The organism is Arthrobacter cupressi (assembly GCF_900099975.1).
Taxonomy (GTDB): Bacteria; Actinomycetota; Actinomycetes; order Actinomycetales; family Micrococcaceae; genus Arthrobacter; species Arthrobacter cupressi.
In genome coordinates this window covers 212974-328316 of the sequence record NZ_FNEI01000003.1, presented here as the reverse complement: position 1 = coordinate 328316, position 115343 = coordinate 212974, and the positions used below count along the sequence as shown (strand labels likewise).

Annotated in this window: 98 protein-coding genes (2 of these 98 only partly in view); 45 read left to right on the top strand and 53 right to left on the bottom strand. The window is 68.3% G+C overall.

Annotated elements, in window-relative coordinates; genetic code table 11:
* The 3 genes from BLP88_RS05670 to BLP88_RS05660 form a co-directional block, all read left to right on the top strand.
* Positions 1-655, top strand: the 3' portion of a protein-coding gene (locus tag BLP88_RS05670; protein WP_074587601.1) for a threonine aldolase family protein. 434 nt of this gene lie to the left of the window's left edge; the window shows 655 of its 1089 coding nt (coding positions 435-1089); its start codon lies off the left edge, out of view; its stop codon occupies positions 653-655.
* 94 nt (positions 656-749) lie between these two features.
* Positions 750-1406 (top strand): DUF3000 domain-containing protein, encoded by a 657-nt coding sequence (locus BLP88_RS05665; protein ID WP_074587599.1) that lies wholly within the window; start codon positions 750-752, stop codon positions 1404-1406.
* A gap of 91 nt (positions 1407-1497) precedes the next feature.
* Positions 1498-2823: an HRDC domain-containing protein gene (locus BLP88_RS05660; protein ID WP_074587598.1), complete on the top strand. Its 1326-nt coding sequence runs from the start codon at positions 1498-1500 to the stop codon at positions 2821-2823.
* Here the strand turns inward: BLP88_RS05660 and BLP88_RS05655 are convergent.
* Genes BLP88_RS05655 through BLP88_RS05645 form a run of 3 tightly spaced genes read right to left on the bottom strand, consistent with a single transcriptional unit; the run spans position 2820 to position 5917 of the window.
* Positions 2820-3503, bottom strand: a complete 684-nt coding sequence (locus BLP88_RS05655; RefSeq protein WP_074587596.1) for a response regulator transcription factor — start codon at positions 3501-3503, stop codon at positions 2820-2822. The genes BLP88_RS05660 and BLP88_RS05655 overlap by 4 nt on opposite strands.
* Positions 3500-4768, bottom strand: coding sequence for a sensor histidine kinase (locus BLP88_RS05650; RefSeq protein ID WP_175453497.1), 1269 nt, complete (start codon positions 4766-4768; stop codon positions 3500-3502). The genes BLP88_RS05655 and BLP88_RS05650 overlap by 4 nt, the downstream gene beginning before the upstream one ends.
* 18 nt (positions 4769-4786) lie before the next feature.
* Complete coding sequence (locus tag BLP88_RS05645) at positions 4787-5917, bottom strand: hypothetical protein (RefSeq protein ID WP_084110838.1); 1131 nt, start codon at positions 5915-5917, stop codon at positions 4787-4789.
* 167 nt (positions 5918-6084) lie between these two features.
* On the opposite strand from BLP88_RS05645, the gene BLP88_RS05640 reads away from it, so the two are divergent.
* Together BLP88_RS05640 and BLP88_RS05635 are read left to right on the top strand one after the other, a co-directional pair.
* A complete protein-coding gene (locus BLP88_RS05640; protein WP_074587594.1) occupies positions 6085-7362 on the top strand; it encodes a thiolase family protein in 1278 nt (425 codons plus the stop codon).
* The gene (locus tag BLP88_RS05635; protein WP_074587592.1) at positions 7359-9518 is read left to right on the top strand and encodes a 3-hydroxyacyl-CoA dehydrogenase NAD-binding domain-containing protein; all 2160 of its coding nucleotides are present in this window, start codon (positions 7359-7361) and stop codon (positions 9516-9518) included. Before BLP88_RS05640 ends, BLP88_RS05635 begins: the two co-directional genes overlap by 4 nt.
* A 12-nt stretch (positions 9519-9530) precedes the next feature.
* On the opposite strand, the gene BLP88_RS05630 is transcribed toward BLP88_RS05635, so the two are convergent.
* The 12 genes from BLP88_RS05630 to BLP88_RS05575 form a co-directional block, all read right to left on the bottom strand.
* The gene (locus BLP88_RS05630) at positions 9531-11066 is read right to left on the bottom strand and encodes an ABC transporter ATP-binding protein (protein WP_074587591.1); all 1536 of its coding nucleotides are present in this window, start codon (positions 11064-11066) and stop codon (positions 9531-9533) included.
* A complete protein-coding gene (locus BLP88_RS05625) occupies positions 11063-11836 on the bottom strand; it encodes an energy-coupling factor transporter transmembrane component T (protein WP_074587590.1) in 774 nt (257 codons plus the stop codon). The genes BLP88_RS05630 and BLP88_RS05625 overlap by 4 nt, the downstream gene beginning before the upstream one ends.
* Positions 11833-12669, bottom strand: coding sequence for a glycosyl transferase family 9 (locus BLP88_RS05620; RefSeq protein ID WP_074587588.1), 837 nt, complete (start codon positions 12667-12669; stop codon positions 11833-11835). Before BLP88_RS05620 ends, BLP88_RS05625 begins: the two co-directional genes overlap by 4 nt.
* A 74-nt stretch (positions 12670-12743) precedes the next feature.
* Complete coding sequence (locus BLP88_RS05615; protein WP_074587587.1) at positions 12744-13802, bottom strand: nucleoside hydrolase; 1059 nt, start codon at positions 13800-13802, stop codon at positions 12744-12746.
* Positions 13802-14779 (bottom strand): aldo/keto reductase, encoded by a 978-nt coding sequence (locus BLP88_RS05610; protein ID WP_074587586.1) that lies wholly within the window; start codon positions 14777-14779, stop codon positions 13802-13804. Before BLP88_RS05610 ends, BLP88_RS05615 begins: the two co-directional genes overlap by 1 nt.
* A 38-nt stretch (positions 14780-14817) precedes the next feature.
* Entirely contained in the window at positions 14818-15033 is a 216-nt protein-coding gene (locus tag BLP88_RS05605; protein ID WP_074587584.1) for a helix-hairpin-helix domain-containing protein, read from the bottom strand.
* A 33-nt stretch (positions 15034-15066) separates the two neighbouring features.
* Positions 15067-15627: a hypothetical protein gene (locus BLP88_RS05600; protein ID WP_074587583.1), complete on the bottom strand. Its 561-nt coding sequence runs from the start codon at positions 15625-15627 to the stop codon at positions 15067-15069.
* Positions 15624-16223, bottom strand: a complete 600-nt coding sequence (locus tag BLP88_RS05595) for a ribonuclease FAU-1 family protein (protein WP_245679777.1) — start codon at positions 16221-16223, stop codon at positions 15624-15626. The genes BLP88_RS05600 and BLP88_RS05595 overlap by 4 nt, the downstream gene beginning before the upstream one ends.
* Positions 16220-18193 (bottom strand): 1-deoxy-D-xylulose-5-phosphate synthase, encoded by a 1974-nt coding sequence (dxs, locus tag BLP88_RS05590; protein WP_074587582.1) that lies wholly within the window; start codon positions 18191-18193, stop codon positions 16220-16222. The genes BLP88_RS05595 and dxs overlap by 4 nt, the downstream gene beginning before the upstream one ends.
* A 172-nt stretch (positions 18194-18365) precedes the next feature.
* A complete protein-coding gene (acnA, locus tag BLP88_RS05585; RefSeq protein ID WP_074587581.1) occupies positions 18366-21176 on the bottom strand; it encodes an aconitate hydratase AcnA in 2811 nt (936 codons plus the stop codon).
* 147 nt (positions 21177-21323) lie between these two features.
* Entirely contained in the window at positions 21324-22703 is a 1380-nt protein-coding gene (locus tag BLP88_RS05580; protein ID WP_074587579.1) for a class I SAM-dependent RNA methyltransferase, read from the bottom strand.
* Positions 22700-24676, bottom strand: coding sequence for an APC family permease (locus BLP88_RS05575; protein ID WP_074587577.1), 1977 nt, complete (start codon positions 24674-24676; stop codon positions 22700-22702). Before BLP88_RS05575 ends, BLP88_RS05580 begins: the two co-directional genes overlap by 4 nt.
* Before the next feature lie 99 nt (positions 24677-24775).
* Between BLP88_RS05575 and BLP88_RS05570 the strand changes: the two genes are divergently transcribed.
* Positions 24776-25450 carry a potassium channel family protein gene (locus BLP88_RS05570; protein ID WP_074587576.1) on the top strand — a complete coding sequence of 225 codons (675 nt, stop codon included), beginning with the start codon at positions 24776-24778 and terminating at the stop codon, positions 25448-25450.
* On the top strand, positions 25447-26172 hold the full coding sequence (locus BLP88_RS05565) for a potassium channel family protein (RefSeq protein WP_074587574.1): 726 nt from the start codon (positions 25447-25449) through the stop codon (positions 26170-26172). Before BLP88_RS05570 ends, BLP88_RS05565 begins: the two co-directional genes overlap by 4 nt.
* A 28-nt stretch (positions 26173-26200) precedes the next feature.
* Here BLP88_RS05565 and BLP88_RS05560 read toward each other — a convergent pair whose 3' ends face one another.
* The 4 genes from BLP88_RS05560 to dut all read right to left on the bottom strand — a co-directional run bounded on the left by BLP88_RS05560 (position 26201) and on the right by dut (position 28694).
* A complete protein-coding gene (locus BLP88_RS05560) occupies positions 26201-26968 on the bottom strand; it encodes a DUF3159 domain-containing protein (protein ID WP_373366912.1) in 768 nt (255 codons plus the stop codon).
* The gene (locus BLP88_RS05555; protein WP_218871969.1) at positions 26965-27306 is read right to left on the bottom strand and encodes a hypothetical protein; all 342 of its coding nucleotides are present in this window, start codon (positions 27304-27306) and stop codon (positions 26965-26967) included. The genes BLP88_RS05560 and BLP88_RS05555 overlap by 4 nt, the downstream gene beginning before the upstream one ends.
* Complete coding sequence (locus BLP88_RS05550) at positions 27299-28036, bottom strand: DUF3710 domain-containing protein (protein ID WP_074587572.1); 738 nt, start codon at positions 28034-28036, stop codon at positions 27299-27301. Before BLP88_RS05550 ends, BLP88_RS05555 begins: the two co-directional genes overlap by 8 nt.
* Before the next feature lie 145 nt (positions 28037-28181).
* Positions 28182-28694, bottom strand: coding sequence for a dUTP diphosphatase (gene dut, locus BLP88_RS05545; protein WP_074587570.1), 513 nt, complete (start codon positions 28692-28694; stop codon positions 28182-28184).
* 79 nt (positions 28695-28773) lie between these two features.
* Between dut and BLP88_RS05540 the strand changes: the two genes are divergently transcribed.
* The gene (locus BLP88_RS05540) at positions 28774-29259 is read left to right on the top strand and encodes a DUF3093 domain-containing protein (RefSeq protein WP_074587568.1); all 486 of its coding nucleotides are present in this window, start codon (positions 28774-28776) and stop codon (positions 29257-29259) included.
* A 21-nt stretch (positions 29260-29280) separates the two neighbouring features.
* On the opposite strand, the gene BLP88_RS05535 is transcribed toward BLP88_RS05540, so the two are convergent.
* Positions 29281-29580 carry a DUF4193 domain-containing protein gene (locus tag BLP88_RS05535; RefSeq protein ID WP_074587566.1) on the bottom strand — a complete coding sequence of 100 codons (300 nt, stop codon included), beginning with the start codon at positions 29578-29580 and terminating at the stop codon, positions 29281-29283.
* Between the two features lie 157 nt (positions 29581-29737).
* Here BLP88_RS05535 and sepH point away from each other — a divergent pair, with 157 nt between their 5' ends.
* Positions 29738-31198, top strand: a complete 1461-nt coding sequence (gene sepH, locus BLP88_RS05530; RefSeq protein WP_373366899.1) for a septation protein SepH — start codon at positions 29738-29740, stop codon at positions 31196-31198.
* Between the two features lie 19 nt (positions 31199-31217).
* Here sepH and BLP88_RS05525 read toward each other — a convergent pair whose 3' ends face one another.
* The 4 genes from BLP88_RS05525 to BLP88_RS05510 are packed head-to-tail and all read right to left on the bottom strand — an operon-like array spanning position 31218 to position 36623.
* On the bottom strand, positions 31218-31925 hold the full coding sequence (locus BLP88_RS05525; RefSeq protein ID WP_074587565.1) for a thymidine kinase: 708 nt from the start codon (positions 31923-31925) through the stop codon (positions 31218-31220).
* Complete coding sequence (locus BLP88_RS05520; RefSeq protein ID WP_074587563.1) at positions 31918-33159, bottom strand: alkaline phosphatase family protein; 1242 nt, start codon at positions 33157-33159, stop codon at positions 31918-31920. Before BLP88_RS05520 ends, BLP88_RS05525 begins: the two co-directional genes overlap by 8 nt.
* Positions 33160-33161: 2 nt before the next feature.
* Entirely contained in the window at positions 33162-33887 is a 726-nt protein-coding gene (locus BLP88_RS05515; RefSeq protein ID WP_074587562.1) for a DUF5998 family protein, read from the bottom strand.
* Between the two features lie 45 nt (positions 33888-33932).
* Positions 33933-36623: a bifunctional acetate--CoA ligase family protein/GNAT family N-acetyltransferase gene (locus BLP88_RS05510; protein WP_074587560.1), complete on the bottom strand. Its 2691-nt coding sequence runs from the start codon at positions 36621-36623 to the stop codon at positions 33933-33935.
* A 68-nt stretch (positions 36624-36691) separates the two neighbouring features.
* On the opposite strand from BLP88_RS05510, the gene BLP88_RS05505 reads away from it, so the two are divergent.
* Positions 36692-39229: a DNA gyrase/topoisomerase IV subunit A gene (locus BLP88_RS05505; RefSeq protein ID WP_074587558.1), complete on the top strand. Its 2538-nt coding sequence runs from the start codon at positions 36692-36694 to the stop codon at positions 39227-39229.
* On the opposite strand, the gene BLP88_RS05500 is transcribed toward BLP88_RS05505, so the two are convergent.
* A complete protein-coding gene (locus BLP88_RS05500) occupies positions 39226-39621 on the bottom strand; it encodes a VOC family protein (protein WP_074587557.1) in 396 nt (131 codons plus the stop codon). The two genes, BLP88_RS05505 and BLP88_RS05500, sit on opposite strands and share 4 nt — an antisense overlap.
* 102 nt (positions 39622-39723) lie before the next feature.
* On the opposite strand from BLP88_RS05500, the gene BLP88_RS05495 reads away from it, so the two are divergent.
* Both BLP88_RS05495 and BLP88_RS05490 read left to right on the top strand, forming a co-directional pair.
* Positions 39724-40242 (top strand): DinB family protein, encoded by a 519-nt coding sequence (locus tag BLP88_RS05495; RefSeq protein WP_074587555.1) that lies wholly within the window; start codon positions 39724-39726, stop codon positions 40240-40242.
* Positions 40243-40247: 5 nt separating this feature from the next.
* Positions 40248-41357: an NAD(P)H-dependent flavin oxidoreductase gene (locus tag BLP88_RS05490; RefSeq protein ID WP_074587553.1), complete on the top strand. Its 1110-nt coding sequence runs from the start codon at positions 40248-40250 to the stop codon at positions 41355-41357.
* An 8-nt stretch (positions 41358-41365) separates the two neighbouring features.
* Here the strand turns inward: BLP88_RS05490 and BLP88_RS05485 are convergent, their stop codons facing one another.
* The 4 genes from BLP88_RS05485 to BLP88_RS05470 are packed head-to-tail and all read right to left on the bottom strand — an operon-like array spanning position 41366 to position 48581.
* Positions 41366-42409, bottom strand: a complete 1044-nt coding sequence (locus BLP88_RS05485; RefSeq protein ID WP_074587551.1) for a GNAT family N-acetyltransferase — start codon at positions 42407-42409, stop codon at positions 41366-41368.
* A gap of 9 nt (positions 42410-42418) precedes the next feature.
* Positions 42419-45847 (bottom strand): thiol reductant ABC exporter subunit CydD, encoded by a 3429-nt coding sequence (gene cydD, locus BLP88_RS05480; protein WP_074587550.1) that lies wholly within the window; start codon positions 45845-45847, stop codon positions 42419-42421.
* Positions 45848-45850: 3 nt separating this feature from the next.
* Complete coding sequence (gene cydB / locus BLP88_RS05475; RefSeq protein WP_074587548.1) at positions 45851-46936, bottom strand: cytochrome d ubiquinol oxidase subunit II; 1086 nt, start codon at positions 46934-46936, stop codon at positions 45851-45853.
* Between the two features lie 22 nt (positions 46937-46958).
* Positions 46959-48581, bottom strand: coding sequence for a cytochrome ubiquinol oxidase subunit I (locus tag BLP88_RS05470; protein ID WP_074587547.1), 1623 nt, complete (start codon positions 48579-48581; stop codon positions 46959-46961).
* A 284-nt stretch (positions 48582-48865) separates the two neighbouring features.
* On the opposite strand from BLP88_RS05470, the gene BLP88_RS05465 reads away from it, so the two are divergent.
* Together BLP88_RS05465 and BLP88_RS05460 are read left to right on the top strand one after the other, a co-directional pair.
* Complete coding sequence (locus BLP88_RS05465; protein WP_074587545.1) at positions 48866-49252, top strand: BlaI/MecI/CopY family transcriptional regulator; 387 nt, start codon at positions 48866-48868, stop codon at positions 49250-49252.
* A 5-nt stretch (positions 49253-49257) separates the two neighbouring features.
* On the top strand, positions 49258-50256 hold the full coding sequence (locus tag BLP88_RS05460; RefSeq protein ID WP_074587543.1) for a M56 family metallopeptidase: 999 nt from the start codon (positions 49258-49260) through the stop codon (positions 50254-50256).
* A gap of 30 nt (positions 50257-50286) precedes the next feature.
* On the opposite strand, the gene BLP88_RS05455 is transcribed toward BLP88_RS05460, so the two are convergent.
* Positions 50287-52395 (bottom strand): DNA gyrase/topoisomerase IV subunit B, encoded by a 2109-nt coding sequence (locus BLP88_RS05455; protein ID WP_074587541.1) that lies wholly within the window; start codon positions 52393-52395, stop codon positions 50287-50289.
* 227 nt (positions 52396-52622) lie between these two features.
* Here BLP88_RS05455 and BLP88_RS05450 point away from each other — a divergent pair, with 227 nt between their 5' ends.
* The gene (locus BLP88_RS05450) at positions 52623-52844 is read left to right on the top strand and encodes a DUF7455 domain-containing protein (protein ID WP_074587539.1); all 222 of its coding nucleotides are present in this window, start codon (positions 52623-52625) and stop codon (positions 52842-52844) included.
* 118 nt (positions 52845-52962) lie between these two features.
* On the opposite strand, the gene BLP88_RS05445 is transcribed toward BLP88_RS05450, so the two are convergent.
* From BLP88_RS05445 to BLP88_RS05430, 4 genes are all read right to left on the bottom strand, one after another.
* The gene (locus tag BLP88_RS05445) at positions 52963-54237 is read right to left on the bottom strand and encodes an RNA polymerase sigma factor (protein WP_074587538.1); all 1275 of its coding nucleotides are present in this window, start codon (positions 54235-54237) and stop codon (positions 52963-52965) included.
* A 251-nt stretch (positions 54238-54488) separates the two neighbouring features.
* Positions 54489-55793: a DUF4192 domain-containing protein gene (locus tag BLP88_RS05440; protein ID WP_074587536.1), complete on the bottom strand. Its 1305-nt coding sequence runs from the start codon at positions 55791-55793 to the stop codon at positions 54489-54491.
* A gap of 100 nt (positions 55794-55893) precedes the next feature.
* Complete coding sequence (locus tag BLP88_RS05435; RefSeq protein ID WP_074587534.1) at positions 55894-57252, bottom strand: MFS transporter; 1359 nt, start codon at positions 57250-57252, stop codon at positions 55894-55896.
* 62 nt (positions 57253-57314) lie between these two features.
* Entirely contained in the window at positions 57315-58253 is a 939-nt protein-coding gene (locus tag BLP88_RS05430; RefSeq protein ID WP_074587533.1) for a proteasome assembly chaperone family protein, read from the bottom strand.
* 254 nt (positions 58254-58507) lie between these two features.
* On the opposite strand from BLP88_RS05430, the gene BLP88_RS05425 reads away from it, so the two are divergent.
* The 4 genes from BLP88_RS05425 (at position 58508) to BLP88_RS05410 (ending at position 63946) form a co-directional block, all read left to right on the top strand.
* A complete protein-coding gene (locus BLP88_RS05425; protein WP_074587531.1) occupies positions 58508-60034 on the top strand; it encodes a leucyl aminopeptidase in 1527 nt (508 codons plus the stop codon).
* A 230-nt stretch (positions 60035-60264) separates the two neighbouring features.
* Complete coding sequence (gene lpdA / locus BLP88_RS05420) at positions 60265-61647, top strand: dihydrolipoyl dehydrogenase (protein WP_074587530.1); 1383 nt, start codon at positions 60265-60267, stop codon at positions 61645-61647.
* 106 nt (positions 61648-61753) lie between these two features.
* Complete coding sequence (gene sucB, locus BLP88_RS05415; RefSeq protein ID WP_074587529.1) at positions 61754-63454, top strand: 2-oxoglutarate dehydrogenase, E2 component, dihydrolipoamide succinyltransferase; 1701 nt, start codon at positions 61754-61756, stop codon at positions 63452-63454.
* A 138-nt stretch (positions 63455-63592) separates the two neighbouring features.
* Entirely contained in the window at positions 63593-63946 is a 354-nt protein-coding gene (locus BLP88_RS05410; RefSeq protein WP_074587527.1) for a hypothetical protein, read from the top strand.
* 79 nt (positions 63947-64025) lie between these two features.
* Here BLP88_RS05410 and BLP88_RS05405 read toward each other — a convergent pair whose 3' ends face one another.
* Positions 64026-64397 carry a VOC family protein gene (locus BLP88_RS05405; protein ID WP_139163312.1) on the bottom strand — a complete coding sequence of 124 codons (372 nt, stop codon included), beginning with the start codon at positions 64395-64397 and terminating at the stop codon, positions 64026-64028.
* A gap of 140 nt (positions 64398-64537) precedes the next feature.
* On the opposite strand from BLP88_RS05405, the gene BLP88_RS05400 reads away from it, so the two are divergent.
* Positions 64538-64966: an OsmC family protein gene (locus BLP88_RS05400; RefSeq protein ID WP_074587526.1), complete on the top strand. Its 429-nt coding sequence runs from the start codon at positions 64538-64540 to the stop codon at positions 64964-64966.
* A gap of 99 nt (positions 64967-65065) precedes the next feature.
* Here the strand turns inward: BLP88_RS05400 and BLP88_RS05395 are convergent, their stop codons facing one another.
* Positions 65066-68617 carry a S41 family peptidase gene (locus BLP88_RS05395; RefSeq protein ID WP_074587525.1) on the bottom strand — a complete coding sequence of 1184 codons (3552 nt, stop codon included), beginning with the start codon at positions 68615-68617 and terminating at the stop codon, positions 65066-65068.
* Between the two features lie 84 nt (positions 68618-68701).
* Here BLP88_RS05395 and BLP88_RS05390 point away from each other — a divergent pair, with 84 nt between their 5' ends.
* Positions 68702-69595, top strand: coding sequence for a TIGR01777 family oxidoreductase (locus BLP88_RS05390; RefSeq protein WP_074587524.1), 894 nt, complete (start codon positions 68702-68704; stop codon positions 69593-69595).
* 48 nt (positions 69596-69643) lie between these two features.
* On the opposite strand, the gene BLP88_RS05385 is transcribed toward BLP88_RS05390, so the two are convergent.
* Complete coding sequence (locus tag BLP88_RS05385) at positions 69644-71257, bottom strand: serine/threonine protein kinase (protein ID WP_074587522.1); 1614 nt, start codon at positions 71255-71257, stop codon at positions 69644-69646.
* A gap of 98 nt (positions 71258-71355) precedes the next feature.
* Between BLP88_RS05385 and lipB the strand changes: the two genes are divergently transcribed.
* Together lipB and lipA are read left to right on the top strand one after the other, a co-directional pair.
* A complete protein-coding gene (lipB, locus tag BLP88_RS05380; protein WP_257028398.1) occupies positions 71356-72054 on the top strand; it encodes a lipoyl(octanoyl) transferase LipB in 699 nt (232 codons plus the stop codon).
* A complete protein-coding gene (gene lipA, locus BLP88_RS05375; protein WP_074587520.1) occupies positions 72051-73088 on the top strand; it encodes a lipoyl synthase in 1038 nt (345 codons plus the stop codon). Before lipB ends, lipA begins: the two co-directional genes overlap by 4 nt.
* A gap of 177 nt (positions 73089-73265) precedes the next feature.
* Here the strand turns inward: lipA and BLP88_RS05370 are convergent, their stop codons facing one another.
* Complete coding sequence (locus BLP88_RS05370; RefSeq protein ID WP_074587518.1) at positions 73266-73934, bottom strand: anti-sigma factor family protein; 669 nt, start codon at positions 73932-73934, stop codon at positions 73266-73268.
* A complete protein-coding gene (locus BLP88_RS05365; protein WP_074587517.1) occupies positions 73931-74443 on the bottom strand; it encodes a sigma-70 family RNA polymerase sigma factor in 513 nt (170 codons plus the stop codon). The genes BLP88_RS05370 and BLP88_RS05365 overlap by 4 nt, the downstream gene beginning before the upstream one ends.
* Before the next feature lie 155 nt (positions 74444-74598).
* Here BLP88_RS05365 and BLP88_RS05360 point away from each other — a divergent pair, with 155 nt between their 5' ends.
* The 3 genes from BLP88_RS05360 (at position 74599) to BLP88_RS05350 (ending at position 76931) form a co-directional block, all read left to right on the top strand.
* Positions 74599-75123: a COG4315 family predicted lipoprotein gene (locus BLP88_RS05360; protein WP_074587515.1), complete on the top strand. Its 525-nt coding sequence runs from the start codon at positions 74599-74601 to the stop codon at positions 75121-75123.
* A 24-nt stretch (positions 75124-75147) separates the two neighbouring features.
* A complete protein-coding gene (locus BLP88_RS05355) occupies positions 75148-75732 on the top strand; it encodes a DUF5655 domain-containing protein (RefSeq protein ID WP_245679776.1) in 585 nt (194 codons plus the stop codon).
* 239 nt (positions 75733-75971) lie between these two features.
* Positions 75972-76931 carry a type IV toxin-antitoxin system AbiEi family antitoxin domain-containing protein gene (locus BLP88_RS05350; protein ID WP_074587514.1) on the top strand — a complete coding sequence of 320 codons (960 nt, stop codon included), beginning with the start codon at positions 75972-75974 and terminating at the stop codon, positions 76929-76931.
* 137 nt (positions 76932-77068) lie between these two features.
* On the opposite strand, the gene BLP88_RS05345 is transcribed toward BLP88_RS05350, so the two are convergent.
* Positions 77069-77923, bottom strand: coding sequence for a DMP19 family protein (locus BLP88_RS05345; protein ID WP_074587512.1), 855 nt, complete (start codon positions 77921-77923; stop codon positions 77069-77071).
* A 184-nt stretch (positions 77924-78107) separates the two neighbouring features.
* Positions 78108-79241: an ArsB/NhaD family transporter gene (locus tag BLP88_RS05340; RefSeq protein WP_074587511.1), complete on the bottom strand. Its 1134-nt coding sequence runs from the start codon at positions 79239-79241 to the stop codon at positions 78108-78110.
* Positions 79242-79469: 228 nt separating this feature from the next.
* Here BLP88_RS05340 and BLP88_RS05335 point away from each other — a divergent pair, with 228 nt between their 5' ends.
* Together BLP88_RS05335 and BLP88_RS05330 are read left to right on the top strand one after the other, a co-directional pair.
* Positions 79470-82901 (top strand): DEAD/DEAH box helicase, encoded by a 3432-nt coding sequence (locus tag BLP88_RS05335; protein ID WP_074587510.1) that lies wholly within the window; start codon positions 79470-79472, stop codon positions 82899-82901.
* 51 nt (positions 82902-82952) lie between these two features.
* On the top strand, positions 82953-83390 hold the full coding sequence (locus BLP88_RS05330) for an acyl-CoA thioesterase (RefSeq protein ID WP_074587509.1): 438 nt from the start codon (positions 82953-82955) through the stop codon (positions 83388-83390).
* 61 nt (positions 83391-83451) lie between these two features.
* Here the strand turns inward: BLP88_RS05330 and BLP88_RS05325 are convergent, their stop codons facing one another.
* From BLP88_RS05325 to BLP88_RS05300, 6 genes are all read right to left on the bottom strand, one after another.
* Positions 83452-84648, bottom strand: a complete 1197-nt coding sequence (locus BLP88_RS05325; RefSeq protein WP_074587507.1) for an amidohydrolase family protein — start codon at positions 84646-84648, stop codon at positions 83452-83454.
* A gap of 42 nt (positions 84649-84690) precedes the next feature.
* Positions 84691-85482, bottom strand: a complete 792-nt coding sequence (locus BLP88_RS05320; RefSeq protein WP_074587506.1) for an amino acid ABC transporter ATP-binding protein — start codon at positions 85480-85482, stop codon at positions 84691-84693.
* On the bottom strand, positions 85479-86432 hold the full coding sequence (locus tag BLP88_RS05315) for an amino acid ABC transporter permease (protein WP_084110834.1): 954 nt from the start codon (positions 86430-86432) through the stop codon (positions 85479-85481). Before BLP88_RS05315 ends, BLP88_RS05320 begins: the two co-directional genes overlap by 4 nt.
* Before the next feature lie 2 nt (positions 86433-86434).
* Positions 86435-87370, bottom strand: coding sequence for an ABC transporter substrate-binding protein (locus BLP88_RS05310; protein WP_074587505.1), 936 nt, complete (start codon positions 87368-87370; stop codon positions 86435-86437).
* An 89-nt stretch (positions 87371-87459) separates the two neighbouring features.
* On the bottom strand, positions 87460-88647 hold the full coding sequence (locus BLP88_RS05305; protein ID WP_245679780.1) for an amidohydrolase: 1188 nt from the start codon (positions 88645-88647) through the stop codon (positions 87460-87462).
* 248 nt (positions 88648-88895) lie between these two features.
* Entirely contained in the window at positions 88896-89834 is a 939-nt protein-coding gene (locus BLP88_RS05300) for an AraC family transcriptional regulator (RefSeq protein ID WP_245679775.1), read from the bottom strand.
* A 351-nt stretch (positions 89835-90185) separates the two neighbouring features.
* Between BLP88_RS05300 and BLP88_RS05295 the strand changes: the two genes are divergently transcribed.
* The 6 genes from BLP88_RS05295 to BLP88_RS05270 all read left to right on the top strand — a co-directional run bounded on the left by BLP88_RS05295 (position 90186) and on the right by BLP88_RS05270 (position 98239).
* Positions 90186-90980: an SDR family oxidoreductase gene (locus BLP88_RS05295; RefSeq protein WP_074587689.1), complete on the top strand. Its 795-nt coding sequence runs from the start codon at positions 90186-90188 to the stop codon at positions 90978-90980.
* A 161-nt stretch (positions 90981-91141) separates the two neighbouring features.
* Positions 91142-92383, top strand: coding sequence for a styrene monooxygenase/indole monooxygenase family protein (locus BLP88_RS05290; RefSeq protein WP_074587501.1), 1242 nt, complete (start codon positions 91142-91144; stop codon positions 92381-92383).
* Positions 92384-92427: 44 nt separating this feature from the next.
* Positions 92428-94167: a flavin reductase gene (locus BLP88_RS05285; protein ID WP_074587500.1), complete on the top strand. Its 1740-nt coding sequence runs from the start codon at positions 92428-92430 to the stop codon at positions 94165-94167.
* Positions 94168-94183: 16 nt separating this feature from the next.
* A complete protein-coding gene (locus tag BLP88_RS05280) occupies positions 94184-95761 on the top strand; it encodes a phytoene desaturase family protein (RefSeq protein ID WP_074587498.1) in 1578 nt (525 codons plus the stop codon).
* Positions 95762-95789: 28 nt separating this feature from the next.
* Complete coding sequence (locus tag BLP88_RS05275) at positions 95790-96566, top strand: cyclase family protein (protein ID WP_074587497.1); 777 nt, start codon at positions 95790-95792, stop codon at positions 96564-96566.
* Positions 96563-98239: a thiamine pyrophosphate-binding protein gene (locus BLP88_RS05270; RefSeq protein WP_074587496.1), complete on the top strand. Its 1677-nt coding sequence runs from the start codon at positions 96563-96565 to the stop codon at positions 98237-98239. The genes BLP88_RS05275 and BLP88_RS05270 overlap by 4 nt, the downstream gene beginning before the upstream one ends.
* An 88-nt stretch (positions 98240-98327) precedes the next feature.
* Here the strand turns inward: BLP88_RS05270 and BLP88_RS05265 are convergent, their stop codons facing one another.
* From BLP88_RS05265 to BLP88_RS05260, 3 genes are all read right to left on the bottom strand, one after another.
* Positions 98328-99191 carry a PaaX family transcriptional regulator gene (locus BLP88_RS05265; RefSeq protein ID WP_074587495.1) on the bottom strand — a complete coding sequence of 288 codons (864 nt, stop codon included), beginning with the start codon at positions 99189-99191 and terminating at the stop codon, positions 98328-98330.
* A 102-nt stretch (positions 99192-99293) separates the two neighbouring features.
* On the bottom strand, positions 99294-99434 hold the full coding sequence (locus tag BLP88_RS18925; RefSeq protein ID WP_175453496.1) for a hypothetical protein: 141 nt from the start codon (positions 99432-99434) through the stop codon (positions 99294-99296).
* 10 nt (positions 99435-99444) lie between these two features.
* Positions 99445-99843, bottom strand: a complete 399-nt coding sequence (locus BLP88_RS05260; RefSeq protein WP_074587494.1) for a RidA family protein — start codon at positions 99841-99843, stop codon at positions 99445-99447.
* 235 nt (positions 99844-100078) lie between these two features.
* Here BLP88_RS05260 and BLP88_RS05255 point away from each other — a divergent pair, with 235 nt between their 5' ends.
* The 11 genes from BLP88_RS05255 (at position 100079) to BLP88_RS05205 (ending at position 112538) form a co-directional block, all read left to right on the top strand.
* Entirely contained in the window at positions 100079-100567 is a 489-nt protein-coding gene (locus BLP88_RS05255) for a cupin domain-containing protein (protein ID WP_373366887.1), read from the top strand.
* Between the two features lie 39 nt (positions 100568-100606).
* Positions 100607-102259, top strand: coding sequence for an AMP-binding protein (locus tag BLP88_RS05250; RefSeq protein WP_175453495.1), 1653 nt, complete (start codon positions 100607-100609; stop codon positions 102257-102259).
* 13 nt (positions 102260-102272) lie between these two features.
* Positions 102273-104663: a bifunctional salicylyl-CoA 5-hydroxylase/oxidoreductase gene (locus BLP88_RS05245; RefSeq protein WP_074587491.1), complete on the top strand. Its 2391-nt coding sequence runs from the start codon at positions 102273-102275 to the stop codon at positions 104661-104663.
* A complete protein-coding gene (locus BLP88_RS05240) occupies positions 104660-105529 on the top strand; it encodes a fumarylacetoacetate hydrolase family protein (protein ID WP_074587489.1) in 870 nt (289 codons plus the stop codon). Before BLP88_RS05245 ends, BLP88_RS05240 begins: the two co-directional genes overlap by 4 nt.
* 4 nt (positions 105530-105533) lie before the next feature.
* A complete protein-coding gene (locus BLP88_RS05235; RefSeq protein ID WP_074587487.1) occupies positions 105534-106016 on the top strand; it encodes a cupin domain-containing protein in 483 nt (160 codons plus the stop codon).
* Between the two features lie 4 nt (positions 106017-106020).
* Positions 106021-106923 (top strand): acyl-CoA thioesterase, encoded by a 903-nt coding sequence (locus tag BLP88_RS05230; RefSeq protein ID WP_074587485.1) that lies wholly within the window; start codon positions 106021-106023, stop codon positions 106921-106923.
* Positions 106924-106955: 32 nt separating this feature from the next.
* Positions 106956-108605 carry an AMP-binding protein gene (locus tag BLP88_RS05225; protein ID WP_074587483.1) on the top strand — a complete coding sequence of 550 codons (1650 nt, stop codon included), beginning with the start codon at positions 106956-106958 and terminating at the stop codon, positions 108603-108605.
* A 134-nt stretch (positions 108606-108739) separates the two neighbouring features.
* Positions 108740-110494, top strand: coding sequence for a dihydroxyacetone kinase family protein (locus BLP88_RS05220; RefSeq protein ID WP_074587481.1), 1755 nt, complete (start codon positions 108740-108742; stop codon positions 110492-110494).
* A gap of 28 nt (positions 110495-110522) precedes the next feature.
* Complete coding sequence (locus BLP88_RS05215) at positions 110523-110981, top strand: ribose-5-phosphate isomerase (protein ID WP_074587479.1); 459 nt, start codon at positions 110523-110525, stop codon at positions 110979-110981.
* Positions 110982-110983: 2 nt separating this feature from the next.
* The gene (locus BLP88_RS05210) at positions 110984-111826 is read left to right on the top strand and encodes a triose-phosphate isomerase family protein (RefSeq protein WP_245679774.1); all 843 of its coding nucleotides are present in this window, start codon (positions 110984-110986) and stop codon (positions 111824-111826) included.
* On the top strand, positions 111819-112538 hold the full coding sequence (locus BLP88_RS05205) for a GntR family transcriptional regulator (RefSeq protein WP_074587477.1): 720 nt from the start codon (positions 111819-111821) through the stop codon (positions 112536-112538). The genes BLP88_RS05210 and BLP88_RS05205 overlap by 8 nt, the downstream gene beginning before the upstream one ends.
* Positions 112539-112636: 98 nt before the next feature.
* Here the strand turns inward: BLP88_RS05205 and BLP88_RS05200 are convergent, their stop codons facing one another.
* From BLP88_RS05200 to BLP88_RS05190, 3 genes are all read right to left on the bottom strand, one after another.
* Positions 112637-114001 carry an MFS transporter gene (locus BLP88_RS05200; protein WP_074587476.1) on the bottom strand — a complete coding sequence of 455 codons (1365 nt, stop codon included), beginning with the start codon at positions 113999-114001 and terminating at the stop codon, positions 112637-112639.
* A gap of 173 nt (positions 114002-114174) precedes the next feature.
* Entirely contained in the window at positions 114175-114963 is a 789-nt protein-coding gene (locus tag BLP88_RS05195; RefSeq protein WP_074587474.1) for an SDR family NAD(P)-dependent oxidoreductase, read from the bottom strand.
* A 26-nt stretch (positions 114964-114989) separates the two neighbouring features.
* On the bottom strand, positions 114990-115343 hold the 3' end of the coding sequence (locus BLP88_RS05190; protein WP_074587472.1) for a 3-hydroxyacyl-CoA dehydrogenase family protein. 621 nt of this gene lie beyond the right edge of the window; the window shows 354 of its 975 coding nt (coding positions 622-975); the start codon falls outside the window, past its right edge — the gene reads right to left on this strand; it ends in the stop codon at positions 114990-114992.

Sequence of the window (115343 nt, the reverse complement as noted above, 5' to 3'; positions counted from 1 at the left end):
CGACGAGCACCGCGCGCAGCCCCTGGCGGTGTCCATCGCGCAGACCACCGAGCTGGGCACCTGCTACACGCCTGAAGAAGTCAAGGCCATTGCGGACCACGTGCACGCGCGTGGCATGAAGTTGCACATGGACGGTGCCCGGCTGGCCAACGCGGCCGCCCACCTCGGCCTGCCCCTGCGCTCCTTCACCCGTGATGCCGGGGTGGACATCCTTTCCTTCGGCGGAACCAAGAACGGCCTGCTCTTCGGCGAGCTCGTGATCGCCCTCAACCCCGAGGCTGCCCAGGGGCTGAAGTACCTGCGCAAGATGGACATGCAGCTGGCCTCGAAGATGCGCTTCATCTCGGCCCAGTTCATCGCCCTGCTGGAGGACGGACTCTGGCTGCGCTCGGCCGGGCACGCTAACGACATGGCTACCCGCCTGCGCGCGGCGGTGGACCGGATCGACGGCGTCGAGCCCACCCAGGCCACGGAGTCCAACGGCGTGTTCGCGATCCTGCCTCCGGGAGTGGCGGACAGGCTGCGGAACTCCTTCAAGTTTTACAACTGGGACGAAGCCACGGGTGAAGTGCGCTGGATGTGCTCCTTCGACACGAGCGAGGCGGATATCGATGCCTTCGCCGCCGCGATCCGGCGGGAACTTGCCGCGCAGTAAGCGCCACCTCCCGGGCGCACCCTTCGGGGGTGCAGCCTGGTCCGGGGCGGCGTGGCTACGGGATTTCGCCGCCCCGGACACATAATCTGCCAAGGTGAACGCTCTCTCACAGCTTCCTGAGGACTTTCTTCACGCCTTGGGAACACTCCGAAAGGCCCAGTGCCGGCCCGAGCTGAAGCTCGGCGAAATCCCGGCGCCCACCCGGCTCGCCCCGTACGCCGTCGCCATGGGGGCCGAGGTCTTCAGCCACGCACCCAGGACCCGCCAGAGGCCCGTCCACGGCCCCGCCGCGCTGGCCTTCGCGGCGGAGAGCCCGGCGTCGCCGGACGACGACGAGGACAGCGAACTCGCCACGGGCCGCTTCATCCTGCTGCACGATCCGGAAGGTTCCGCAGTCTGGGAAGGTGAATTCCGGATCGTGACCTACATCCGCGCCCAGCTGGAGCCGGACATGGGCAACGACGCGATGCTGGGGCCCGTCGCCTGGACCTGGCTGGTCGAAGCGTTGGAGAACCACGGCGCCCGCTACCGGGCGGCGGGCGGCACGGCGACCAGGATCCTCTCGGAGAGCTTCGGGACCCTCGCCGGCCGGCCGGAGACGATCGACATTGAGCTGCGGGCCTCCTGGACCCCCGTCACCCCCGACGCCGGGGCCCACCTCGAAGCCTGGTCCGACATGGTCTGCACCTTCGCCGGCCTTCCGCCCCTGCCGCCGGGAGTGACGCCGCTCCCGTCCCGGCGCCTGAACTGAATGCCCCGCCCCCGCATGCGCGCTCCCCTGCGGTCCGGCGCCGGCTGTTGCCATCCCCGGTCCGGGCAGAATCGCTAGACTGTAAGGCACCATGAGTCCTGAAAACCTGGAACCCAACACAGCCGGCGGCCCGGCTGCTGAACCCGCCCCCCACATCACGGTGGAAGGCTTCGACAACCCCATCCCCGAGGTGATCGACCTCGACGCCCCGCGCGAGGGCGTTCCGCTCGTCATCGACACGCTCGCCGGCCTGGAACGCTGCGCGGCGGCCATCGCCGCCGGAACCGGCCCCGCCGGGGTGGACGCCGAGCGCGCCTCCGGTTTCCGCTACGGACAGCGCGCCTTCCTGGTGCAAATCAGGCGCGAAGGAGCCGGAACCTGGCTGATCGACCCCGAGCCGTTCGATGACTTGAAGATCATCAACGAGGCCCTTTCCGGCGTCGAATGGATCCTGCACGCCTCCACGCAAGACCTGCCCTGCCTCGCCGAACTCGGCATGTGGCCGGACAAGCTCTTCGACACCGAACTCGCCGCCCGCCTGGCCGGCTTGCCGCGGGTGGGGCTGGCCGCCGTCATCGAACAGCTCCTGGGCTTCGGCCTGGCGAAGGAACATTCCGCGGCGGACTGGTCCACCCGGCCCCTTCCGGAGCCTTGGCTGCGCTACGCCGCGCTCGACGTCGAAGTCCTCGCCGAACTGCGCGAGGAACTGATCGAACTGCTTGAGGCGGACGGCAAACTGGAGTTCGCGGAGCAGGAGTTCGCCGGGATCCTCGCGAACGGCATCCCGGCCCCGCGGGTGGACCCCTGGCGCAAGACCTCGGGACTGCACCAGATCCGGGACCGGCGCCAGCTGGCAGCTGTCCGCGAGCTCTGGGTGGAACGGGACCAGCTGGCCCGCAAGCGTGACGTCGCCCCCGGCCGGCTCATCCCGGACTCCGCCCTGGTGGCGGCCGCCAAGTCCCTGCCCTCCACCGTTCCCCAACTGCTGGCCACCAAAGGCTTCCACGGCAGGGCGGCCCAGCGGGAAGCACCGCGCTGGCTGCGCTGCATCTCCGTCGCCCGCGGCCTGGACGAGCTCCCGCCACTGCACCTGCCCACCAACGCCCCGCCCCCGCCGCGTGTGTGGGCGGACCGGGATCCCGACGCCGCCGCCCGGCTGGCGACCGCCCGTCCCCGCCTGCAGGCGGCCGCGGAGGAACTGAAGCTGCCGGTGGAGAACCTCCTCACGCCCGACTACCTGCGCCGCGTGCTGTGGCGGCCGCCGTCGGACATCACCCCGGAGACCGTCGGCGCGGAACTGCGTGAACTCGGTGCCCGGGAATGGCAGATCGCCATCACGGCGCCGATCCTGGCCGAGGCGAGCCTGCACCCGGATCGGCTGCCGTCGAAGGACGCCAGGGAAAAGTCCGCCGGCTAGCCGCCGCTGGGCCGCGTGCCGGGTCTGATGAAACCCGTCTCGTACGCCAGGATCACCGCCTGGGTGCGGTCCCGCACGCGCAGCTTGCCGAGCAGGGAGGCCACGTGGCTCTTGACCGTTTCGGGGCTGAGGTAGAGCGCGGACGCGATCTCGGCATTGTTCCGGCCGGCGGCCAGTTCGGTGAGGACGTCCTTTTCGCGCGCGCTCAGCGTGCCAAGCAGCCTTCCGGCCGCTCCGTCGTGGCCCGGCAAGGTGAGTTGCCGTACGGCCTCGGGGAACACCACACTGTCCCCTGACGCGACGGTCCGCACGGCCTGGATGATCTCCTCCGGGCGGGAACGCTTGAGCAGGAAACCGGACGCACCGCAGCGCAGGGCCGCGTACACGTAGTCGTCGCTGCCGAAGGTGGTCAGGACGAGCACCTTCGGCCCGGCCGTCGCCCCGCCTGCGTCAACCGGCCGACGGCCTTCCAGGAGCAACCGTGTGGCCTGGATTCCGTCAATACCGGGCATGCGGACATCCATCAGGACGACGTCGGGGCGAAGCCGGGCGGCAAGGGCCGGCACCTCCGCGCCGTCCCCGGCTTCGCCGACCACCTCCAGGCCGGGCTCACCCTCGAGGATGGCCCGGAGTCCGGAGCGCACCAGCGGTTCGTCGTCCACGATCAGGAGCTTGGTCATTTTTCCCTGCTTCCACGAGTCCTGCGGCCACCCCAGGGCAGCTCGGCCGTCACTTGCCACATGCCGTCGGCCTCCCCGGCCCCGAACGTACCGCCGAGCAGCATGGCACGCTCCGCCAGCCCGGCCAGGCCGCGGCCGCCGGGAAGGCGCCGGGGGTCCGCAGCAGCGGGCACCGCCGTCGGGAGCTTGTTGGCCAGCCGGAGCACAACCGATCCGGCAGCGGCACTTCCATGCACCTCCAACGCCACGGTGCACGCCGATTCCGGGGCATGCTTGGCCGCATTGCTCAGCCCCTCCTGGACCATGCGGTAGAGCTCCCCGGCAACCGCGTCCGGGATCGCGGAAAGCTCCCCGGCCAGGCGGAGTTCGGCAGGCGGGCCCGGGGAACGGTGCCGGGCAATGAGTTCGCGCAGGCGCTCCGGAAGGCTGCCGGAGCCGTCCGTGGGGGCACGCAGGATTCCCAGGACGTAATCCAGTTCCTCCAGGGCTGCCCGGCCCGCCTGCTCCACCGCCGCCATGGACGCCGCGGCCTTGTCCGGCTCCGCCGCGAGCAGCCTGCGCGCCGCGGCCGCCTGGAGGGTGGTGACGGTGAGGGCGTGCCCGATCGAATCGTGCAGTTCCCTCGCCAGTTCATTGCGCCGGGCGAGCTCGCGGGCTTCCCGCTCGGCGATCGCGAGCCTGGCCTGCTCGGAGGGACCCAGCAGCAGCACGGCCCAGAGCCGCAGTTGGCTCGCCACGCCGAAAAGCAGGGCGAGGGCCGCCGCGCCCGCGGCCGTCAGGAGCCAGGCGGCGGCAGCGGTTTCGACGCCCGGGAGCAGTTGTCCGGTGAACGGAGCGAGGCCGGTGGTGCCGCCGCCGAAGAGCGCGAGGGCGATCGCGGCCAGGGTGGGCAGCACGAATCCCAGCACGGCAACGGCGAGCGCCCCGGACAGCAGGTGCACCAGGAACCAGAGCGCGCCGCGGGCGACGTCGGCCAGCCGGGTTGTCCCGGCAGGTTCCTCCATGGCCGTGCCGAGGAGCTCGTTGGCGGCGGTGCGTTCGAGCGTCCGCATGACTCCGAGGGTTGACGGTACGGCGAGCAGCCCGGTTCCGATCAGGAGGCCGCTCGGCACCGCCAGCGGGTTGGCGCCGGCAAACTGCCACAGTTGCACAATCCACAGGGCGACGGCGGCATAGGGCACGGCGAGCAGCCCGCCGATCATGAGGAACACGGCCGTCCGCGTCGCCGCGGACAGCCGTGCCTTGTTAGACCTCAAGTTCCCCACGGCCAACATTGTTCCCCATCAGCCGACGCGGTGGCACGTGGCGCAGGCGCCGCGCCGCCGCAGCCAGTACGCCAGGGTGGCCGCGCCCAGTGCCACGCCCCAGAGCGGCCAGAGGAAGGTTGGTCCCAGCGGCGCCCAGTTGGTAAGGCTGAATCCCGGGATGGTGCCTTCGGAGGGCAGACCGGCCATCATGAGCATGGTGACCGACGCCGGGATGATGGCCATCGCGACGAAGGCGGCCGGAACCACGGCCAGCCCGATCGGCACGCGCTTGCCGCCGGCACGGGGAATCCAGCGGGGGAAGACTTCGCCCCAGCGCTGGACCAACCCCAGAGTCAGCACGGAACCGAGGACCGCCATGCCACCGAGGCCCAGGGCGCTGGTGTCCATTCCCTGCCCCTGCATCCCGTCCAAGAGGGTCGGTTCCACGCCAAGCGGGATGCCGAAGGCCCAGCAGATCCGGGTTACGGCGTAGACCAGCGGGACGAACACCGCGACTGCCACGGCGCTGCGTCCCCAGCGGGCGGCAGCTTGCGCACTGAAGGGACCGTCCACCGTCCGCTCGCTGCGGCCGCATTTTGCACAGGCGTTCCGGGCCCGGCGGTTCACGGCGACTGCGAGCGCCGCCCACTGGGCAGCCCCTACGGCGAGGACCACCAGGTTCAACTGTGCGGGATCGAGCAGCCGGGGTATGGCCTGCTGGATCTGGGGATCGTAGGCGACTTTCGCGATGATCACCGGGATGTAGCCCAGGACGGAGAGCAGTCGGGCGTCCCCCACCAGGACCAGCGCCGTCAGGCCCATCACTGCCGCGATCGCCGTCACCGCCACCCGCAGGCCGGGAACTGACCGGTCCCGGTTGGCGGTGACGGCCGCGAGCGTGGCCAGCAGCGCGGCGATGCCGGCGAGCGCCGTCAGCCCCCAGCCAAGCAACGCGTTGGGTGCCTTGTAGAGCAGGGCCATGGAGTAGGGATCGCCGTCACCCACGGGAAACGGGCCGCCGGACAATCCCGCGATGACGCCGGCGAGCGCGTAGAGTGCGGCAAGGACCGCCGTCAGGGCCGCCGGCCTGCGCAGGGCTCTGCCTGCACGGGACGCTTCGGCCAGGGTGGTTGCTTCGTTCTTTGTGTTGCCTTGGTTAGTAGTCATGCTTCAACCCTCCCGCGGGCCGGTCCGCGCCTGATCCCCGCGACGGGTGGATGCGTTCCCCCGTCCGGGGGATTTCCGCCCGTTCCGCCGGCCTTGCCCCCAAAGTTACTCGCGAGTAACATTGTCCCGGAATCAGTCCTGAATCCCTGTCTCGAAGAGGAGTACACATGAGTCCCAGCGGGAACACACAGCAGCGCACGGTCCGCGACGTCGTCTTCGTCGACGGAGTGCGCACGCCGTTCGGCAAGGCCGGGGAGAAGGGCATCTACGCCGGGACCCGGGCCGACGACCTCGTGGTCAAGTGCATCCGCGAACTGATGCGGCGCAACCCTTCCCTGCCCGCGGAACGCGTGGACGAGGTGGCCATCGCCGCCACCACCCAGACCGGCGACCAGGGCCTGACCATCGGCCGCACCGCCGCCTTGCTGGCCGGCCTCCCCCGCACGGTTCCCGGCTTCGCGATCGACCGCATGTGCGCGGGCGCCATGACGGCGGTGACGACGACGGCGAGCGGCATCGGCTTCGGCGCCTACGACGTCGTGATCGCCGGCGGGGTGGAGCACATGGGCAACCACCCCATGGGAGCCGGGGCCGACCCGAACCCGCGTTTCATGTCCGAGCGCCTCGTGGATCCCGCGGCCCTGAACATGGGCAACACGGCCGAAAACCTGCACGACCGCTTCCCGGCCATCACCAAGGAACGCACCGACGCCTACGCCGCGGCCTCGCAGGCGAAGCTGGCAAAGGCCTACGCGCACAAGCAGATCCAGCCGGACCTGGTGCCCGTGGCAGCGAAGAAGCCCGGCGCCGGATGGGCCCTGCACAGCGTGGACGAACCGCCCCGGCCCGGAACCACCGTGGCCGACCTCGCCGAACTGCGCACACCGTTCCGCCCGCACGGCCGCGTCACCGCGGGCAATGCCGCGGGCTTGAACGACGGCGCGACGGCGGCGCTCCTCGCCTCCTCGGAGGCGGCGGAGGACCTGGGCCTGAACGTCAAGATGCGCCTGGTGGCGTACGCGTTCGCCGGCGTCGAGCCCGAGGTCATGGGCATCGGGCCGGTGCCGGCCACCGAAAAAGCCCTGAAGAATGCGGGCCTCTCGATCCAGGACATCGGCCTGTTCGAAATCAACGAGGCCTTCGCCGTGCAGGTCCTCAGCTTCCTGGACCACTACGGAATCGCCGACGACGACCCGCGGGTCAACCGCTACGGCGGGGCGATCGCCGTCGGGCATCCGCTCGCGTCCTCGGGCGTCAGGCTCATGAACCAGCTGGCCCGGCAGTTCGAGGAAGATCCCTCGGTGCGGTACGGCATCACCACCATGTGCATCGGCCTGGGCATGGGTGCCGCCGTGATCTGGGAGAACCCCCACCACCCGGACTACACTGCCGCCACCGGCACCACAGAGACCAGCAGCACCAACAGCAAGGGAGCCGCCGCATGAGCGCCGCAGATTTCCGCAAACTGGCCGACCTCTTCCCCGACGAAACGGTCACCCACTCCTACGTCCAGGACATCGTGCTCCCCGCGGTCGACGGGAAGGAGAGTGCCGGCACCTTCGCGCTGATCACCCTGGACAACGACCTCGACCACAGCAAGCCCACCACCCTGGGCCCGAAGACCTTGGTGGAGCTCGGCACCGTCCTGGAAGGCCTGAAGGAACGGGCCGCCCGCGGCGAGATCGTGGGCGTCGGGGTGACCGGCAAGCCGTACTTCCTGGTGGCCGGCGCCGACCTGTCCGCCGTCAAGACCCTGCGCGAGCGCGAACACGGGCTCTGGATGGCGCAGCTGGGCCACGACGTCTACGGCACCCTGGCCTCGCTGGGGGTACCGAGCTTCGCCTTCATCAACGGCCTGGCACTGGGCGGCGGCCTCGAGATCGCCCTGCAGTCCAGCTACCGCACGGTGTCCACCGGCGCCGGCGCCCTCGCCCTGCCGGAAGCCGTGCTCGGCCTTGTCCCCGGCTGGGGCGGGGTGTACCTGCTGCCGCGGCTCATCGGCCCCGAGAACGCCGTCAAGGTGATGATCGAAAACCCGCTGAGCAACAACCGCACCCTGAGCGGACCGCAGGCCTTCGAACTGGGCATTGCCGATGCCCTCTTCGAGCCCGCCGATTTCCTGGAACAGTCCATCGCCTGGGCCGCGCGGGTCATCGCCGGTGAAACGGTCCCGGAGCGCCGCAACGCCGTTGACCCATCCGATCCCGCCGTGGCGGAGCGCTGGGCCGCCGCCATCGAGGGCGGGCGGGCGTTCGTGGAGGCCAAGACCTCCAACGCCTCCCCCGCCCCGGCCAAGGTGCTGGACATTATGGAAGCCAACCGCACCCTGGGCCAGGCGGAGTCCGCGGCCCTCGAATGCGAAACCCTCGCCGGCCTGATGCAGACGGACGAGTTCCGTTCCACCGTCTACGCCTTCCTGGACCTGGTGCAGAAGCGCTCCAAGCGACCCGCCGGCGCACCGGACCGGAAGCTCGCCCGACCGGTGACCAAGGCCGGCGTCGTCGGCGCAGGCCTGATGGCGGGCCAGTTGGCGCTGCTGTTCGCCCGCCAGCTCAAGGTTCCCGTGGTCATGACGGACATCGACCAGGAGCGCGTGGACAAGGGCGTGGCCTATGTCCATGCGGAGGTGGACAAGCTGCTGGGCAAGAAGCGCATCAGCCCGGACGCGGCCAACCGCACCAAGGCGCTGGTGACGGGTTCGGTGTCCAAGGAGGCCTTCGCCGACGCCGACTTCGTGATCGAGGCGGTGTTCGAGGAGCTCAACGTCAAGAAACAGGTATTCGCCGAGCTGGAAGCCATTGTCTCCACCGAGTGCATCCTGGCCACAAACACCTCCTCGCTCTCCGTGACCGCGATGGCCGAGGGCCTCCGGCATCCCGAGCGCCTGGTGGGCTTCCACTTCTTCAACCCCGTGGCCGTGATGCCGCTCCTGGAGATCGTGCGCGCGCCCCAGACCGACGAGGCCGTCCTCGCCACCGCGTTCGAACTGGCCAAGGGCCTGAAGAAGACGGCGGTGCTGGTCAAGGACGCCGCCGCGTTCGTGGTGAACCGCATCCTCCTGCGCCTCATGGGCGAGGTAATCGCCGCGTTCGACGAAGGCACCCCCGCCGAGGTTGCCGATGATGCGCTGCGGCCGATGGGGCTGCCGATGTCACCCTTCACGCTGGCTGCGATGGTGGGCCTGCCGGTGGCCCAGCACGTGCAGGAATCCCTGCACGCCGCCTTCGGGGAACGGTTCCCGGTCTCACACAACCTGCAGAAGCTGATCGACAACGGCGTGAAAACCCTCTGGGTCGAAAGACCCGACGGCTCCCGGGTCATCCCCGAGGAGACGCTGTCCCTGATGTCATTCGGCAACTCCCCCTCCACCGCGGAGGAAGTGCTCCGCCGGACGCAGGAGGCGCTGGCCGAGGAGATCGGACTCATGCTCCAGGAGGGCGTGGTGGCAGGTCCCGAGGACATCGACCTCTGCGTCATCCTCGGCGCGGGCTGGCCGATGTTCCTGGGCGGGATCACCCCGTACCTGGACCGGACGGGCGCCTCCGAACGGGTCAACGGCAGACGCTTCCTGGCCCCGGGGATCGCGTCCGCGCCGGCCTAAACGCAGCGGCGGCTATTCCACCGGTGCCAGCACCCCGTTGTCGAGCCGGAGGAGCCGGTGCGCCCGGGCGCGGGCGTAGGCGAGGTCGTGGGTGACCATCACTACGGCCGCGCCGCGGGCGGTGGCCTCCGCCATGGCGGTGTCCAGGACCTCCAGGCCGTGCCGGTCCAGGCCGACGGTAGGCTCGTCCAGGGCCAGCACCGCCGGCTCCCGGGCGATCACCGTGGCCAGGGCCAGCAGCCGCCGGGACGACGCCGGCAGTTCCAGCGGGTGGCTGCCGGACTGCGCCTCGAGGCCGACGGCGGCCAGGGCGGCGAGCGCGCGTTCCCGCACCCGGGCATCTTCCGGGTTTGGCCGTAAAAGGCGCCGCTTCGTGCCCAGCCCGAAGGCTACTTCCCGCAGCGCCGTCCGTTCGAACAGCTGGAAGCGCGGGTCCTGGAACAGCAGCCCGACGTCGACGGCCAGGACTCCGGTAGGGATTCCGTGGGTGGGCAGCCCCTGGATCAGCACTGAGCCGGCCCGGGGCCGGAGGAGTCCGTTCAGCTGGCGCAGCAGGGTCGATTTCCCGCTGCCGTTGGGCCCGGTGACGGCCAGGACCTCCCCCGGCCGGACCGCAAGTTCCACGCCGCGGAGGGTTTCCCGTTCGGACGCCCCGGGTCCGTGATAGCCGAAGCGGACGCCCTTCAGTTCCAGGACGGGCGCAGCATCCGTGTGGCCAGAGTTGCGCACGGGACCCTGCGGCGCGGTGCCGGGCACTACGACGCCGGAACGCGCCAATGCGTCCCCGGCCAGCAGCGCGTCCGGTGGCCCGGCGGCAAGCTGACGGCCGCCTTCGGGCCCGCCGGTCCCCAGCACGGTCCATGAGGTGGCGGTACGGCTCAGCCCATCCACCGCCGAACTGAACACCACCACGGCCGTCCCATCGGCGGTCAGCCGCCACAGCAGGCGCTCAACCGTGCCGGCGCCGGCCGCGTCCAGGGAGGCGAAGGGCTCGTCGAGCAGGAGCACGGAGGGCTGCCCGATCACGGCGCAGCCGATGGCCAGGCGGCGGAGTTCACCGCCGGAGAGCGTGGCCGGACCCCGCCCCAACAGTCCGCCCAGCCCGATCAGTTCCGCGGTTTCGGCGATCCGGCGGCGCATCTCCGCCACCGGGACCCCGAGGTTTTCCAGGCCGAACGCCAGTTCGCCGGCCACAGTGTCCCGGACGGTGGAGAGCATGGCGGCGGCGTCCTGGGGCACGTAGGCGACGTGCGCAGCCCACGCTGCGGGGTCGATCCGGGGGTCGTCGCTGCCGCCGTCGAAGTCGACGCGGGCCCCGGCACCGTGAGCACCCAGTTCCAGCCGGCCCCGGAGCTCCCCTCCGTGGCTCCCGGGCAGCCAGGCCGCGAGGATCCTGGCCAGGGTGCTCTTGCCGCTGCCGGAGCCGCCAAGCACAGCCGTCAGGCTCCCGGCTTCCACGCTGAGGCGTACATCCCGAAGCGCCGGGGTCTGTGCTCCGTGGAAGCTGAACGACTCCACATGCGCCGCGAGAAGCGGCCCGTGGTTCATGCCCGCCCGCCAAACAGTGCCAGCGCCACCCGGACGGCCACGGCGGCAAGGCACAGCACGAGCAGCACGCGGCGAGCCGCCCACTGCGGTGCGGAATCCGGCACGGCGCCGAGGCTGCTGTGCCGCTGCCTGCCCGAAAAGCCCCTGGCATCGAGGGCCTGCGCCCGTTCCCCGGATTCGTGGACCAGGGACAGCACCAGCGGGACGGCCTGCAGGCGCGCGGCGAGAAGCCTCGAGGCCAGGCTCCGGCCAATCACGAGTCCACGGGCTTCCTGCGCGGCCCGGATCCGGGCGATCCGCTGCGCTGCCGCCGGCAGCAGGGTCAGCGCCGACACGATGACGAAGACAAGGCGTGGCGGGAACCCGCGGGCGGAAAGAGCCGTGAGCAGTTCCGGGACGCGGACGGTGAAGGAGAACAGCAGGAACGCCAGGACGAACACGCCGGTCCGCAGCCCGGCGTCGAGGGCGAAGAGCAGCCCCTCCCGGGTGACGGCCGCCGGGCCGAGAGCCATCAGCACCGTCCTGCCTTCGGGGAAGAACAATCCGTGCAGAAGCAGCAGCGCGGCCCAGAACGGCAGCAGGATGGCTGCGGCGGCGCGCAGGGCCGCGGCAGCCCGTACCTGCTGCAGCGTAAGGAAAAGCAGCCCGCATAGGACCGTAAGGGAGAAGGCCCACTGGGCTGCCGCCGTCGTGATGACCGCGACGGCGGCGGCGCCGGTGAGGGTGGTCAGGGGGTTCAGGCGCTCCAGCGACAGGCTGCCGCGGCTCATGCCTTGACGGCGGTCTCCCCGCCTGCGGGCACCCGGCCGGCCAGCACCCGGTGGCGGCGGACGAAGGGGAACTGGAAGGCGGTGCGGCGCGGCAGGGCATAAACCAGGAGCGCCGCCACGGTGAAGACGATCGCCTTGTCCGCGGGGTCGGAGATCAGTGCCTGTTTGGTGATGGCGGCGAGCAGCGAGTCGCCCATCGCGCGGAAAGCGGACACGATGGCGCCGGTGGCCAATCCGGATGTCCCGCCGAACACGAACGCGGCGATCGGCGCGGACACCACGCCGCCCAGCACCCCGGCGAAGAAGCCCGCGAACGGCACCAGGTAGAAGCGGCGGAACACGCCGGCGCGCGCGGCAAGTCCGGCCAGCCAGCCGATCAGGGCGGCCCCGGCGGCGAACGGCAGCACCGTCGGGTTGAACAGGGACCAGACGATGGTGCTCAGGGCTCCGGTCGCGGCACCGGCGGCGGGCCCGGCGAGGACCGCCACCAGCACCGTGCCAATTGCGTCCAGGTAGAACGGCACCAGCGTGCTTCCCACGAACTGGCCGAGCACGATGTTCAGGACCATGGCGATCGGGATGAGCACTACGGTGGAGGTGGGCAACGTCGGGAGAACGGCGACCACCAGCAGGACGGCGCCGAGCAGGAAGCCGCCCAGGGCGGCGAGTGCGGCCAGGCTGCCGGGGCCGGCGGCGATATCGGCCGGTTGCGTGAGTACCAGCACCACATAGGTGGCGATGATCGAGGCGGCACCCAGGATTTCGAGGAGGCGCCGGCGTTTGGGAGCTTCGGGCAGGAAGAGGGAGGGCTGCTGCGGTGACGGGGAGGCCATGGTGGGTCCTTGCTGGTTTCTGGCTGTGGGCTGTGCACGCGTTCCGCCTATGTCACCTCGGCGCAGGACCCATCCTATCCCCGCCCGGCGCGCTCCGGCCCGGCCACTGTCCGGGCCAGCGTACCCAGTGAACGGATCAGCTCGTCGAAGGCCTCCGCCGGGTGGTTCCCGGACACGATCCGGGCGTTCGGCGCCTCGCCCCAGAGGCCGCGGTAGTCGGCCACGGTGGTGCCGAACAGCCTCGACGCCGCGGTCTCCACGTGCACGGTGGCCGTGCGGGTCCCGTAGCGGACAGTTCCCGCCGCCACGGCGGCGGCGAAGTAGTCGTGGATGTGGGCGATGTAGCCCTGGTCATAGTCGCGGTGGAACTCGAAGTAGAAGCGGAGCATGTCGCTGAGGTGCCGGACCAGCGGGTTCGATGCCGTGCTCCGCTGCCCCTTCGGCTGGCCGGGCAGCACGGGTTCGGGAGCGGTGCAGCCGGCCTCCCGGGCGAGCGCTTCCACATGCTCCGGACGCATTTCGATCCGCTCCGTGGTCTCCAGCGCGCACACCACGGGGAGCTTCTCCCCGGGCAGCCCGGAGAACGCGGCGAACACCTCCGCCGCGGCGTGCGGGTCCACGTGGGTGTTCCATTCGGCGGTGGGCGTGGTGTTGCCCTGGTAGTAGTAGCTGCCGCCCATGATCACGACGCCGCGCAGCAGCTCCGGGAGCCGGGGCTCCGCCCGCAGGGCAAGGGCAAAGTTGGTCAGCGGTGCGGTCAGGAGCGCGGTGAGCTCCCCCGGCCGTGCCCGGGCCGCTTCGATCCAGAGTTCGACGGCGTCGCCCGGGTGCACGTTGCCCTGCGGTTCCGGCAACTCGGCATAGCCGATGCCCTGCGGTCCGTGGGTTTCCGGCGTGGTGACCAGGGGTATCTCCAACGGCGCCCGGGCCCCGATGGCGACGGGGACCTCCGGCCGGCCGGACAGTTCGAGCAGGGCGAGGTTGTTGCGGGCCACCTGGTCCGCATCGACGTTGCCCGGGGTACAGCTCACGGCCACCAGCTCCACGTGCGGCTGGCTGCACAGGTAGGCCAGGGCGAGGGCGTCGTCGATGCCCGTGTCGCAGTCCAGCAGCAGGCTGACCGGCTCCGGCATCAGAAGAGCGCGACCTTCGGTGTCGGCGGGAAGATGTCGTCCAGTTCGGCGCGTTCCTCGGCGGTGGGGACCCAGCGCACCGCGGCGGCGTTCTCGACGATCTGCTCCGGCCGGGTGGCGCCGGCGATCACGCTGCTGACGGCCGGCTGCGCGGCGAGCCAGGAGAAGGCCAGCTGCACTTCATTCAGGCCGCGTTCCGTGGCGAAGCGGCTGAACCGGCCCAGCTGTTCCCAGTCGGCGTCGTGCACAAGGTAGGTGCGGGTGTGGCTGAGGCGTGTGCCCTTGGGGGCCTGGCCGGGGGCGTACTTGCCGGTGAGCAGGCCGTTGGCGAGCGGGAAGTATGGCAGTACGCCCAGGCCGAATGCCCCGGCCGCCGGGAGGACTTCCAGTTCGGCGCGGCGGTCCAGCAGGTTGTAGTGGTTCTGGGTGGAGATGAAGCGGGCGCCGCCGCCCATGCGGGCCACGTATTCGGCCTCGGCGATCTGCCAGCCGCTGCGGTTGGAGTGGCCGAGGTAGCGGACCTTGCCGCTGGTCACGAGGTCGTCCAGGGCCGAGAGGGTTTCCTCGATCGGGGTGAGCGGGTCCGGCGTGTGGTACTGGTACAAGTCGATCCAGTCGGTGTTCAGGCGGCGCAGCGACGCCTCGACCGCCTGGACGATGTACCGGCGCGAACCGCGGGCGCCGAAGTCCTTGCCGTTGGCGCCCTTCATGTCCATGCCGAACTTGGTGGCCACGATGGCGTCGTCCCGGCGACCCTTGAGTGCCTTGCCGAGCATCGTTTCGCTGAGGCCCGGTTCCTTGCCGTAGGTGTCCGCGACGTCGAACAGTGTCACCCCGGCGTCAAGCGCGGCGTGAACGACGGCGTCAGTGCCCTTCTGCGATTCGGTGGCGGTATTCGCCCGGCCCAGGTTGTTGCAGCCAAGCCCGACCACGGAGACGGTCAGTCCGGAGTGTCCAAGACGGCGGTGTTCAGTCATGCTCTCCAGCCTAGCCTGCGGTGTGGGCGCCGCCGGGTTCAGGACGCGAAGCTGATACCGGCTTCTTCCATGGCGTCCTGGAGCTGCGCCATCGTCTTCGGGCCCATGCCGTGCAGCCCGGCGATCCGTTCCTCCCCCACTTCCGCGAGCTGTTCCAGGGTTTCCAGGCCCTCGTGGGCCAGCGCACGGCGGGCGGGAGCCGAGATTCCCTTGGGCAAAGGCGTGTGACCCGGCCAGTTGCTCTTGGATGTCACAAGGGATTCCCTTCCAGGCGTGGAATGTGGTCCTTAGAGGGTAAAGCCCGTGACGTTTTTGGGCGAGTGCTTGAGCTTGAACGCCTCCGGGTCCGCATGCGGCGCGGCGGCGATGCTGAGCTTGGTGAAGTCCAGGTCTTCGCCGCGGATGCACACCTTGATGGCATTGACGGCCTTGTTCACGTCCGGGCAGAGGCAGAAGATGTTGAGCCTGGAGTTCCCGATTTCGGAGCGTTCCACGGTGCCCAGGCCGCGCCAGGCCAAGGCACTGCGCAGGGCCGCGCTTGCCTTGCGCTCCAGGTAGCGGTCGCGTTCGGTGCCGTCCTTGGTCTTCAGCGCGAACTGGGCGACCAGCCAGAACTGCTCGGATTCGGGCAGCTCCGCGTAGCCGTCCTCCGCGCACTGAGCCTCGAACGCGGCCAGGAGCCCTTCCGCGGCGTCCTCGTCGTCGACGTCGGTGGCGTCCGTGCTGCTCTGGTGCCCCACGGTGCCGTGGTTGATGACGAACTGGCCGAAGTCCTCGTCGTACCAAGCCTCGCGGAACAGCAGTACGCCGTCGTCGTCGTGCTTGTAGCTGCGGATGATCCCGCTCATGCCCGTCCTTTTCCGAACCATGCGGCGCAGGTGCTCGTGGGCCCGGTGCCGTCGAAGGGTTCCTGGTGTGTGAGTACTTCCTGGTACAGCCGGCCGGCCTCGGCGCGGATGGCGGCCACAGTGTCTTCGGGGTAGCCCATGGAGAGCCGGTGTTCTTCGAACTCGTCCTCGTCGTCGATGAATACGCCGTGCTTGGTGGAGCGGATGACGTCCAGGTCCATGTCGATCAGGTGGAACTCCGCCACTCCCCCGCGGATGGTCTTCCAGCCGTGGCCCAGTGCCAGGTCAAGGTAGATCCGAAAGTCGCCCGGGTAGCTGTCGTCGTAGAAGGTGGCAACGTAGTCGCCGCTGCGCGGGACCAGCAGCACGGCGTCGGAGGCCGTGTAGAAGGCCGCTCCCGGCCGGGAACAGAATTCGTTCTTGCCCTGGAACACCCACCAGCCGTGGATGTCCTCGCCAAGGTAGCGCCCGGGGACCACCCAGTGGGCGGTGCCGTCCCACTTTCGGTTGCGGGCCACCACGAGGTCGCCCGGCTGCAGGCCGTCCGGGTGCCGCGGCCCTGCCGCGCCGTTCACAGCGGGTTCGACGCTCTTCACAGGGTGGGCAGGCTGCCGGTGGTGGGGTGCGCCTGGCCCGGCAGCGGCCGGGCGAAGGGTACCTTCGTCCCGAGGACCTGGGCCACGATGTCGTGCGTGATCTGCTGGGCGGTGAGCCCGACGCGTTCCAGGACCTGGCTGCGGGTGCCGTGGGCAAGGAACTCCACGGGCAGGCCCACCTCGTTCAGGGCGGTGTCCACGCCGGCCGCCCGCATCTCCTGCCGGATCCGCGAGCCGACGCCGCCGGCACGCACGCCGTCTTCGATGCAGACCACCAGGCGGTGCCGGGCCGCGAGGGCGATGATGGATTTGCGCACGGGCAGCACCCAGCGGGGGTCCACCACGGTGGAGCTGATGCCCTGCGAGCCGAGCCGGGCCGCGACGTCGAGCGCGAGTTCGGACATCGCACCGACACTGACGATCAGGACATCGTTCTCGGTGGAGCCTTCGGGCCGCCGGGCGAGCACGTCCACGCCGTCGGAAAGCCGCTCGATGGCCTCGACTTCCTTGCCGACGCTGCCCCGGGAGAAGCGCACCACGCTGGGGGCGTCGCCGATCGCCACGGCCTCGCGGAGCTCTTCCCGCAGGCGGGTGGCGTCTCGCGGTGCCGCGAGGTGCAGCCCGGGCACGATCTGCACCATGGCCATGTCCCACATGCCGTGGTGGCTGGCGCCGTCGGGCCCGGTGACGCCGGCCCGGTCCAGGACGATCGTCACGCCGGCCCTGTGCAGGGCGACGTCCATCAGGAGCTGGTCGAAGGCCCGGTTAAGGAAGGTCGCGTAAACGGCGACCACGGGGTGCAGGCCGCCGAAAGCCATCCCCGCGGCGGAGGTGAGGGCGTGCTGTTCGGCGATGCCGACGTCGAACACGCGCTCCGGGTGCCGGGCCGCGAACTTGTGCAGGCCCACCGGGATCAGCATCGCGCCGGTGATTCCGACGATGTCCTTGCGTTCGTCGGCGATGTCCGCGATTTCCTCGGCGAACACGGAGGTCCAGGACTGGGCGCCGGGAGACGCCGTGGGCTCGCCGGTTTCGGGGTCAATGACGCCGACGGCGTGGAACTGGTCGTCCTCGTGGGCGCGGGCCGGGGCGTAGCCGTGGCCCTTCTCCGTCATGGCGTGCACGATCACCGGTCCGCCGTAGTGGCGGGCCGTGGTGAGGGCGTTTTCGAGTGCCTGGAGGTTGTGCCCGTCCACCGGGCCGATGTACTTCATGCCCAGGTCTTCGAACATGCCCTGCGGCGCCCACCAGTCCTTGATGCCCTTCTTCATGGCGTGCAGGCTCCGGTAGGTGAACTGGCCGAGCGGGCCGCCGTTCTGCAGCCGCTTCTTCCACCTGTCCAGGGCCACCTCGTAGGCCGGGGTGGCGCGGAAAGAGTCGATGGTGGGGCGCAGCGAGGCGAGGTAGTCGGCCAGGCCGCCGACGGTGGGCGCGTAGGAGCGGCCGTTGTCGTTGACCACGATCACCACGCGGCGGCGCTTGTCCGCGGCGATGTTGTTGATGGCTTCCCAGGCCATGCCGCCGGTGAGGGCGCCGTCGCCGACGACGGCCACCACGTAGCGGTCCTCTTCGCCGGTGAGCTGCCGGGCGCGGGAGATGCCGTCGGCCCAGGACAGGGAGGAGGAGGCGTGGGAGCTTTCGACGATGTCGTGTTCGGACTCGCCGCGGTCCGGGTATCCGGAGAGGCCGCCTTCCTGGCGGAGGGTGCTGAAGTCCTGGCGCCCGGTGAGGAGCTTGTGCACGTAGGACTGGTGCCCGGTGTCGAAGACGATGCTGTCGCGGGGAGACTCGAAGATCCGGTGGATCGCCATGGTCAGCTCGACGACGCCGAGGTTCGGGCCGAGGTGGCCGCCGGTCTGGGCGACGTTGGTGATCAGGAAGGACCTGATTTCGCCTGCGAGCTGTTCCAGTTCAAGGGTGCCCAGCGTGGCCAGGTCCTTCGGAGTCCGGATTGTCTCCAAGAGTCCCAACGGCCCCTCCTTAGGTGATTGACGTGCCCGTTAACTCTACCGCCTCGCCTGTACGCCCCGTTCCCGCCGCTGGCCGGACGCTCCGCGGACACTCGCCCGGACAAACGCGGAACGACGGCGGCCCGGCCGGTCAGAAGACCAACCGGGGCCACCGTCGTCGTGCTCTTGCGTGCTAGTTCGCCGAGATCTGCCGCAGCACGTACTGCAGGATGCCGCCGTTGCGGTAGTAGTCCGCTTCACCGGGGGTGTCGATGCGCAGCACGGCGTCGAAGGACTTGGAGCTGCCGTCCTCGGCCGTGGCGGTCACCTTGAGCGTCTTGGGCGTGGTGCCGTTGTTCAGCTCAGTGACGCCCGCCACGGAGAAGGTTTCGTTGCCGCTCAGGCCCAGGGTTCCGGCGGATTCGCCGGCCGGGAACTGCAGCGGCAGGACGCCCATGCCGATCAGGTTGGAGCGGTGGATGCGCTCGTAGCTTTCGGCGATGACGGCCTTGACGCCCAGGAGCGCGGTACCCTTGGCAGCCCAGTCACGGGAGGAGCCGGAGCCGTATTCCTTGCCTGCCAGGACCACCAGCGGGGTGCCGGCTGCCTGGTAGTTCTGGGCGGCGTCGTAGACGTAGGCCTGCGGGGCGCCTTCCTGGGTGAAGTCCTTCGTGAACCCGCCCTCGACGCCGTCGAGCAGCTGGTTCTTGATGCGGATGTTCGCGAAGGTGCCGCGAATCATGACTTCGTGGTTGCCACGGCGGGAACCGTAGGAGTTGAAGTCCTTGCGCTCCACGCCGTTGGCCAGCAGGTACTGGCCGGCGGGGGTGTCCGACTTGAAGGAGCCGGCCGGGGAGATGTGGTCGGTGGTGACGGAATCGCCCAGCTTCAGCAGCACGCGTGCGCCCTGGATGTCCTGGACGGGGTCCGGCTGGGCCTTCATGCCTTCGAAGTACGGGGGCTTGCGGACGTAGGTGGAGTCCTCGGCCCAGGCGAAGGTGTCACCGGCGGGGGTGTCGAGTGCCTTCCAGCGCTCGTCGCCGTCGAAGACGCCTTCATAGCCCTTGGCGAACATGCCCTCGTCGATCGAGGAGTCGATGACCTCCTGGACCTCGGTGGGGTTCGGCCAGATGTCCTTCAGGAAGACCTCGTTGCCTTCGGAGTCGGTGCCCAGGGCGTCGGTCTCGAAGTCGAAGTCCATGGTACCGGCCAGGGCGTAGGCGATGACCAGCGGCGGGGAGGCCAGGTAGTTCATCTTGACGTCCGGGTTGATGCGGCCTTCGAAGTTGCGGTTGCCCGAGAGGACGGCCGTGACGGAGAGGTCGTTGGCCTGGATGGCCTCGGAGATTTCCGGCTCCAGCGGGCCGGAGTTGCCGATGCAGGTGGCGCAGCCGTAGCCCACGATGTAGAAGCCGAGCTTCTCCAGGTACGGGGTGAGGCCGGACTTCTCGTAGTAGTCGGTGACGACCTTCGAGCCCGGGGCGACGGAGGTCTTGACCCACGGCTTGGCGGCCAGGCCCTTGTTCACGGCGTTGCGGGCCAGCAGGGCTGCGGCAAGCATGACCGAAGGGTTGGAGGTGTTGGTGCAGGAAGTGATCGAGGCGATCGACACGGCACCGTGGTCCAGTTCGAACTCGCGGCCGTCGGCGGTCTTGACGTGCACCGGCGAGGACGGGCGGCCGTGGGAACCGTTGGCGGCGGACTCCACACGGGCGGTTTCCGTGGTGTGGGCGTCAGCGTGCGTGAAGGACGGGGCGTCCGAGGCCGGGAAGGACTCGGCCAGGGACTCGTCCACGCTGCCGTCGGCAATGTTGACGTAGTTGTGGATGTCCTTGCGGAACTGCTCCTTGGCGTCCGAGAGCTCGATGCGGTCCTGGGGACGCTTCGGGCCGGAGATGGACGGGACCACGGTGGACAGGTCCAGCTCGAGGTATTCGGAGAAGCGCAGTTCGCGGGAAGGATCGTGCCAGAGGCCCTGTTCCTTGGTGTACGCCTCCACCAGGGCGACGTTTTCCTCGGAGCGGCCGGTGAGGCGCAGGTAGTCCAGGGTGACGTCGTCGATCGGGAACATGGCGGCCGTGGAACCGAATTCCGGGCTCATGTTGCCGATGGTGGCGCGGTTGGCCAGCGGCACGGCGGCAACGCCTTCGCCGTAGAACTCGACGAACTTGCCCACCACGCCGTGCTTGCGCAGCATTTCGGTGATGGTCAGGACGACGTCGGTGGCGGTGGCGCCGGCCGGGATGCTGCCATTGAGCTTGAAGCCCACGACGCGCGGGATGAGCATGGAGACCGGCTGGCCGAGCATGGCGGCTTCGGCTTCGATGCCGCCGACGCCCCAGCCCAGCACGCCCAGGCCGTTGACCATGGTGGTGTGCGAGTCGGTACCGACGCAGGTGTCGGGGTAGGCGCGCAGGACGCCGTCCACTTCGCGGGTCATGATGGTGCGGGCCAGGTACTCGATGTTGACCTGGTGCACGATGCCGGTTCCCGGGGGGACGACCTTGAAGTCGTCGAATGCGGTCTGGCCCCAACGCAGGAACTGGTAGCGCTCACCGTTGCGCTGGTATTCGATTTCCATGTTGCGCTCGAGGGCGCCGGCGTTGCCGAACACGTCGATCTGGACGGAGTGGTCGATGACCATTTCGGCCGGGGCCAGCGGGTTGACGCGCTTGGGGTCGCCGCCGAGGTCCTTGACGGCTTCACGCATGGTGGCCAGGTCCACGACACAGGGGACGCCGGTGAAGTCCTGCATGATGACGCGGGCGGGGGTGAACTGGATCTCGGTGTCGGGCTCCGCATTCGGATCCCAGCCGGCCAGGGCGCGGACGTGGTCGGCCGTAATATTGGCGCCATCCTCGGTCCGCAGGAGGTTTTCAAGCAATACCTTGAGGCTGAACGGAAGGCTGTCTGCGCCCTCTACGGAGTTCAACCGGAAAATTTCATAATCGGTGCCGGCTACATTCAGTACGCCTTTGGAACCGAAGCTGTCCACAGTGCTCATGGCAGGACTCCTCTCGCAACAGCTTTCATCTTTGTCGCGCGGGTCAGCGCTATCTAGTTAGGTAAACCTAATTCGAGCGCCGGACATCGTGGCCTGCCATGGCCAGGGACGCGACATGGGACGACTATGGCCCCATCGTAATGTCGGCTAGGCGTCGGGCACCAGCAATGCCACGGTTTCGAGGTGGTGGGTGTGCGGGTACAGGTCGAAGGCCCGCAGTCCCTCCAGTTTCCAGCCGCCCGCATGGAAGTAGCCCAGGTCCCGGGCGAACGACGCCGGGTCGCAGGACACGTAGGCGATGGCGCGCGGTCCGGAGTCCATGAGCTGGCGCACTACGGCCTTCCCGGCACCGGCCCGGGGCGGGTCGATGAGGAGGGAGTCGAAACGCCGCGGACGGTTCCGCAGCACGCGTTCGACCCGGCCCTGCACGATCTCGACGTGTCCTTCGCCGTGCAGGTTCTTGCGCGCGTCCCGGCTGGTGCCCGGAGAGCCTTCCACGGACAGCACGGAACCGGTGATCCCGACGGCGTCCGCCAGCGGGGCGGTGAACAGGCCGGCTCCGGCGTAAAGATCGGCGACGGCCGAGCCCGGAAGGAGGTAGCCGCCGTCGTGCAGGAACGTGCGGACGGCGCCCACCAGGGTTTCCGGGGCGTCCTTGTGGATCTGCCAGAATCCCTCGCCGGTGACCCGGTATTCGTGCCCGGCGGCGGATTCCTGCACCCAGGTGCGGCCGCGCAGCTGAAGTACCTGGCCCTTGGCCGGGTCGAAGCGGGCAACTGAAACATCGTGCGGCAGCCGGGCCAGGATCCTGCCCAGCCGCTTCGGGTCGGCGTCGTCCTCGGGGGCGAGCAGCACCAGGGGCCGCGAGCCGTTGGCCGGGGCGGCGACTTCGACGCGGGCGATGCCGCGCAGGTCGAGCTCCCAGAGTTTCAGCTCGTTGATTCCCGGCACGGCGAGCGGCATCTCACGCACCGGCACCACGACGTCGGAGCGGTGCGCGTGCATCCCGAGCCGGCCGTCCGGGGTCACGGCAAAACCGGCACGGGTGCGCCAGGCCAGTCCGCCGCCGTCGTGCTCTTCGCCGCTGCCGGGGCGCTGGCCCACGGCCTCCACGTCCACCCGGAGGTCCAGCCCGGCGAGCCGCTTCAGCTGCTCGGCGAGGACCTCGGATTTCAGCTGCCGCTGCCGTTCGAGTCGGATGTGCCCGAACTCGGCGCCGCCCACCGGCGGACCGCCCTTGCGCCATGCGGCGGCCGAATCCGCCAGCGGCCAGAAATGCCGCCGCCGGTCGTCCGAGGCTTCCAGGACCTCGACGACGTCGGCGCGCCAGAACTTCGATCCGTCGTCCGCGTCGGTGAGGCGGGCCCGGACCTTCTCCCCCGGGATGCTGTGCCGGACGAAAACCACCCGGCCTTCGTGGCGGGCGACGAAATGCCCGCCATGGGCGACAGGCCCGACGTCGAGCACCAGTTCGCGCGGGGCCGCGTCACTGTGGCGGCCGGGACGGGAAAGCTGGTGTTGCGTCATAGGGTGTCCTGCAGTGCCTTTGCTTCTTCGGAGGATTTGAGCTGCCACGGCACACTGGCCACCATGACGCCGGGTTCGAAGTGCAGCCGCGCCTTGATGCGCAGCGCCGTCTGGTTGTGCACCAGCTGTTCCCACCATTTGCCGACCACGTATTCGGGAATGTAGACCACGATCAGGTCCCGGGGCGAATCGCGGCGCATGTTCTTCACATAGGACATGATGGGCGTCACGGTTTCGCGGTACGGGCTGGCGAGCACGGTCAAGGGCACCGGGATATCCAGCTTTTCCCAGTCCGCGACCGTGTGCGCGGTCTCCTCCGAGTCGATGTCCACGATGATCGCGTCGAGCCGGGACGGGCGGGAAGCCCGGGCGTAGGCCAAGGCCCGAAGCACCGGCTTGCGGACGTGCGAGACCAGCAGGATCGCGTGCACCCGGGTGGGCAGGGCACGCGGCGAGGAGTCCTCGTCCACGGCCAGTTCCTTGGCCACGTTGTCGTAGTGGGCGCGGATGCTCCACATGATCAGGAACAGCACGAACATGGCCAGCAGGGCCAGCCAGGCGCCCTGTTCGAACTTGGTGATGAGCACGATCGTCAGCACCAGCGCCGTCATGCCGAAACCCACCATGTTGATGGTGCGGGACTTGAGGACCCGGCGCCGCACGGCTTTGTCGCGGGCCAGTTTCAGCTCACGGCCCCAGTGCCGGATCATCCCGAGCTGGCTGGCCGTGAAGGAGATGAACACGCCCACGATGTAGAGCTGGATCAGGCGGGTGACGTCGGCGTTGAAGGACAGGATGAGCACCAGCGCACCGGCGGCGAGGGCGAGCACACCGTTGCTGTAGGCCAGGCGGTCTCCCCGGGTGCGGAGCTGGCGGGGAAGGTAGCCGTCCTGGGCGAGGATGGAGCCGAGCACGGGGAAGCCGTTGAACGCGGTGTTGGAGGCGAACACGAGGATGATGCCGGTGGCGGCCACCACGATGTAGAAGGGGATGGACCCGGCGCCGAAGATGGTCTGGGCGATCTGGCTGATCGCCGGGTTCTGGATATAGTCCTCCGGCAGGGGCTGGCCGTTCAGCAGGAACTCGGTGGCCGGGTCCAGCACGATGTGCACCTTGGTGGCGTTGGCCAGGTAGATGATGCCGGCGAGCATGGCGGAGGCGATGACGCCGAGCATCAGCAAGGTGGTGGCGGCGTTCTTGCTCTTGGGCTTCTTGAAATTGGGCACGCCGTTGCTGATGGCCTCCACACCGGTGAGGGCCGCAGCGCCCGAGGAGAACGCGCGCAGCAGCAGGAAGGCCCCGGCCAGGCCCACGAGGCCTTCGTCGAAACCTTCTTCCGGAACGATGGTGAACGCGGCCGAGGGCGCCTGCCCCAACTGGCCCGTGACCGCCTGGAAGATGCCGACAGCGGTCATGCCGAGGATGGAGAACATGAAGATGTAGGTGGGGACCGCGAAGACCGTGCCGGCTTCTTTGATGCCGCGCAGGTTGACCAGCGCCAGGATGACGACGCCGATGGTCGCGATCAGGGCCTGCTGGCCGTGCAGGGACGGCACCGCCGTGGTCAGGTAGGTGGCCGCCGAGGACATCGACACCGCGACGGTGAGGACATAATCCACCAGCAGGGCCGACGCGACCGTGAGGCCGGCGTACTTGCCGAGGTTGACGTTGGCGATCTCGTAATCGCCGCCGCCGGAAGGATAGGCGTGGACGTTCTGCCGGTACGAGGCCACGACTGTGAGCAACACCACCATGACGGCCAGGCCCACGAGCGGTGAGAAGGACACGGCACTCACACCGGCCAGGGCCAGGGTGAGGAGGATTTCGTCCGGCGCGTAGGCCACGGAAGACAGGGCGTCGGAGGCGAAGATCGGCAGTGCGATGCGCTTCGGCAGCAGGGTGTGGGACAAGCGGTCGTTCCGGAAGGGCCGCCCCACCAGAACCCGTTTCACCGCGTTGAAAATAGTCAGCACCCGGCCACGTTACTCGCAATCACAGGGGATGTCATGGCACACCACATCCGCCCCGGTAGAGTCTTACGCAGCGAGAAGCACAAGTTTGAAGGAGAGACGGTGGCTCACTTCGTGATCATGGGTTGTGGGAGGGTCGGCGCCACGCTGGCACACACCCTTGAGGATTCGGGCCACTCGGTGGCCATCATCGACCAGGACGACCGGGCCTTCCGCCGCCTCCGCAGCGGATTCACCGGCCGGAAGGTCACCGGCGTGGGCTTCGACCGGGACACCCTGAAGCAGGCCGGATGCGATGAGGCTTACGCTTTCGCCGCCGTCTCCAGCGGCGACAATTCGAACATCCTCGCCACCCGGGTGGCCCGCGAAACCTTCCACGTGGCCCACGTTGTGGCCCGCATCTACGATCCCGGACGGGCCGAGATCTACCAGCGCCTGGGCATTCCCACCGTGGCCGCCGTGCGCTGGAGCGCCGACCAGGTGCTGCGCCGCATCCTGCCCGAACAGCACCTCGCCGGCGACTACCGCGAGCCCTCGGGCCGCCTGGTCCTGGCCGAAGTGGACCTGAACGAGAAGTGGATCGGCCACCCGCTCAGCGCGATCGAAGCGGCATCCGGAACCCGGGTGGCCTTCCTGACCCGCTTCGGCGAAGGCATCCTGCCCGGCCCCGGCACCTCCTACCAGGAAGGTGACACCGTGCACGTGATGCTGGAAATCGACCGCAGTGACGAAGTGCAGCGCGCCTTGGCCGGCGTTCCCGCGAAGGAGTCCGAGTGAAAGTCGTCATCGTCGGCGCAGGCAGCGTGGGCTCCTCGATCGCCCGGGAACTGCTGGCCCACAAGCACGAGATCCTGCTGATCGACCTCAAGCCCGAAGTCATCGGCCGCAGCGGGCTGCGCGGTGCCCGGTGGCTCGTGGGCGACGCCTGCGAACTGAGCACCCTGCAGGAAGCGAAACTGGAGGAGGCCGACGTCGTCGTGTCCGCGAGCGGCGACGACAAGGTCAACCTGGTCGTGTCCCTGCTGGCAAAGACCGAATTCGGGGTCGGCCGCACGGTGGGCCGGGTGAACAACCCGAAGAACGACTGGATGTTCAACGATTCGTGGGGAGTCGACGTCGCGGTTAACACGCCGCAGCTGATGACGGCCCTCGTGGAAGAGGCGGTGGAGATCGGCGACCTCGTGCGCCTGCTGACCCTGCAGACCGGGGTGTCCTCGCTGGTCGAGTTCACGGTCCCCCATGATTCGCACATCATCGGCAGCACGGTGGGGGGCATCGACTGGCCGGAGGATTCCACGCTCGTGGCCATCCTGCGCGACCATGCACCCATTACCCCCAGCCGGGACGACGTGCTCGACGGCGGTGACGAACTGTTCTTCGTGACCACGATCGCCGCCGAAGACGGGCTGCGTGCCCTGTTGTCACCCTCCGTGCACGGCGGTCAGGCGGCCGAAGAGGAACGCCCGGAGCAGGCGGACGACGACGGCTTCGACGGCTGAACCGGTTCGGCGCCTGGGCCGGATCCGGCTATTTGGCCGGTCCGCGTCCCGCGGGCCGGCTCAGCAGCCACGCCACCCAGAGGCCGAGGATGTACAGCGGAGCGCCCATGATCAGGCGCATCGTGGCCAGGGCGGCCAGGCCCGCCTCCCCTTGCAGGTACAGCGGCAGCTGGACCACCAGCCTGAGCGCCAGCACGCCGATGACCACCCAGGTGGCGATGTTGTAGGCGCGCAGCCGTTCGGGGTCCTTGCGCCACTCCAGGCCCTCGTTGCGTACGAAGCCGAACAGCAGCCCGGCGATCGGCCACTTCAGCACGATCGAAAGCAGCAGCCCGGCGATGTAGGCGGCGTTGGTGTAGAAGCCCAGGACGTAGAAGTCTTCGGCCTTGCCTGTGGTGTTGGCCAGCCAGGCGGAGATCGCGACGCCGGCGATTCCGGCCAGTGCCTGGGTCAGCGGCCGTCTCTGCACCAGGCGGGCCACGGTGAAGAGGGCCGCCGCGGCGAGGGCGGCCACCAAGGACAAGGCCAGTTCGCGGGTGATGGTGAATGCGACCAGGAAGACCAGCCCGGGAAGGATGCTCTCGGCGATGCCCTGGATGCCGCCGGCGGACTTGAGGATGTCCACATGGCCGTGCTTGTTCCGCTGCAGGCCGGCTTTCTCCGCATAGCCTGCGGCCAGCGCGGCGATGCCCGGCTCGCCCTCCTGTGCGGGCTGTTCTGCCGGGCCCGTTTCCGGGGCCGGCCGGATATCGGCCGGACCGCTCTTGTCCGGGTCTGTTCCGTTGGCGGTCATCAGCGCTCCTGCCGGGTGAGGATTTCGTAGCGGGGGTTGAACATGGTGGGTGTTCCTTCGCGAACGGTGACCATTCCTTCAAAATGGAGCTTCGCGCCCGGCTCCACTCCGGGTACCCTGCGCCGCCCGAGCCAGACCACCCGAAGGTGCGGCGGCGAGGCCGCAGCCGCGCCGTGGATGATGTTTTCGACCACGATCGCGGCGAACTGGGCCCTTTCACTGGCAGGCACGTAAGTCACCGACTCGATGAAGCCTGTGCAGCTGACGCGCCCCCGCAGCGGAAGGTCGCTGATCTCGCGGGGTTCCCCGGGGAGGCTGCCCCGGATCTGTCCGTCAACCAATCTCGGTGATCTCCGGGCCCCGCTCGGGTTTCGCCAGGCCGGGCGCGGGTGCGCCGTCCTGCCCGGCGACGGCGGCATCCTTGGGCAGGCGCAGCTGGAGCAGTTCGCGCGGTGGCATCGGGTTGTCGCCGCGGACCACGACGACGCGCCGGAAGAGTTCCTCGAGTCCGGCCGCAGTTTCGCGTTCCAGGGCTGCCGGGCCGCCGATGACGCCCCGTAGGAACCAGCGCGGTCCGTCCACGCCCATGAACCGCGCGGCACGGAAGCCTTGGAGGCCCTGCGCCGTTTCGCTCGGCAGCTTCGCCACGAGCTCGGGGCCGAAGGCACCGGCGATCTCCTCGGTCTCGCCGCCCTGGCTGGCCACGGACTCGCCGATCTGCTCGCGGATCTCGTCCCACAGCCCTTCGGAGCGCGGGGCGGCAAAGGCCTGCAGCTGCAGGCTGGATCCTTCCAGATCCATGGTCACGGCGACCACCCGCTGGCTTGCCTCTTCGACTTCCAGACGGAGTTGGAGGCCCTCGACCGGCTGGATCAGCAGGGCACCGAGATCGAGGTAACCGTCCTGGCTGTCGATTTCGGAGACATCCCATGGCCCCTTGGCCAGCCGGAAATCACCCTTCGCCTTTCCGCCTTCCGGGGCACCGCCGTCGGCCGTTCCGGCCTCAACCGTGTCCTGCTCCGCAGCCTCCGGCTGGACGGCCTTGGACTTCTTGCCGCGCCCAAAAAACATGGGGTTCTCTCCTTGTGTTGTGGTCTATCCCCCGGTAAACCGCGGACCGCCGGATTGTTCCCGGGAGGTCCGGTTCCGGAACAGCCGGGGCTGCCGGACGCTGCGGAAGGTTACAGGCTTGCAGGTAGGTACAGCCTTGCAGGTATCAGGCGTTTGCGGTCGAGAAACCGCCGGTGGAACCAAAACCGCCGTCGCCGCGCACGGTTTCCGAGAGTTCTTCCACCTGGACGAAGCCGGCGTATTCGACTCGCTGGATCACCATCTGCGCGATCCTGTCGCCGCGCTTGAGTTCGATCGGCTGCATGAGGTCCGTGTTCAGCAGGGTCACGGCGATTTCGCCGCGGTACCCGGCATCGACGGTTCCGGGAGCGTTGACCACCGTGAGGCCGTGCTTGGTGGCCAGGCCGGAGCGCGGATGGATCAGGGCGACATAGCCGTTCGGCAGGCCGATGGAGACGCCGGTCGGCACCAGTTTCCGTTCCCCGGGTGCCAAGGTGACGTCTTCGCGGGCCCGCAGGTCGGCCCCGGCGTCACCCGGGTGGGCGTAGGACGGGGCCTCCAGTCCGGCGTCGAGCATTTTCAGCTCGACCCGGAGGGTCGGGGCGCCGAATTCGGCGGGGGCTTCTGCTGGGCTGATGACTGCTGACTCCTGGCTCACAATGCCTCATTCTAGCGTCCGGACCCGCTGCTCCGCGCCCGCGTCAGGCGGGGTGTGGACGGAAGGATAAGCTGGAGCCATGCCTGAAGCGACTGCGTCCTCCCCCGTGCCCGGCCAACCCCAGAACGGAGCGGAAGTCCTGTTCACGGAGAAGCTGTGGCCGTCGGTGTGGATCTGGCTGATCGTCATCGGCCTCTCGGGTGCGGGCATCCTGGTCTTCGCACCGATCAGCTTCCTGGCAGGGATCATCGCGGCGCTGGTGCTGGCGGGGATCATGACGGTCCTGCTGCTCCTGTCCACGCCGAGCATCGTGGTCCGCAGGGATACCCTGCAGGTGGGCCGGGCGAGCATTCCGCGCAACCTGCTGGGTCCGGCCGAGGCCTTCCGCAAGGACGAGGCCACGGCCGAACGCGGTACCCGCCTCAACGGCCTGGCGTTCCTGTGCATCCGCGGCTGGATCGATCCCGTAGTGCGCATCCCCGTCACCGACCCGGAGGACCGCACCCCCTACTGGCTCACCTCGACCCGCCGGCCCGAGGAACTCCTGAAGGCACTGGCTTCCTGACCGGCCTTCCCGGTCCGGCCCTTAGCCTTCGCACTCCAGGCAGTACAATTTTCCGTCCTTTTCCCGGGCAATCTGGGAGCGGTGCTTCACCAGGAAGCAGTTGGCGCAGGTGAATTCGTCGGCCTGGGCGGGGAGGACCTGGACCTGCAGTTCCTCGTTCGACAGATCGGCGCCGGGTAGTTCGAAAGCGTCTGCAAGATCGCTTTCGTCAAGGTCGACTACCGCGGACGATTTCTCCGTCCGGCGGGTCTTGAGCTCTTCAATGGAGTCCTCGCCCGCTTCGTCGTCGACCTTCCGAGGGGCATCGTAATCCGTTGCCATGATCCCTTCTTTACTGCCTAGCGCGTCCAGGCCGGGGGATGCTCCCCCGGCCTACGTATGTAACGCAGGGACGGGTGCTTTTGTGCCCGCGGCCCCTTGAGGGCCCGGAAATCACGGAAAATCGCGGCGCGCCCTTTGTCCTAGTAGGAATTGACCCATGCTGGTGGCAGAGTTTCGACTGTCGGAAAAGGCCATGGTGGAGGATTTGATGCGGGAACTACGGCTTGTTGGCGTCCATGACGACGGCGGACATCTCCTGCTGAGCGGAAGCGGCGGTGAGACGTTCCAGCTGCCGATCGACGAGGCACTGCGCGTTGCCACCAGCCGGACACCTGCCCAGGTGGCCGCCCGCGCCGCCATCGCCCCGGTCGCCATGTCCCCGCGCGACATCCAGGCCCGCATCCGCTCCGGCGCGAGCGCCGCCGAAGTCGCCGAGCTCTCCGGCCTGCCCCTGGCCAACGTCCAGCGCTACGAAGGACCGGTCCTGGCCGAGCGCGAATACATCGCCCAGCAGGCCCGCAAGGTCGAAGTCGCCTCGCCCTCCCCCGGCCACGACCCCTACCGGGCCGCGTTCGGGGATGCACCCGCGAGCCTGGACGACATGGTGACGCACCGGCTTTCGGCACACGGCATCGACCCCTCAACCGTCGAGTGGGATTCCTGGCGGCGCAACGACGGCACCTGGACCGTGGTGGCCCGCTTCGAACCCGACGCCGGCGCACCCGCCAGCATCGGCGAGGAACCTCCGGCGATGTGGACCTTCACCCCGGGCCGCAAGACCCTGCAGAATGCCAACCGCTGGGCGCAGCAGCTCAGCGAACTCGAACCCCTGGACGGCCCGCTGCCGGCCCGGCGGTTGTCCGCCGTCGCGGACCGGCCCTTCGACTTCGAGGCCGACGCCGACGGCACTCCCGCCTCGTCCGGCCCGGACGCGGACGGCCTGCTGGACATGCTCCGCCTGCGCCGCGGACAGCGGCTGGGCATCGATGAAGACGGCGACGACGCCCTCGCCCTGCTGTTGGGCGGCGGCGTTCCGGCCGCACACCCGCGCCCCGAGGAGTCCGATGGCGGAGCGGGCGACGGTCCGTCGGAGGACGCCGATGAGGAGACAGAAAGCCGCCCGGTGGCGCGCCTGAGCCTCGCCTCCCGTAATCCGGCGCCGGCGGACCGGTCCGACCACGAGGACGGCGATTCACTCCACCTTCACGAGGGTGTGAGTACCGATACCCGCGAGATCACGGTGGTGCCGGTGGCCTTGCGTTCCCTCGGGGACACTCCGGCCGGCAGCGCCGCGGCCGAAGAAAACTCCGGGGACACGGAGGACGCGGGCGAGGACACTCCGGAGGAAAGCGGCGAAAGCACCCACCGGGCCGGACTGGACGAACTCCTTGGCGGGGCGTCCCGCCGGCAGAGCGAGGAACCGCGGCACCGCCGGACCCCGCTGACCCCGTGGAACCGGAACACCGCCCCGCCGGCGGGCAGCGCCAAGCCCGGCAGTGCGGGTCCTGCGGCGAAGAACGAGGAAAAGGACGCGGCCCCCGCGGAGCGCCCCGCACGGCCCAAGCGTTCGAGCGTGCCCAGCTGGGACGACATCGTCTTCGGCACCCGCGGCGACTGATCCGGTTTGTTGACCCCGGCTATTTAGCCTGGCCACTGGAGCCCTGCCAAAGGCACGCGTCCAGCTCAAACGGCAGCGATTGCTCGCGTCCGGCCATCAGGCCCGCGGCGTGGGCGGTGACCCGGCGCATGTAGTGGCGCCGGCACAGCGTTTCATATCCGATCTGCGGGCCGCCGCTCCCGGGTGCCGGACCGTCGTCGACGACGTCGCCCACCACCACCTGCTCGCCGGTGACCACCATGATGCCGTCCACCGTCCGCGCGTTGTGCGTGGCACGGCGGCCGCACCAGCACAGGGCCTGGACCTGCAGGACCTCGATCCTATCCGCGAGTTCCACCAGCCGCTGCGAGCCCGGGAACAGGCGGGCACGGAAATCGGTGGTGATTCCGAAGGCAAACACGTCCACGTCCATCTCGTCCACCAAGCGGGCAAGCTGCTCCACCTGTTCCGGCGAGTAGAACTGGGCTTCGTCGCAGATCAGGTAATCCACGCGCAGGCCGCCGGTCCGGCGTCGTACGGTTTCCTCCCAGAAGTCCGTGCCGTCCCCGACCTCGACGGCGTCACTGCGCAGACCGAGGCGGCTGGAGATCACTGACTCCCCCGCCCGGTCGTTGCGGCTGAAGCGGATGCCGCCGCGGCCGCGCGCCCGGTGGTTGTGGTCCATCTGCAGGGCGAGGGTGGACTTGCCGCAGTCCATGGTTCCGGAGAAGAAGACGAGTTCAGCCACGCCGGCGCTTCGATCCGGCGGCCGGGAAGCACAGCAGCGGCACTTCGCGTTCGGGCTTGGTCAGGGAGCCGTGCTGGCCCACCACCTCCAGGGCCTGCGGGCGGACCCTGCGGGTGTCATAGAGGGCCAGGGTGTCGCGGGCGGCGATCATCACATCGCCGATCCGTGGCGCCACCTCCGGGCGGAGACCGCCGAACAGCCCGGCAGCGAGTCCCTGTTCCCGGGTGAAGGCCCAGATCCGTTCGCCGAAACGGCGGCGCCAGGCATCCAGCAGCGCATCCCGGGCGGCCCCGCCGGCGTCGGGCTCCAGGTAGAGGTGCACCATGCGGGGTTCACCGGCGGTGTGCCGGACCCCGGCCACGAGGGAGGGATCGGCGGAGTAGTCCAGGCGCTGGGATTCGGGCACGTCGAGCATGCCGTGATCGCCGGTGAGGATGATGGTTGTTCCCGCGGGCAGGGAGGCCGAGAGCCGCTTGACCGTGGAGTCGAGCTCCTCGAGCTGGTGCTCCCAGCGTTCGGAGGCGCATCCGTACCGGTGGCCTGCCTTGTCGAGCTCGTTCACGTAGAAGTACATGAGCGAACGGCTGCCGCCGGCCATGGCCTCGGCGGCGAGCGTGGTGCGGGCGTGCAGGGAGGTGCCGCCCAGGAAGCGGCTGCCGCGCAGGGCCGCCCGGGTCATGGGCGACTGGCCGAATTGCGGCAGGCTGACGGTGACGACGTCCAGCTCGTCGGCGGCGCGTTCGAACACGGAAGGAAACGGCTGCCATTGCAGCGGATCAACCTGGGCGTCCCAGTTGCCCAGCAGGTTCACCACCTTGTCCTGGCCGGGGTCCAGGACGTCGTAGCCGACCATGCCGTGCTCGCCGGGGGTGCGGCCCGTGCCGAGGCTGGCCAGCGAGGAAGCCGTGGTGGACGGGAACGCGGAGTCGAGCCACACCGGGACCCTGCCCTGGCCCGCCGAGGCGACGGAGCGCAGGAACGGGGTATGCGCGGCCTTCTTCTTCAGCAGGTTGCGGCCCAGTCCGTCGGCGAGGACCACACAGACCCGCTGCGCCGGGGGCAGCTGCAGGGTGTTGTCGAAGCCGGGCAGGCCCAGGCTCGCGGCGGCACTGGTGAAGACCTCGGCGATGGACTGCTTGCCGTACAGCGGGGCCGCCGGGAGGTCCTCCGGGACGAGCTGGGCGGGGGACGCGGCGGAAGGGCCGGATGTGGCCGGCTGCCTCGAAAGTTCCATGCTCAGCGCTGGTGTCCGCGGCTCAGGCGGTTGCCGAATACGCCCGAGCGGGGCCGGGGCGCCGGGATGGGGGCGTGGGCCGGCGGTGCGGGGGTTCCGGTGTTGACGGCGCGCAAGGCCCGGGCGAAGACTTTGGCGTCGTGCACGGCGCGGGGGCCGTCGGCCTCGGAGCTGATCCGCAGGACGATGTCCTCCTGGCTGATGGTGCCAGTGTAGCCGTGGTCCGCTTCGCACTGCGGGTCGCCGCAGCTGGCCGGTCCGACGTCGAGCCGCTGCCCGCCGGACCAGGCGATGGACAGGGTCAGCTCCCGCACGGGATCGCTGGGCTTGTAGTTCTGCGGTTGGGCGTACATGTAGCTCAATACCACCGAGCGGATCTGGGCCACGGGAACGGATTCGGTGGAGATCTGGGCGACGATCTGTTCGCCCGCCTCGTCAAGCTGTTGGTCGTCCACGTGGGTGATGACCAGCATGTCCTCGGTCAGGACCAGCACGGTGATGTGCCGGCGGACCTCGGCCCGGTCGAAATGCGTTTCCAGATGCACCAGGTGGGCGAGGCAGTCCCGGCCGTCCAGGGCGTCGTCCACCACATCGGCCACGAGCACCGGGTAGAAACCGGCCCGCTGAAGTGCCTGTTCCAGGCTCTGCCCCTGCGTGCTGTGGTTGTGCGCCGCATGGTGCCCGGCTGCTGCCGGGCCGGAAGAGGACATCGGGGACTTCGAGCTCATTCCCCCATTTTCACAGATCCCCGGCAGGCTGCCTAACCGTCCGGCTCAGCGGCGCATCGCGCGGCGGGCGCTGTCGGTGCGCTGCGCGGCGTTGCCGATCCACACCTCGGCGGCCAGGATGCGGGCCCCCTCGGGGTTTGCCAGGACCGGGTTGAACTCCACCAGGGCGATCTCCGGATGGTCGTCCTTCAGCCGGGCCACGCGGGCGGCCAGATCCTCCAGGGCGGCGACGTCGACGGCGGGCAGCCCTTGGTAGCCGAACAGCCGCAGGGAGGCGCGCGGGCCGCGGATGAAGTCGTGGACGTCGGTGGTGGAGAGCGGCGGCGCCCGGTGCGCCCAGTCGTCGAGCAGGTTCACCGCGTCCCCGGCCAGGCCGTAGGAGACCACCGGACCCAGCAGCGGGTCCTCGATGGCCCGGAAGATGCAGGCCTGGCCCACCGGCGCCATGGCCTGCACTTCCAGGGCCGGGGAACCGAACGGCGCCAGCGCACGGCGCATCTGGGCGATGTTGCGGCGCAGCGAGTCGGCGTCCTCGATGTCCAGCCGGACCCCGCCGAGGTCAATGCGGTGCCGCAGTGCCGGGTCGGTGGTCTTGAGCACCACCGGCCAGCCCAGCCGCCCGGCGGCGGCGACGGCGTCGTCGTCGTGCTCGAAGACCGCCGACGGTTCCACCACCATGCCGTAGCGGGCCAGCAGCGAGGCCGCGTCCTCCGGCTCCAGGCGCAGCAGCTGTTCGCCGTGGACCGGGGCGAGCAGGCGCTCCAGGTCCTCCCGGGTGCCCTCCGGATCGCAGCCCTCCGGTTCGACGAGGAGGCCTTGGTCCCTGCCGAGCCAGGCAGAATAGCCGGCGATGGCGGCCAGCGCCGCCACCGCGTTGCCCGGGCTGGAGTAGCACGGAACGCCGGCCCCGGCCGCCTCGGCGGGCAGCATCCCGTCCAGCCGCGCGGCCGGATCCAGCACCCCGCCGAACGCGGCGACCACGGGCTTGCTTGTCCCGGCCGCGCAGTCGGCCAGCACCTTCGCGATGTCCTCGGTGGACACGCTGCGCGCCGGGATCATCGCGGCCATCACCGAATGCACGGCGCCGTCGGCGAAGACATCCCGGAGCTGCGTGCGCAGGCGCTCCAGCGAGACTGAGGCCCCGGAGTCCAGGTCAAGGCCGGTCACCAGCTTCTCCACCCGGAGCCCGTGGTGCCCGGCGGAGTCGGCCACCACCTTGCCCAGCGCGGCGGAGTTGCTGACCACGGCGAGTCCGGGCCCCTGCGGGAGCGGCTGTCCGGACACGATCTGAGCCACGTCCATGAGCTGCTCGACCGTTTCCACGGAAATGACACCGGACTGGCGCATCATGGCATCGAGGGCAGAGGCCGGGGCCATGGTGGTCCGGCCGACGTGCCCGGGCGGCAGGCTGCGGCCGGTGAGGTCGGACTTGGCCACGATCACGGCCTTGCTCCGGGCCAGGCGCCGGGCCAGGCGGGAGAACTTTCGCGGGTTGCCCATCGACTCCAGGTACAGGCCGACGGCGCCGGTGTCGGGATCGTCTTCCCAGAACTGCATGACGTCGTTGCCGGAAACATCCGCACGGTTGCCGGCGGACAGGAGGGAGGAGAGGCCGAGGCCCCGGCGGACGGCCGCCGCGTAGACGGAAACTCCGATCGCCGCGGACTGGGTGAAGAGGCCCAGCCGCCCGCGCGGCGGCATGGCGGGTGCCATCGAGGCATTCAGCGACACACCGGGGTGCGTGTTGATGATGCCCAGGGACTCCGGCCCGATCACCCGCATCCCGTACGAGCGGGCCTGGCGCACAAGGGCCTGCTGCCGCAGCAGGCCGCGTTCGCCGTCGTCGGCGTATCCGGCGGTGGCCACCACGAGTCCCTTGACCCCGGCAGCGGCACAGTCGTCCACGACTTTCGGCACTTCCTCAACGGGGACGGCGATGACGGCCAGCTGTACCGGGCCGGGCAGGTCCGCGATCCGGGCGTAGGACTTCACGCCGCCCAGTTCGAAGGCTTCCGGGTTCACGGCGTACACCGGGCCGCCGAATCCGCCTTCGATCACGTGTTCGAGGAGCTGGTAGCCGACGCTCCCCCATTTGCGGCTGGCCCCGATCACCGCGATCGACGACGGCGCCAGCAGGTCCCGCACGCTGCGCGCCTCGGCGCGGTGCTCGCGTGACTCCATCACGGCGAGCGATTCGCGGGTGGGGTCGATGTTGAACGCGACGCTCACGACGCCGTCGTCGAAGTGACGGGACAGCCGGTATCCGGCGTCGGCGAAGACGCGCAGCATCTTGCTGTTCTCCGGCAGGACCTCGGCGGTGAAGCGGTGGATCCCGTTTTCGCGTGCCGCGGCGGCGAGGTGTTCGAGCAGGGTGGAGCCGATGCCCCTGCCCTGCTGGGCATCGGAAATGTTGAACGCGACCTCCGCTTCGCCACGGTCCTCGAGGCGGTCGTAGCGGCCGATGCCGACGATGGCCCCGCCGATGGTGATCACGAAAGCGACCCGGTCCGTGTGGTCCACTTCGGTGAAGCGGCGCAGTTCCTTGCTGGAAAGCCTGGCCTTGAAGCTGAAGAACCGCAGATAGATGGAGGCCTGTGACTGCCCGGCGTGGAAGGCCTGGACGGCGTCCGCATCGGCCGGGGAAATGGGCCTCAGGTGCGCGATTCCGCCGTCGCGCAGGACGACATCGGCCTCCCAATATTCCGGATATACGCCGGTGCCGGGCTCATCCACCATAGGCTTAGCGTAGTCAATCTTCCGCAGGACACCCTTCCCGCAGTACACCTTAAGGATCCGCCCGCTCCATGGCACGCAGCCAAAGTCCTTCCCGCGCCAAAGCAGCAGCCGCTGCAGACAGCGGCGACTACACCGAAAACATCATCGATATCGACGTCACTTCCGAAATGGAAGGCTCCTTCCTGGAGTACGCCTACTCTGTGATCTATTCACGGGCGCTGCCCGATGCCCGGGACGGCCTCAAGCCTGTCCAGCGCCGCATCCTCTACATGATGAGCGACATGGGGCTGCGCCCGGACCGCGGCCACGTCAAGAGCGCCCGCGTGGTGGGCGAGGTCATGGGCAAGCTGCACCCGCACGGCGACGCCGCCATCTACGACGCCATGGTGCGCATGGCACAGGACTTCTCGCTGCGCCTGCCGCTGATCGACGGGCACGGCAACTTCGGCTCCCTCGACGACGGCCCGGCGGCCCCGCGGTACACCGAAGCCAGGCTCGCGGCAGCGGCCCTGACCATGACAGACCACCTCGATGAAGACGTGGTGGACTTCATCCCCAACTACGACAACCAGCTGACCCAGCCGGATGTCCTGCCGGCCGCGTTCCCCAACCTACTGGTGAACGGCACCACGGGCATCGCCGTCGGCATGGCCACCAACATGGCCCCGCACAACTTGGGCGAAGTAATTGCCGCCGCCCGGCACCTCATCGCCAACCCGGAAGCCACCCTTGAGGACATCATGCAGTTCGTCCCCGGCCCGGACCTGCCAACCGGTGGCCGGATCGTGGGCCTGGACGGCATCCGCGACGCGTACGCCACGGGCCGCGGCACCTTCAAGACGCGCGCCAAGGTGGAGATCGAGCAGCTGACCGCCCGCCGGACCGGCCTGGTGGTGACCGAGCTGCCGTACATGGTGGGTCCGGAAAAAGTCATCGAGAAGATCAAGGACGCCGTCAACGGCAAGAAGCTCACCGGCATCAGCGACGTCGTGGACCTCACCGACCGGCAGCACGGCCTGCGCCTGGTCATCGAGCTTAAGAACGGCTTCAACCCGAACGCCGTCCTCCAGCAGCTCTACCGCTTCACCCCGATGGAAGACTCCTTCGGCATCAACAACGTTGCCCTCGTGGAAGGCCAGCCGCAGACCCTCGGCCTGCTGCCGCTGCTGCAGGTCTACGTGGACCACCGGCTCTCCGTGGTGCGCCGCCGCACCGCATACCGGCTGGGCAAGAAGAAGGACCGCCTGCACCTGGTGGAGGGCCTCCTCATCGCGATCGTGGACATCGACGAGGTCATCCAGATCATCCGGTCCTCGGACGAAGCCGCCGCCGCCCGCGACCGGCTGATGTCCATCTACGACCTCTCCGAAATCCAGGCGAACTACATCCTGGAATTGCGCCTGCGCCAGCTCACCAAGTACTCGCGGATCGAACTGGAAAAGGAGCAGGAGGAACTGCGGCGCGAAATCGCCGAACTCGAGGCGATCCTGGGCTCGGACACCCTGCTGCGCGAACTCGTCTCCGGCGAACTCGACGGGATCGCCGCGAAGTACGGTACTCCGCGGCGCACCGTGCTGCTCGAATCCGAGGCGGTGTCCCCGACGGTCGCGGCGGCACTTGCGGCCGCGACCCCGGGAGCGAAGGGCAAGGCCGCCGCGCTGCCGCTGGAAATCGCGGACGACCCCTGCTGGGCGATCCTGACGGCGTCCGGGCAGATCGCCCGCACCGCGAACCAGGAGCCCCTGGCCGAGGCCGGGCCGCGCACCAAGCACGACGTGTTCCGCTCCGTGGTGAAGACCTCGGCCCGCGGGGAAATCGGCGCGGTCACCTCGCAGGGCCGGATGCTGCGCGTGCAGGTCATGGACATGCCGCTGCTGCCGCCGGTGGCCGGGCTGCCGAACCTCGCCGGCGGCGTGCCGGCCAAGGACTTCATCACCCTGCTCAAGGGCGAAACCCTGGTGGCCTTCGTTCCGCTGGACTCCATCCTGGCCCTCGGCACCGCCCAGGGCGTGGTGAAGCGGGTCCAGCCGGACTACCCGCTGAACCGCGAAGACTTTGACATTATCGCGCTCAAGGACAAGGACCGCGTGATCGCGGCCGAGCCCGCGGCCGAGGACACGACCGAGCTGGTCTTCCTGACCCGGCAGGCCCAGCTGCTGCGCTTCGCCGCCTCCGCGGTACGGCCGCAGGGCCGCACGGCCGGCGGCATGGCCGGCATCAAACTCGCCCCCGGCGACGAAGTGCTCCACTTCGGTACTGTCCGCGCGGACGACCCCGCCGCCGTCGTCGTCACGATTGCCGGGAACAACGGCGCGCTGCCGGGTACGGCACCGGGAACCGCGAAGGTAACAGCGTTCGACGAGTACCCGGCAAAGGGCCGCGCCACGGGCGGCGTGCGGGCCCACCGCTTCCTCAAGGGCGAAGACACCCTGCTGCTCGCCTGGGCCGGCCACGGACCGGCCAAGGCGTCCTCCGCCGCCGGCGTGGCCCGTGCCTTGCCCCAGGAACACGGCCGCCGCGACGGCTCCGGAGTCCCCCTGTCCCAGCCGGTGGACGCCATCGGCGCCACCATGGCGTGGGGGGAGGCAGCCGGAAGCGAAGGTTAGGTGTTCGAGGCCGGCATCGTGTTGAGGCTGAGGATGTTCCCTTCCGAATCCAGGAACCAGCCGCCACGCTCGCCGTCAGGCATCGTGGCAACACCGTTCTCGGTTTTCAGCCCGGGCAGGTCGTAGTCCTCGAAGACCACGCCACGGGACCGCAGATCGGCCATCTCGGCGTCCAGGTCGTCCGTGACCCAGCCCATCTGGGTGTTCTTCGCCGTGCCGGCATTGCTGGTCTGGTACAGCAGGAAGGCCGTGCCGTTGCCGCACCTGTACATGAGGTTGTCGCCGGCATCCGGATTGTCCGGTTCGAGTCCGAGCTTGTCGCGGTAGAACTCACGGGCACGGTTGATGTCGCTGGCGGGAAGCACGGCCGCGACACTGAGATCCTTAAGCATTTCAGTTCCTTTCCAAGCCCACCCCCGGGGCCACTCTACTCCTGGCGCGGCCGGATGGAAGGGGGTCCGGCGGCCTTCCGGGAGGGGCCGTAGACTGGCCGGATGCCGATCATTCCCGATGACAAAGACTGGACCTGGGTCCTGCACAAGCCCTGCCCGGAGTGCGGATTCGAGCCCGCGACGGTGAGCCCTGCAACGGTTTCCGGAGCGGTGCTGGACATGCTGCCGCGCTGGCAGGTCGTCCTGGAACGCCGGGACGTCGCCGTGCGGCCGGACGACAGCACCTGGTCCGCGCTGGAGTACGCCTGCCATGTGCGGGACGTCTTCAGCCTCTTCGACCGGCGGCTGCACCTCATGCTGGACGAGGACGACGCCCGCTTCGCCAACTGGGACCAGGACCAGGCAGCCATCGACGGCGACTATGCCTCGGCCGACCCGGCCCTGGTGGCCGTCGAACTCGAGGCCGAGGGCCAACGGGTGGCCGCTTCGTTCGCCGGCGTCACCGAAGAGCAGTGGCCCCGCACCGGGATCCGCAGCAACGGCTCGGCGTTCACCGTGCTGACCTTTTCGCGGTACTTCATGCACGACGTCGTCCACCACCTGTACGACGTGAAAGGCTGAGCGGCATGGCCAACGTGTCAGGAAGCTGGACAAACACCTCCGCCACCCGGCTGTTCGGTACCCGGCTGCCGATTGTGCTGGGACCGTTCGGCGGCGTCTCCTCGGTGGAGCTCGCCGCCGCCGTCAGCAACGCCGGCGGGCTGGGCTCCTTCGGCCTGTACGGGTACGAGCCCCACCGGATCAGGGCCACAGCCGAGGCCCTCAAGACGGCCACGCCCGCACCCTTCGGGCTGAACCTGTGGCTTCCGGTTGCCGGCGAAGACGAACCGCACCCGGACGCGGACCAGTTCAACGCCTGGCGTGAGGTGCTGCGCCCGTACTTCGAAGAACTCGGCCTGGAGCTTCCGGAGCAGCCGGCCTCCTGGATGCCGGACGTCGACGAGCAGATCGCGGCAGCCGTCGAGGCCCGGCCCGCTGTGCTCAGCTTCGTCTTCGGGGTGCCCTCGCCCGCGGTGGTCGAGGCCGCGCACCGCAACGGCATTGTCGTCGTCGGAACTGCCACCACGGTGGAGGAAGCGGTGGCGCTGGCCGACGGCGGAGTGGACGCGGTGGTGGCCACCGGCATGGAGGCCGGCGGGCACCGCGTGTCCTTCCTGCGGCCGGCCGAAGAGTCGCTCGTGGGGACGATGGCCCTGGTTCCGCAGGTGGCCGATGCCGTGTCCGTCCCGGTGATCGCCGCCGGCGGTATCTCCGACGGCCGCGGCCTCGCCGCGGCGTTGTGCCTCGGCGCGGATGGCGTGCAGATCGGCACCGCTTTCCTCGCCACCGAACAGTCCGCCGCTGTCCCGGCCTACCGCGAGGTGCTCCGCGGCCCCGCCACCGCCCGGACCGTCCTCACCCGCGCCCTGAGCGGCAGGCTCGCCCGCGGCATCCCCAACCGCATCATCAGGGAGCTGCCGGACCCGTCCGCCCACGCCCCGTTCCCGGTGCAGAACTGGCTGACCGGGAAGTTCCGCCCGGAAGCCGGCAAACAGGGCAACACCGGGTTGATGTCCCTCTGGGCCGGCCAGGCCAGCCCGCTGATCGGCGCTGCCGGGGAGTACGACGCCGGCCGCCTGGTGGAGCGGATCGTCGCGGGGGCCGATGAGGTTCTCGGGCGGCTGGGAGGACGCTGACCGGGCGTCTATTCCGCGGGCAGGACCTTGTCCCAGGCCATGCTGCGGTTGACCGCCGTGTAGCCCATCTTCAGGTACAGGGCCAGGGCGCCGGTGGGGTTTTCCGAGTCCACGTCCAGTGAGGCCACGTCCATGCCGGCCGCCACGAATCGGTGCATCGCGTCGGCCAGGAGGCTGCTCGCCACGCCCCGGCCACGGTACTGCCGCCGCACGCCCAGCAATTCGGTGTAGCCCTCCTTGTAGCCGCGGGCCGCGGCGGCGTCGGGATCGAAGGTGGCGATCTGGTAGCCGGCGATTTCCCCGGTGGCGGTGTCCCGGACCACGGTGCTGAGGTCGGCCCGGTGGAGCGGGTCTTCCATGGTGAACCGCCAGGCTTCCTCGTCCCGCGGCTCGCTGCCCCAGTGGTCCCGGAAGGCATCGTTGTGCGCCAGCCGCGCGGCCTCGTGCAGGGCGGGTCCGAGGGTGAGCAGTTCCAGGCCCGGTGCCAGTGAGACGTCCGGGAGGCCGCCCTCCAGGGGACGGTGCATCTCGTTGTACCAGCGCACCACCTCGAACCCGCGGGCCCCGAACAACCCGGATTGGTGCGCCATCTTCTCCTCCATGAACAGGCGCAGCCGCGGCACGGGCGCCTGTTCCGCCGGCGTGTTCTCCGGCCCCGGATCCTCCGCGAAGCGGCGCCGGGTGCGCCCTTCCTGCCAGGCGAGGATCGCGGTGCCGATCCCCCGGCGCTGCCACGCCGGGTCCACGCAGGCGAACCCGAAGGCCTTATCGCCGTCGGGGTTCTTGGCAACCCGGCCGTAGGCACGGGGCACGCCTGCGTCATCGAAGCCGAGGACGGTGTCCGCTGCGGGGTCGTTCTTGCTCGACTGCAGGATTTGTTCGAGGTCGGCGGCCTTCTCGTACCAGACGGGCTGTTCGACTACCGCGGTGCGGGCGATGAGGGCGGCCCAGGCGCCGACGTCGGCGGTATCCGCGGCACGCCACTGGAGGCCGGTTGCGTGGGCATCGGGCAGCGGAACGGGATCGGGCGGCGGCGCGGGGAGTGACTTCATCCCCTTAGGCTACTGAGCGGTAGCAGGGTCCACCAGCACCTTGTCGGCGGCGAGTTCAAGGCGTGCGTCCGCAGGACCGATGTCGGCCGGATTGTGGGTCACCAGCACCACGGTGCGGTCCTTCAGCCCCGCGCGCAGTTCAGCCATCATCACGGCGGCGGTTGCGGCGTCCAGGTGCGCGGTGGGCTCGTCGAGCAGCAGCACGTCTGCGCCGCTGAGGAGGGTGCGCGCCATGGCCAGGCGCTGGCGTTCGCCGCCGCTCAGGAAGGAGCCGGAGGGGCCGATCCTGCTGTCCAGCCCCTCCGGCAGGCCGGCCACGAGCGCGGAGAGTCCGACGTCGGCGAGGGCCTGCCGCATTTGTGTTTCGTCCGGTTTGTTCCCGGCCGGGCGGGCCAGCAGCAGGTTGCCGCGGATGGTCGAGTCGAAGAGATGGGCTTCCTGCGGGCACCAGGCCGCCTTCCCGCCGAGCCGCACAGTGCCCGCCGAGGGCGGCAGGAAGCCGAGCAGCACCGACAGCAGGGTGGACTTTCCCGCGCCGGAGGGTCCGGTGACGGCGAGCCAGCGGCCGGGTCCGGCGTCGGCGTCGATCCCGCTGAACACCGGCGCGCCGCCGGGCCAGCGCGCCTGGAGTCCGCGCAGCTCCAGTCCGGCACGGTTGTCCGGCAGCCCAGGCAGGCGGATGGGGCCGGCGTGCGTGCCCGGGTCCAGGGCGCCCGTTGCTGCGATGCGGCGCAGCACGGCGGCGAGCGCCGGACCTTGGCGCACGGCGGGGACTACGGCACCGAAAGGCTCGGCCAGGGCCAGCTGCATCAGCACGATCACGGCGAGCAGGGCGGCGCCGGTGCTTCCCGACTGCACCTGCCCGGCTCCTGCCATGCCTGCGGCCAGGGCGCCCAGGGTGCAGGCCAGTACGCTGATCCCCTGGCCAAGTCCTTCAGCCCAGGCCGCGCGGCGGGCGGCGGCGGTGGCGGTGCGGTCCCGGGCTGCCAGGGAAGCCAGCACAGTCCGGGCCACCCCGTTGGCGGCGAGTTCGGCGCGGGCATCCAGGGCCGCCGCGACGTCGTGCAGCACCAGGGAGCGCAACTCCTGTTCGGCGCGGGCCGCGTTGCGGTCCGCGAGCAGGGCCGCGAGCGGGGCGATCAGCAGCGCGGCGAGTGCGGTGATCGCGACGGCGGGCAGTGCCGCCGGGAGCAGCATCGCCGTCGCGGTCATTGCCGCGGCCGCCACGGCGATCGCCGACAGCGGCGGCAGGACGACGCGCGGGATCAGGTCACGGAGGGTATCGACGTCGTCCACCACGGTTCCCAGGACGTTGCCTCCGCGCAGGAGCCGCCGCAAGGACAGGGCGCGCTGGCTGAGCGAGGCCCAGAGCGCACCACGCAGGCGGGTCATGGCTTCGAAGACGAGGTCGTGGACAGCGAGGCGTTCGCAGTAGCGCAGCACGGCCCGGCCGATGCCAAAGAACCGGACGCCGACGATCGCGCCCAGCAGGTAGAGGATGGGCGGCTGTTCGCTCGCACGGATGATGAGCCAGCCGGACAGTCCGGACAGTGCCACAGCGAAGAGCGCCGCCAGGGCGGCCAGAAGCACCGCCCCGGTGAAGCGGAAGCCCAGCGGTGCGAGGATTCGGGCGAGGGCGTTTGCGGGACCCAGGGCGCCGGTGGGGGCGGGCCCGTAGCCTTCCGGTCCCGGGCCGGCAGGGTCCGCCGCGGGTGCGGCGGCCAGCCGCGGCCCATGCGGGGCCTGCGCCGCCGTCCCGTGCGAGGGGCCCAGCGGCACCACGTGGTCGGCGAGGCCGCGGGTTGCCGCGTCGTGGGCCACGAGGATGACCGTTGCCTTGCCTCGCAGGCCGGTGATGGCTGCGTGCACGGCATCGGCGGTGGCCCAGTCCAGATGGGCGGTGGGTTCGTCCAGCAGCAGCAGGGTGGCGCCCGCCTCGACCCGGGCGAGGCCCCTCGCCACCGCCACGCGCCGCAGTTCCCCCGGGCTCAGCTCGGCCGGGTGCTTGTGCGCCAGGTGTGCGGCCGCCACCTGCTCCAGGCAGTGCAGGGCGGCCGCGTCCCCGCCCCGGGATGCCGCACCGGGGGCCGTCCCGGCGTCCGGCGTATCCTCCCGGGCATCATCTCGGGCGTCAACCCGGGCGTCAAGGTACAGGCGGACCTCCGCCAGCACGGTGTCGGCCGTCATGGCCGGATGCTGCGGCACCCACGCGATCTTGCCGGCGTCGGGACCGCTGGCACTCCCCCGGACCGCCGTTCCGCGGGCGCTGTCCCGCACGGTCCCGGCCAGCACGCCGAGGACCGTGCTTTTTCCGGCTCCGCTGGGGCCGGAAAGGGCGGTGATCCGCCCGGCGGGGGCGTCGAAGTCGAGGGGCCCGACGGCGTCGAGCGGACGCCCGGCGTAACGCACCGTGAGCCCACGGACGGCAAGCCCGGGAACCGTGGGTCCTGCCCCTTCAGAAGCGATGCGCCGGCCCACCGGGGCGTCCAGGGCCGCGCCGGCCGTGGCAAGGGCGTCGCGTCCCTCCTCGCTGGCGTGGTGCGCGGTTCCGAGTTCGCGCAGCGGCAGGTAGCAGTCCGGGGCGAGGATCAGTGCGAGCAGGCCGGCTTCGAGTCCCATGTCGCCGGCGACCAGCCGGACACCGATGAACACGGCTACGACCGCCACGGAAATCGTGGCGATCAGTTCCAGGGCGAGTGCGGACAGGAAGGCCGTGCGCAGTGTCCCCATGGTGCGGGTGCGGTATTCGGCGGAGAGATCTTCCAGCGCCGCCCGCTGCTCGGCGGCCCGGCCCAGGCCGACCAGCACCGGAAGGCCCTTGGCCAGCTCCAGGATGTGCCCGGACAACCGCCGGAGTGTTGCCTGGGCGTCGCGAACGTGCTCTTCCGTGTGCCGTCCGATCAGCACCATGAACAGCGGGACCAGCGGCAGGGTCAGTACGATCACCACGGCGCTGACCCAGTCCGCGAACAGGATCCGGGCCGCGAGCAGCAGCGGGATGGCGGCACAGTTGACCAGGGCCGGCAGGAACTGGGTGTAGTAGTTGTCCAGGGCGTCCAGGCCGCGGGTCGCCAGGACGGCCAAGCCGCCGTCGTTGAGGGCTCCGGCCGGATTCACGGTCCTTGGCCCCGCAGCAACACCACCGCCGCCCAGTGCGTGCTTCATGAGCCGGACCCGCAGTTCCTCCTTCACACCCAGGGCGGCGCGGCGGGCGGCAACGCCCTGCCCCCAGGCGGTCACGGCACGCAGCACCGCGCCGGCCGCACCCCAGGCGAGCTGTTCCCGCCAGTCCCCGCCGCCAGTCCCGGCCAGCCCCGCCAGCATCGCGGCGATGGCCTGCGCGAGCAGCACCAGGGACAGGGCCTTAAGGGCCGCGAGCAGGCCCAGCAGGTAGAGGGCGGAGCGGGTGGCCGGGCCGGAGGGCAGTGCGGGCTTCATCCGTTACCGGCCGGCCTTCCCGGCATCCCCCGCAGCGGCGCCGTCCGTTCCCGCGAGCACCTTGGAAGCGATGGCCGGAAGGAAGCCGTGGGCAGCGGGGATCACGTCGGTGCTGACCCGGCGGCGGAACACCCAGTAGGTCCAGGCCTGGTAGGCGATCACCAGCGGCAACCCGAAGGCGGCCACGATGCTCATCAGACCCAGTGTGTAGTCCGAAGAGGAGGCGTTCGCCACCGTCAGGTTGAAGGCCGGGTCCAGCGTGGAGGGCAGGACCACCGGGTAGGCCGCGCCGAAGATCGAGGCCGCGGCGGCCGCGATGAACAGCGCGAGCGCCATGAACGGCCGGCCTTCGCGGCCCCGGGACGCCAGCCACCAGGCAGCGGCCACGGCGCAGACGGCGACGGCGGCCAGCGCCCACGTCCAGGGCTTGCCGGCGATCAGCTGCACGGCGACGGACCAGGCGAGCATCGGCAGTGCCGCGAGCGGGACCCAGCGCACAAAGGCGGCGCGGGCACGGTGCCGCACCTCGCCGTCGCTCTTCAGCGCCAAGAAGGCCAGCGCGTGCACCAGGGCGAATACAACGACGGCGAGTCCGCCCAGCACCGCGTATCCGTTGAACCAGGCGAAGGGGCCGCCGTCCCGGTCGCCGTTGGCGTCCAGCGGAAGCCCGGTGGTGGTCAGCGCCAGCGCGGCGCCCACGCCGAAGGCGGCGAAGAAGGAACCCAGTGCGATGGCCCAGTCCCAGCCGTTGCGCCAGCGTTCGGAATCCACCTTGCCCCGGTACTCGAAGGCCACGGCGCGGAAGATCAGGGCCACCAGGACCAGCAACAGCGGCAGGTACAGGGCCGAGAACAGGGAGGCGTACCAGAGCGGGAAGGCCGCGAAGGTGGCGCCGCCGGCGGTGAGCAGCCAGACCTCGTTGCCGTCCCAGACCGGGCCGATGGTGTTGAGCAGTACGCGGCGTTCGGTGTCGTTGCGGGCGAAGAGCTTCATGAGCATCCCGACGCCGAGGTCGAAGCCTTCCAGGAAGAGGTAGCCGGTCCACAGGACGGCGATCGCGATGAACCAGATAGTGGGCAACAGTTCCATGTCCGTAAGTCCTCTGCAGTTCCTAGTAGGCGAAGGCCAGCACGTCATCGCCGCCCGCGGACGGCGGGGTCCCGCCGTCGTCCTTGTCCTTCGTGTGCTTGTCCGCGCGGGCCTTCGCGCCCTCACGCGTGGCGGCGTGCGCGAGTTCGGGCATGGCGGAGACTACGCCGCCGCGGACGTATTTGACCAGCAGCCGGACCTCGACCACCAGCAGCACGGCGTAGATGGCGGTCAGGACAACCAGGGAGGTGAGCAGCTCCCCGGCGGAGACGCCCGGGGACACGGCGGCGGCGGTGAACATGAACACCTGGTCGATCCCGTTCATGTCCGGGTTCGGCGCCACGACAAAGGGCTGGCGGCCCATTTCGGTGAAGATCCAGCCGGCGGAGTTCGCGCCGAACGGTGCCAGGATGCCGAAGACCGCCAGTCGCATCAGCCAGCGCGACTGCGGCACCGTGCCCTTGCGCGTGACCCACAGGGCCAGCAGGGCGGCGAAGGCGGCGAGTCCGCCGAAGCCGATCATCATGCGGAAACCCCAGTAGGTCACTTCCATGACCGGGACGTACTGGATTTCGGTTCCGGCACGGTCGCCGTAGAGCGGGTTGTCCGGCAGATGGGTGCCGTACTTTTCCTGGTATTCGGGCAGGAGGCTGTTCACGCCCTTGACCTCGGTGGTGAAGTCGCCCTTGGCCAGGTAGGACAGGATGCCGGGGACCTCGATCACGGCCACGATGTCGTCGCAGTTCTTGCCGCCCAGGTTGCCCACGCTCAGCACCGAGAAGCCCGTGCCGTCATGGCAGGCGGCTTCCGCGGCGGCCATCTTCATGGGCTGCTGCTCGAACATGAGCTTGCCCTGCAGGTCACCGGTCAGCGCGGTGCCGGCGAAGGAGATCATCGCAACGACGGCGCCGATCCGCAGCGATCGCATCCAGACCGTGTAGTCGGCCTTGTCGCGGCCGGGGATCGCGGCTTCGCCGGGGATGAGGCGGCCGTCCGCGCCGACGGTGTCGATGCCGTCATGCCGGCGCCGCCACAAGTGGTACCAGGCGATGCCCAGCAGGAACGCCCCGGCCACGCCGAGGGCGCCGAAAAGCGTGTGCGGGACGGCCACGAGGGCGGTGTTGTTGGTAAAGACAGCCCAGGCGTCGGTCATCACGGGCCGGCCGTCGATCATCTCCACGCCCACCGGATGCTGCATCCAGGAGTTCGCCACGATGATGAAGTAGGCCGAGAACAGCGAGCCGATGACGGCGATCCACAGGCAGGCCAGGTGAACGCCGCGCTTGAGCTGCTTCCAGCCGAAGATCCACAGGCCCAGGAAGGTGGACTCCACGAAGAACGCCAGCAGCGCTTCCAGCGCCAGCGGGGCGCCGAAGACATCGCCCACGAAGCGGCTGTATTCGCTCCAGGCCATGCCGAACTGGAATTCCTGGACGATGCCGGTGGCCACGCCCATGATGAAGTTGATCAGGAAGAGCTTGCCCCAGAACTTGGTCATCCGCAGGTATTCGGGCCTGCCCGTGCGGTACCAAAGAGTCTGGATGATGGCGACGACGAGGCCCAGGCCGATCGTCAGGGGAACCATCATGAAGTGGTAGACGGTGGTGATCCCGAATTGCCAGCGTGCGATTTCCAAGGCGTCCATGGCTGTCCTTTGTCCGGCTGCCCGCAGTGCGGCCTGCTTCTTCTACGTTTCGTAGAAAACCATTTGTTCTACACAGTGTAGAACAAATTTGCGGGGAACAAACCGCGCCCGCTGCGCCCCACTTTTCCAGCGGCACCGGGGCGCCGCAAGGGTGCGCCACGCCGTATGTTCTACTTCACGTAGAAGCGCGGGCAAAAAGGCGCTAGATTTGGTACTGGAATGTTGGATCGTCGTACCCCGCATGGCCCGATCGGCCACGGGTTGCGGAAAGCAGGGATGGATTGATGGCTAGTCTTGGCGAACTCGAACGGGCAGTCATGGACCTGCTCTGGGCAGGCCAGGAGGCGGCAACCGCCAACACGCTGCGTGACCTGCTGGCCCGTGATTCGGAGGCCGGGGGCGGAAGGGCCGGCCACCAAGGCAAGGACCTCGCAGTCACCACCGTCCTGACTGTCCTGTCCCGGCTCGAAAAGAAGGGCCTTGTGGAGCGCGAACGCGGCACCCGGCCGCACCGCTACCAGGCTGTTTCCAGCAGGGAAGACCACACCGCGGAACTCATGCACGAGGTGCTGGGCTCCGCGCCGGACCGCGAAGCCGTGCTGGCCCGTTTCATTGGTTCCGTCACCGAAAGTGAAGCCGCCACGCTGCGCAAACTGCTCGGCGAACTCTAGCTCCCATGTTCTGGACCTCATACTTTCTGGCGGTCCTTGCTCTGGTGCTGGCCTGGCCGGTACCTGTCCTCCTTTCCCGCGCCGCCTGGCCGGCCCGGGCCCCCTTCACCGCGATGGTGCTGTGGCAGGCCATCGCCCTTGCCGGTGGCCTCTCGATGATCGGCGCCATGCTGATCTACGGACTTGAGCCGATCGGCGACAACCTGATCGCCGGCCTTCGCGCCCTGGCCGGCATGGTGTTCCTGAACCAGCCCACCACGGCACTCGGCTTCTGGCACCTGTTCGCGCTCTCCGCGGCTGCCCTGCTCAGCGCGCACCTGGTGTTCACCCTGCTGCTGACCTACGTCAAGATCGAGCGCCAGCGCCGCCGCCACCGGGAACTGCTCGCCCTGCTGGCCTCGCCTTCCTCGGACGGTCCGGGCACTGTGGTCATCAACCACGACTCCCCCGTGGCCTACTGCTTGCCCGGCGGTGCCCGCTCCGTCACTGTCCTCTCCGACGGACTGATGGCGCGGCTTGAACCGGCAGAGCTGCGTGCGGTACTGATCCACGAAAACGCCCACCTGAGCCAGCGCCACGATCTCCTGCTCTGGGCCTTCGCCGCCTGGCGCCAGGCGCTCCCCTGGTTTCCGACTACCCGGTACGCCCAGCTTGCCGTGAACTCGCTAATTGAAATGCTGGCCGACGACGTCGCGCTCCGCAGCGAAAGCAAGGCGACACTGATCAAGGCCATCGCCCTGGTGGCCGGCGGGCAGGCCCCCTCCGTGTCCGCCGCCCGGCCGGCCGGCGGGGAGGGGTCCGTGACGGGCGGCTTCAGTACAACCGGTAGTTTCAGTGCGACCGGCGGCGCCGATTCACCGCGCACGACGGCGTCCCGCGTCAGCCGGCTGCTCTCACCGGAGCCGCCGCTCAAGCCGGCCTACCGCGCCATGGTGCTGGCGGCGTCGGCCCTGCTGCTGGCGGCCCCCACGGCATTGCTGATCGTGCCGGGCCTGCTCGGCTGACACCTCCCGCGGGACATGTCCGCCCGGAGATCAGGCGTCGATGCGTTCCCGGTCCAGGCGGGCGGCGCCGTCGATGATGAATTCCTTGCGAGGGGCCACATCCGAACCCATCAGGAGGTCGAAGACCTGTTCGGCCTGTTCCAGGTGCTCGATCCCGACCTTCCGCAGCGTGCGGTGCCGCGGGTCCATGGTGGTCTCGGCCAGCTGCTGCGCGTCCATTTCGCCGAGGCCCTTGTAGCGCTGGATCGGCTCCTTGTAGCGCTTGCCGTCCTTGGCGAGCTTCGCGAGCAGTGCGTGCAGTTCGGCCTCGGAATAGGTGTAGATCATCTCGTTGGCCTTCTGGCCGGGGTTGATGACCTCCACACGGTGCAGCGGCGGCACGGCGGCGAAAACCCGCCCGGCCTCGACCATGGGCCGCATGTACCGGAAGAACAGGGTGAGCAGCAGCGTGCGGATGTGCGCGCCGTCGACGTCGGCGTCGGTCATCAGGATCACCTTGCCGTAACGGGCGGCGTCGATGTCGAAGCTGCGCCCGGAGCCGGCGCCGACCACCTGGATGAGCGCGGCGCATTCGGCGTTCGAAAGCATGTCCCCCACCGAGGCCTTCTGGACGTTCAGGATCTTGCCGCGGATGGGCAGCAGCGCCTGGAAGTCCGAGGACCGGGCCAGCTTGGCGGTGCCGAGCGCCGAGTCGCCTTCCACGATGAACAGTTCCGAACGTGCGACGTCGTCCGTGCGGCAATCCGCGAGCTTAGTGGGCATCGAGGAGGTTTCCAGGGCATTCTTCCGGCGCTGGGTCTCCTTGTGGACCCGCGCGGAGATGCGCGATTTCATCTCGCTGACGATCTTCTCGAGCAGCAGCGTGGACTGCGCCTTGTCGTTGCGGTTGCTGGAGTTCAGGCGGGCCGTGATTTCCTGCTCCACCACCTTCGCGACGATCGAACGCACGGCCGAGGTGCCCAGGATTTCCTTGGTCTGGCCTTCGAACTGGGGCTCGGCCAGGCGCACCGTGAGCACGGCGGTGAGACCGGCCAGGATGTCATCCTTTTCGATCTTGTCGTTGCCCGCCTTGAGCTTGCGGGCGTTGGATTCGACGGCCTTGCGGAAGGTCTTCAGGAGGGCCTGCTCGAAGCCGGCCTGGTGGGTGCCGCCCTTCGGCGTGGAAATGATGTTCACGAAGCTGCGCACCGTGGTGTCGTAACCGATCCCCCAGCGCAGGGCGACGTCCACTTCGCAGTCGCGTTCGACGTCGGCGATGGTGCTGTGGCCGTTTTCGTCCAGGACCGGCACGGTTTCCTTGAACTTGCCTGCCCCGTGGAGGCGCCAGACGTCCGTCACCGGCGCATCGGCGGCGAGGAAGTCGACGAACTCCGAGATGCCGCCGTCGTGGTGGAAGACCTCCTCGTGCGGCCCGTCCTCACCGGGAGTCCCGGGCAGGCGCCGCTCGTCGCGCACCGTGATCTTCAGCCCCGGGATAAGGAAGGAGGTCTGGCGGGCGCGGGCGGCGAGGTCCTCATAGGTGAACCGGGCGTCCGGGGTGAAGATCTGGCGGTCTGCCCAGTAGCGGATGCGGGTGCCGGTGACGCCGCGCTTCGCCTTGCCGACGACGTCGAGCACGGAGTTTTCGACGAACGGTTCGAACGGCGCGGTGGGGCTCAGCTTGGACCCGCTGTCCTTGAAGCGTCCGGGTTCGCCGCGGCGGAAGGACATCTGGTACGTCTTGCCGCCGCGGTCCACCTGGGCGTCGAGGCGGCTGGAAAGGGCGTTGACCACGGACGCGCCCACGCCGTGCAGGCCGCCGGAGGCCGTGTAGGAGCCGCCGCCGAACTTGCCTCCCGCGTGCAGTTTGGTGAAGACGACCTCGACGCCGCTGAGCCCGGTCTTTGGTTCGACGTCCACCGGGATGCCGCGGCCGTCATCGTGGATTTCCACGGAGTTGTCCGCGTGCAGGATCACCTTGATGTCGTGGCCGAACCCGGCGAGGGCCTCGTCGACCGAGTTGTCGATGATTTCCCACAGGCAGTGCATGAGGCCGCGGGAGTCCGTGGAGCCGATGTACATGCCCGGGCGTTTGCGGACGGCTTCGAGTCCTTCGAGGACCGAGAGATGCCGGGCGGTGTATTCAGAGCTCGGGGCCACGGGCGGGGCGCTCCTTCGGGTAGGGCTGGGCGGCGGGGAAAAAGGACTTCTTCTAGGCTAGCGGCAGCCGTCCATTGAGGCGGTTTTGCCACACCCGGAAGGTGCGGCCTCCCGGGTGGTGTTACGCACATGTGATACGCGCTGAGCGAAAGTTGAGCCTTTCTTGCCCTAAATCGGTACCTTCGGCTGCTTATATGGATCTACAGAACTATCTAAGGAGGCCGACCATGACAACAGCTGTTGCAGACCGCACGCTTACTGCTGCTGACCGGTGCGATCGTTGCGGAGCCCAGGCGTATGTCCGCGTTGTACTCGAGACCTCCGGTGGCGAGCTCCTCTTCTGCGGGCACCACGCACGCGCAGTGGAAGCGACTCTCCGTCCCCTGACCTCTGAATGGCACGACGAGACGTCCCGCCTGCACGAAAAGGAAGCCGTCCCGGCCGACTAAGCTGCAGGCCTTCGGCCGCACGGACTGCCGGCGGCGCGAACATGAAACGGGCGTGGCCCCTCCATCCGGAGGGGCCACGCCCGTTTCTGTCCTGGTTCCGGTGTCCTGGTCCAGTGTCCTAGTCCAGGTAGTCGCGCAGGACCTGGGAGCGCGACGGGTGGCGCAGCTTGGACATCGTCTTCGATTCGATCTGGCGGATGCGTTCGCGGGTCACGCCGTAGACCTTGCCGATTTCGTCTAAAGTCTTCGGCTGGCCGTCGGTCAGGCCGAAGCGCATGGCCACGACGCCTGCTTCACGTTCGGACAGCGTGTCCAGGACGGAGTGCAGCTGTTCCTGCAGCAGGGTGAAGCTCACGGCGTCGGCGGGAACCACGGCCTCGGAGTCTTCGATGAGGTCACCGAACTCGGAGTCGCCGTCTTCACCCAGCGGGGTGTGCAGCGAGATCGGCTCGCGGCCGTACTTCTGGACTTCGACGACCTTTTCAGGGGTCATGTCCAGTTCCAGGGCCAATTCTTCCGGCGTGGGTTCGCGGCCGAGATCCTGCAGCATCTGCCGCTGGACGCGGGCGAGCTTGTTGATGACTTCCACCATGTGCACCGGGATGCGGATGGTGCGTGCCTGGTCGGCCATGGCGCGCGTGATGGCCTGCCGGATCCACCAGGTGGCGTACGTGGAGAACTTGAAGCCCTTGGTGTAGTCGAACTTTTCGACGGCGCGGATCAGGCCCAGGTTGCCTTCCTGGATCAGGTCCAGGAAGAGCATGCCGCGGCCGGTGTAGCGCTTGGCCAGGGAGACGACGAGGCGCAGGTTGGCCTCGAGGAGGTGGTTCTTGGCGCGCTTGCCGTCGTGGATGATGAACTCCAGCTCGCGCTTGAGCTTGGGGTCCATCGAGCCGTCGTCGGCATTGATCTTCTCTTCGGCGAACAGGCCGGCCTCAATGCGGAGCGCGAGGTCGACTTCCTGTTCGGCGTTCAGCAGTGCGACCTTGCCGATCTGCTTCAGGTAGTCCTTGACGGGGTCCGCGGTGGCGCCTGCGGACATGACCTGCTGGACCGGGGCGTCATCGTCGTCGGCGTCAGAGTAGACGAAGCCGGAACCGGTGCCCGCGGGCTTCTTCTCGTCTTCTTCCACCTCCTCGCCGAGTTCTGCTTCCTCGGGAGCTGCGGGGTCGAAGTCCTCTTCGAGCTCCTCGGAGTCCTCGGATTCTCCGGTTGCCTCGGCAGCTGCCTTGGCTCCGGGCTTGGGCCCACGCTTCTTGGGGGCCGGCTTCTCTGCGTCTGAAGCCTTGCCGGCACGTGTTGCCGCACGCTTGGCAGTTGCGGCCGCCTTCGTTTCTTCGGCGGTCAGTTCAGCCTGGGCGGCGGGTTCCTTCTCGGCGGGAGACGGGGTCACAGAAAACCTTTCTAGCGGCGGTCTGTGGAATCACCATGGGGGCAACACCACTATGACCCTGTCAAGTCCGCGATCAACATCAAGTGCGATCGGCGTCTGCAGAGTCACTGAGTAAAACTGCTGGCGCCGCCGAAATGTTCCCTGAATCAGGGAGCGCCCCGGGCACTTGAAACACGGACCCAACCGGGTCTCGGCCTACATTGTCTCACGCTTTTGCCCGTTGGTCGCGAATTGCCCGACTGTTGCGGTGTTCAGGCCGCCGTCCCGCCGAAGCGGCGCCACGCAGCAGCCCGGTTTCGCGCCCAGCCGCAAAGGGTGCCGCGGTGCACGAGTTCCATCAGCAGCGCGGCCAGCCGGTAGCCCGGATGCTCGGCCTCCGCCTGGGACAGCAGGGCATCGGCGAGGGACCCGCTCCCCCGGCACCACTGGATCCAGCCGCGGAGGGTGAGGGCGGCAGCCCTGGCCTCCCCGCCTCCGCGCGCCGCAAGCTCCCCGAGCACCCGCTCCAGGGCGTCGAGCCGTTTCCAGTCGGGTACCGCCGGGTGCAGGCCGAGCAGCACGTCGCCGTAACGCAGCAGCGCGGCCGGGTCCTTGCGGGCCCGGGTCTTTGCCGCGTTGCCCCCTCGCGCCTGGAAAGAGACGCTTCCCCGCTCCGGGGCCGGTGCGTCCGTTTGCTCCGTCGCGTCCGCGTGCTCCGCGGCGCCGGGCACGCATGCCAGTTCGTCCGGAAGCTGCAACCCGCGCCTGATCCCGCCGCGGAAGAAACCGAAGGCCTCGGCGCCGGCGCACGCCGTGTCCCGGCCGGCTGCCGCGCCGACCGCCACGGCGTCCCGCCAGGCCGGGATGCGCAGGCTCGCCCGGAGAAAGGCTGCCGAAGCGGTTCCCAGTGCCGGCGCCCCATCCGCGCGGTCGAGAACGCGCAGCCACGCGTCGAGCATCGTTCCCAGGGAGGTCCGGTCCCGCCACAGTTCACCGAACCGCTCCAGGGCGGCGGCTTCTTCCTCCTCGAGGCCCGGGTCCGCCGGCCCGGCGTAGGGTGCGGACGGCGGATCGGCCGACACGGCCGGCGCAACGCTGCTGCCCCGGAACACCATCTCGGCGTTGAGCCGGCTGTCGTGGATCTTTTCGACAGGATGTCCCGGCCACGGGCAGCACGCGGGATCCTCGCAGAACGCACCGCGCCAATGCCCCGGTCCCACCAGCCACGCGTCCCGCAGGACCAGTCCGCCCGCGGCGAGCATCTCTTCGAGGCACCGGAACAGCGGCCGGTGCCGTTCCCCGGCGGTGCCGTCCTCCCAGCCGGAGCCGGAGTACACCACCAGCAGTGCGCCGTCGGCGGAGCTGTCCGCGGCCAGGTACTCCCCGATCTTTCCGGCGAAGGCCGCAAGCCTGGACGGACGGGAATCCGGTGGCAGGTCCGCGCGGAGCGTGGCACCGAGGGTCTTGCCCTGAAGGGTCAAGGCCACCAGGCTCTCCTCCGGCCAGAGGCCGAGGGCGTGCGGAATGTAGCCAAGGATGTCCTCGGGGCGGGAGATGGTCATGCGTTCATTCGTCATGAACCCAGCTTCGGCAGCGGCCCGGCACCGCGGCAGGGCCCGGTGCCGCTATGTGGACAGCGCCGTCGAACAGGGGCTTTGTGGAGGAGCACTTGCACCGTCAGTGGACGGTGCTGTCCTGCTTACCGTCGAGGTCCCGGCCGCGCCGGCGCCGTTCCCGGAAGCGCTCGGCCAGGACTTCCGGCAGTGGCCTGACATGGATGCCCTGGGCGGCCATCTGGCGCAGCACTTTCCGCCGGACGAGCACGATGAGCACGCCGCCGAGGAGCAGGAAGACGAATTGGACACTCAGGGCGATCCGGAAGGGGTCCAGGCCGTAGAGGTTCCCGCCAGAGAATCCCGAGGCGTTGAGGAGGTCCAGGACGAGGCCCACGAGGTAGATGGTGAGGAGCGCGGCGACAAAGCCACCCACGTTCACAATTCCCGTGGCCGTGCCGATCCGGTGCTGCGGGTTGAAGGTGCGCGCGAAGTCGAAGCCGATCATCGAGCTCGGACCACCCACGGCAAGTACCGCGGCGAGCAGGGCCAGCAGCCACAGCGGCGCCTTGCCGGGCCAGGCGAGCACCGCGGCCCACGTCAGGGCCGTGGCCGCGGAAATGAGGAGGACCATCGCAGAGCGGCGCATGGGGTGCTTGGCCACGAAGCTGCCAAAGAAGGGTCCCGCGACCATGCCGACCAGCACATAGAGTCCCATCAGGGCGGAAGCCACCCCGGGACCAGTCCCCTGTGCCGACACCAGGAAGGGATACCCCCAGGACATCGCGAAAACCGTCCCGCAGAACTGCACGGTGAAATGGCTCCACAAGCCAAGCCGCGTGCCCGGCTGGCGCCAGGCCCGTGCCAAGCTCACGCCAGTGGCCCTCAGGCCCTGGCTGCCGTCGCGCGGCGGGTGGCCCGGCGGGGTGTCGCGCAGCATCGCCAGCACCAGCACGACGGCGAGTGCGGAGAAGGAGGCCAGCATCAGGTAGGCGGGGGTCCAGCCGGCGGAGTGCAGCACCAGCGCGAACGGCACCACGCTGATCACTTGGCCCAGCTGGCCGCTCATTCCGGTCAGCTGGGTGACCAGCGGGGCGCGGAGCGGGGCGAACCACAGGGGGATCAGCCGGATCACGGAGATAAAGGTCATGGCGTCGCCCGCACCCACGAGGACACGGCCGAAGACGCCGGCGCTGATCGAATCGGCGAACGCCAGCTCCAACTGGCCCAGGCCCATCAGCACGGCGCCGCCGGCGATCATCACTCGGGAGCCGAAGCGGTCGACGAGGATGCCCACCGGAATCTGCAGGCCGGCGTACACCAGCAGCTGGAGCACAGTAAAGAAGGAGACAGCTGCGGCGCCGGCGTGGAAGCGTTCGGTAGCTTCGAGCCCGGAGACGCCAAAGGAGGTGCGCTGCGCCACAGCCACAAGATAGGCGAGCACCCCGATCGTCCAGATAAGCCAGGCGCGGGGTGCATTCACCGTTCAATTATCCCCAAGAAGACCCAGAAAGCAGATTTAAGAAGGCACAGGTTTCAGAACCCTCAGGGCCGGACATCCTTGCGGGCGAGGTAGGCCTCGACCGCGGCACCGAGTTCGTCGGCGTCGGGCAGTTCGTCGTTCTCATCCGCCAGCAGCGAGCGGCGGACCTGCCCTTCGGCTTTGTCGTCATAGCGGCTCTCGAGGTTGGCCACCACCTGCCGTACTTCCTCCGACGCCTCGACCTGTTCGGCGATCTGGCGGCCGACCTCCCGGCCGGCTTCCCGCAGGCGGTCCGTCGGAAGCATCAGCGCGGTGGCCGCGCCGAGGTACTCCAGGGCAGCCACGGCGGCCGGCGGGTATTCCGCGTCGGCCAGGTAGTGCGGAACGTGGATGACGTACCCGGCAACAGGGTGCCCGGCCTCGCTGAGCCGGTACTCCAGGACATGCCCGACGGCGGCGGGAACGTCGACGGTCGGCTTCCACGTGGAGATACCCTCCACCAGTTCGGGCCGGTTGCCGTGCACGGTGACACCCAGCGGACGGGTGTGCGGCACCGGCATGGGAATGGAGTGGATCCAGGTGACGAGCTTGACCTGCAGGGTTTCCACGATCCCGAGGACCGCACGCGCGAACCGCTCCCACTGCAGGTCAGGCTCGAAGCCGGCGAGCAGCAGGAAGGGCTGGCCGAGCCCATCGTAGAGCCGGTACAGGGCCAGGACCGGCGCCTTGTAGTCCTCAAGGTGGTCCTCCACGAAACTGATCTGGGGCCGGCGGCTCCGGTAGTCGATCAGTTGGTCGGCGTCGAACACCGCCATGGTTTCGGCGTCGAGGGCGTCCAGCAGTTCGGCGTTGACCTGCCGGACCACATGCCCGGCGTCGGCGAATCCGGTGAAGCCCACCAGCATGTTCAGGCCCTTGAGTTCGGGGCTGTGGAAGAGCCCGATGTTGCCCGCGTACAGGGACTCAGGGTCAAGGAGTGAGCCGGAGATACCTTCAAACACGGCAGGATCCTTTCAATCAATACAACTTCATCCGGTACAACGCCCGCCGTCGGCGCCGCATTCCTGCGGCGCGTGTGCCGCAGGTCTCATTTGATTGCTTCCCGCCGCGCCGGAGCGGCTACGATCAAAACGTGCCGACCCGGCGGCTCCAGGCCTTACCGGCCCGTCCATCAGACGGTCCGGGGGCGACCGGAACCGGGCGCCTGACATGCTGCCCGGCCAAGCCATGCAAAGAGAGATGAGGACGAATCCTCGTGGTGAAGACTACAGACATCACCCTTGGCATCATCGCCAAGGACCTGAAGAAGTCCCCCAGTGAAGCACTGGTCATAGGTGTTGCACAGGGGGCCGACGGCCCCGCGCTGCTCGACAACCCCTTGAGCGCCAAGGCCGCCGAAGCCCTTGCCGACACCTTGGGGGTCCTCGGTATCACGGGAGCCAGCGACCAGGTCCACCGTCTGCCCGGGCTTCCCGAAACCGGCTCCCCCGTGCTGGTCCTCGCCGGCACGGGCAAGCCCGACGGCAACGGACGCGCCAGCGGCGAGAGCCTGCGCCGCGCCGCCGGCTCGGCGGTCCGCCAACTGGCCGGGCTCGGCAGCGTGACGCTCGCGTTCCCGACGGCGGACGCCGCCGACGTCGCAGCCGTCGCCGAAGGTGCCGCGCTGGGCTCCTACTCGTACACCGAGCACCGCTCCAGCCGGAACGGACTGAAGGACCCGGTGCCTTCGGTCCTGATCCGCACGGCAGTTGACGCCAAGGAAGCCCAGCCCCTACTGGACCGCGCCCTGGTGCTGGGCCGCGCCGTCAACGCCACCCGCACCTTGGTCAACCAGCCGCCCAGCCACCTGTACCCGGAGTCCTTTGCCGACGCCGCCAAGGAGCTCGCCAAGGGGCTGCCGGTCAAGGTGACGGTGTGGGACGAAAAGCGGCTGGAAAAAGAGGGCTTCGGCGGCATCCTTGGCGTAGGCAAGGGGTCGACCCGCCAGCCGCGCCTGGTCAAGGTCGAATACGCCCCCGCAAAGGCCACCCGGAAGATCGCCCTGGTGGGCAAGGGCATCACCTTCGACACCGGCGGCATCTCCATCAAGCCCGCCCTCGGCATGGGTGACATGAAGAGCGACATGGCGGGCGCCGCCGTCGTCCTTAATACTGTGCTCGCGATCGCCGGCCTCGGCCTGCCCGTCAAGGCCACCGCCTGGCTCTGCATCGCGGAGAACATGCCCTCGGGTGCCGCGCAGCGGCCGGCCGATGTCCTTACCGTCTACGGCGGCAAGACCGTTGAGGTGCTGAACACCGACGCCGAGGGCCGCCTGGTCATGGCGGACGGGCTGGTTGCCGCGAGCCTGGAGCAGCCGGACGCGATCATCGACGTCGCCACCCTCACCGGGGCCCAACTGATCGCCCTCGGCAACCGCACGGCAGGCGTCATGGGCTCCGACGACGTCACGGGCGCCCTGAAGTCCGCCGCGGACCGGGCAGGCGAGCTCGTCTGGCCGATGCCGCTGCCCGAGGAACTGCGTCCCAGCCTGGACTCCCAGGTGGCGGACATCGCCAACATCGGCGAACGCCACGGCGGCATGATGACGGCGGCCGTCTTCCTCCGCGAATTCGTCGGCAAGGACGCCCGCGGCGAGCAGATCCCCTGGGCGCACATCGACATCGCCGGGCCCTCCTTCAATAACGGAAGCCCCTACGGCTACACCCCCAAACAGGGAACGGGCTGCACTGTCCGCACCCTCGTGGCCTACGCCGAAGACCTGCTTTCCGGGACCGGGGCATAGCCCCGGTGGGGCCGGTCCATGACCGGCCCCACCGCCGGACGTGAGTCTGGCCACAAGCACCACCCAAAACCCCTTCGGAGGGTGGAGCATGAATAGGTGGTTCGCTAAGGTGAACCACGGTAGTCACAAATGCAAGAGAACTTTTCGTGCTGGCATAATCGCGGCAGAACTTGTTCCAAGACCAGATGGCGCGTGATCTCGTGCCATCGCTCACGCGAGGGAGCGTCATAGTGGCCGATCAGGCAACTGCGCAAGAATTCGACATCCTGGTACTCGGTGGCGGCAGCGGCGGCTACGCCACGGCCCTGCGTGCCGTACAGCTTGGCTTCACCGTCGGCCTCGTTGAAAAGGGCAAACTCGGCGGTACCTGCCTGCACAACGGCTGTATCCCCACCAAGGCGCTGCTACACTCGGCCGAACTCGCCGACCACGCCCGCGATGCCGCCAAGTACGGCGTGAACGTCACCCTGGACAGCATCGACATCAACGCTGTCAACGCCTACAAGGACGGCATCATCGCCGGCAAGTTCAAGGGCCTCCAGGGACTCATCAAGGCCAAGGGCATCACCGTCATCGAGGGTGAGGGCAAGCTGCAGGGCACCGACACCGTCGTGGTGAACGGCACCGCCTACAAGGGCAAGAACATCGTCCTGGCCACGGGCTCCTACTCCCGTTCCCTCCCCGGCCTGGAAATCGGCGGCCGCGTCATCACCTCCGACGAAGCGCTGACCCTGGACTATATCCCCAAGAGCGCCATCGTCCTGGGCGGCGGCGTGATCGGCGTCGAGTTCGCCTCCGTCTGGAAGTCCTTCGGCGTGGACGTCACCATCGTTGAGGGCCTGCCCTCCCTGGTTCCGAACGAGGACGCCGCAATCGTCAAGACCCTTGAGCGTGCCTTCAAGAAGCGCGGCATCAAGTTCAGCACCGGCGTCTTCTTCCAGGGCGTAGAGCAGAACGACGACGGCGTCAAGGTCACCCTCGTGGACGGCCAGACCTTCGAAGCGGAACTGCTGCTCGTGGCCGTCGGCCGCGGCCCGGTCACCGCAAACCTCGGCTACGAGGAAGCGGGCATCACGATCGACCGCGGCTTCGTCATCACCAACGAACGCCTGCACACCGGCGTCGGCAACATCTATGCCGTCGGCGACATCGTCCCGGGCGTCCAGCTGGCTCACCGCGGCTACCAGCAGGGCATCTTCCTGGCCGAGGAGATCGCCGGCCTGAACCCGGTGATCGTCGAAGACATCAACATCCCCAAGGTCACCTACTGCGAGCCCGAAATCGCCACGGTCGGCTACACCGAGAAGGCCGCCAAGGAGAAGTTCGGCGACGACCAGGTCCAGACCCAGGAATACAACCTGGCCGGCAACGGCAAGAGTTCCATCCTGGGCACCGGCGGCCTCGTGAAGGTGGTCCGCCAGAAGGAAGGCCCCGTGGTCGGCGTGCACATGATCGGTTCCCGGATCGGCGAGCAGATCGGCGAAGCCCAGCTCATCGTCAACTGGGAGGCCTACCCGGAGGACGTCGCCCAGTTCATCCACGCGCACCCCACGCAGAACGAAGCCCTGGGCGAAGCGCACCTCGCCCTGGCCGGCAAGCCGCTCCACGGCTAACAGCCCCGCCAACCAGACAGCCGCCCTGCGCCGGCACGAACTGCCGGCGCAGGGCACACAGGCAAAACCCATCCGCACAAAAAACAATAAGGAGAACGGGGACGACATGTCTGAATCCGTTAACTTGCCCGCCCTCGGTGAAAGCGTCACCGAAGGCACCGTCACCCGCTGGCTCAAGCAGGTCGGTGACCGCGTGGAAGTCGACGAGCCCTTGCTCGAGGTCTCCACCGACAAGGTAGACACCGAAATCCCTTCTCCGATCGCAGGCATCATCGAGGAAATCCTCGTCGCTGAGGACGAGACCGCAGAGGTCGGCGCTCCCCTGGTCCGTATCGGCAACGGCGCCGCTCCGGCCGCCGAGGAAGCACCGGCAGCTGCCCCCGCAGCCGAGGAAGCCCCCGCAGCCGAGGCGCCCGCAGCCCCCGCCGACGAAGCTCCCGCCCAGGAAGCACCGGCCGCCGCTCCCGCCGCCGAGGCTCCCGCCGCTGCCGAAGGGCACGAGGTCACCCTCCCGGCCCTGGGCGAAAGCGTCACCGAGGGCACCGTCACCCGCTGGCTGAAGGCCGTGGGCGACACCATCGAGGTCGACGAGCCGCTGCTCGAGGTTTCCACCGACAAGGTCGACACCGAAATCCCGTCCCCGGTCGCCGGCACCCTGCTGGAGATCCGGGTCAACGAGGACGAGACCGCCGAGGTCGGCTCGGTCCTGGCCGTCGTCGGTTCCGGCGCACCGGCCGCCCCGGCAGCTGCTGCACCGGCACCCGCTGCCGAAGCTGCACCGGCACCCGCTGCTGCACCGGCACCCGCCGCCGAGGCTCCGGCTGCCGCTCCGGCTCCGGCCGCTCCGGCTCCTGCCGCCGCGCCGTCCTCGGCTGATTCCTCCTCCTACGTCACCCCGCTGGTGCGCAAGCTCGCCAACCAGAACGGTGTGGACATCGCCACGGTGACCGGCACCGGCGTCGGCGGCCGCATCCGCAAGCAGGACGTCCTCGCCGCTGCCGAAGCCAAGAAGGCCGCTGCTCCCGCCGCTGCCCCGGCCGCTGCTGCAGCTCCGAAGGCCGCCGCACCCGTCGCGGCTTCCTCCCTGCGCGGCACCGTGGAGAAGGCTCCGCGCATCCGCCAGGTCATTGCCCGCCGCATGCGCGAGTCCCTGGAAGTTTCCACCCAGCTGACGCAGGTGCACGAGGTCGACATGACCAAGATCGCCAAGCTGCGCCTCAAGGCCAAGAACTCCTTCCAGGCCGAGAACGGCGTCAAGCTGACCTTCCTGCCCTTCATCGCCAAGGCCGTCGCCGAGGCCCTCAAGCAGCACCCGAAGCTGAACGCTGCCTACGACGAAGACAAGCAGGAAATCACCTACCACAACGCCGAACACCTGGCGATCGCCGTCGACACCGACAAGGGCCTGCTGGTTCCGGTCATCTCCGACGCCGGCCAGCTGAACCTTGCGGGCCTCGCCAGCAAGATCGCCGACGTCGCAGGCCGCACCCGCGACGGCAAGATCGGCCCGGACGAACTGTCCGGCGGCACCTTCAGCATCACCAACATCGGTTCGGTGGGCGCCCTGTTCGACACCCCGATCATCAACCAGCCGCAGGTCGGCATCCTCGGCACCGGCGCCATCGTCAAGCGTGCCGTGGTGGTCTCCGATGAGAACGGTGACGACTCGATCGCCATCCGCTCCATGATGTACCTGTCCCTGACCTACGACCACCGCCTGGTGGACGGCGCCGACGCGGGACGCTTCCTGCAGACCCTGAAGGCGCGCCTTGAGGAGGGTGCCTTCGAGGCGGACCTGGGCCTCTAGGTCAGTCCGCGGCGACGGTCCAGGACAACAGCGGGCCGGTTCGGGTGCGTAACCACCGGAACCGGCCCGCTTTTTCTGTTCCCGATTCACGCCGTGGCTTTGCTACGGGACGTAGAAGGTGCTCGCTAAGCTGTAGCCATGGGTATTCTCTACAGCATTCTGGTCTTCTTGCACATCGTCGGCGCGGCCATGATTGTGGGCTACTGGATCGCCACCATCAAAGAACCGACCGTCCACCCGCGCCAGCGCGACGGCGCATTCCTCCAGCTGCTTACCGGCATCGCCATGATGGGACTGATCCCCTTCATGCCGGACATGCACCCCAACTACTTCAAGCTCGGCATCAAGTTCGCCATCGCCGTTGCCGTGGCCGTGCTGGCCGTCATCGGCTCGCGCAAAGCCAAGAAGGGCGAGCCCGTCTCGACCGGCCTGGCCCACGGCGTCGGCGGCCTCGCCCTGATCAACATCGCCATCGCGACCATCTGGAACTGATTGCCGGAGCAGGAAGGCCACCCCGCCCTGACGGCGGGGTGGCCTTTCGCGTATGACCCGCGTTTAGCCCTGGTGTCAGTCAGTCCGCGGCGATGCAGAACTCGTTGCCTTCCGGGTCCTGCATGACGTCCCAGTGGAAATCGCCCAGGTCATGCCCCTCCACGAACACGGCGCCCAGGGACTCCGCCCGGCGCCGCAGCGCGCCGGGTTCGGGATGGTGCAGATCCAGGTGCAGCCGGCGCCTGCCCGGGGCCGGCGCCTTAACCTGCTGGAAGGCCACCTGGGGCGCCCCGGGACCGGCCGCTTCCAACCAGATGAACTCCGCATGCCGCGCAGCAACGGGCAGCTCCAGCAGCCCCGACCAGAATTCCGCGAGCCGCCCGGCATCCACCGCGTTGATCATGATCGAGGCGATCCGCGGGCGGGGGGACGTTTCCATGAGGTTCTCCATGGCGCACAGTCTAGGGAACGGAGTCATATTCCACCCGCAGCGGACAGCCTGTGCGGCGCGGCCCTGGAATCCCTAGGATTGAGCATGATGGCCTCCGGCGCCCGCCGGAGGCCGATTCGCGACGACGCTGAGGAGTGGACATGGCAGCAACACGCACCGCACACACCGTTTGGAACGGCAACCTGATCGAGGGCGCCGGCAAGACCAGCTTCGACAGCTCGGGCCTGGGCACCTATGACGTCACTTGGAAGGCGCGCACCGAGCAGTCCGGCGGCAAGACCAGCCCGGAGGAACTCATCGCAGCGGCCCACTCCGCGTGCTTCTCCATGGCCTTCAGCCACGCACTGGCAGGTGCCGGCTACGCCCCGGAAGAGGTCCGGACCAAGGCCGACGTCACGTTCGTTCCCGGCACCGGCATCACCGGAAGCCACCTCACCATGTCCGCGAAGATCCCCGGCATCACGGAAGAGGAATTCCAGCGGATCGCCGGCGAAGCGAAGACCGGCTGCCCCGTCTCCGGCGCCCTGGCCAGCATCGACATCACCCTCGACGCGACGCTCGACAACTAGCAGGAGCCCCTGGCCGGCAGCACCCGCTGCTGGAACCGCACGGCACTGAGGCCCTGGTCCTCCGTAAGGAGGGCCAGGGCCTCAGTCGTCGGCGGACCTTTACGGCCGCGGCGGCAGCGGTTCGGGACGGAGCGAGCGGTAGCCCTCGCGCAGAGGGGGCCGGTCCGTGGGAAGCTCCTGGATCATTTCCTTGAGTGCGCCGATGCCGTATTCCAGCTGCGGGTCGGTGCCGGCGGCATAGGCGTGCGGCGGGAAGATCACCTCGATGTCCGGATCCACGCCGAAGTTCTCCACGCTCCACGCCACCCCGTCGCCGAACCAGGTGGCGTAACGCGGCTGGGTGACTCCGGTGCCGTCTGCCAGCGTGAAGCGGTTGTCGATGCCGACCACGCCGCCCCAGGTCCGGGTGCCGATTACCGGGCCGATTCCCCGCAGCTTGGACACCTGGGTGATGATGTCGCCGTCGGACCCTGCGAACTCGTCGGCGAGAATCACCACCGGGCCGCGCGGGGCGTGGTGCGGGTAGGTCCGCGGCCGCTCGCCCCGCGGCATGCTCCAGCCGGTCACCTTGCGGCCGATCAGCTCCGCCACAAGCTGGGAGGTGTGGCCGCCGCGGTTCCGGCGGACGTCGACGATGAGTCCATCGAGAGCTGTTTCGGTGTCCAGGTCCCGGTGCAACTGGGCCCAGCCGTTGGCCATCATGTCCGGCACGTGCAGGTACCCGAAGGTGCCGTTGGACGCTTCGCGGACCGTACGGCGGTTGCCGTGCACCCATTCCTGGTAGCGGAGCCGCTCCTCGTCCTTCAGCGGGACGACGGCGATCCGGCGCTGCTCCCCGGCGGCGGCGCCGTGGCCGGCCCCATTGCGCAGGGTCAGTTCCACCGCCCGCCCGGCAGCGCCGAGCAACTGCTTCGCCGGGGTCACCTCCGCGGTAAGCGCGACGCCGTCGATCGCCAACAGCACGTCGCCCTCCTTCGCGTCGGCGCCGGGGCGCTTCAGCGGAGGGTTGGCCAGCGGGTCGGAGGAATCGCCGGAGAGGATCCGGGTGATCTCCCAGCCGCCGTCGCGGTACTCGAGGTCGGCACCCAGCCGTCCCTGGCCGTTGCTGCCGGCTTCCGCTACGGCCGCGGGACGCACATAGGCGTGCGAGGTTCCCAGTTCGCCGTGCAGTTCCCACAGCAGGTCCACCAGGTCGTCGTGCGAGCCGAGGCGGTCCACCAGCGGGCGGTACCGCCGGTGCACGGAGTCCCAGTCCTGCCCGGCCATGTCCTCGGTCCAGAAGAAGTCCCGCTGCAACCGCCATGCTTCGTCGAAGGCCTGGCCCCAAACGGCCAGCGGCTCCAGGAGCACGCGGATGCGCTGCAGGTCGACTTTCACGAGCTCGCCGGATTCCTCGTCCGCTTTGGCCGCCGCGGGAGCCACGCTGAGCTGCTTGTCATGGACGAAGACGATCTTCTTGCCGTCGGCCGACAGCCGGTAGCGGGTGAGGGCCGGCACCAGGGTGCTCTGCTTCTGCTTGCCCAGTTCGTAGCGGACCAGGGACGGCGCCGGGGCCTTGTCCTGCAGGCTGCCGCGGCCATCGCCGGTGACTCCGGAAAGCGGCGTGTCCAGCCAGAGGAGGGCCCCGTCCGGAGCGGACAGCCGCGAGTAATTGCCCTGCGGGACGGGCACGCCGATCACCCGGAACGCCAGCCCGTCGACGTCGACCCGCACCGCCGGGACCGCCGGCCCGGACGCGGTGGAGGCCGGGTCCGTAGTTTCCAGCCCGGCGTCCAGCAGTTCGACGGCGGGGCCGAAGGGCGACGGGGTGTCTGCGGCGAGGGCCAGCAGGTAGGGCTTGATGGGGCTGGGAAAGGAAAGGTCGAAGGCGTGCCCGTCGTACACCGGGTCGAAGCTGCGGTTGGACAGGAACGCCAGGAATTTTCCGTCCGGGGTGAACACCGGGGATTCGTCGCAGAAACGGCCGTCGGTGATGTCGATGATCCCGCTGCTTCCGTCCACCTTCGCCATGCGGAGCTTGCTGCGCGAGCCGAAGGACGTGACCGGTTCCGACCAGGCAAGCCATTGCGAATCCGGCGACCAGGCCAGGGCCTCGATGGTGCCGTCCCCGATCGTCACCAAGGATTCCAGGGAACCGCTGCTGGTGTCGGCGAGGAAGACGTCACCGAAAGCAGTGCCGACGGCGAGCCAGCGGCCGTCGGGGCTCGCCTCGAGGGCGCTGGGCCGGGCGGGCCGCGGAAAATCAATGCGGCGGACCGGTGCGGGGGTTTCCGCGGGCGCGCCGGCCGCGGTGGTTCCGCCGTCGTTGGTTTCCTGGCCGGCCGCGGTGCCTTCGTCGTGACCGGTGCCTTCGTCGTGACCGGTGCCGTCGCCGTGTACCGCGGCCCCGGCCCGGTCCGCGCCGGCGTTTCCGGTGACCGCTGCCGCCGACACCGGACGCGGCAGTGCCGCCTGGGCGTCGGTCTGTTGAGTGCCGGCCTGCTGCGTGCCGGGTTCCGCTGCGGGCACGTCGCTGGACGCCTCCGCCGGAGTCCCGGCGGCGGGACGCACGGGCAGCGGGGCGGCAATGTCCTTGATGTAGATGGCTTCGACGCCGCCGTGGTCCGCCACGTAGGCGATCTTTCCGCTGCCCAGCGGCCGGGGCAGGCGGCCGCGCACGCCCGGCGTCGCTTCGATGACGCGGGAGGGGCCGTCCTTGTGGCGGAGCCAGTGGATGGTCCCGTGGCTTTCGACGGCGCTGGCCGTGCCGGCGGCGTTCGGGAAGACCTCCCCCAGATGGGCGCCGACCTTCAGCGGCGCGGGGCGGCGGTTCTGCGAGGCCGAGCCCAGGGTGATGTCCAGCTTGACCGCCGTGGCGTTCTCTGACAGCCCGGGCAGCACCCACAGTTCACCGGCGGATTCGAACACCACGCGCGTGCCGTCCGTCGCGGCGTGGCGTACGTAGAAGTCTTCGTGGTCGGTGTGCCGGCGCAGTCCGCTGCCGTCCGGGAGCACCGAATACAGGTTGCCGTGGCCCTCGTGGTCGGAGAGGAAGGCGATGCGCCCGTCGATCCACAGCGGGTCCGTGAGGTTGCCGTTGAGTTCGGGCACCAGCCGTTCGAATTCGCCGTTGCCGTCGCGGTCGATCCAGAGCTTTCCGGCCGTTCCGCCGCGGTACCTCTTCCACCAGGCGGGTTCCCTGGACAGCACGCTCGCCAGGACCACCGGCCGTTCATCCCCCACCTCGGGCCCGAAGGCCACCGATTCCACCGGCCCGAACGGGAGCTCGACGGCGGAACCGCCGTTCAGTGGCAGCGCATAGGCGTAGCTGTGGCGGCTTTCGGACTGGCGGTAGGCGCTGGTGACCAGCACCTCGCCCGCCGGGGTGAACCCCCTGACCCGGGTGCTGCTGTGACCGAAGTAGGTCAGCTGCCGGTATGCTCCGCCGTCGACGTCGGCCGTCACCACTTCCGGCGCGGTCCCGACGGTCGTGGTCCAGACCAGGTGCTTTCCGTCCGGCGAGAAGCGCGGGTTGCGGACGGGCATTTGCTGGGCCGACACCCGCCAGGCACGTCCGCCGGTGAGCGGGGCGATCCAGATGTCGTCCTCGGCCACGAAGGTGACCAGATCGCCGTGCAGATGCGGAAAACGGAAGTAACTGGAAGAGGTCATTGTTCGATCATAGTCAACCGCATCCTTCGCTTCCGGACTGCGTCCTTGGTGCCGGAAAACGATGGGCCGTGGTGTGATGAGGGCATGCGAATCGTCATTTCCGGAGCATCGGGTTTGATCGGATCTGCTCTGGCCGAAAGCCTCCGCGGCAAGGGGCATGAGGTGGTCCGCCTCGTCCGGCGGCCCGCCTCAGCGTCCGACGAGCGCTTCTGGGACCCGGCGGCCGGAGTCCTGGACGGTGAGGTCCTCGACGGGGCCGGCGCGGTGGTCAATCTTTCGGGGGCCGGAATCGGCGACCGGCGGTGGACGAAGGCGCGGCTGCGCGAGTTGGCATCGTCGCGGCTGAGGACAACCCAGACCCTGACGGCGGCCATGTCCCGGGCGCAGGATCCGCCGCCGGTGTTCCTGAGCCAGTCCGCGTCCGGATACTACGGTTCGCGCCCCGGCGTGCTGCGGGAGGATTCCGGCCCGGGTACCGGCGTGCTGTCCAGGCTGTGCGTCGAATGGGAGGCGGCCGCCCACACGGCACCTTCTACCGTCAGGGTTGTCACGCCGCGGACCGGGGTTGTGCTCAGCCCGCGGGGAGGCGCTCTGGGCCCGCTGCTCCCGCTGCTAAAGCTTGGCCTGGGCGGGCCTTTCGGCAACGGACGCCAGTATTGGCCGTGGATCACGCTGCCCGACGAGGTTGCCGCCCTGGAGTTCCTGCTCGGATCAGGTCTGGAGGGACCGGTGAATGTCTGCGCGCCGGAGAGCGCGGACGTCAACGCGCTGGTGGCCGCCCTCGCCCGCGCCGCGCATCGGCCGGCGTTCTTCAGGGTGCCCGCCCCCGCGCTGCGGCTGGTGCTTGGCCGGTTGGCGGACGAACTGGTCCTGGCGAGCCAGCGCATGGAACCGGCCCGGCTGCTCGACGCCGGCTTCCGGTGGCAGCACGCGGCCCTGACCGACGCCGCAGCATGGGTGGGCGCGGAGCTCCGCTGACGGCGGCGGCGCCGCACGTCATGCCTGACGGGTGTTCCGGCTGACCTTTCAGGTGCTGCCGGCGAGGATGTCCGCGATCCGCCAGCCGCCGTCGACCTTTGAGAGCACCAGCCGCAGCTGCTGCGGCGCCCCCGCGGCCCGGGAGCGGACCAGCTTCCCGGACGCATCGCGTTCCTCGAAGCGGGACGTTTCGACGACGGCGGTGACCTCCGCAGCCCCATCCCCGGCGGGGCGCGAAACCCGGATGTCCTTCAGCGTCGTGGTGAAGCCTGCCAGCACCACTCCCGTCTTCTCCATCTGGTCCCGGATCTTCGCGTCAGCGGCCGCTGCCGGCGAGCCCTCGGCGTTGACGTCGGCCAGCAGCTCCAGCTCTCCCGTGCGCAGTGCGGTGTCGCGGACCGCGGACAGTCCCTTGATGGCAACTTCGGGTTGCCCGGACCGCAGCTGCGCCTGGACCACCTCGCTGAGGCCGTCGCGCGGACCGCGGGCCGAAGGAGCGGGAACGGGCTCGGACGAGACCGGGGCATCGGCAGGAGCCGGGGTGCGCCCGCCCTGCGTCCCGGCGGCCGGTTCGCGGAGCGCCGCGGACCCCCAGATCCCGCCGGCGACCAGGAGCGCTACGGCCAGTCCGCCGCCTGCCACCGCCAGGACCTTCCGCCGGAACCCGTTTCGGGACCGTGTCCGGGATCCTGCGGGGGCGCTGCCGGCGCCGGATCCGCGCACACCCAGGCGAAGCCTGCTCCGGGCACGGTGGGCGGCGGCCTTGCCCGGAACCGGATGGCGCCGGGTCAGGAGCTCCGGCACAACGCTGCTGTCCACCGCGTCCGCGAGATCCACCGGCACGGCGGCGGCGCTGCGGTACACGGCGGCACCGAAGGCCAGGGCCGTCGGACGGGCGGCGGCGTCTTCCTGCAGCCCGGCCTCAATCGCTGTGGCCAATGCCGCGGGCACCTCCGGCACCAGCAGTGTGAGCGGCGGACGCCGCGAAGAACGCTCGGGAGGCATCCCGGTCAGGCAGTACCAGGCAAGGGCGGCCAACGAGAAGCAGTCACGTTCGGGTCGGAGGACACCGGGCGCGCCTGCGTTCGCCGGGTCGCTGAAGCCGGGCGTTCCCGCGAGCGGCGCCCTGCCGGCGTCGCCGAGCATCCGGGCGATGCCAAGATCTGCCAGCAGGGGTTTGCCGTGAGCGGTGAAAAGGACGTTGCCGGGCGACACGTCGGAGTGCACCACGCCCTCTTGGTGGAGGAACGCAAGGGTCCGGGCCAGCGGGGTGATTACGGTAACCGTCTCCCCCACGCCGAGTCTCTTCCGCGCGCCGACCAGGCGGCCGAGGGATCCGCCGGCGGCGTAGTCCATCACCAGCCCGGGCAAGCCGTCGAAAGCGCCGCCGAGCCGGACAACGCCGTGCAGCCGCAACAGGTGTTCGTGCTGCAGCCGGGAGAGAATCCTGACTTCCCGCTCCAGGTCGGACATGGCCTCCGCGTCCCGCCCCGCGTTGGACAACGCTCCGGCTCCTCCGCCGGTTCCCCCGGTGAAGCATTTGACCGCGACCTGCCGGCCGTGGTCCTTGCCGGCGGCGAGCCAGACCGAAGCGCTGACGCCGCGTCCCAGTTCACGGACCGCCTCATAGCCGGGAATCAGCGGGGCGTTGGAATTTTCCATGCCCCTAGCATGACCCGAAACCCGGCAACGCCGCAGAAGTTATCCACAGGCGGCCAATTCACCGGTGATGACTGAGAGCTTGGCCACAAAATCATGGCCTGGCACGGACGGGGTCTAAGCTTGAACGCATGACTCTTGAGTTTTCACAACTGGGTCTTGCCCCCGATTTCGTGGACTACATGCACGGCTGGGACCTGCAGCGCGAAATCCACAACAAGGTTGTTGCCGGCGAGGGACCCAATACCGTCTTGCTCCTGGAGCACGCAGCCGTCTACACGGCGGGCAAACTGACGGAAGACCACGAGCGCCCCTTCGACGGTACCCCGGTGGTTCCCGTGGACCGTGGCGGCAAGCTCACCTGGCACGGCCCCGGGCAGCTGATCGCCTATCCGATCATCAAATTGAAGAACCGCGCCGGCATCCGCGACTACGTCGAACGGCTGGAAGCGACCATGATCGCCGTCATGGCGGACTACGGCATCAACGCCGTGCGCATCAAGGGCCGCGCCGGCGTCTGGATCGAGGCCGACGACAAGGGCCCGGACCGCAAGATCGCAGCGATCGGCATCCGCGTTCTCGACGGCGTGACCATGCACGGCGTCGCCATCAACTGCAGCAATGACCTCGCGCCCTATGCGCAGATCATCGCCTGCGGCATCACAGACGCCGGGGTCACCACCATGTCCCTGGAGACGGGCCGCACCATCAACCCCGCGGACATCGTCGACCGCTTCGTGGAAGAATTCCGCAAGCACGAAGAAGCACTCGTCCTCAGCCCCGAAGGAGCTATCCAGTGACCCTGGCACCCGAAGGCCGTAAGTTGCTGCGTGTTGAGCAGCGCAACAAAGCGGTTCCGGTCGAACGCAAGCCCGAGTGGATCAAGGCCAAGGTCCAGATGGGGCCCGAGTTCGTGGGCCTGAAGAACCTCGTGAAGAAGGAAGGCCTGCACACCGTCTGCGAGGAAGCCGGCTGCCCGAACATCTTCGAGTGCTGGGAAGACAAGGAAGCGACCTTCCTGATCGGCGGCTCCGAATGCACCCGCCGCTGCGACTTCTGCCAGATCGACACCGGCAAACCCTCACCCCTGGACCGGCTGGAGCCCACCAAGGTCGCCCGCTCCGTGCAGTCCATGAACCTGCGCTACGCCACCGTCACCGGCGTGGCCCGCGACGACCTCGAAGACGAAGGCGTCTGGCTCTACGCCGAAACCGTGCGCAAGATCCACGAACTGAACCCCGGCACCGGGGTGGAACTGCTCATCCCGGACTTCTCCGGCAACCCCGACCACATCGCCGCGATCTGCGACTCCGCCCCCGAGGTTTTCGCGCACAACGTCGAAACCGTGCCGCGGATCTTCAAGCGCATCCGGCCCGCGTTCCGCTACGAACGCTCCCTGGACGTCATCACCCAGGGCCGGGCCCACGGGATGGTCACCAAGTCCAACCTGATCCTGGGCATGGGCGAGACCCGCGAAGAAATCTCCGAAGCCCTCCGTGACCTGCACGAGGCCGGCTGCGACCTGGTCACCATCACCCAGTACCTGCGCCCCAGTGAGCGGCACCTGCCCGTGGACCGCTGGGTCAAACCCCAGGAATTCGTCGACCTCGCCGAGGAGGCCGAACAGATCGGCTTCCTCGGCGTCATGTCCGGGCCCCTGGTCCGCTCCTCCTACCGGGCCGGCCGGCTCTGGGCCACCGCCATGCGCAAGAAAGGCCGCGACATCCCCGCCCACCTTGCCCACATCGCCGAGGGCATCCAGGACTCCGGCACCACCCGCCAGGAAGCCCGCACCCTCCTCAGCGCGGTTCCGGCAAAAGCTGCGCGCAACTAGGGGCATGACGATTGTTTCCCACCAGAATCGAAATCATCCCTTCGGCCGGCATCGCCGGAAAGCTCGCTGCCGCCGCCGAGAAGCACATCTGCGTGACGATCCTGGTGGCGAGGTGCTGCTTACAAGCTGCAACTGCCTGAATGGATGGAGGGCGCGGCGTAGGGTTTGCGGTACAACTTACGGCACCGAAACCGCCGCCACGGTCTTCCGGGCCTCGTCCCGCAGCTCCACCCCGGAGATCCCGGCCAGCTGCACCGGCGTGGCGCCAGTGACCTTGATGCGCCCGGTAGGGGTCGCGGTCCAGCCGCAGGCGAGTTCCTCGCCGCCGTCGCGGTCCTTGACCCACAGGTACAGGGTGCCCTCGAGCGGCATGCTGCGGCCCTCGAGTTCGAGCTCGGTGCCCCAGGTCTTCCTAACCAGGCCCACGGTCAGCTGCATCCCGTTTTCGGCCTGCAGCGAGTAGCTGGCATCCGGTTTGGGCGGTGGGTTGAGCAAGCCACCCACCGCCGGTCCGGCCAGGAGGCCACCGGCGAGGCAGGCCACGGCGAGCCCCGCCGCCAGTGCGGCGCGCCACCGCCGGGCCTTCCGACGTCGGGCGGCAAGTTCCAGCAGCACCGGCGCTGCCGCATCCGTGTCGGCGTTGTCCGCAGTCCGCGGTCCGGCGGACGCCGCGAGCGCGACGGCGTCGGGCACCGGAACGGCGTCGAGCAGGGCGGGGAGGCTCTCCAGTTCGGCGAGTTCGCGGCGGCAGGCGGCGCAGCCGGCGAGGTGTTCCTCGAAGGCGAGCGCCTCGGCCGGTTCCAGGCCGCCCAGCAGGTAGGCGCCCAGGAGCTTGTGCTCGTTCATCGTTGCACCCCCATTTCGTCCAGGATGGTGCGCAGGGCGCGCACGGCGTAGAAAGCCCGGGATTTCACGGTGCCGCCGGGAATGTTGAGCCGCAGCGCGGCCTCGGCCACGGTGAAGCGCTGGTAGTGCAGGGCCACCAGGACCTCCCGGTGTTCCTGGCTGAGCCGCCTCAGGGCCTCCTCCATGAGGACCCGGTTGAGCAGTTCGTCCACCCGCTCACTGCTTTCGGCCAGTTCCAGGGCGTCCGGGCCGGTTTCCGCCGGGCGGCGGCGGGCCCTGCGGTAGTTGTCGATGATGACGTTCCGGGCGGTGCGGAACAAGTAGCTGCGCAGGCTTCCGGTGATCTGCGGGGCGTGCTGCCAGACCCGCAGCACCGTTTCCTGCACGACGTCGTCCGCCTGGTTTTCGTCGCTGGTGCAGCTAAGCACGAAGCGGCGCAGCGCGGGGCCGTGGTCGCGGTAGATCGCGGCCACCACGTCCTCGTCGCTGATGTTGCCGTCCAACGGCATTGCTGCCTCCCTGGCCTTCCGCGGGCTGCCTTCGCTGATACGACGCCCGCCGGAGCGAAAAGGTTCAGTCCCCTGTGAACCATTCAACACCTGCAGGCGTCGTACCGGGTGAGCGTCCGGCCGGTCCAGGCCGGGCCCGGTGAAGGAGCGAACCCATGAAAAAGCATTCCGGCATCGGCGTCCTTGTCCTCGCCTTGTTCCTGGCTGCCTGCGGCGGCAGTCCCGGTACCTCACCGACTGGTACCTCTCCCACCTCAGCCGGCGCCGCGCCGTCGTCGAGCGCTCCTGCCTCCAGCGCGCCGGCCGGTTCGGCGGAACTGAAAACGGCGGGCTCAAGCGCGGGCGACATCGTGGTGGCCGCCGACGGCATGAGCGTCTACTTCTTCACCAAGGACGTGAAGGACTCCGGCAAGAGCGCCTGCGAAGGGGCCTGCACCGCCCTGTGGCCGGCGGTGACCACTACCTCGGACTCGCCGGCGGTGGAGGGAGTGGGCGGAACCATCGGCACCATCCCGACGGCTGACGGCAAGAAGCAGGTGACCATCAACGGCATGCCGGTGTACTTCTTCGCGCAGGACACGGCCGCCGGCGATGTGAAGGGCCAGGGCTACGGCAACGTCTGGTACCTGGTGAGCCCGTCCGGCGACATGTTCAAGCAGGATTCGGGGATGGGGTACTGAGCGGCTCTTCGCTACGATCGGGGCATGGCCCCCGATCTAAAGAATGCCGGCACCTGGCAGCTCATGGTGGACAGCAACCAGGAGCTGCTCCTGCGCAAGTCCGGGCATGACGTCCACTGGTGGGCTGCCCGCGGCCGGGAAGCCGGAGTGAAGAACGACGCCGAGCTCCGCGACTGGATGCGCGACGAGCACGGCATCACCGGCTACGCCCAGTACGCGGTGTCATGGGAGATGTTCGGCTACCCGGAGTTCATGCTGCGCCACGCCGACGAGCTGATCGACGGCCAGTACGCCAAACACCCGGAGCTGCGGCCCATCGCCGACGCGCTGCTCGCCTGGGCCGAAGCCACCGACGGCGTCGCGATCCAGATGCGCAAGGGTTACGTCTCGCTGCACAGCCCCAGGCGGAAGTTCGCCCAGGTGACGCGGGCGAACAACACGAGCGTGGACGTCCTGCTGCGTTTGGCCGTGGCGCCGGGCGGCCGGGTGGAAGCTGCCAAGGTCCGCGAGGGGGATTTCTTCGACCGCAAAGTCCGGCTCAAGTCCGTGGATGACATGGACGGGGAGCTGTTCGGCCTGCTGGAGCGGGCGCTGGCGGAGAATTCGTAGGGTTGCGCGTCTTCCGGGGCGGGCCTCCGGGCACCGCGGGGCACCTCGGGGCCTCCGGGCACCTCGGGGCACCTCGGGGCACCGGGCAGCTCGGGGCACCTCCGCGCACCGAATTCGCCGGAATGCTGCGGGGTCGCCGGAATGTTCCGGCGACCCCGCAGCATTCCGGCGACCCCGGTTTTCCACATGGCAAGGTTGGCCGCTTTCGCCGGATGAAGGGACTCGCCAAGGCTTGATGCATGACTCTCTCGCAACCGCCAACCCTCCCTGCACTTCCGGAATCCGGTTCCTTATGGCGGACGGAGCAGCTACAGTCCGCGGGATTGAATTCGCGGGCCATCGCCGTCCTGGTTCGCCACCGTGAGCTCGTCCGCCTCCGGTACGGCTGCTACATCCGCGCGTCCCTGTGGAACGCGCAGGAGCCGTGGGTCCGCAGCAGACAGCTGATCCTGGCGCACGCCCACGGAACCCGCACGACGTCGGATGGCGCTTTTGCCTATAGCCACACCTCGGCAGCGCGGATCCACGGATTGTTCGTCTGGAATACCGACGACCTTGTCCATATCCTCTTGCGGACCCGGCCGTCGGGCTGTCGATTGGGCAAGGATGTCCGCGGGCACACCCGACCGTTCACCGAGGCCGACGTTGTCACGATCAGGCGGCTCAGGGTCACTTCACTGGAACGGACAGCAGTCGATTGTGCCCTGATGCTCAATTACCGGCAGAGTCTGATCATCATGGACAACGCGCTCAGGCAGGGCGCCGATCCGCTCCTCATGCAGGAAATGGCAGCTGCGGTTCCCGGTCGGCGAGGCGTGAAAAATCTTCGCAGGGTTCTCGAAAACGCCGATCCACGCTCCGAATCAGCCGGGGAAACCCTGACTCGTGAACTCCTGCAGCGGTTGAGGATCCCGATGCCGGATATCCAGCTTGAGGTCATGAGCCGAGCCGGGCGCCACCGCATGGACTTCGGGTGGAAGGCGCGGAAGATCGCCCTCGAGTTCGACGGCAGGACCAAGTACTTCGACTATGCGCCCACCCCTGAGGTCCTCTACAGGGAGCGCCAACGGGAAAACGCCCTCACCGAGGATGGCTGGATGTTTGTGCGTCTCCGCTGGCAAGACCTCTTCAACGAAGAAGAGTTCAAAGCCCGGATCCTCACAGCATTGCTCCGCAAGCCGGAACCCCGGGCCACCTAAGGTGGGCCGCTGGCGCCGGTCTCTCTATGTGGAAAACTCCTCCCCACGAATTCGCCGCAAAGCTGCGGGGTCGCCGGAATTTTCCAGCGACCCCGCAGTGTTCCGGCGACCTCGGCGCCAGAAACCGGAGTGAACCCTTAGGCGTCGGCGCCCTCGAGCTCGTCGTCCTCTTCGAATTCCACGGCCGCGATGATTTCCTTGGTCTCCGGGTGGATCATGAAGGCCTCGTCGTCGTCCTCGATCATGAGGTAGTCGCCGTGGTCGGTGGCGAAGTGCCAGGCGAGGGTCTTTTCGCCGTCGTGGATGTAGTTCGGGTCGCCCATGGTGATCTTCTCCAGGGCGAAGCCGGCCACGTCGCACAGTTCGCGGATGATGAGCTCGAACTCCGGCGCGTTGAGAAGCTCGGCTTCGGCGGCCTCGGCCCGGCGCTCTTCGAGGTCCGGGATGAGGGCGACGCGGGCGGCGATGTGGGCCTCAAGCTGCTCTTCGTCCAGGTACTGCACGCCGTCCTGGCCGCGCAGCCATGCCGCGTTGAGTTCGATGATGTCCTCGGTTTCCAGGAGGGATTCGAACTCGCCGTCCAGTTCCTCCAGAGCGGCAACCGCTTCGGCGGGGGTCTCGGATTCGTCCAGTTCGCCATCGAGGTACGCTTCGGCTTCTTCTTCGGAGAGCGCGTCGAAGGCCGCGGCGGTGCGGTTGAAGAGGTCCAGGTGGGCGGTGGCGCCGATGCCTTCGAGCCCTTCGCGGACCAGGACGTCCACATCCCCGCGCTCGGGCAGCGTGAACACGTACTGTGCGAAACCGCCGGAGAGTGCCTGGGTCAGGTAGTAGTCCACGTAGTAGCTGCGCAGCGCGTTGGGCGCGATCTCGTCATGGTTGAGCAGCGCTTCGTACATCTCGTTGACCACGGTGACGTTGGCGTCCACGACGTCGGCGTCGGCGGCGTCGATGCTGTCCTTCGTCAGGATGACGGGGTATTCGTTGCTGGTCATGGGATTCCTCACTGCTTGAAGCGGGTGGTGCTCCGGACGCTTTCACGCTACGCGCGGGCAGCACGGCATCGGCCGAGGACAAGATGAACGTCCGGCGAATATTGATGCACCGCCCGGCGGCAGCGCCCGGATGCAGCGCCCGGATGCAGCGCCCGGATGCATCCGATGGCGCTACCGTAGGCGGTCAGTGCATTCCGGACGAAGCCCACAGCAGCAGGACGGCCACCGGAAGGACCAGCACCACAGTCACTAGGCCGGCCACGGCAAAGCCGCTCCAGCGGATGCTCACGTTGAGCGCCTGGAGGCGTTCGTGCCACAGGAGTGTGGCGAGGGAAGCCCACGGGGAAACGAGTGGTCCCAGGTTCACCCCGACCAGGAGTGCCGCCAGGCGTACGGGCGAACCGGCCACGGGTTCCAGGGCAAGGTAGGCCGGCAGGTTGTTCGCTGCATTGGCAGCCAGTGCACCGGTCCCGGCGAGTTGCAGCAGCGCGGGCAGGCTTTCACCTCCACCCGCGATCCCGGCCAGCAGCGCAGCCAGCCCGTTCGCGTGCAGGGCCTCGACCAGCATGAAGAGGCCGGCCGTCAGCATGAGTGGCCGCCACGGGATCATTGACCATTTCAGCGCGGATAGTCGTTTCCAGGCGAAGGCGGCGAGCAGGAAAGCGGCCGCCACGAGGGCCGGGTACTGCACCGGGATCCCCGAGACGAGGGCGGGCAGCAGGAACAGCAGGACGACGGCGGATACCACCAACAGTGGGCGGTCCGTCACTTGGTGCCGGGGTTGCGGCCCGTAACGCCCCCGCAGTTGCCTGCGGAAGGCAACAGCGATGATAAGCAGCGGCACAACCAGGCCAACGAGTGATGGTGCCCAGACCAATCTGGCGTAATCCAAGGGAGAAAGGGCCAGCCGGTTCTGGGCCAGGAGGTTGGTCAGGTTGGACACGGGCAGGATCAATGAGGCGGTATTGGCCAGCCACACTGTGGTCAGGGCGAAGGGCAGCGCCGGGATCCCGGCGTGCACGGCCAGCAGCACCACGAGCGGGGTCACAAGGACGGCCGTGGTGTCAAGGGAGAGGAAAACGGTGGACAACGTGGCGAGGGCGACGATCAGGAGCCAGAGCAGCCACACCCGCCCGCGGCCCAGGACGGCGATCCGGTCCGTTACCACCTGGAACAGGCCGGCTTCCGAGACCAACTCGGTCACAACGGTCATGGCCACCACGAACAGCAGGATCGGAGCGGTCCGAACCGCCAGGATCTCGAAATCCGCTCCCGGCAGCAGACCACTGGCCAGGCACGCCGCGCCAGCCAGGAGCATGCCCGTCGGAAGAATGTAACTCTGCACGGTCTTCAACCACGGCCCAACCTTCACTGCCCCATCGTATGGCCCACGCCGCCCGGGTTCCCTGGGCGAGCGAAGCGAGTCGAGGGAGGAGGTGGTGGGCCCACGCCGCCCGGGTTCCCTGGGCGAGCGAAGCGAGTCGAGGGAGGCGGTGGGGACAAGTAGGATTCATAGATAGCCCCGAGCCGAAAGTAGTCTCCCTGAATGCCTTCCCACTCAGACGATTCCTGGGACCTGGCGATTCAAACTCCCGCCATCAATGACCGCTCGCTGGCGGCCGGCCTGGCCTATGCGATGGGCAGCCGGGTCAGCAACATCACCTTCGACGCCGGCACGGGCCTCATGCTCGGCAAGGTCCGGGGCAGCGGCGCCTCGCCGTATTCCACGTCCGCCAAGCTCGTCCGCAAACCCGCCGGCTGGAGCTGCACCGTGGGCGTGTGCAGCTGCCCGGTCCGCAAGGACTGCAAGCATGTGGCGGCCCTGCTGTTCGCGGCGGAGGACCACCCCACCGTGCGGGCGCAGTTGCTGAGCGTGCCCGCCCCCGGCCAGACCTCCGGAAGCACGGTCCCGTTGCAGCGGCCCGCCTGGGAACGTGCCCTGGACCGGCTGATCTCCGGCGGAAACACGCCTCCGCCCAGCCGGGGCGTTCCGCTGGCCCTGCAGTTCGAAGTGGAGGAACCCGCCCCGCACTTCGCCTACACCGGCCGGCGCGACCCCGTCCGCAGCGTCCGCCAGCTCAAGGCCCGGCCCGTGATGATGGGCGCCAAGGGCAAGTGGATCAAGGGCGACGCCTCTTGGTCCAACCTCAACTACCTGGGCTACAAGCGCGAATTCAACGAGGCCCACCTGGAAGTGCTGCGGGAACTCCTGGCAGGCCATTCCAGCAGCGAGCACCGGAACTTCGGCTCCAACATGTGGCTGATGCTCAACGACTATTCCGGCCGGAAACTTTGGGAGCTGCTCGCCCAGGCGGAAAAGGTCGGCCTCGAGCTCCTGCACTCCGGCGGCACCGAGCCGGTCCGCATCGCCGCGGAGCCCGCCGTCGTCGGGCTGGACCTCAGCCGCCTGACCCCAAACAACCCGGGCGCCGCTGAGACAGGGAACGACGGCGGGCTGGAGCTCGCGCCGTCCGTCACCATTGGCGGGGAGACCGTTGATCCGGGGTCACTGGGGTTGATCGGGCGCCCGGCGCACGGGCTGTTCTTCACGGGCGGGACTTCCAACGCAGAGCACGACGAGCTGCCCGGGGTGCCCGCGCCGCAGCACGTGATCACCCTGGCCCCCTTGGCCGGCGGCGAGTCGCAGGAACTGCTGGATTTCGTCTCCGAGGCCACGCTCCTGCAGATCCCGGCGCAGGACGAGGAACGCTTCCTCACGGCTTTCTACCCGAAGCTGCGGCAGAGCGCCCGGCTCACGTCAAAGGAAGTAGAGCTGCCGGTCCTCGCCGTGCCCACCCTTTCCTTGCTCGCCAACTACGGCGCGGACCACCGGGTGCGGCTGCACTGGGAATGGCACTACACGGCCGGCAAGCTCGTCACGGCGCAGCCGCTCTGGCGCCACCCGGACGACCGCGGCTATCGCGACGACGCCACGGAAGCGCGCATCCTGGAAAGCCTCGGCCGGCCGTGGGACGTGGTTGCCGCGCTCGGCGAGTCCTCCAGCGGCGGCTGGGGCGCGCCGCGGCTGAACGCCGCGGTGGAGCTGGACGGCCTGGACACCCTGGCCTTCACCGAAGAAGTGCTCCCCCGGCTGCGCGAACTGCCCGACGTCACTGTGGACACCAGCGGCGAGATCGCCGACTACCGGGAGGCCTCCGAAGCCCCGGTGGTGTCCATCTCCACCAAGGCCACGGACAGCCGAGACTGGTTCGACCTCGGCATCGTCATCACGCTGGAGGGCGAGCCGGTGTCCTTCGCCGCCGTGTTCTCCGCCCTGGCCGCCGGGCAAAGCCGCATGCTGCTGCCCAGCGGCGCCTACTTCTCGCTGGACCTGCCTGAGCTGCACCAGCTGCGCGCCCTGATCGATGAAGCCCGTGCCCTCCAGGAACACCCGCACAAAGACGGCACCCTGCAGATCAGCCGCTTCCAGGCGGGGCTGTGGGACGAGTTCGCGCAGTTGGGGATCGTGGACGAGCAGGCGGCCGCGTGGCGTGAGTCGGTGGGCGGACTGCTCGACGACGGCGTGACCGGGCTGCCGCTGCCGGCCTCCCTGAACGCTGAGCTGCGTCCGTACCAGCTGGACGGCTTCAACTGGCTCAGCTTCCTGTACAAGCACAGCCTGGGCGGAGTACTCGCCGACGACATGGGCCTGGGCAAGACGGTGCAGGCGATCGCCCTGATGTGCGCGGCGAAGGAGAGCGCCGGGTCCGACGGCGCCGGCACAGCCGAACCTGGCGCCGCGCCGTTCCTTGTCGTCGCCCCCACCTCGGTGGTGGGCAACTGGGCCGCCGAGGCTCAGCGCTTCGCCCCCGGGCTGAGCGTCCGCACCATCACCGAAACCTTCGCGAAAAGCGGAGTGTCGCCGTCGGACGCAATGGCGGGGGCCGACGTCGTGATCACCTCCTACGCGCTGTTCCGGATTGACGAGGCGGCGTATGCCTCCCGGGAGTGGGCCGGGCTGATGCTGGACGAGGCGCAGTTCGTGAAGAACCACCAGTCCAAGGCGTACCAGTGCGCGCGCAAGCTGCCGGCGGCGTTCAAGCTCGCCATCACGGGCACGCCGTTGGAGAACAACCTCATGGAGTTCTGGGCCCTGACCTCGATCGTGGCGCCCGGGCTGTTCTCAAGCCCGAAGCGCTTCGCGGAGAACTACCAGAAACCGGTGGAGAAGAACGGCGACACGGCGCAACTGGACAAGCTCCGGCGCCGGGTGCGCCCGCTGATGATGCGCCGCACCAAGGAGCAGGTCATCAAGGACCTGCCGCCCAAGCAGGAGCAGGTGCTGGAAGTGGTGCTCAACCCGCGCCACCACAAGGTGTACCAAACGCACCTGCAGCGGGAGCGGCAGAAGATCCTGGGCCTGATCGACGACGTCAACAAGAACCGCTTCACCATCTTCCAATCGCTCACCCTGCTGCGGCAGCTCAGCCTGGACGTCTCGCTGGTGGACGAGTCCCTCGCAGCGGTGCGCTCCTCCAAGCTGGATGTGCTGTTCGAGCAGCTCGAGGACATCATCGCCGAGGGGCACCGCACCCTGGTCTTCAGCCAGTTCACCGGATTCCTGGGCAAGGTCCGGGAGCGGCTGGACGCCGAGGGCGTGGAGTACTGCTACCTGGACGGCAGCACCCGCAACCGGGCCGACGTCGTCAGCGAGTTCAAGAACGGCGCGGCACCGGTATTCCTGATTTCCCTGAAGGCCGGCGGCTTCGGCCTGAACCTCACCGAGGCGGACTACGTGTTCCTGCTGGACCCGTGGTGGAACCCGGCCTCCGAGGCGCAGGCCGTGGACCGCACGCACCGGATCGGCCAGAACCGCAACGTGATGGTGTACCGCCTGGTGGCCAAGGACACCATCGAGGAAAAGGTCATGGCGCTGAAGGCGAAGAAGTCGCAGCTGTTCGCCGACGTCATGGAAGGCGACGCCCTGGCCGGCGGCTCCCTCACGGCCGAGGACCTGGCGGGGCTGTTCAACGAATAGGCCGCCATATGGCATTATCCGGACGGCCGTCATTATTTGTATATTTGCTTCATGAACTACGCAGCACCGCGGAACCCGCACGCCAGCATCGAACGCACCGTGGAATGGGTGGACACCGATGCTTCCGGCCACCAGCACAACTCCGCGATCGTGCGCTGGGTCGAAGCGGCCGAGGCCGAGCTCTTCCGCAGCCTCGAGCTGCCTGACTACTTCCCGAGCGCGCCGCGCGTCCAGCAGGTCATCAACTACACGTCCAAGCTGTGGTTCGGCCAGCGGGTGACGGCCACGGTGGAGATCCGCGAACTGGGCCGCACGTCCATGACCCTGGCGTTCGAGGTCCGCGGCCATGCCCACGGCGCCTCCGAGGGCGGAGTCGCCGCCCACGGAACCGTGACCACCGCCCATGTGCCCGCCGGGGCGACGGCGGCCCAGCCCTGGCCGGCGCACATCCGCGAGGCCGCCGGGGCCGTCACTGACGGCGCCTACTGACCCCCAGCGCGACGGCGGCCCTCCCCTGGCAGGAGCGAGCCGCCGTCGCGCTTTTTGTGGGTCAGACCAGCACTTCGCCGTCCCGGGCGACGACGTGTCCTCCGGAGAGCACCAGCTTGCGCTGCGGGCAGCGCACCAGCACGTCCGGCACGTTCTCGGCGTCGAGGAGCACGACGTCGGCGCGCGCGCCGGCGACGAGGTCGTGCTGCTCCCGCCCGACGAACGGGGCGCTGTGCTTCGTCGCATACTCGACCGCAGTGGCGAGCTTCTCGTCGTGGCGGAAGCCATGCAGGCGTGCGAAGGCGAACGCCACGCGCAGCAGGTCCCCGTCCCCGAAGGGCGACCACAGGTCGCGGACGCCGTCGGTGCCCAGGCCCAGCGGCACGCCGCGCTCGCGCATCCGCTGCCAGGGCAGCGGCGCGGTGCCGCCCATCGCGACGGTGGTCCAGGAGATGCCCGCCTCGGCGAGGCCCTCGATGATCTCCTCCTGCACACCCGGCTGCAGCGTACCCATGGCGAAGCCGTGCGAGATGTTCACCCTGCCCTGCAGGCCGGCGTCGATCGTGCGGCGGATCACCTGGCGGTACTCGTACGCGCCGAGCGAGCCGAAGTCGTGCAGGTGCAAGTCGATGCCGACGCCGCGCTCGACGGCGATCTGGAACAGCCCGTCGAGCTGACCCTCGACGTCGCCGTCAATCGTTCCCGGGTCGAGCCCGCCGATGCTGCCGGCCCCGGCCTGGGCTGCCTCGTCGAGCAGCTGCATGACGCCGGGCCGGCGCAGCACGCCGTCCTGCGGGAACGCCACCGTCTCGACCTGGATCGCCCCATCGAGCCCGGCGACGGCGGTCTGCACCGTCTCGAGGCCCTTCAGCCCGACGCCGAGGTCGACGTCGATGTGCGTGCGGGTCGCAGTGGTGCCGTGGCGGAGGAACTCGCGCAGCACCGCGGCCGCCGAGTTCGCGTTCGGGATGTCGTAGTTCCCGCGCTGGGCGCGCTCGTTCGCGATCCAGCCTTCGACCGTCGGATGGTCCGAATAGGTATACGGCACCCACGGCTTGCCCCACCAGCTCTTGTCGACGTGGGCGTGGGTGTTGATGAATCCGGGAATGGCCAGCAGCCCGCCGCCGTCGAGGTCTCCGGGTTCGGACGCACCCGAGGCGGGTGCCACCCCGGTGATGGCGCCGCCGCTGATGGTGATGTCCGCGGCCTCGGCGCCCCACGGGCGCACATTCCGCAGTACCAGGTTCTCGCCTGTCATGCTGTTCCTTCTTTCTACTGGGACTCAGTGCTGGTGTGGGACTCAGTGCACGCGGCGGAGGAAGGCAGCCGTGCGCTCGTGCTGCGGGTTGTCGAGCACCTCGCGGGCAGGACCGTCCTCGAGCACGCGACCCTGGTCCATGAAAACCACCCTGTCCGCGACCTCGCGGGCGAAGCCGACCTCATGCGTGACGACAATCATCGTCATGCCCTCCTCGGCCACCTGCTTCATGGTCTGCAGAACCTCGCCGACCAGCTCGGGGTCGAGTGCGCTCGTCGGCTCGTCGAACATCATGAGCCGCGGCTCCATGGCCAGCGCCCTGGCGATCGCCACGCGCTGCTGCTGGCCGCCCGAGAGCTGGCTCGGGTACGAACCCTCCTTCTCGGCCAGGCCCACCTTGGCCAGCAGCTGCCGCGCGTGCGCAACGGCGTCCTTGCGCGGCCGGCCCAGGATCCTGGCGGGGCCGTAGGTGACGTTGTCGAGGGCCGTCATGTGGCCGAACAGGTTGAAGTGCTGGAACACCATGCCGATGTGCTGGCGGGCCTTGGCCACGCGGCGCTCGCTTTGTTCGTAGAGCTGGCCGCCGTGCAGCTCATGGCCGATCCGCTCGCCGTTCACTTCGATGACGCCGCCGTCGACGGGGTCGAGGTGGTTGATGCACCGCAGCAGCGTGCTCTTGCCCGAGCCCGAGGGCCCAAGGATGCAGACGATTTCGCCGGTGCGCACCTGGATGTCGACGCCGCGGAGCACATGGAGGTGCCCGAGCCACTTGTGTACGCCGTCGATGCGCAGCATCGTGTCCGTTGCAATTCCTGCGGGGGCTGTTTGCGTCATGGCGCACCTCCGGTGGTCGTGGTGGTTGCCGCCGCACCGGCCGGCGAGTGCTTGCGCGGCTTGCGGGAGCCGGGCTGCGAGGCGTTGAAGCGGCGCTCGAGGAAGTGCTGGCCGACGCCGGCGATGGTCACCAGGATCAGGTACCAGAGCACTGCGACGATGAGCAGGGGCAGGATCTTGAAGTTCTGCCCATAGATGAGCTGAACCCTGGTCAGCAGGTCGCTGCCGCCGATGACCGAGACGAGCGAGGTGGCCTTCAGCATGCCGATGAACTGGTTGCCGGTGGGCGGGATGATGACCCGGATCGACTGCGGCAGCACGATGCGCGCCAGCGCCTGGTTGCGGGTGAGGCCGATGCTCACGCCCGCGTCCGTCTGGCCGGCGGGCACCGAGATGATGCCGCCCCGGATGATCTCGGCCATGTAGCCCGATTCGGCGAGGGAGAGGGCGATGAGGCCGGCAGTGAAGCCCGAGATGAGGCTGTTCGTGTCCTGCCCAAGGATCTTGGGGAAGAGCACCGCCAGGTTGAACCAGAGCAGCACTTGCACGAGCATCGGAACGCCCCGGAAGAACCAGACGTAGCCGCGGCCGATGATGCTCGCCACCTTGTTGTTGCTCTGGATCATCAGGGCAATGACGAAGGCCAGCACAATCGAGATCAGCATGGCGAAGATCGCCAGCTGGATCGTGACGCCGACGCCCTCCAGGACCACCGGGTTGAACATGTACTCCCAGGTGACGCCCCACTCCATGTTGGGGTTCTGCGCCTGGGACTGGATGAAGAGCGCGAGCAGGGCGATCGCGACGAACCCGGTGACGATCTGGCCGTACTGGGGGCGCCGCTTCGCACGGATGGGCGCCCCCTGCACGGCAGGCTCGTCGCCGGGCCGGCGCACGTAATGCGCCCGCGCGGTCAATGCCGGGGAGGACGAGTGGTTCAGCTCCGACATGATCACTTCTGCGCCAGGTTGATGCCAGGGGTGTCGAGATCGATGACTTCGACGTCCCACTTCTTCAGGACCTCGTCGTAGGTGCCGTCCTCGTGGATCGCCTTGAGGGCGGTAAGGAAGGCGTCGCGGAGCTCGGTCTGCTTCTTGTTGAAGGTCATGCCGAGGTAGACCTTCTCCTCGAAATCGACGGGAAGCGACTCGAGCTTGTCGCCGGTCTCGCGCTTGATGACCGAGACCGCCATGTCGGGCCAGAAGATGGCATCGATACGGCCCGAGGTGAGCGCGAGGTTCTTGTCGCTCGAGTTCGGGAAGGAGATGAGCTGGGTGGCGGGCTTGCCCTTGGCGGTGCATGCCGCGGCCATCTGCTCGACGAGGCGGTGGGCGTCGGAGCCCTTCACGTCGCCGATCTTGACGCCGCAGCCGCCGTCGACGGCGCTGGTGATGCCCTTGGGGTTGCCTTTCTGGACCATGAAGACGGTGCCGGCCCACTGGTAGTCGATGAAGTCGACCTGTTCCTGCCGCTTCTTGCGGTCGGTCATGCCGGCGATCGCGGCGTCGAATTTGCCGCTCTGCATGCCGATCAGGATCTGGTCGAAGGGCACCTTCTCCCACTTGACCGGGATGCCGAGCTGCTTCGCCATCGATTCCATCAAGTCGACGTTGTAGCCCTGGATGCCGGTGGCGCCGGCGGGAGTGAAGTTGGCCGGCTCAAAGTCGGGCTGCGTGGCGACGGTGAGTACGCCCTTGTCCTTGACCTCCTGCGGCAGCAGCTTGAAGAGGGGCGCCTTCTCGTCGAGCGCGGCGGGCTTCTCCGATCCGCCGGCGGCCGTGGCCGTGGAGCCGGAGACGCCGCAGCCGGTGAAGGCAAGCACGGCGAGGCTGCCAGCCGCGATGGTCGCCGCAGCGCGGCGTGCGAAGGTGGTGCGGGAGAACGACATTGTTCTTGCCTTTCGGGCCGGGGTTCCGCGGGATGCGGAACCGGTTGGGGGGGGAAGCGGCGAGCGGGGACCCGCTCGCCGGGGCCAGGTCATCCCGCGTGCACGGGGCTCCCGTGGCGCGCGACGACTTTGCCGCGTTTGAGCACGAGCCGCCGCGGCGGCCGGGCTGCGACCGCCTCGCCGATGCTCGCGGCATCGATGAGGAAGAGATCGGCGGGTGCGCCGGCTTCGATCCGGGCAGGTTCGCGCCCGAGGGCGGTCGCCCCGCCGCTGACCGCTACGTCGAATGCCGAGGCGATCTGTTCGTCGGTGCGGAAGCCGTTGCGGTAGGCGAGGTGGAAGGTGCGGTCGAGCATGTCGCCGTTTCCATACGGGCCCCACAGGTCCCGCACGCCGTCGTTGCCTGCGCCGACGTTGATACCGCGCCCCCGCAGTTCCGCGATCGGAAGCACCGGGGTGTTGTAGACGGTCGCCGTCAGCAGGGAGATCCTGGCTTCGGCGAGGCCCTGCGAGATCTGCTCGGAATGGGCGCGGTCGACCTCAACGATGGCCACACCGTGCGAAATTGCGACCCGGCCCTCGAGCCCGTGCCGCAGCACGCGCTCGATGATGAGCTCCATGGTGTGCGCACCCAGGGTGCCGCGCTCGTGCAGGTGGATGTCGAGCCTGGCGCCGTAAGTCCCGGCGAGTCCGAAGATCAGGTCGAGGTGGCGCACCGAGTCGCGTTCCAGAGCGGCGGGGTCGATGCCGCCGAGGCATCCGACCAGTCCCTGCCGAAGGGCCGATTCGAGCAGTTCGGCCGTTCCGGGGCGGGTCAGCAGCCCGCCCTGCGGGAAGGCGACCTGCTCGACGTCGATCGTGTTGGCCAGCTCTTCGGCGACGGCCGCGACGAGCTTGAGGCCGCCCAGCCCGACCTCGGGATCGACGTCGGTGTGCGTGCGGGCGAGCGTTGTGCCCGAGGCGGCCATCTGCTGGAGCAGCGCACGCACCCCATCGCGGTTCGGCAGCCCGAGCGCGGCGCGGCCCCGCTCGCCGTTCGCGATGCGGTCCTCGAGCACGGGCCCCGCGGAATGCGGCACCCAGTCCCGGCCCCAAAGTGTCTTGTCGACGTGGCAATGGGCGTCGACCATTCCCGGCAGCGCGAGCGCGCCGGCACCGTCCTCGCGGACAGCCGTGGCGGCGTCGATGACGCCTGCCGGTTCGATCCGCGCGATGTGGCCGTCCTTGATGAGCAGGTCGACCGGCGGCGCGTCATGCGCCAGCCGCACGCGCTCCATGAGCGTATCCCGCATCCCAAACCTCCTGATCTTGTGACGATCGTCACCCTGTCTCGATATACAGGGTAGGGAGTTTGGTATTCCAAAGCAATACCTGAATTGGATTTTGACGCCGAGGAAGTCGCCTTGCATCTGAAATGGCATACCAAGCCGCGGGGCGGGACGGGAAGGCGTCGCGTGTCTACAGCGGCGACGCCGCGCTCAGGGCGCGCAGGGAAGCGCTGGCGCAGGCCCGTCAGGGCCTGCAATCACCTGCGCAGGGTTTCGGAGGGCAGTTCGCCGAAGGCTTCCAGGTACATGGCGGAAAAGCGGCCCTGATGCGAGAAGCCGCAGCGCTCAGCGATCGAAACAATGCTCTCCTGCCCGGGCTCCCCTTCAAGGAGCATTTCACGGGCGCGATCCAGCCGGACCCGCCGAAGCAGTTCCAAAGGGGTTGCCCCCACCTCCGCGCGCAGGGCCATCTGGAGAGTGCGGACGGAGACGCCGAGGTTCTCCGCCATGTCCGGCACCGCGAGTTCCTCGGATGCGTGCCGGTCCAGAAGCTCGCGGAACCGCCGGATCAGTTTGCTCTCGGCATTCGTATTCCGGCCCTCGTCTTCGGCCGGCCGGTTCTCCATGGCCATCAGCAGCCGCGACAGCATGGTGTCCGCAAGGAGGTTTTGGACGAACGCCGGAGCCGCGCGTCCGGGCTCGCTGATCATGTCGTCGTGGAGTTCGACGACGGACCTGAGGAACGCGCGCCCCAGGGGACCGTTGAGGTCCATCGCGTAGCCGAGATTGACGCCGCCCTGCGGGCTCTCCCCATAGAGCCGCTCCGCCACGGAGGCCAGTGCCAGGCGCCGCACGTAGACAATCAAGTGCGGTGTTCCGGCATCCCAGGTCATCGAGAACGGGCGGTCGACCGGCGGAACCGTGGCCAGCTTCGGGCTGGACTCGACGACGTCCTTGCCTACCTGCATGAGGGCGTGGCCGGAAAGTGGAATCTGGACCAGATGGAAATCCTCCAGGCCCTCCGGATTGATGCGCACCTCGGCGCCGTAGTCGAGGTACTCGATCCCGACGTCGCCGCGGTGCAGCGACCGCAGTTTCATGTCAACCGACGTCCCCCGGGCTTGCGGCACGAGATCATGCCGGCAGAACAGCTCGGCAATCTTCTGGTGTGCATCCTCGACGTCCGAGGTGGTCACCGTCGGGCGCCCTCGGAGGACGTCACGAGGAAGGATCCTCACCATCGCGCACCTGACTTCCAGGGGTTTCGCTTTTTGGATGAGCCCTGCGCCATGTGGATATACCGGGCTTCGGGGTGTGAATAGAGTCACTTTTAGATCAAGTATGACGCACGTCATAGAAATGCAATAACGACGACAGAGGGAGGTGGGCAGCGATGAAGAACATCAGGCTGGTACACGAACGCCGGCTCGAATGGGAACGAACCCATCCGAAGCCCGCGCCGAGGCCCGCGGCCAAGTAGCACCTCCCGCATGACAGAAAGTCGTCCACCACAAGCGTTGATCCAATTCACCACGAAAGGTTTGGCCATGTCAGGACTCTCAGGCAGGACAGCGATCGTCACAGGCGGCGTAACGAAGATCGGCCGCGGTGTTGTCACGGCGCTCAGCGAGGCAGGCGCCACGGTTGTCGTAGCGGATGTTGATGCCAATGGCGGCGCCCAGATCGACGCCCCGGGAAACGGCGTCAGCTTTTTGCACACCGACATCACGGACGACGCGGCCGTTTCCCGGCTGGTCAGGGACACCGCAACCCTGCACGGCGGAATCGATATCCTGGTCAACCTTGCCTGCACCTACAAAGACGACGGCGCAGGATCCACCCGCAGCGACTGGCTTGAAGCATTGAACGTCAACCTGGTCAGCGCGGTCATGGTGAGCGCGGCCGCACGCCCCTATTTGAAGGCCTCGCAGCACGGCGCCATCATCAACTTCACCTCGATCTCCAGCTCTGTTGCCCAGACCGGGCGCTGGCTGTACCCCGCCAGCAAGGCGGCACTCGTCCAGCTGACCCGAAGCATGGCCGTGGATTTCGCCGACGACGGCATTCGGGTCAACTCTGTAAGCCCGGGCTGGGTGTGGAGCAACATCATGGACTCCCTCACCAACGGAAGCCTCGAGAAAACGGATGCGGTGGCAGCACCCTTCCACGTCCTGAAGAGGGTCGGCCGGCCCGAAGAAATCGGGGACGTCGTCGCATTCCTCGCCAGCGACAGGGCAAGCTTCGTGACAGGCGCGGATTGGGCCGTGGACGGAGGCTATTCCGCCCTGGGTCCCGAGCGCGCCGAAGAAACCATTCCATTGCTCGCTGCCGAAACGAGGTGAGCGCAGGTGAACGACGTCAGGATTGCCCATCTGGCCCTCGCACACATGGGCCTCCTTGGTTGCGGGCGAATCCATCCCAAACCAGCCCCCAGGCCGAACCAAGTAAGTGCCTCCCAACCCGTCCACGGATGCAAGGACAGCAAGAAGACAAGGACAACAACATGACGCAGCGCCATATCACCATCGTCGGAGCCGGCCAGTCAGGCCTGCAGCTGGGAATCGGGCTCCTGGACGCGGGATACCACGTGACCACGGTCTCCAACCGCACCGGCGACGAAATCTACGAAGGCAAAGTCTCGTCCAGCCAGTGCATCTTCCATGACGCGCTGGAAAACGAAAGGAAACTCGGACTCGATTTCTGGCCGGAAGCACCGACCGTCGACGGGATCTCGTTCACCATCCCGCATCCCGACGTTCCCGGAGAGAAGGCCATCAACTGGGCATCCGGGCTGGACAACCCGGCGAAATCCATCGACCAGCGGGTCAAATTCCCCAGGTTCATGGAGGAATTTGTGGCCCGCGGAGGCGAGCTCATCTTCGAAGACGCCGGCGTGGAAGACCTCGAACGGTACACCCTGAACTCCGAGCTGGTGATCGTGGCCGCGGGCAAGGGCGAGATTGCCCAGCTTTTCACCCGCGACGCAGCCCGTAGCTTCTACGATGCTCCGCAGCGCGCCCTGGCCCTGACCTACGTGAACGGGCTGGATCCCAGGCCCGAATTCTCCGCCGTCTCCTTCAACCTCATCCCGGGGGTCGGCGAGTATTTCGCTTTCCCGGCCCTGACCAAGACCGGTCCCTGCGAAATCATGGTTTTCGAAGGGATCCCCGGTGGACCCATGGACTGCTGGAAAGGCCTGTCCGCCGAGGAACACCTGGAAACCTCCAAAAGCATCCTCAAGACGTTCCTTCCTTGGGAAGCTGCGCGCGCCGTGGACGTCGAACTGACTGACCCCAATGGTTTCCTGCAGGGCCGGTTCGCTCCCACCGTCCGTCACCCCATTGCCACGCTGCCCAGCGGCCGCAAGGTCCTTGGCCTGGCAGACGTCGTCGTCCTGAACGATCCCATCACCGGACAGGGTTCCAACAACGCCAGCAAGTGTGCTGCCTCGTACCTGCAGAGCATCAAGGAACACGGGGACGGAGCCTTCGACTCGGAATTCATGCAGGCGACCTTCGAAAAGTACTGGAACTACGCCCAGCACGTTGCGCAGTGGACGAACGCCCTCCTTGCTCCCCCGCCGCCGCATGTCCTCCAGCTCCTTGGTGCAGCCGGGCAGTCCCCCGAGATCGCCAGCCGATTCGCCAACGGCTTCAACAATCCGCCGGACTTCCAGGAGTGGTTCATGTATCCGGACAAGGCTGCGGCCTATCTGGAAAGCGTGAACTCAGTCGCCACGCAGTGACCCTCCATCTTCATCGTTCCCATCCCGCCACGAAGGAATCCACGATGCGAAAGATCGCAATAATCGGCGCCGGCGAATCCGGTGCACAGCTGGCCTTGGGCCTGCAGCGTGAGGGTTACGCAATCACCCTGGTCTCCGACCGCTCGGCAGCCCAAATCCGTACGGGCAAGGTCATGTCCAGCCAATGCATGTTTTCGACCGCCCTTGCTGCGGAGGCGCAGTTGAGTCCGGCGCTGGTGGGCCTCTACGACGGTGGCACCGTCCCGGGGATCAACGCGCTGACGTTGCATGTTGAGGGCAACTCGGCCGACGATGCGATCGGCTGGGAAGCTCCCCTGGTGGGCACGGCCCACTCAATCGACCAGCGGATCAAGAGCGCTGCCTGGATCGAAGCCTTCGTTGCCGCCGGCGGTGACTTCAGGATAGAGAAGGCCACCCCGCGCATGCTGGAGGATCTCTCACGGGACTATGAGCTCGTGATTGTCAGCACCGGAAAAGGGGAGATCGGCCAGATCTTCCCGAAGGACAAGTCGAAGTCTCCCTTCGACCGGCCGCAAAGGGTCCTTGCGCTCAATTACGTTTCGGCCGCCGTCGAACAGTCCGGGCAGCGCGGTGACAGTATCCGCATGTCTGTAGTGCCCGGCGTCGGGGAGTTCTTCACCTTTCCCGGTCTAACGGTATCCGGACCATGCCAGATGATGGTCTTTGAAGGTGTGGTGGGCGGCCCCATGGACCGCTGGGCCGACGTGAGTACGCCGGAGGAGCAGCTGAAGCGCTCACTGGAGATTCTGGACGAGTTCTTCCCCCACGAGTCGAAGAACTTTGCGGGAGCAAGCCTGACGGATGATGGCGCGACCCTGCTGGGCCGGATCACTCCTACGGTTCGCTCCGCGGTTGGCGAGCTCGGGAACGGAAAGCCGGTCTTCGGGCTGGGAGACGCCGTCCTCCTCAACGACCCGCTCACCGGCCAAGGATCAAACAACGCCACCCTGGCGGCCCGCTACTACCTTGACTCCATCCTTCGCCGTGGCCAGCAGCCGTTCGACAGGGACTGGATGGAACGGACCTTCGACGAGTTCTGGCGCGGCTGGGGGCAGTGGGCCGTGGCTTGGACCAACGACATGCTCAAGCAGCGGCGGGACCACCAGCGGTTGGTGCTGGGCGAGGCCGCGGCCCACCCCGCACTCGCTGCCAGCATTGCCGAGGGCTTCGATGATCCCCGGACCTTCTACCCCTGGTGGTTCGATCCCGCGGCGGCAGCCGAGTTCGTCCAGGCGCAGAAAGAAGAAGATTCGGCGGTCTTCGACCTCAGGGACTTCAGGAGCGCCCTTGGGCAATTCGCCACCGGTGTCACCGTGGTTACTACCGTTGGCGCCGACGGCCGGAAGGTCGGCATGACGGCCAACTCCTTCACCTCCGTTTCGATGGAACCCCCACTGGTCCTGTGGTGCCCCAGCAAGAAGACGCCAAGCCTTGCGGATTTCGAGGAATCCACCCACTTCGCCATCAACATCCTCGCCAGCGACCAACACGTGCTGTCACGGCAGTTCGCCACACCGTCAATCGACAAGTTCGCCGGCGCGGAAACCTCGGAGGGAATTGCCGGAATCCCGCTGCTGGAGGGAGCGGTTGCCACGTTCCAGTGCAGGACCGTGTCCCGCCACGACGCCGGCGACCATGTCATCTACGTCGGCGAGGTCGAGAAGTACGACAACGCCGGGGGCGCGCCCCTGGTGTTCCACAGCGGCAAGTACCACGCCACTGCCAGCCACCCGGACTTCTAAGGGAGAGGAACACTCCATGGATGCTTCCGCTGGGATCGCAATTATTGGTTCAGGGATCAACTCCCTAGTGGCTGCCGCGGAGTTGGCTCTCGCAGGGAAGGACGTCTGCCTCATCGAACGCCAGGACAGGCTCGGCGGCTTCATCGACTCTGGCGAACGGACCCTCCCCGGATTTGTCCACGACACCTTCTCGTCATGGCACCCCCTCTTCGTCTCGGGAGGAGCCTACGAAGTATTGGGGCAGGAACTCCATGCCCGGGGCTTGGAGTACTGCAACACCGAGGGTGCCGTGACGGCCAGCGTGGCCCCCGGCCCCGGGACCGGAACGTCCCGCGTCGCCATTGCCCACCGCGATCCCGCGCTCACGGCCTCCGCGCTGCAAAGCCCGGGCGACGAGGCGGCATACTTGGCCATGCTGGCCGATCTCGGCACGAACGCGGACACCATCTTCGGGGCCTTCGGGGCCGAACTCCGGTCCTTCAGGGAGGTCCTGCGGATCGCGTTCGGCGCCATGCGGCGCGGAAAACTCAAAGGGACCGAAGCCTTTGTGCGCGACTCCGTCATGAGCGGTCGCAACTACCTCAGAAGCCGGTTCGACGGCTGGGAGACCGACCAGCTCTGGGCGCCGTGGTTGCTTCATGCGGGCCTCGGCCCCGACCAGTCCACGGGAGGTGTCATGCTGCCGGTCATGGCCTTGAGTATGCATAGCTACGGGCTTCCGGTGGTGAAGGGCGGCGCGTCCAACTTCGTACGGGCCTTTGAGTCTCTCTTGCGGGACAAAGGCGTTCGGATTCTGTTGGACACGGAGGCTGAGGAAATACTGGTCGACGCCAAGGGAGTCTCGGGCGTGAAGACCTCCCGCGGCGTGGTGCAGACACGCACGGTTCTGGCCAATGTGTCTCCCCAGGCCCTCTACGCAGGGTTGCTCCGGGAGCCACCGGCCGGAGCGGCCGAAGCAGCGGCGCGCTACCAGAACGGCCGGGGGGCGATGCAGATCCACCTTGCACTGAACAAGCCTGTGGCATGGCTTGATCCGCGCTTGGATGCCGTTCCCCTGGTGCACCTGAGCAGCGGCTCGGACAGTACGGGGATCGCCTGTGCGCAAGCCGAGGCAGGCCTGCTGCCCGCGGAACCCACCGTCGTCGTCGGTCAGCAATGCGTCCTGGATCCGTCACGCGCACCCGCCGGCCAGGCGACCCTCTGGCTGCAGTTGCAGGAAGTGCCCTTTGATCCGGCCGGGGATGCCGCAGGGCAGTTCAACGTCGACGGCGGCTGGACCCAGGTGCTCAAGGAACAGTTCATGGAGCGCGTCCTGGCCAGGCTCGAACAGTTTGCCCCCGGCACGCGGAACTCCGTCCTGGCCTGGGACATCCTTGCCCCCTCGGATCTCGCAGCGGAGAACCCGAATGCCGTAAAGGGCGATCCCTACGGCGGATCCGCGGAGCTCTTCCAGAACCTCCTCTGGCGCCCGTTCCCCCAGGCCGCCAACCACCGGACTCCGGTCAAGGGGCTCTGGCACATTGGTGCGTCCACCCACCCCGGACCCGGACTGTCCGGCGGATCGGGCCATCTGGTAGCCCAAAAGCTGAAATAGACCCACAATCAAACCCGACAGGAGAACTATGTCTGTTCTGCAGGGGCTCGTTGCAGCCCTATCAGATGGCTCCGTGCAGGTCATCGACCTCACCACGCCCCTCAGTGGTGATACGCCGATCCTGAACCTGCCCCAACCGCTCGCAAATACCGTTGGACTCTCGCTTACCCCGGTGAGCAATTTCGACGACGCCGGACCCGCCTGGGCCTGGAACGATGTCACCGTGGGTGAACACGCCGGGACGCATCTTGATGCTCCGGTTCATTGGATCACCGGGCGGGACGGAAAATCCGTGGACGAGATCGAGCCCTCGCGCTTGGTCGGCCCGATCGTCGTCCTCGACAAAAGTGCCGAGGCCGCGCAGGACCCCGACTTCCTGCTGGAGCCCGAACACTTCGAAGAGTGGCAACGGGACCACGGGCAACTCCCCGAAAACTGCTGGGTGATTTTCAGGACCGGCTGGTCCGCCCGGGGCGGCAACGCTGCCGAATTCGTCAACGCCGACGAGAACGGACCGCATACTCCGGGTGTTTCGGTCGCCTGCGCCAAGTGGATGGCCGGCAACGATCGCATCAGCGGGTTCGGTGTCGAAACCGTTGGCGTCGATGCGGGCCAGGCCGCGACGATGGACCCGATGTTTCCGGTGCACTCGTTCCTCCTCGGTGCGGACAAGTATGGGCTCACCTCGCTGCGCAACGTGGAGCGGCTCCCTGTCACGGGCGCCACGCTTGTGGTCGCGCCTTTGCCGATTGTGGGTGGAACCGGCAGCCCCGCCCGCGTCTATGCGTTGGTGGAGGGGGCATGAGCATGGAAGTACGCGTGGCAGATCTTGTCGGCAAGACGCTGGCCAGGCTCGGCGTCGGTCACGTCTTCGGGGTTGTCGGCAGCGGAAACTTCGACGTCACCAACGCCCTCATCAAGGAAGGGATTCCCTACACCGCCGCAAGGCATGAAGGGGGCGCCGCGACCATGGCCGATGCGTATTCCAGGATGTCGGGCAAGGTTGGTGTGGCGACGACTCATCAGGGCTGCGGGCTGAGCAATGCCGTTACGGGAATCGGCGAAGCGGCCAAGAGCCGCACGCCCCTCATCGTCCTGACGGCCGACACCCAGGGCGCGGCGGTCCGGTCCAACTTCAAGATCGACCAGGACGGCCTCGTCCGTAGTATTGGCGCTGTTCCCGAACGGATCCATTCTGCGGAGACTGCAATCGCCGATACTGTCAGGGCCTTCCGCACCGCGGTCAACGAGCGCCGGACAGTGGTCCTCAGCCTGCCCCTGGACGTGCAGGGTGCTTCGGCGGCGGACCTGGTCCACACTGTCCAGGTGCGGGAAGCTGCCCGGATCCGCCCTGATTCAGCGTCCGTGGAAAAGCTTGCGGCCCTCATCTCCAAGGCGCAGCGTCCTGTGTTCGTCGCAGGACGGGGAGGACGGGGCGCCCGCGAAAACATCCTGGCGCTGGCCCGGCACGCCGGAGCACTCGTTGCGACATCGGCGGTGGCCAGCGGACTGTTCAACGGCGACACGCACAATCTCGGGATCTCGGGAGGGTTCTCCTCGCCGCTGACCGCGGAACTAATCACGGATGCTGATCTCATCGTCGGATGGGGATGCACGCTGAACATGTGGACCATGCGCCACGGCAGGCTGATTTCCCCGGGCACCACCGTGGTACAGGTCGACGTCGAGGACGCGTCGCTGGGTGCCAACAGGCCAATCGCCCTCGGCGTGCTGGGCGACTCCGCCCTCACCGCTGACGATGCCTTGGACGCCCTGCGCAGGATCCAGCCCGCCCCGGCGGAAAAGTACCGCACGGAACAAACCGCCCTCGACATCAAACAGCGCGCGCGATGGCGCGACGTGGAAACGCCCGACCTGTCCACCGCGGCGTCGATCGACCCGCGCGTTCTCAGCCGGGAACTCGATTCGATCCTCCCCGCCAACAGAATCGTCGCCGTCGATTCCGGCAACTTCATGGGCTATCCCAGCCAGTACCTGGCGGTTCCGGATGAGTTCGGATTCTGTTTCACGCAGGCTTTCCAGGCCATCGGCCTTGGACTCTACACCGCAATCGGCGCAGCCATTGCCCAACCAGGCAGGCTGCCTGTCCTCGGTGCCGGCGACGGCGGATTCCTCATGGGCATCAGTGAGCTGGAGACCGCCGTCCGGCTCAAGCTGCCGTTGGTCTGCATTGTCTACAACGACGCCGCCTATGGTGCAGAAGTCCACCATTTCGCCGAGAACCACGGCCCGGAGGACCTGGCAAGCGTGTCATTCCCCGAGACCGACGTCGCCGCGATTGCCCGCGGGTACGGCGCGGATGGGGTCACTGTCCGGACTCTTGAAGACCTGCAGCCGGTACGGGATTGGGTTTCGGTCCTGCGTGAAGGAAAGCAAGACCGGCCCCTGGTGATCGACGCAAAGATCGCTTCGGACGGCGGAGCATGGTGGCTGGCAGAGGCCTTCCAGGGCCATTGACAGGACCAGGCCACTGGCACAGCCCCTTGGGAACGCAAAAGGGTCCGGGACTCGCGCACGCGAGCCCCGGACCCTTTTGTTGCAGGCTTTAGTTTGCTCCCACGATGGACATTGCATAGCGCCGCGCCTTGGGGCCCAGGAGCGCATGCATCTTTGCGAAAAGCTCTTGTGCCGCGAGGCCATGCCAGTTTGCCGGGAGGTACTCCTCCGGAAGGCCGGGATCCATGTAGGGGAGCCTCCGCCATTGGGTAACCATGGGAACGTAGTCCGCGAAGGCCTGCCGCAGGAGGTCAGTGGATTCCGGTTCGTTGGCTTCGAGCTGCTCCCACCGCTGCAGGATGGGTTGATGCCGTTCCACGAACTCCTGGTACAACGCTTCCAGCGACGGCAGGTCCCACCATTGGCCCACCTTTTCGCGGATGTGGGTTTCAGTGAGGTGCGTTGCCTTGAACAGGTCCACGTAGTCCATGAGTCCGGCGCGATCGAACTGCTGTTCCACTTCGTGTGCCAGGTTTCCGGGAGCGATCCACAGCCCGGGTGAGACCTGGCCGCAGCCGGCGCGAGTCAGGATGCTGCGCAGCTTGTGCCTGAGGTGCCGTTGGGACTCGGGCACCGAGAAGGATGCCAGGAGCCAGGCATCGCCTTTCTTGGCCCGGCGGGGAGAGAAGATCCGTTCATCACCGGCTGTGAAGATGTCCTCGAGGTCCGGCGACAACTTATAGGCAGCCAGGCCATCGCGTTTCAGGCTGACCAGGACGCCACGCTTCTTCAGCCGCGACACCGAAGAACGCACGCCGGCGGATTCAACGCCCAGGTCGCCGAGCAGCTGGATCAGGTCGGCGACGGCAAAGGTGCCGTCCTGGTTGCGGGCGTACAGGCCATAGACGGTGACAATCAGGTGCTGATGGCGGGGCATCGGGGTAGCGTCGGGGACGACATCGGCTGTGGCCATTCAGCGCTACCTCAGACTGTGGTGGTTCGGGTTTCCATGACAGTCCTAGGCTACATCGCGGACTGCTCGAGGCCTCCGCACCAATGCCTGGCGGGCCGCTGATCAGATGTAGATCAGGCCAGCCCACGGCACGGTGACCGGCTTCGTGCCACCGAACACCGATTTGAATTCTTCCTCGAGCAAGGCGCGCATGGACACTTCCTGAGTGTCTTCCTTTGTTTCATCCGAGTATGAAGCGGACATCTTTGCCTCCTCAGCGGTCCTGGATGACGGCGATGCCCTGGATCTCGATCATGGCTTCCTTCTGCCACAGGCGGCTGATGCCGATTCCAGCCATTGCGGGATATTCCGATCCGGCCATTTCACGCCAGATCCGCCCGATCTCCTTGCCGTTCGCCATGTAGTCATCCACGTCCGTCAGGTAGATGGTGACGCTCACCAGATCCTCCGGCCGGCCCCCTGCTTCCGCCAGGGTGGCCAGGACGTTCGAAAAGGCCTGCCGGAATTGCTCCACAATGCCGCCGGGCACGATCTGCATGTCCGCATCGAGCGCGGTCTGGCCTCCCAGGTACACCACATTCCCGGCGAGGATGCCGTGCGCGTAACCGGACGGCTTGGGCAGCGATGAGGGGTTGACGGTCTTCTTGGTCATGATGTTCCTCCTTGGAAGCGGTATTCGGTCGCCGTGGCAAAAAGACCCTTGTTGGGCCGTTCCCACCGTGCTACCTTGAGGATATGTGACGACCGTAAAAAAGTCGACATATCCAAGCTTGGGAAGGGAAACCCGACTCGGTTCCTGCCAGACGGACAGCCCTGATCCCCGAAATCGCAGGCAGCGGACGAACCGCGCAATCCCGTCGCTCCGCAACCACCAAGGAGTAAAGACCATGACTGAATTGACTGAATCCCCCACGTACCGCACCGAGGGCGACAACTCGATCTACGCCGGCGCCGACGGCACGGTCGTCCCCGTCGTCACCCGGGCCGGGCAGGAAGACACCAACACCGCCCAGTCAGGCGACTGCATCCGGGTGTCCGGCGTGTCCATCCAGCACACGCCCGCCACGAAGATCTGGTTCGGCCAGGTCTCGAACGTTCCCGGCTACCGCTCGCTGCCCCATCACCACGGCGAAGCCGAAACCGGCGGCTACGTCCTCCGCGGGCACGGCCGCATCTACTACGGCGAGAACTACTCCGAGTACAAGGACATGGAAGCCGGAGACTGGGTCTTCGTGCCGCCCTTCATGCCCCACGTCGAGGCAAACATGTCCGTCACCGAGGAACTCGTCTGGCTGACCGCCCGCACGCCGGAGAACATCGTCGTCAACCTCGCTGACGTTCCGGACGGGACGCTCGCAGGCTACCGGCGGGCATAGCTCATGACTTCACAAGCGAGAACCAAAGAAGGAGTAGCCATGAGCACCTCGGCCCATGTGGACACCTTTACGCGGGACCACCTGCCGCCGGCAGAGAGCTGGCCGGCCCTCGAGTTCACCCTCCCCGAACTCCAGTACCCCGAACGCCTGAATGCAGCGTGCGTGTTGATCGACGACGCCGTTGCCACCCACGGTGCCGACAGGCCGGCCCTGCGCACCCCCGACGGCGAGGTCTGGACTTACGGTGAACTGCAACTCCGGTCAAACCAGGCAGCCCAGGTGCTCACAGAGGACTTCGGTGTGGTTCCGGGCAACCGGGTGCTGCTGCGCGGGCCGAACAACCCGTGGCTCGTTGCAGCCTGGCTGGGCGTGCTCAAGGCAGGAGCCGTCGTCGTGACCACCATGCCGATGCTGCGGGCCGCCGAAATCGCTACCCTGATCGAGCTCACCAAGCCTGCGGTCGCTATCTCCGACCACCGGTTCGTGGACGAGCTGGTTACTGCGGCCGGCGCGGGACTCGATGTCCTCGCCTACGGAGGATCCGGCATCGGTGACTTCACTGCCCGCTGCGCCGCCAAGAGCGGCGAGTTCACCGCGATGGACACCGCCGCCGACGACGTCGCGCTGCTGGGTCCGACGTCGGGCACCACCGGCGTGCCAAAAGTGACCATGCACTTCCACCGGGACATCCTCGCCATCGCGGACACCTTCGCCCGCCACATCCTGCAGCCGACATCGGAAGATGTGTTTGCCGGGTCCCCGCCGCTCGCATTCACCTTCGGACTGGGCGGACTTGTTATTTTCCCGCTCCGGTTCGGCGCCTCGGCGCTGCTGACCGAGCGTGCAACCCCCGTCGAACTGGCAGAGTACGCCGCGGCTGCCGGCGCCACCATCCTCTTCACCGCTCCCACCGCGTACCGGGCCATCCTCAAGGCCGAACGCGGGGACCTGCTTAGCCGCTTGAGGATTGCCGTCTCAGCCGGAGAGCACCTGCCGAAGGAAACCTGGCAGGCTGTCTACGACGCCACCGGGGTCCGGCTCGTGAACGGAATCGGGGCAACTGAGATGCTCCACGTGTTCATCTCCGCCGTCAGCGAGGACAGCCGGCCCGGCGCAACCGGAAAAGCCGTCCCGGGGTTCCGCGCCACCATTCTGGACGACGCCGGCTCCGAACTGGGTGCCAACCAAGCCGGACGGCTCGCTGTCATCGGCCCTACCGGCTGCCGGTACATGGACGATGAACGCCAGGGCAAGTACGTCTCCCACGGCTGGAATCTCACCGGCGATACGTTCATCCGGGACGAGGACGGCTACTTCATCTACCAGTCGCGCTCGGACGACATGATCGTCACCTCCGGCTACAACATCGGCGCCCCTGAAGTGGAGGCCGCGATCAACCAGCACCCCGACGTGATGGAGAACGCGGTGGTGGGCAAGCCTGATCCCGAGCGAGGCAGCGTGGTCTGCGCCTTCATCGTCCTGCGGGAAGAGGTCGAGGGCGGTGCGGCGAAGCAGAAGGAAATCCAGGACTTCGTCAAGCAGACAATCGCCCCCTACAAATACCCGCGCGAGATCCGCTTCGTTGACGAACTCCCCCGCAACCCCAGCGGCAAGCTGCAACATTTCAAGCTCCGGCAAAGCCTCGAAAACTCCAACGACCAGCTGGCCCACGCGGCAGCACTCCAAGCCTAGAAGGGATCCTTCCATGAAGATCGCAATCGTCGGAGGCGGCCCGGGCGGGCTGTACTTCGCAGCACTGATGAAGCAGCTCGACCCCTCCCACGACATCACCCTCTGGGAACGCAACGCCGCCACGGACACCTTCGGCTTCGGCGTCGTGTTCTCGGATGAAACCCTGGGCGGCATCGGCAACGCCGATCCCGTCGTCGCGGATTACATGGGCCGCCGCTTCGCCCGCTGGTCGGACATCGACATCCATTTCCGCGGCGAAATGATCACCGTCGGCGGCCAGGGCTTCGCCGCGATGAGCCGCAAGGAACTGCTGGAACTGCTGCAACGCCGCTGCATCGAACTGGGCGTCGACGTGCGGTTCAGCACCATGGCACCGCCAATCGAGGAACTCGAAGGCGGCCACGACCTGGTCCTCGCCGCCGACGGCGTCAACTCGCAGATCCGTGCCAAGTACGCCGATTCCTTCGGCCCGGACCTGGACCCGCGCACCAACAAGTACATGTGGCTCGGGACGGACCAGGTGTTCGAGGCCTTCAAGTTCTTCGTGAAGGAAACCGAGTGGGGCGTCATGCAGATCCACGGCTACCCGTATTCGGATGAGGGCTCCACCTTCATTGTGGAGATGCACGAGGACGTCTGGCACGCGGCAGGCTTCGACGAGACCGCGAACCAGGTTTTCCCTCCCGGCGTCTCGGATGAGAAGGCCATCGCCAAGATCCGTGAGATCTTCGCCGAGGAGCTGGACGGCTACGAGGTCCTGTCCAACAACTCCAAGTGGCTGAACTTCAACACGGTCCGCAACCAAAGCTGGCGCCACGGCAACGTGGTCCTGCTGGGCGACGCCGCACACACCGCGCACTTCTCCATCGGCTCGGGCACCAAGCTCGCCATGGAAGACTCCCTGGCCCTGGCCGCGTGCCTGCACGAGCACCCGGACATCGAGTCCGCGCTGGCTGCCTACGAGGCCGAACGCCGTCCCGTGGTCGCGTCCACCCAGCGTGCCGCACAGGCCTCCCTGGAGTGGTTCGAACGCATCGGCCAGTACAAGGACCAGGACCCCACCCAGTTCGCCTTCAACCTGCTCACCCGCAGCCGCCGCATCACCCAGGAGAACCTGCGCCTGCGCGACCCCGAATTCGCCGACGCCGTGGACCGCCACTTCGCCGAATCCCAGGGCCTCACCGAGGTAGCTCCCGCCATGTTCCAGCCGTTCCGCATCGGCGGGCTGGAACTGAAGAACCGCATCATCGTTTCGCCCATGGACATGTACTCCGCCGTCGACGGCGTCCCCGGCGACTTCCACAAGGTGCACCTGGGTTCCAAAGCCCTCGGCGGCGCCGGCCTGGTCATGACCGAAATGGTCTGCGTCTCCGAAACCGGCCGCATCACCCCCGGATGCACCGGCCTCTACACCGACGAACAACGCGACAGCTGGAAGGAAATCGTGGATTTTGTCCACGCCCGTTCCACCGCCAAGATCGGCGCGCAGCTGGGCCACTCGGGCCGCAAGGGCTCCACTAAGCTCATGTGGGAAGGCATCGACCAGCCCCTCGAATCGGGCAACTGGGCCACAGTTGGCCCGTCCGCCCTGCCGTATGGTCCGGACAACCAGATCCCGGCAGAGCTGGACCGCGCCGGCCTGGACGCCATCCGGGAAGAGTTCGTCGCGGCCGCCCGCCGCGCCGAACAGGCCGGCTTCGACCTCCTCGAAATCCACGCCGCCCACGGCTACCTGCTGTCCTCCTTCCTCTCGCCGGTCTCCAACAAGCGGAGCGACGAATACGGCGGCAGCCTGGAGAACCGGCTGCGGTTCCCCCTGGAAGTGTTCGACGCCGTTCGCGCGGCCTGGCCTGCCGGCAAGCCCGTGACGGTGCGCATCTCCGCGACCGACTGGATCGAGGGTGGAAACACCGCCGACGATTCCGTCGAAATCGCCCGGGCCTTCGTGGCCCACGGCGCCGCTGGCATCGACGTCTCCACCGGCCAGGTGGCCAAGGAAGAGAAGCCCGCGTTCGGCCGCAGCTACCAGACGCCGTTCGCGGACCGTATCCGCCAGGAGGTGGCCGCTCCGGCAGGCGTGGCCGTGATCGCCGTTGGCGCCATCTCCAGCTACGACGATGCCAACTCCATCCTCCTCGCCGGACGAGCGGACCTCATCGCCTTGGGCCGTACCCACCTCTACGACCCCCAGTGGACCCTGCACGCCGCAGCGGAGCAGGAATACCAAGGCCCCGGTGCACAGTGGATCCCGCAGTTCCGCGCCGGCCGCCGCAAGCCGCCGAGCTCGCGCACCGATGCCGTCCGCCCGCGCCTGTCCCTGCTCAAGGAACCCGACACCGAAACCACCGACAACCACCTGCGCTGGACGCCGGTTACCACTGCCAAGGAATTTGAGATCGCATGAAACTGGCCACTTTACGCACGGACGGCCGGCGCACGGGCAGGAACGGCACGACGGCGGCGCTCGCTTTGGGCGGCGACCGTTACCTGCCGCTGCCGGCCGCCGACGCCGGAGCCCTGCTCGTCGCCGACGGCTGGCGGGCGCTGGTGCAGAATGCCGTGGCGGCCGACGCGGCAGCGCCGGAGTCCGCCGTCGTCGCGGTCCCGCAGAGCGGTCTGGCACCACTGCTGCCAGCAGCCGGAAAGGTCATCTGCTGCGGACTGAACTACGGCGACCACATCCAGGAGATGGGCCGTGAGCTGCCCGCCTATCCCACCCTGTTCGCGAAGTACGCGGACACCCTCACCGGACCGGCGGACACCATCCAGGTCCACGGCAGCGAGCGGGTCGACTGGGAAGCCGAGCTCGCCGTCGTCGTCGGTGCCGAACTGTTCCGGGCGGACGAGGACGAGGCACAGCGCGGCATTGCCGGTTTCACGGTCGCCAACGACGTTTCGATGCGGGACTGGCAGAACCGGACGCTGCAGTGGTTCCAGGGCAAGGCCTTCGACGCAACCACCCCGCTCGGCCCCGTGTTGCTCACGGCAGATGAGGCAGAGGGTGATTTCGAAGTCCGCGGTTACGTCAACGGGGAACTCGTGCAGCACGGCAACACCGCCACCCTGGTGTTCGGCCCGGCACGGCTGCTCTCCTACATCTCGCAGTTCACGGTGCTGCGTCCCGGCGACCTTGTGCTCACCGGTACCCCGGGCGGGGTCGGCATGGGCATGGTCCCGCCGCGCTTCCTGCAGGACGGCGACGTCATCACCACCGAAATCGACGGCATCGGCCGGCTTGAAAACCGCATTCGAATCAACACCAAGGAGTAGGACCATGAGCGAAACCATCACCGACTACCGCCTCGAGGGCGACAACTCGATCTACGCCCAGCCCGACGGCAAGGTCATCCCGGTCGTGACCCGCGCCGGCGAAGAGGACACCAACACCGCCCAGTCCGGCGACTGCGTCCGGGTCTCCGGCGTCAGCATCCAGCACACCCCGGCTACGAAGATCTGGTTCGGCCAGGTCTCCAACGTCCCCGGCTACCGTTCCCTGCCCCACCACCACGGGGAAGCCGAAACCGGCGGCTACGTCCTCCGCGGTCACGGGCGCATCTACTTCGGCGAAAACTACTCGGAGTTCCTGGACATGAAGGCCGGGGACTGGGTCTTCGTGCCCCCGTTCATGCCCCACGTGGAGGCCAACATGTCCGTCACCGAAGAGCTCGTCTGGCTGACCGCCCGAACGCCGGAGAACCTGGTGGTCAACCTCCCCGACGTCGCCGACGAGACCCTCGCCGGTTTCCGGAGGGCCTGAGCAGATGGCCACCCGAACCCTGACCTCCGAGACCTTCCTCAACGCCATCGAGCTGACTGCGGTCCCCGCGCAGGTCCACGACGAAGCCTACGAGGCCACCACCCAGTACGTCCCGTGGCCCAAGGCCTACGGCGGCGACATGGTGGCCCAGGCCGCTGCCGCCATGATGCGCTCGGTGGACGCCGACCGTTCCCTGCATTCCATGCACAGCTACTTCATGCGCCCGGTCGATATCGGGGCCACCGTCCGCTACGAGGTGGAACGGCTGCGCGACGGCCGCGGCTACTCCACCCGGAGCGTCCGCGGCTACCAGAACGGCAAAGCCGTCTACACCGCGATGGGCTCCTTCCAGGTTCCCGAGGACGGACCGGACTTCCAGCCGGCGGCGCCGGCCGCCGCAGGTTCCGGATCCGCCGTCGACCCCGAATCACTGCGGAGTGCCGCAGAGGTGCTGGAGGGAATCGAGGGCCCGGCCGCCGGATATTGGTCCTCGGGCCGCAGCTTCGACATGCGCCACATTCCCGGGCCGGTGTACGTGGAACTCGAAGGCGGAGCCGTTCCGCAGCAGGCCATCTGGGTGAAAGCCTTCGACCGGCTCCCCGAACTGGCCAACGAGCAGGCCACGGCCGATCTGCACCGCGCGGCGCTGGCCTACGTCTGCGACTACACCATCCTGGAGCCCCTGCTCCGGGTCAACGGGTTGCATTGGTCCAGCCCCGGCCTCACCACCGCAAGCCTGGACCATTCCATGTGGTTCCACCGGCCCGGCCGTGCGGACGACTGGGTGCTGTATGCCCAGGAAGCCGTGTCCGGCCAGAGCAACCGGGGCCTGGCCATGGGCCGCTTCTTCGACAGGCAAGGACGCCTGCTGGCAACGGTTGCCCAGGAGGGCATGATCCGCGCCTGATCCACCCATACTTAATACTGAAAGGAACGGCCATGACAATGACGACATCGGCCCACGTGGACAGTTTCACCCGTGACCACCTGCCGCCCGCCGGCAGCTGGCCCACCCTTGAATTCACGCTGCCCGGGCTCCAGTACCCGGCGAAACTGAACGCCGCCGCGGCCCTGATCGACGACGCCGTCGCCACTTACGGTGCCGAGCGGCCGGCCCTGCGAACTCCCGACGGCGAGGTCTGGAGCTACGGCGAGCTGCAACTGCGCTCGAACCAGGTCGCCCAGGTGCTCAGCGAGGATTTCGGGGTGGTTCCGGGCAACCGGGTCCTGCTGCGCGGGCCGAACAATCCCTGGCTCGCCGCGGCCTGGCTGGGCGTCCTCAAGGCGGGGGCCGTCGTCGTCACCACTATGCCGATGCTGCGTTCAGGAGAGATCGCCACCCTGATCGAACTGACGAAACCCGTCCTCGCGGTCTCCGACCACCGCTTCCTGGGCGAGCTGGCGGATGCGGCGGGCGCCGACGTCGCGGTCCTGTCCTACGGATCGGACGACGACGGCGACCTCGCCGCCCGCTGCGCCGGCAAGAGCGGCGAGTTCACCGCGGTGGAAACCGCCGCCGACGACGTCGCGCTGCTGGGTCCGACGTCGGGCACCACCGGGGTTCCCAAGGTGACGATGCATTTCCACCGGGACGTCCTCGCCATCGCGGACACCTTCGCCCGGCACATCCTGCAGCCCACGGCGGAGGATGTGTTCGCCGGTTCCCCGCCGCTGGCGTTCACCTTCGGACTGGGCGGGTTGGTTATCTTCCCGCTGCGGTTCGGCGCCTCGGCGCTGCTGACCGAACGCGCCACCCCGGTCGAGCTGGCCGAAGCCTCCGCCGCGGCAGGGGCCACGGTTCTCTTCACGGCTCCTACCGCCTACCGGGCCATCCTCAAGGAGGGCAAGGGCGACCTCCTCCGGGGGCTGCGCCTTGCGGTCTCCGCCGGCGAACACCTGCCGCGGGAGACGTGGGAAGCGGTCCGGGAAGCCACCGGCCTCCGCCTGGTCAACGGCATCGGCGCCACGGAGATGCTCCACGTCTTCATCTCGGCCGCCGGCGACGACATCCGGCCGGGCACCACAGGCAAGGCGGTCCCTGGCTACCGGGCAGCGATCCTCGACGACGACGGCAAGGAACTGGGCCCGAACCAGCCAGGCAGGCTGGCCGTGGCAGGCCCCACCGGCTGCCGCTACCTGGACGACCCCCGCCAGGCGAACTACGTAATCAACGGCTGGAACGTCACGGGCGACATCTTCACTAGGGACGACGACGGCTACTTCACCTACCAGGCCCGCACGGACAGCATGATCGTCTCCTCCGGCTACAACATCGGCGCCCCCGAGGTGGAAGCCGCGATCGACCAGCATCCGGACGTCGTCGAGAACGCCGTCATCGGCGTCCCGGACGAGACCCGGGGCGCGGTGGTCTGCGCCTTCATCGTCCTGCGCCCCGGCGTCCCCGCCGGGGACGCGAAACTCAAGGAAATCCAGGACTTCGTCAAGCGGACGATCGCCCCCTACAAATACCCGCGCGAGATCCTCTTCGTTGACGAACTCCCCCGCAACCCCAGCGGCAAGCTGCAGCATTTCAAGCTGCGCGACGTCTTCGACAACACCCCGCGCAAGCTCGCAGGCGCCGCCACCTAAACATACGATTCCCCGCCGCGGCTCGAACGCGGCGGGGAATCCTTATCTTCAACGTCCTCACTTGACGGCGCCTACAACTCTTCCAATATCCTATAGGAAACATGTTTTGTGGCACTTGACGGTGAGGAGACCTGATGACCCGGCTCTGGAACGACCCCGCTTCATTCGCTGACGACGTAGTGGACGGCTTCGTGCGCGCCAACGGCCGATGGGTGCGCCGCGTCCCGGGGGGCGTTTCCCGCTCCACGCGTTCCGCCGAGCCCGAGGTGGCAGTCGTCATCGGCGGCGGTTCGGGCCACTACCCCGCCTTCGGTGGCCTCGTCGGCCCGGGACTGGCGCACGGCGCCGCGATGGGCCAGCTCTTTGCCTCGCCCTCCGCGCAGCAGGTGGAATCGGTGGTCCGCGCCAGCGAGCAGGGCCGCGGCGTCCTCCTCACCTTCGGCAACTACGCCGGCGACGTCCTGCATTTTGGCGCCGCCCAGGAAGCGGTCCGGAAGGACGGCATCGACTGCCGCACCGTCCTCGTCACCGACGACATCTTCAGCGCCCCGCCCGCCGAGCAGCACAGGCGCCGCGGGATCGCCGGCGACCTCACCGTGTTTAAGACCGCTGGCGCCGCCGCCGCGGCAGGGTACGGAGTCGACGACGTCGAACGGGTCGCCCGGGCTGCCAACGCCCGCACCCGCACCATGGGCGTCGCCTTCTCCGGCTGCACCCTGCCCGGCGCCGAGACCCCGCTGTTCACGGTTCCGGAGGGCCGGATGGCCATTGGCCTAGGCATCCACGGCGAGCCGGGCATCGAACTGACGGACATCCCCAGCGCCGCGGGCCTGGCCGAACTGTTCATCCGGTACCTCCTCGGCGCCGCCGAACTCCCGGACGGGATCACGGCCCGCGGAGCCCGGGTGGTTCCGGTGCTCAACGGCCTCGGTTCGGTCAAGAGCGAGGAACTGTTCGTGGTCTTCTCCCGCGTTGCCGAACTCCTGGAGGACGCCGGCGTGGAGCTCGTGGACCCGCAGGTGGGCGAGTTCTGCACCAGTTTCGATATGGCCGGGGTGTCGCTCACCCTCTTCTGGCTTGACGAGGAACTGGAGCGCCTGTGGCTCGCGCCCGCGGACACGCCCGCCTTCCGGACCGGCGCCGTCGACGTCGCCTCCCTCCAACCGGTAACGGACGACGGCGGCGGCGCGCGGCCGGCCGAAGACGACGCCCTGCCCGAATCGAGCGAAGACTCCCGCCGTGCGGCCGCACGGATCGCGGCGGCCTTGGAGGCCATGCGCCTCGCGATCGACGACGAGGCCGCGGAGCTGGGGCGCATTGACGCAATAGCGGGCGACGGCGACCACGGGATCGGCATGCAGCGCGGCACCGCCGCGGCGGCCGCCGTCGCCTCCTCTCTGGCCGCCCGCGGGGCGGGGGCACAGACTCTGCTGGAACGGGCCGGTGATGCTTGGTCCAACCGGGGCGGGGGAACGTCGGGAGCGATCTGGGGACTGATCCTGCGCACCCTCGGCGAGCACCTCGGCGACGCCGAACACGCCACCGGCGCCCTCGTCGCGGCAGGCCTCGCCGCCGCGAAGGACGCCGTGACGGCCTACGGCAAGGCGTCCGTGGGAGACAAAACCCTGGTGGATTCACTCGTCCCGTTCGCCGATACGCTCGCCGCGCGGGTCGCCGCCGGGGACGGGCTGGCCGACGCCTGGCGTGAAGCTGCCGAGGCAGCGACGGCCGCCGCCGAGGCGACCGCAAACCTCCTGCCCGGCATGGGCAGGGCCCGCACCCACGGGGAGAAGTCGCTCGGCGTCCCCGACCCCGGCGCGGTCTCCCTCGCCCTCATCGCCCGGCGCGTGCACGCGGTGCTGGACACCGCAGCTGCCGCCACCGCCTGACCACAGCCACCAACCCAAGGAGGGAACCATGCCCGAATGGCGCATCGTCGTCGGCTCGGACGACGCCGGCTTCGACTACAAGGAAATCATCAAGCGCGACCTCGAAGGCAACGCCGCCGTCACCTCGGTGGCCGACGTCGGCGTGACGGCCGACGGCCACACCAACTACCCGGCGGTCGCCACGGCGGCGGCGGAGATGGTGGCGCGCGGCGACGCGGACCGCGCCATCCTGATCTGCGGCACGGGACTCGGCGTAGCCATCGCCGCGAACAAGGTCAAGGGCATCCGCGCCGTCACCGCGCACGACAGCTTTTCTGTGGAACGCAGCATCCTCTCCAATGACGCCCAGATCCTGTGCATGGGGCAGCGGGTGGTCGGCATCGAGCAGGCCCGCCGGAACGTGCGCGAATGGCTCGGCTACGTTTTCGACCCGTCCAGCGCCTCCAATGACAAGGTCCGCGAGATCTGCAGCTACGAAGGGGTGTGAGCGTGGCGGAGTTTCCCCGCTTCCTCATCGGCGCGAGCACCAAGATGTACTTCAGCCACGCCCGGACCATGGAGTGGTGCCGGGCCGTGGCCGAAATAGCCAGGACCCACCCGGCCGTCCGCGGCGGGGACGCCGCCCTCTTCGCGGTGCCCGGCTTCCTGTCCGTGCCGGGCGCACTGGAAGTGTTCGACGGCGTCGCGATGGTCGGGGTGCAGGATCTCGCCGCCGAGGACCACGGGCCGTTCACCGGTGAAGTCAGCGGGCGGCAGGCCGCCGAACTGGGGTGCGTCCTGGCCGAGATCGGCCATGCCGAGCGGCGTCGGCTCTTCGGCGAAGACGACGCCGTCGTCCGCGCCAAAACGGCCGCAGCCCTGCGTTCCGGGCTGGTCCCCCTGCTCTGCCTTGGTGAGCCGGAGCGGGGAGACCCGGACCGGGCAGCGGCCGAGTGCATCCGGCAGTTCGACGACGCCCTGGCCTCGGCCGGGGCGTCCGGCTTGTCCGGCCCTGTGGTCGTGGCCTACGAACCGCACTGGGCCATCGGCGCCCCGGAACCGGCCGCCCCTGAACACATCGCGGCTGTGTGCGCGGCCCTACGGGCGCACCTGCGCGGCCTGCCCGCCCATGCCGGTTCCGCCGTCATCTATGGCGGCAGCGCCGGTCCGGGGCTGCTGGGCCGGATCGCGCATGCCGTGGACGGACTGTTCCTGGGCCGCTTCGCCCACGACCCGGCCGCCGTCGCCGTCATCCTCGATGAGGTGAGCAACATCGCCGGTCACAAGCCGTCCCGCGCCGGGAGCGGCACCATCCCCGCTGATAGCATCGGTGCAGGAGGAACCGATGTCTGAGACCGTATATCCCCTTGCGGGAAACACCCCGCAGCGCAAGGGATTGCGCGACAGCGTCTATGAGCTCATCCTCAACATGCTCATGACCTCGGACATCGCCCCGGGCACCCGCCTTTCGATCGACGTGATCGCCCGCGACCTCAAGGTCTCCCCCACTCCGGTCCGCGAAGCCCTCGTGCAGCTTGAACGCACCGGCCTGGTGACCCGTGAAGCCCTCAAGGGCTACCGCGTGGCCCCGCCGATCCACAGCGGCCAACTGGAAGCCCTGTTCGACGCCCGCCTCGTGCTCGAATGCGGGGCCACGGAACTGGCTGCCGGCCACGCCGCCGACGTCGTGCCCGAACTGGACGCCACCCTCGAGAAGCAGCGCGAACTCGGCGAAAAGGTGCGCAGGGCCTTCGCAGCCGGCGGACCGGCGCCGGTTGACCTGCTGCGCGAATACTTCGCCGTCGACTGGCAGTTCCACCACCTCATCTTCGAAGGCACCCGGAACCCCTTCCTGCTGGACATGTCCGAGGACATCTCGATCCGGGTGCACCGCATGCGCCAGACCGTCAACGCCGGCGTCACCGACGCCCCGGATGCCGTGATCGAGCACGGACTGATCCTTGATGCGCTGCGTAACGGCGACGGGGACGCCGCTGCCGCCGCGATGCGCGACCACATCGAGAAAGTCCGCGAGCGTGCCCGTCAGGACACCGCGGCGCGCTGACACAGCTGCCTGAAACACGAACAACCCAGGACAAAACGGCCGGCCACCCTTTCGGGTGACCGGCCGCCGTCGTACTCCGTCCGAGCCGCGGTGGGGATTCAGTGGCCGACTGTCGAGTTATCCAGCAACCGGTCCGACTTGGCGCCCTTGAAGAACTTCGTGGAGAACAGCATGGCCGCCGCGAGGAAGGCGAACACACCGAGTGACACGACGCCCCAGGCCCCGGACGGCGTGGGCACGCCCGCGTTGATGTTGGTGCGCATGATCGGGGCCACGAAACCGCCGAGGTTGCCGAGCGAGTTGATCAGGCCGATGCCCGCTGCTGCTGCGGAACCGGTGAGGAACGCCGTCGGGTAGGCCCAGGTGATCGGGCCGACGGTGAGGAAGCTCGCCACGGCGAGGGTGATGCAGGCGATGCCGAGGATCGGCTGGCCGTTGGCGCCTGCCCAGGCGGAGCCGAGGATGAAGACGCCGGTGGACAGGTAGCAGAGGGTGCCCCAGTTGCGGCGGCGGAGCACCGTGTTGGCGGCACGTCCGGCGAAATAGCAGACGAACAGGCCCACGAGCCACGGGATCGCGGAGACCACGCCCACTTCCCAGCCGACCTTCTTGCCGAGCAGCGAGGCCACCTGCTGCGGAAGGTAGAAGGTGGTGCCGTACACGGCGATCTGGAGGCAGAAGTAGATGACCGTGAAGTACCAGACCTTCCAGTTGGCCATCGCGGCCCAGATGCCGTTGGGGCCGTCTTCGGTGCGGACGGCGTCCTCGGTGGCCATGACGGTTTCGAGGGCCTCCTTCTCCTCCGCGTTGAGGAACTTCGCGTCCTGCGGCGAGTTGATGAGGAAATACAGTGCGGCAACACCGGCGACGACGGCGAGCATGCCTTCAACGAAGAACATCACCTGCCAGCCGTGCCAGGCCGTCGCACCGCCCAGGGCGATGAGTCCGCCGGAGAGCGGGGCGCCGAGCATCTGGGAGAACGGCTGGGCCAGGTAGAACAGGGCGAACATCTGCACGCGCACCTTGTTGGGGAACCAGGCCGCGAGGTACATGATGACGCCCGGGAAGAGCCCGGCCTCGGTCACGCCGAGCAGGAACCGCAGCACGATGAACATGGTCTCGTCGGTGACGAAGGCGAAGGCCGACGCGGTGAGGCCCCAGGTGACGGCGATGCGGGCCAGCCAGAACTTGGCGCCGAAGCGCTTCAGGAGCAGGTTCGAGGGAATTTCGAAGAGGGCGTAACCGATGAAGAAGATCCCGGCACCAAGGGCGAAGGCGCCGTCCGAAACGCCCCGGTCCACCTTGAGGGCGGCTTCGGCGAATCCGACGTTGGTGCGGTCGAGGAAGGCAACGAAGTACAGGATGATGAGCATCGGCATGAGATGCTTCGCGGCCTTCTTGATGGCCGTCTTGAGCACGGGACTCGTGCTGAGCACGTCGATGACCTGCGCGGGTGAGGACATGTCCGCTCTCCTTTGAGTGGCTGCGTGGGGTGGGTTGGGTTCGTGCGAAAGGATTGGTGCTGGTGGGACGGGTTACTGGAACAGGGCGGGGGCGATCTGGGCGGCGCCGAAGACCACCAGGGCGACGCCGACGAGGAGGAACACGATCCTCCCCGCCGACCAGCGGCGGGCGCTCATCCGTGCATGTAGAGGCCGCCGTCAACGTTCAGGGTCTGGCCCGTCACGAAGCCGGCGTCCTCGCCGATGAGGTAGTGGATGGCGGCGGCGATGTCGCGCGGAGTGCCGATGCGCGGCAGCACGCCGTCGGCCGCCATCTTCTCCTTGCGCTCGTCGGTGAGGGTGCCGCCCATGATGTCGGTGTCGATCGGTCCCGGCGAGACGGCGTTGACCGTGATGCCCTGGTGGCCGAGCTCCCGCGCCAGGCTGCGGGTCAGGCCCAGGACGCCTGCCTTCGCTGCCGAATAGGCGGTCTTGCTGAAGGTGCCGCCGCCGCGCTGGGCCGAGACGGAGGACAAATTCACCACGCGGCCGACGCCGTGGCGCACCATCGTTTCGACGGCCCGCTTGGTGGTGTGGTGGACGCCGTGCAGGTTGATGTCGATGACGCGGTGCCACTCCTCGGCGGATACCTCAAGGTACGGGACCGGGGAGGAGACGCCGGCCAGGTTGACCACGGCGACCAGCTGCGGCAGCTCGGCTTCGAGGGCATCGAAGGCCGCGCGGACCCGGGATTCGTCAGCCACGTTGGCACCGGCACCGGCGGCGGCGACGCCGTGCTTCTCGGCGATCTCGGCGGCCAGCTTCTGCGAAGCCTCGGCATCGAGGTCCAGGATGCCCACGTTCCAGCCGCGTTCGGCAAGGTAGTGGGCGGTGAATCGGCCGATGCCGCGCGGCGAGGCGGCACCGGTCAGGATGACGCTGCGCTGCGCGGGGAAGGCGGGGCTCGGGGCAAAGTCGTTCATGGTGTCCTTAGTTCGAGGCGGGAGATTCAGTTCGAGGCGGGAGTTGCGGGGTGGATCGGGGCGGGGCCGAGTTCGTCGATCAGCTGCTTCATGGCCGCGTAGGCGCGGTTGCGGTAGGCGACCAGCTCGGGGGTGCGTTCGGCGGGCACGTCCAGGTAGCCGGCACCGCTCTTGGTGCCGAACTTCCCGGCGTCCACGAGTCCGCGGAGCGACTCCGGTGTGGCGAAACGCTCCGGCCAGCGGGTCTGCAGAGACGAATAACAGAAGGAGTAGACGTCCAGGCCGGCCATGTCCGCGATAGCGAACGGGCCGAAGAACGGCAGCCTGAACCCGAAGGTGGTGCGCACGATCGTGTCGATGTCCTCGGCGCTGGCGATGCC

What these genes read in the sequence shown, in the direction of transcription:
- BLP88_RS05660 (WP_074587598.1), top strand. Translation starts at nt 1,498, where the DNA reads ATGAGTCCTGAAAACCTGGAACCCAACACAGCCGGCGGCCCGGCTGCT.
- BLP88_RS05655 (WP_074587596.1), bottom strand. Translation starts at nt 3,503, where the DNA reads ATGACCAAGCTCCTGATCGTGGACGACGAACCGCTGGTGCGCTCCGGA.
- BLP88_RS05645 (WP_084110838.1), bottom strand. Translation starts at nt 5,917, where the DNA reads ATGACTACTAACCAAGGCAACACAAAGAACGAAGCAACCACCCTGGCC.
- BLP88_RS05640 (WP_074587594.1), top strand. Translation starts at nt 6,085, where the DNA reads ATGAGTCCCAGCGGGAACACACAGCAGCGCACGGTCCGCGACGTCGTC.
- BLP88_RS05635 (WP_074587592.1), top strand. Translation starts at nt 7,359, where the DNA reads ATGAGCGCCGCAGATTTCCGCAAACTGGCCGACCTCTTCCCCGACGAA.
- BLP88_RS05630 (WP_074587591.1), bottom strand. Translation starts at nt 11,066, where the DNA reads ATGAACCACGGGCCGCTTCTCGCGGCGCATGTGGAGTCGTTCAGCTTC.
- BLP88_RS05625 (WP_074587590.1), bottom strand. Translation starts at nt 11,836, where the DNA reads ATGAGCCGCGGCAGCCTGTCGCTGGAGCGCCTGAACCCCCTGACCACC.
- BLP88_RS05620 (WP_074587588.1), bottom strand. Translation starts at nt 12,669, where the DNA reads ATGGCCTCCCCGTCACCGCAGCAGCCCTCCCTCTTCCTGCCCGAAGCT.
- BLP88_RS05615 (WP_074587587.1), bottom strand. Translation starts at nt 13,802, where the DNA reads ATGCCGGAGCCGGTCAGCCTGCTGCTGGACTGCGACACGGGCATCGAC.
- BLP88_RS05610 (WP_074587586.1), bottom strand. Translation starts at nt 14,779, where the DNA reads ATGACTGAACACCGCCGTCTTGGACACTCCGGACTGACCGTCTCCGTG.
- BLP88_RS05600 (WP_074587583.1), bottom strand. Translation starts at nt 15,627, where the DNA reads ATGAGCGGGATCATCCGCAGCTACAAGCACGACGACGACGGCGTACTG.
- acnA (WP_074587581.1), bottom strand. Translation starts at nt 21,176, where the DNA reads ATGAGCACTGTGGACAGCTTCGGTTCCAAAGGCGTACTGAATGTAGCC.
- BLP88_RS05580 (WP_074587579.1), bottom strand. Translation starts at nt 22,703, where the DNA reads ATGACGCAACACCAGCTTTCCCGTCCCGGCCGCCACAGTGACGCGGCC.
- BLP88_RS05550 (WP_074587572.1), bottom strand. Translation starts at nt 28,036, where the DNA reads ATGTTTTTTGGGCGCGGCAAGAAGTCCAAGGCCGTCCAGCCGGAGGCT.
- BLP88_RS05540 (WP_074587568.1), top strand. Translation starts at nt 28,774, where the DNA reads ATGCCTGAAGCGACTGCGTCCTCCCCCGTGCCCGGCCAACCCCAGAAC.
- BLP88_RS05535 (WP_074587566.1), bottom strand. Translation starts at nt 29,580, where the DNA reads ATGGCAACGGATTACGATGCCCCTCGGAAGGTCGACGACGAAGCGGGC.
- sepH (WP_373366899.1), top strand. Translation starts at nt 29,738, where the DNA reads ATGCTGGTGGCAGAGTTTCGACTGTCGGAAAAGGCCATGGTGGAGGAT.
- BLP88_RS05520 (WP_074587563.1), bottom strand. Translation starts at nt 33,159, where the DNA reads ATGGAACTTTCGAGGCAGCCGGCCACATCCGGCCCTTCCGCCGCGTCC.
- BLP88_RS05515 (WP_074587562.1), bottom strand. Translation starts at nt 33,887, where the DNA reads ATGAGCTCGAAGTCCCCGATGTCCTCTTCCGGCCCGGCAGCAGCCGGG.
- BLP88_RS05510 (WP_074587560.1), bottom strand. Translation starts at nt 36,623, where the DNA reads ATGGTGGATGAGCCCGGCACCGGCGTATATCCGGAATATTGGGAGGCC.
- BLP88_RS05505 (WP_074587558.1), top strand. Translation starts at nt 36,692, where the DNA reads ATGGCACGCAGCCAAAGTCCTTCCCGCGCCAAAGCAGCAGCCGCTGCA.
- BLP88_RS05500 (WP_074587557.1), bottom strand. Translation starts at nt 39,621, where the DNA reads ATGCTTAAGGATCTCAGTGTCGCGGCCGTGCTTCCCGCCAGCGACATC.
- BLP88_RS05495 (WP_074587555.1), top strand. Translation starts at nt 39,724, where the DNA reads ATGCCGATCATTCCCGATGACAAAGACTGGACCTGGGTCCTGCACAAG.
- BLP88_RS05490 (WP_074587553.1), top strand. Translation starts at nt 40,248, where the DNA reads ATGGCCAACGTGTCAGGAAGCTGGACAAACACCTCCGCCACCCGGCTG.
- BLP88_RS05485 (WP_074587551.1), bottom strand. Translation starts at nt 42,409, where the DNA reads ATGAAGTCACTCCCCGCGCCGCCGCCCGATCCCGTTCCGCTGCCCGAT.
- cydD (WP_074587550.1), bottom strand. Translation starts at nt 45,847, where the DNA reads ATGAAGCCCGCACTGCCCTCCGGCCCGGCCACCCGCTCCGCCCTCTAC.
- cydB (WP_074587548.1), bottom strand. Translation starts at nt 46,936, where the DNA reads ATGGAACTGTTGCCCACTATCTGGTTCATCGCGATCGCCGTCCTGTGG.
- BLP88_RS05470 (WP_074587547.1), bottom strand. Translation starts at nt 48,581, where the DNA reads ATGGACGCCTTGGAAATCGCACGCTGGCAATTCGGGATCACCACCGTC.
- BLP88_RS05465 (WP_074587545.1), top strand. Translation starts at nt 48,866, where the DNA reads ATGGCTAGTCTTGGCGAACTCGAACGGGCAGTCATGGACCTGCTCTGG.
- BLP88_RS05460 (WP_074587543.1), top strand. Translation starts at nt 49,258, where the DNA reads ATGTTCTGGACCTCATACTTTCTGGCGGTCCTTGCTCTGGTGCTGGCC.
- BLP88_RS05450 (WP_074587539.1), top strand. Translation starts at nt 52,623, where the DNA reads ATGACAACAGCTGTTGCAGACCGCACGCTTACTGCTGCTGACCGGTGC.
- BLP88_RS05440 (WP_074587536.1), bottom strand. Translation starts at nt 55,793, where the DNA reads ATGACGAATGAACGCATGACCATCTCCCGCCCCGAGGACATCCTTGGC.
- sucB (WP_074587529.1), top strand. Translation starts at nt 61,754, where the DNA reads ATGTCTGAATCCGTTAACTTGCCCGCCCTCGGTGAAAGCGTCACCGAA.
- BLP88_RS05410 (WP_074587527.1), top strand. Translation starts at nt 63,593, where the DNA reads ATGGGTATTCTCTACAGCATTCTGGTCTTCTTGCACATCGTCGGCGCG.
- BLP88_RS05405 (WP_139163312.1), bottom strand. Translation starts at nt 64,397, where the DNA reads ATGGAGAACCTCATGGAAACGTCCCCCCGCCCGCGGATCGCCTCGATC.
- BLP88_RS05400 (WP_074587526.1), top strand. Translation starts at nt 64,538, where the DNA reads ATGGCAGCAACACGCACCGCACACACCGTTTGGAACGGCAACCTGATC.
- BLP88_RS05395 (WP_074587525.1), bottom strand. Translation starts at nt 68,617, where the DNA reads ATGACCTCTTCCAGTTACTTCCGTTTTCCGCATCTGCACGGCGATCTG.
- BLP88_RS05390 (WP_074587524.1), top strand. Translation starts at nt 68,702, where the DNA reads ATGCGAATCGTCATTTCCGGAGCATCGGGTTTGATCGGATCTGCTCTG.
- BLP88_RS05385 (WP_074587522.1), bottom strand. Translation starts at nt 71,257, where the DNA reads ATGGAAAATTCCAACGCCCCGCTGATTCCCGGCTATGAGGCGGTCCGT.
- BLP88_RS05370 (WP_074587518.1), bottom strand. Translation starts at nt 73,934, where the DNA reads ATGAACGAGCACAAGCTCCTGGGCGCCTACCTGCTGGGCGGCCTGGAA.
- BLP88_RS05365 (WP_074587517.1), bottom strand. Translation starts at nt 74,443, where the DNA reads ATGCCGTTGGACGGCAACATCAGCGACGAGGACGTGGTGGCCGCGATC.
- BLP88_RS05360 (WP_074587515.1), top strand. Translation starts at nt 74,599, where the DNA reads ATGAAAAAGCATTCCGGCATCGGCGTCCTTGTCCTCGCCTTGTTCCTG.
- BLP88_RS05355 (WP_245679776.1), top strand. Translation starts at nt 75,148, where the DNA reads ATGGCCCCCGATCTAAAGAATGCCGGCACCTGGCAGCTCATGGTGGAC.
- BLP88_RS05350 (WP_074587514.1), top strand. Translation starts at nt 75,972, where the DNA reads ATGACTCTCTCGCAACCGCCAACCCTCCCTGCACTTCCGGAATCCGGT.
- BLP88_RS05345 (WP_074587512.1), bottom strand. Translation starts at nt 77,923, where the DNA reads ATGACCAGCAACGAATACCCCGTCATCCTGACGAAGGACAGCATCGAC.
- BLP88_RS05340 (WP_074587511.1), bottom strand. Translation starts at nt 79,241, where the DNA reads ATGCTCCTGGCTGGCGCGGCGTGCCTGGCCAGTGGTCTGCTGCCGGGA.
- BLP88_RS05335 (WP_074587510.1), top strand. Translation starts at nt 79,470, where the DNA reads ATGCCTTCCCACTCAGACGATTCCTGGGACCTGGCGATTCAAACTCCC.
- BLP88_RS05330 (WP_074587509.1), top strand. Translation starts at nt 82,953, where the DNA reads ATGAACTACGCAGCACCGCGGAACCCGCACGCCAGCATCGAACGCACC.
- BLP88_RS05325 (WP_074587507.1), bottom strand. Translation starts at nt 84,648, where the DNA reads ATGACAGGCGAGAACCTGGTACTGCGGAATGTGCGCCCGTGGGGCGCC.
- BLP88_RS05320 (WP_074587506.1), bottom strand. Translation starts at nt 85,482, where the DNA reads ATGACGCAAACAGCCCCCGCAGGAATTGCAACGGACACGATGCTGCGC.
- BLP88_RS05315 (WP_084110834.1), bottom strand. Translation starts at nt 86,432, where the DNA reads ATGTCGGAGCTGAACCACTCGTCCTCCCCGGCATTGACCGCGCGGGCG.
- BLP88_RS05310 (WP_074587505.1), bottom strand. Translation starts at nt 87,370, where the DNA reads ATGTCGTTCTCCCGCACCACCTTCGCACGCCGCGCTGCGGCGACCATC.
- BLP88_RS05305 (WP_245679780.1), bottom strand. Translation starts at nt 88,647, where the DNA reads ATGGAGCGCGTGCGGCTGGCGCATGACGCGCCGCCGGTCGACCTGCTC.
- BLP88_RS05295 (WP_074587689.1), top strand. Translation starts at nt 90,186, where the DNA reads ATGTCAGGACTCTCAGGCAGGACAGCGATCGTCACAGGCGGCGTAACG.
- BLP88_RS05290 (WP_074587501.1), top strand. Translation starts at nt 91,142, where the DNA reads ATGACGCAGCGCCATATCACCATCGTCGGAGCCGGCCAGTCAGGCCTG.
- BLP88_RS05285 (WP_074587500.1), top strand. Translation starts at nt 92,428, where the DNA reads ATGCGAAAGATCGCAATAATCGGCGCCGGCGAATCCGGTGCACAGCTG.
- BLP88_RS05280 (WP_074587498.1), top strand. Translation starts at nt 94,184, where the DNA reads ATGGATGCTTCCGCTGGGATCGCAATTATTGGTTCAGGGATCAACTCC.
- BLP88_RS05275 (WP_074587497.1), top strand. Translation starts at nt 95,790, where the DNA reads ATGTCTGTTCTGCAGGGGCTCGTTGCAGCCCTATCAGATGGCTCCGTG.
- BLP88_RS05270 (WP_074587496.1), top strand. Translation starts at nt 96,563, where the DNA reads ATGAGCATGGAAGTACGCGTGGCAGATCTTGTCGGCAAGACGCTGGCC.
- BLP88_RS05265 (WP_074587495.1), bottom strand. Translation starts at nt 99,191, where the DNA reads ATGGCCACAGCCGATGTCGTCCCCGACGCTACCCCGATGCCCCGCCAT.
- BLP88_RS18925 (WP_175453496.1), bottom strand. Translation starts at nt 99,434, where the DNA reads ATGTCCGCTTCATACTCGGATGAAACAAAGGAAGACACTCAGGAAGTG.
- BLP88_RS05260 (WP_074587494.1), bottom strand. Translation starts at nt 99,843, where the DNA reads ATGACCAAGAAGACCGTCAACCCCTCATCGCTGCCCAAGCCGTCCGGT.
- BLP88_RS05255 (WP_373366887.1), top strand. Translation starts at nt 100,079, where the DNA reads ATGACTGAATTGACTGAATCCCCCACGTACCGCACCGAGGGCGACAAC.
- BLP88_RS05250 (WP_175453495.1), top strand. Translation starts at nt 100,607, where the DNA reads ATGAGCACCTCGGCCCATGTGGACACCTTTACGCGGGACCACCTGCCG.
- BLP88_RS05245 (WP_074587491.1), top strand. Translation starts at nt 102,273, where the DNA reads ATGAAGATCGCAATCGTCGGAGGCGGCCCGGGCGGGCTGTACTTCGCA.
- BLP88_RS05240 (WP_074587489.1), top strand. Translation starts at nt 104,660, where the DNA reads ATGAAACTGGCCACTTTACGCACGGACGGCCGGCGCACGGGCAGGAAC.
- BLP88_RS05235 (WP_074587487.1), top strand. Translation starts at nt 105,534, where the DNA reads ATGAGCGAAACCATCACCGACTACCGCCTCGAGGGCGACAACTCGATC.
- BLP88_RS05230 (WP_074587485.1), top strand. Translation starts at nt 106,021, where the DNA reads ATGGCCACCCGAACCCTGACCTCCGAGACCTTCCTCAACGCCATCGAG.
- BLP88_RS05225 (WP_074587483.1), top strand. Translation starts at nt 106,956, where the DNA reads ATGACAATGACGACATCGGCCCACGTGGACAGTTTCACCCGTGACCAC.
- BLP88_RS05220 (WP_074587481.1), top strand. Translation starts at nt 108,740, where the DNA reads ATGACCCGGCTCTGGAACGACCCCGCTTCATTCGCTGACGACGTAGTG.
- BLP88_RS05215 (WP_074587479.1), top strand. Translation starts at nt 110,523, where the DNA reads ATGCCCGAATGGCGCATCGTCGTCGGCTCGGACGACGCCGGCTTCGAC.
- BLP88_RS05205 (WP_074587477.1), top strand. Translation starts at nt 111,819, where the DNA reads ATGTCTGAGACCGTATATCCCCTTGCGGGAAACACCCCGCAGCGCAAG.
- BLP88_RS05200 (WP_074587476.1), bottom strand. Translation starts at nt 114,001, where the DNA reads ATGTCCTCACCCGCGCAGGTCATCGACGTGCTCAGCACGAGTCCCGTG.
- BLP88_RS05195 (WP_074587474.1), bottom strand. Translation starts at nt 114,963, where the DNA reads ATGAACGACTTTGCCCCGAGCCCCGCCTTCCCCGCGCAGCGCAGCGTC.